Raw genomic sequence first — 115,343 nt, forward strand, 5'->3', positions numbered from 1 at the left:
CTAGGCAAAATGGTGCCGTAACTTCGGGAGAAGGCACGCTGGCGTTAGGTGAAGGAACCTGCTTCCGGAGCCGAGGCCAGTCGCAGATACCAGCTGGCTGCAACTGTTTAATAAAAACACAGCACTGTGCAAACACGAAAGTGGACGTATACGGTGTGACGCCTGCCCGGTGCTGGAAGGTTAATTGATGGGGTTATCGCCTCGGCGAGAAGCTCTTGATCGAAGCCCCAGTAAACGGCGGCCGTAACTATAACGGTCCTAAGGTAGCGAAATTCCTTGTCGGGTAAGTTCCGACCTGCACGAATGGCGTAATGATGGCCAGGCTGTCTCCACCCGAGACTCAGTGAAATTGAACTCGCTGTGAAGATGCAGTGTACCCGCGGCAAGACGGAAAGACCCCGTGAACCTTTACTATAGCTTGACACTGAACATGGAGCCTTGATGTGTAGGATAGGTGGGAGGCTTGGAAGTGTGGACGCCAGTCTGCATGGAGCCATCCTTGAAATACCACCCTTGAATGTTTGATGTTCTAACGCCGGCCCGTTATCCGGGTTGCGGACAGTGTCTGGTGGGTAGTTTGACTGGGGCGGTCTCCTCCCAAAGTGTAACGGAGGAGCACGAAGGTTAGCTAATCACGGTCGGACATCGTGAGGTTAGTGCAAAGGCATAAGCTAGCTTGACTGCGAGAGTGACGGCTCGAGCAGGTACGAAAGTAGGTCTTAGTGATCCGGTGGTTCTGCATGGAAGGGCCATCGCTCAACGGATAAAAGGTACTCCGGGGATAACAGGCTGATACCGCCCAAGAGTTCATATCGACGGCGGTGTTTGGCACCTCGATGTCGGCTCATCACATCCTGGGGCTGAAGTAGGTCCCAAGGGTATGGCTGTTCGCCATTTAAAGTGGTACGCGAGCTGGGTTTAGAACGTCGTGAGACAGTTCGGTCCCTATCTGCCGTGGGCGTTGGAAGATTGCAAGGGGCTGCTCCTAGTACGAGAGGACCGGAGTGGACGCACCACTGGTGTTCGGGTTGTCATGCCAATGGCACTGCCCGGTAGCTAAGTGCGGAAGAGATAACCGCTGAAAGCATCTAAGCGGGAAACTTGCCTTAAGATGAGTCTTCCCTTACCCCTAGAGGGTACTGAAGGAACGTTCGAGACGAGGACGTGGATAGGCCGGGTGTGTAAGCGTTGCGAGACGTTGAGCTAACCGGTACTAATGAACCGTGCGGCTTAACCTGACAACACCGAAGGGGTTTTCGGGAGTGGAAAGAGAGAGACGGGTTTCAGCGTAGAAAAGCAGCTTGTTCGGGATTGAAAACAGGATTTGTCTGGCGGCAATAGCGCGGTGGTCCCACCTGACCCCATGCCGAACTCAGCAGTGAAACGCCGTAGCGCCGATGGTAGTGTGGGGTCTCCCCATGTGAGAGTAGGGCACTGCCAGACATCAATTTATAAGTGTTGCCGGCACAAAAGGCAGCAAGAAAAAAGAAATTCGGTGGTGCGGTAGTTCAGTTGGTTAGAATACCGGCCTGTCACGCCGGGGGTCGCGGGTTCGAGTCCCGTCCGCACCGCCACCGTATTTAGAAAAAGCCCTGAAAGATATCTTTCAGGGCTTTTTCTATTGTCTAATCTATAACTTATTTTATTGCTTATATCCTTATCAATGTATTTTATTCCATTAAGGCAATGAGATTTTAATGTCTAGTGGAATAATAACGGCTCCTATAAATTAATTAACGTTATCAAAAATAATGTTAATTAATAATATCCTCACATACCTTTAACTAAGACAGATTTATTTCTTAAATGTAATATTTTTTGATACTTATCAAAAATATTAATATTTATTTTTTTAATATTAAGTAAATCACGCTACTAATTCTAATGAATAATTGTTTTACCAATATGTTGTGTTGTTATTATATCGTTACACAATCATGCTGATTTTTTAAGCGTTGGCGATTGAAATCAATGACTAAGATGCCATATTAGTGGAAGTAAAGGTGTCGAGGTAAGTTGGGGGAAACTTGATCAGGAATAGTTATTTAAGAAAAAGCTGGGCGAGAAAAAATTACGCTCAAAAAAATTTTGCCATGAGATATGTTGCTGGGCAGCCTGTGGAACGCGTTTTTCCCACTTCTAAGCAATTACTTGAGAATGCGTCGTTACCACGAGGAGAACCGCTTCTTGAGCATAATCATGAGCTTTCTGTTGCCATCTGGAATATCTACAAACAACAACGGCCATCATGGCAACATGTTTTGGCTTCTTTGATTGAGAAAAGTGATCTTGTCTTACTGCAAGAAGCACAAACGACGCCAGCCTTATTGAGATTTATTACAGACAGTGGCTTGGTCGCGGATCAGGTTCCTGCATTTGCTATTCCTCAACATCCATCAGGAGTGATGACATTAGCATCGTCTTCACCAGTTTATTGTTGCCCGCTACGTGAAAAAGAACCGATACTTAGATTATCTAAATCGTCATTAATTACAATTTATCCATTGCCAGATCAACGTCAGTTAATGGTGATAAACGTGCATGCTATTAATTTTAGCCTTGGTGTTGATGTTTATAGTCGACAACTCAATAACATTGGTATGCATATCAGCTTACATAATGGCCCTGTTATTTTTGCTGGGGATTTTAATGCATGGAGTCGGCAGAGATTAAAAATATTGGAACGTTTTGCTCGCCGTATGCAATTGAAAGAAGTACATTTTAATGACGATCATAGGACAATTGTTTTTGGCAAGCCGTTAGATTTTGTCTTTTATCGCGAACTAAAAGTTTCCTATGCAGCAGTTATCATGACGGGTGCGTCTGATCATAACCCGTTGATAGTGAAATTTTCTTTGTGATGATAATTGATGGGATAAAGGGATTTACTGTTCTTGCAGGAGAAGAATATAAAAAGCGTCGATGCTTACCGACGCTTTTTGAGACAGACTTTCATCGCTTACTGATTAGCAGAACGTTTTTTCTTTACGCCGAAGAAATAGGCTAGAGTCAAAATAAATACCCAACCTAGACCAACATATAGCGCGTCTCTTGTTTGCTCAAAATAGCCCAGCAATACGATGATACTGACCATGAAGACGAGTGTGATTGCAGGAGCGACAGGCCACATCGGGATTGGAAATTTCAGTGTCTTGACTTCTTCTGTACTCATTTGGCGACGCATGGCAATCTGCGAGATTAAAATCATCAACCATACCCAGACAGTTGCAAATGTAGCGACAGAAGCGATAAGAATGAAGATCTCGTCAGGGATCAGATAATTTAGCACTACGCCAAGTAATAGAACTGCAGTCATGACAAGAACCGTCATCCATGGCACGCCATTACGAGTTAATTTTTTGAATGATTTAGGGGCTTGTCCTTCCTGTGCCATACCATACATCATTCTGCCAGCACCAAAAATATCACTATTGATAGCGGAAATAGCCGCGGTAATCACGACCACATTCAGAATATTTGCCGCTGAATTGATTCCCAAATTAGAAAAAATCTGTACAAATGGGCTGCCATCCTGACCAATTTGATTCCATGGATAGATGCTCATCAGGATACATAGAGTCAAGACATAGAAGATCAAGATACGAAATGGAACCGCATTAATTGCTTGAGGGATCGTTTTTTCTGGATTTTTCGCTTCACTGGCCGTGATACCAATGACTTCGATGCCACCAAAAGCGAACATAACAATGGCGAATGAAGCTATCACGCCACTGATACCATTTGGCATAAAACCGCCATTTTCCCATAAATTGGACAGGCCAGTTGCGTGCTCAGTTGCTTGTCCGAAGCCGTAAAACATAATGGCAAGGCCACCGATAATCATGGCAATAATGGCAGTGACTTTAATGATTGAAAGCCAGAATTCCATTTCACCAAAGATTTTTACGTGACACAGATTTAAGGCACCAATAAAACAGACAATCCCTAAAACCCAAATCCACTGTTCAACATGCGGGAACCAGAGCTTCATATATGTGCCGAATGCGGTAATATCAGCCAGGCAAACAAATAGCATTTCAAGAATGTAGATCCAGCCAGTTAAAAAACCGGCCAAAGGCCCCAAATAATGGCTGGCATATTGCGAAAAAGAACCAGAAACAGGATGGTGGACGGCCATTTCGCCCAGTGCTCTCATCACGATAAATACGGCAGCACCGCCGAGTAAATAGGCTAGCAATACAGCGGGGCCAGCTTGCTGTATCGCTGCTGCTGAGCCATAAAACAGCCCCGTACCTATTGCAGAGCCTAAAGCCATAAAGCGGATGTGCCGCACGCTTAGACCCTGTTTAAGCTGATTTTCATTATTTTGCATTCGTTATTCCCATCTATCCTTTCAGCCTGAGAGTATTTAGGCATACGATGCTCTGTCTGGCGTGAGATGCCAGCAAAAGCAACCAGGTACAATACCATAAAGATGGATGTTCGCGGGATAGATATCTGTAATAATAACGGGCAGTTTATTAAAACCAGAGTTTTTTTATGATTTACCCAATAAATGAAATCTTCCAAACTTTACAGGGAGAAGGCGTGTTTACCGGTGTACCTTCGGTTTTCGTTCGATTACAAGGATGTCCTGTAGGGTGCAGTTGGTGCGATACCAAACATACATGGGAAAAAGAGGCTGATAAACAGCAGCCGATGGAAAATATCTTACTGAAATCGCAAGAGAGCGATTTGTGGGGCGCTGCCAGTGCAAAACAATTACTGAGCATATTCACTCGTCAAGGTTACAGTGCGAAGCATATTGTCATTACCGGGGGAGAACCGTGCTTATATGACTTGCGTCCTTTGACTGAAACACTGGAAAGTGAAGGCTATCAATGTCAGATAGAGACGAGTGGTACACATGCTATTAAGTGTTCTGACAAAACGTGGGTGACGGTTTCTCCGAAAGTGAAAATGCGCGGAGGCTATCGGGTTTTACCTGATGCGATTAAACGCGCTGATGAAATTAAGCACCCTGTCGGGCGGCAGCGCGATATTGAAGCATTAGATGAATTATTGACTATGCTTGATGGAAATCCTACTCCGCTTATTGCCTTACAGCCGATCAGCCAGAAAGAAGATGCTACTCGCCTGTGCATCGAAACGTGTATTGCCCGTAATTGGCGTTTTTCGATGCAAACCCATAAATACTTAAATATCGCCTAAATCTCATTCAGCACCAGGCTCTGGTGCTGAATCCTTATTCTCCCCGATAGATACAACCTGCGCTACAAGTCTCTTTAACCATAACAGCACTGAGTTGAGGCAACGTCGGTTTTAACTTCTCCCAGATCCATTTGGCCAACACTTCGCTGGTTGGATTTTCAAGCCCAGGAATCTCATTGAGATAATGGTGATCGAGTTGTTCCCAGACAGGTTTAAAGGCAGCTTTGACATCGGCAAAATCCATGAGCCAGCCACTAAGTGGATTAACTTCTCCGGTGACCTCCAGACGTACCATAAATGAATGCCCATGCAAACGCCCACATTTGTGCCCTTCCGGTACGTGTGGAAGGTGATGTGCTGCTTCGAATTGAAAATCTTTAAAGATGGTTGTACTCATTGTGCTTTCCCCTGACTTCAAAAGGTCGGCTATTCTACCTGAACTTTGCGAGCTTAACGTGATTTTTCTGGAAGTAAAAAGCACAACGCTTAACGACTTTATTGATATATTAAATCTGTAAATAAAGTTAGGCATTTTGGTTATGAGATATTGCAATCCTTTCTTTAAATACAGCCCCCATTTTGGGATAACCTTAATCAATTCATGTTCATGACTGGATTGATTTTTGTATCTTTTACAACATGGATACTGGCTATAGCAAAAGGCACTGGGACAATGACCGCAAAACCACCTTCAATCGCATTACTACCTGTTTCTCCAGAACAATTATCACGCTTGCAGTCTGCAATTAGCGATTTTTCTCCCCATCAATTAGCTTGGTTGTCTGGCTACTTTTGGGGAATGGTGAATCATCAGCCACAAATTGGGGCAGAGACACCTGTCGTTTCTGCACAAGAAACAGTGACTTTGCTTTCCGCATCGCAAACAGGCAATGCCCGTCATCTGGCTGAACAACTAAGAGATTCACTATTAGCTGAAAATATCAATGTAAACTTAATTAATGCGGGTGACTATAAATTTAAGCAAATTTCCCAGGAGCGTGTATTGATTATTATTGCTTCAACGCAAGGTGAAGGTGAACCTGCCGAGGAAGCCGTAGCACTTCATAAGTATCTCTATTCCAAAAAAGCACCCTCAATGAAAGAGACGGTATATGCCGTATTTGCCCTTGGGGATACGTCGTATGAAAAATTCTGTCAGGCGGGGAAAGATTTTGACAGTCGTTTGCATGAACTGGGTGCTCAGCGCCTATTGGCTCGTGTTGATGTTGATGTGGAATACCAAGAACAGGCGGCTCAATGGCGTCAACAAATTACGGATATTTTGAAGCAACGTTTGTCAGTACAAGCAAAGACTGACGCTCCGATTATCACGCCATCTACTGTTTCTACGCATGTTAAAGAAGCCCAAACATATACTAAAGAAAACCCTCTAACGGCCTCTCTGTTGACTAACTGGAAAATAACGGGACGTGGTTCTGACAAAGATGTTCGCCATGTTGAAATTGATTTAGGGGACTCAGGGCTGCGTTATCAACCAGGAGATGCCCTGGGAGTCTGGTTTGAAAACGATCCGGCTTTAGTGGATGAATTAATAGCGCTACTTTGGCTGGAAGGTTCAGAGCAGGTCAATGTGCATGGAAAATCACTCCCACTGCGTGAGGCGTTGATTAGCCATGTAGAGTTGACTCAAAATACCAGTGTAATTGTTGGGAAATATGCAGCGTTGGCGAAAGATGAAAAACTGTTATCGTTAGTCGCTAACAAACAAGCCTTGCAGCAATATGCCCAGACAACGCCTATTGTCGATATGGTCAGGGCTGCTGCTTCACAGCCAGAAGCCCAACAATTTATTGATTTATTGCGCCCACTGACACCACGTCTCTATTCCATCTCCTCTTCACAATCTGAGGTGGAAAACGAAGTTCATATTACTGTTGGCGTTGTTCGTTATGACATTGAAGGGCGTGCCCGTACAGGTGGCGCGTCAGGTTATCTGGCGGATCGCTTGCAAGAAGATGACAGCATCCGCGTGTTTATCGAACAGAACGACAATTTCCGTTTACCGGCCGATCCGAATACACCAATCATCATGATTGGGCCAGGAACAGGGGTTGCTCCATTTAGGGCATTTTTGCAGCACCGAGACAACCAGGAAGCGGCAGGTAAAAACTGGCTGTTTTTTGGTAACCCCCATTTTGTGGAAGATTTTCTTTATCAGGTTGAATTCCAGCGTTATGTGAAAGAGGGCTTATTGACTCGCATTGATTTGGCATGGTCAAGGGATCAGCAGCATAAAGTGTATGTACAAGACAAACTGCGTGAACAGGGAGAAGAAGTCTGGCGCTGGATCCAGGATGGCGCCCATCTGTATGTCTGTGGCGATGCGAATCGCATGGCAAAAGATGTAGAACAGGCCCTATTGGACATCATTTCACAACATGGTGGTATGGATGCTGAACAGGCTGATGAATTCTTGAGTGAATTGCGCCTTGAGCGCCGTTATCAGAGAGATGTTTACTAATATGAGCAATGTGAGCAAAGAAAAAACAGATACCCTAATCGTTGAAGGAAAACTTGCAGACAGTGAACGCATGAAGTTGGACAGTAATTATTTGCGAGGAACGATCAGCGAAGATTTAAAAAATGGGCTGACAGGTGGATTTGAGGGGGATAATTTTCTCCTTATCCGCTTTCACGGCATGTATCAGCAAGATGACCGTGATATTCGGGCCGAGCGTATAGAACAAAAACTCGAACCACGCCATGCCATGATGTTGCGTTGTCGCTTACCGGGGGGGATTATTACGCCAAGACAGTGGTTGGGCATTGATCGGTTTGCGACAGAAAATACACTATATGGCAGTATTAGATTGACTAACCGCCAGACATTCCAGTTTCATGGGATCTTAAAAAACAATCTCAAACCAGCCCATCAATTATTAGCACATATGGGCTTGGATTCACTGGCTACTGCTAATGACGTCAATCGTAACGTGCTGTGTACGTCCAATCCGGTGCAGTCTGCTTTACACCAACAGGCCTATGAGTGGGCGAAAAAGATATCGGAACATCTGCTCCCCCGTACCAATGCGTATGCTGAAATCTGGTTAGATAAAGAAAAAGTTGCAACAACCGATGAAGAGCCGATTCTTGGCACCACTTATCTGCCCCGTAAATTCAAAACATCGGTAGTGATCCCGCCACAAAATGATGTGGATCTGCATGCCAACGATATGAACTTTGTTGCCATTGCGGAAAATGATCAATTAATTGGCTTTAACGTATTGGTGGGTGGGGGATTGGCCATGACCCACGGCGACAAAAAAACCTTCCCACGACTGGCGAGTGAATTTGGTTTTATTGCACAGGAACACACACTGGCTATTGCAGAGGCGATAGTGACCACCCAACGTGATTGGGGTAACCGGACTGACCGTAAAAATGCGAAAACCAAATATACCCTTGAACGTGTGGGTATTGAAACCTTCAAACAAGAGGTTGAAAAACGTGCTGGTGTGAAATTTGAAGCTATTCGGCCATATCAATTCACTGGTCGGGGCGATCAAATTGGTTGGTTAAAAGGCATTGATGATCAATGGCACCTGACCTTATTTATTGAAAATGGCCGTTTGTTGGATTATCCCAACAAGCCATTAAAAACAGGGATTGCAGAAATTGCGAAAATCCATAAAGGCGATTTTCGTCTGACTGCCAACCAAAACCTGATTGTGGCAGGAGTGCCGGAGAGTGAAAAAACGCGGATTGAAGACATTGCCCGTGCTCATGGCTTAATTGACGATAGCGTGACTACTTTGCGTCACCACGCTATGGCCTGTGTTTCATTTCCTACCTGCCCATTAGCGATGGCTGAAGCAGAACGTTTCCTGCCGACTTTTGTCGATTATGTTGATGCGTTAATGGAAAAACATGGTGTGGGTGATGAAGAGATCATACTGCGTGTTACAGGCTGTCCGAATGGGTGTGGCAGGGCGATGCTGGCAGAAATTGGGCTGGTGGGTAAAGCACTTGATCGTTACAACCTGCATCTTGGTGGAAATCGCATCGGTGATCGCATTCCCCGCATGTACAAGGAAAATATTACATCAGCAGAGATCCTTGAGATACTGGATGAATTAATTGGTCGTTGGGCATCGGAACGTCATGCCAATGAATGTTTTGGTGATTTTCTGATCCGCACCGATATCATCAAGCCAGTATTGAATTCAGCCGTCGATTTTTATGATTGGCAGGAGGCAGTGTGAGCCGACTGAATTTATCGGAGCTGGTGGCACTGGCTCCAGAGCAGCAAATCACGTCATTGGCAGACATCAATCAACAACTGGAGATACTGGATGCTTGTGAACGTGTGAGATGGGCATTGGAGCATCTATCTGGCGAATTTGTGCTTTCCTCTAGTTTTGGTATTCAGGCGGCTGTCTGTTTGCATCTTGTGACACGGGAGTATCCTGATATTCCCGTGATTCTTACCGATACGGGATACTTATTTCCTGAAACTTATCAATTTATTGATAAACTGACTGAAAAACTCAACCTGAACTTGAAGATTTTTCGTGCAGAACATTCTCCCGCCTGGCAAGAAGCACGTTATGGCAAATTATGGGAACAGGGAATAGAAGGGATAGAACGTTATAACCAAATCAATAAAGTTGCGCCGATGAATCGTGCATTAGTAGCTCTGCAAGCACAAAGCTGGTTTGCTGGGTTGCGTCGCCAGCAATCAGAAAGCCGAACTAACTTACCTGTGCTGGCAGTTCAACGGGGAGTTTTTAAAATCTTGCCTATAATTGATTGGGATAATAGGCAGGTTCACCAATACTTGACCAAGCATAGCCTTGAATACCATCCATTATGGGAACAGGGCTACCTTTCTGTCGGGGATACGCATACCACCCAAAAATGGGAACCCGGTATGAGTGAAGAACAAACGCGTTTTTTTGGCTTGAAACGTGAGTGTGGTTTGCACGAAAGTTGAATTGATATTACAAATCTACTAGGCAGCGCTTCTCTCAAAAAGAGGCGCTGTTTTTTTATGCTGCATATCTTGCTTAATTGGCTCTATAACTTGCGAAAGAATTACCTTATGCGATTCAGGAACAAATAATTACTTTTTGTCATTTCATAACCTGATCACGGCCTCATATATTCATTCCTTGGTCATCATAATAATTAAGAGCTATATCCTTTGTGACCTGAAATCCATAGGGTAGAACATGAACAGGCTCTAACGCGGGATGGTATCGTGGATTATTTACCTTTATTTATTGAGCTTAAAGCCCGATCTGTATTGCTGATAGGGGGCGGAGAAATCGCCTCTCGCAAAGCAGACTTATTACTTCGTACTGGTGCAGTGTTAACGGTTGTTGCTCCTGAGCTACATGTAGAACTGCAACAACGCTATCAAAAAGGGGAAGTTGAGTGGTTACAGGGAACGTTTAAAACAGAATATCTTGATGGTGTATTTTTAGTGATTGCCGCCACCGATGATCACGACCTAAATCAGCATATTTTTACTGAAGCCAATAAGCGCGCTATTTTGACCAACGTTGTGGATAACCAACCGCTCTGTTCGGCCATTTTCCCCTCAATTATTGATCGCTCCCCGGTTATTGTGGCGATCTCATCGGCTGGAAAATCTCCGGTATTGACAAGATTATTGCGGGAAAAGCTGGAGTCTTTGCTCCCATTTAGCTTGGGTACGATGGCAAATATCGCGGGGCGCTGGCGCGAACGCGTGAAACAACGTTTTACTTCCATACGTCAACGGCGCCACTTTTGGGAAAAAGCGTTTAATGGGCGTTTTGCCACACTCATCGCCAATGGGCAATTACAGCAAGCAGAAGAGCAACTTGAACAGCAGTTGACACAAGGTGACTCTCATTCCCAAGGAGAACTTGCTCTGGTAGGCGCTGGACCAGGTGATCCAGGATTATTGACTTTAAAAGGCTTGCAAGTGATCCAACAGGCTGACGTCATTCTTTATGACCATTTAGTGAGCGCAGAAATTCTGGAGTTAGTTCGCCGTGATGCAGACAAAATCTGTGTTGGAAAAAGAGCGGGTAATCATTCCGTAGTGCAGGAAGAAACCAACCGACTTATCATCAAATTAGCGAACCAGGGGAAAAGAGTGGTTCGCTTAAAAGGGGGCGATCCCTTTATTTTCGGCCGTGGTGGAGAAGAATTACAGATTGCGGCAGCAGCGGGAATTCCTTTTCAAGTTGTGCCTGGCATTACGGCAGCGGTAGGCGCTTCTGCTTACGCAGGCATTCCATTGACTCACAGAGAACACGCGCAAAGTGTCACCTTTATTACCGGACATTGCCGTGAAAATGGCAATGAATTGGATTGGCCAGCACTCGCGCGGGGCAATCAAACATTAGCCATTTATATGGGGATTATGAAAGCAGCCTTGATCAGCCAAAAGTTGATCTCACACGGTCGGGACAGCCACACCCCCGTTGCCGTGATTGGTTGTGGCACTCGTCCAGAACAACAAGTATTGACCGGAACCTTATCCGAATTGGAACGATTGGCACAAGAAGTCCCCTCACCTGCCTTACTGGTAATAGGAGAGGTGGCTCAACTCCACCATCAAATAGGATGGTTTGAAAGCGAAAACGCGGCTGATCAAGTAAATCCCCCTGCTGTGATTGATTTAGTATAAGGAGTGCCCAATGGACGAAAAAAGACTAACACACTTACAGCAACTTGAAGCTGAAAGTATCCATATTATTCGGGAAGTGGCTGCTGAATTTGCCAACCCCGTCATGCTCTATTCGATTGGTAAAGATTCTTCTGTAATGCTGCATCTTGCACGTAAAGCATTTTATCCGGGAAAACTGCCTTTTCCTTTATTACATGTAGATACAGGCTGGAAATTTCAGGACATGTATGACTTCCGTGATCGTACAGCGGAAAAATATGGTTTTGAGTTACTGGTTTACCGCAATCCACAAGGCGAGATGCTGGGAATCAATCCTTTTATTCATGGCAGTGCCAAACATACCGATATCATGAAAACAGAAGGATTGAAGCAAGCACTGGATAAATACGGCTTTGATGCAGCATTTGGCGGGGCGCGGCGTGATGAAGAAAAATCGCGAGCCAAAGAACGAATTTACTCATTCCGTGACCGTTCCCATCGTTGGGATCCTAAAAACCAGCGCCCTGAACTTTGGCGCAATTATAACGGCCAGATTAACAAAGGGGAAAGTATCCGCGTCTTCCCATTATCCAACTGGACCGAGTTGGATATCTGGCAATACATCTATTTGGAGCAGATCGATATCGTCCCCCTTTATTTTGCTAAACCTCGTCCGGTTGTTCAGCGTGAGGGGACATTAATTATGGTTGACGATGATCGAATTGACCTGAAAGCAGGGGAAGTCATTAGCCAGCGTAAAGTGCGCTTTAGGACACTTGGCTGCTGGCCGCTGACAGGCGCGGTGGAATCAGAAGCAGAAACGTTGCCGGAAATCATCGAAGAAATGTTGATATCGACCACTAGCGAACGGCAAGGGCGGCTGATTGACAGTGATCAGTCAGGTTCTATGGAGCTGAAAAAGCGCCAGGGTTATTTTTAAGGAGTCCAGATATGCCAGCACTTGCATATAATGAAACTATTGCTAGTCAGATCAAGCAACAAGGTGGAGTTGAAGCCTATCTTCGAATGCAGCAGGAAAAAGGATTACTGCGTTTTTTAACTTGTGGTAGCGTGGATGATGGTAAAAGTACCCTAATTGGACGTTTGCTGCATGACACCCGTCAAATCTATGAGGATCAGCTGGCAACTTTACAAAGCGATAGCAAGCGAATTGGGACTCAGGGAGAAAAGCTCGATCTGGCTTTATTAGTTGATGGATTGGCGGCGGAACGGGAACAGGGCATCACCATTGACGTAGCATACCGCTATTTTTCTACGGAAAAGCGTAAATTCATTATTGCGGACACACCCGGGCATGAGCAATATACCCGCAATATGGCGACAGGCGCCTCAACCAGTAATCTTTCTATTTTATTGATCGATGCACGCAAAGGTGTTCAGGAACAAACGCGCCGCCACAGTTTTATCAGTACCTTGCTGGGTATTCGTCACTTGGTGGTGGCAGTCAATAAAATGGATTTGGTTGGATATCAGCAAGAGATATTTGAACAGATCAAGCAAGATTATTTGAATTTCGCAGCACAATTACCTACTGATCTCACCCTCTATTTCGTCCCAATTTCGGCGTTGGAAGGGGATAACATCGTCACCCGCAGTGAAAAAATGGCGTGGCATACGGGAAAAACGCTACTGGATATCCTGGAATCCGTGGACGTAAAAACAAAAGCGACAGAACAGCCCTTGCGTTTCCCCGTACAGTATGTCAACCGCCCTGATCTTGATTTTCGTGGATATAGCGGCACATTGTCATCAGGGATCTTATGGCAAGGCCAGCAAATAAAAGTGATGCCATCTGGTGTGATTTCTACGGTAGAAAGGATCGTCACGTTTAATGGTGATCTCACATTTGCCGTACCTGGAGAGGCTATTACCCTCGTATTAAAAGATGAAATAGATATTAGCCGTGGTGACTTATTGATTGCTGTTGACGCTCAAATGAGCGCAACCCGCCACGCTTTGGTTGATGTCGTCTGGATGTCAGAACAGCCACTGATTCAAGGGCAAAGTTTGGATATCAAAGTCGCGGGTAAAAAAAGCCGTGGCAAAGTCGAGAATGTTCAATATCAAGTGGATATTAACAACCTGACACAGAAAGTTGCGATTGAATTACCCCTCAATGCCATTGGGCGGGTGGAATTTTCATTTGATGAACCTTTATTGCTCGACTGCTATGCGCAAAATGCAGATACCGGTGGCATTATCCTGATTGATCGTCTGACCAATGTGACCGTAGGAGCGGGATTGGTGCGTGAAATCCAGGCAGATGTTTATGAAGAGCCGAAAGAATACAGTGAGTTTGAGCTGGAGCTTAACCAATTAGTTCGTCGCCACTTCCCGCACTGGGGAGTACGTGATCTATTGGGAGGAAAATAAGTGGATCAGAATAATATCGTCTGGCATTCACATGTTTTGGACAGGTCACAGCGGGAAAGTGCAAATGGGCATCCTGCACGGGTGATTTGGTTCACAGGGCTGTCTGGTTCAGGAAAATCCACCCTTGCAGGAGCATTGGAGCAGGCATTATTTGCACAGGGAATCAAAACGTACTTACTGGATGGGGATAATGTCCGTCATGGCCTGTGCAGTGATTTGGGCTTTTCTGAAATAGATCGGCAGGAAAATATCCGGCGCGTCGGTGAAGTTGCAAAATTGATGGTTGATGCGGGATTGGTTGTCCTGACAGCATTTATTTCCCCCCATAGGGCAGAACGGCAAAAAATACGCGAACTCATGGAAGAGGGGCGCTTTATTGAAGTGTATGTCGATACGCCATTGGAGATCTGTGAGGCTCGTGATCCCAAGGGACTATATAAAAAAGCACGAGCGGGAGAATTACGTAATTTCACCGGAATTGATGCAGCCTATGAAGCTCCCGAACAGCCAGAAGTCTATTTAGAGGGTTCACAGTCTGTAGAATCTTCGATTGAAAAACTGCTGTTTGCCTTGAAAAATAATAATATCCTGCCAACTTAACGACCAAACCCAACAAACTGTTATGAAACACATTATTATTGTTAGTGAAATAATGTGTTTCTACACTCATTTAATGCAATGCATTTCTACTATGTCGTGCAATCCTGTTTTGCAAGAGGCTTTTTTTGCGAATGGTTTTGTAAATGGTTTTGTGAGAGTCAGTGGCGTCATGCTTTCAGTTGTGGGATGATTAGCAGGTTTTCAGGGGGGGAGATGGGCAAACTAACGCTACTATTATTGGTTCTGCTGGGGTGGTTACAGTATTCACTGTGGTTCGGCAAAAACGGTATTCATGATTATGTGCGGGTTAAGGCTGAAGTTGATAAACAAGAGGTTGATAACTTAAAACTAAAAGCACGTAATGACCAGTTGTTTGCTGAAATTAAGGATCTTAAAGGGGGGCAGGAAGCGATTGAAGAACGCGCTCGTAATGAATTGGGCATGATTAAACCGGGAGAATCTTTTTATCGTATGGTGCCTGATACCTCAAAGCATAATGCGCAATAACCGTTAAATCAAAACAGTAAATAATAATCGAAATGAATAAGTCACAACTTCATTCCCCTGCTGAAATTATCGCCCTGATCCCTGCTGCGGGTATTGGTAGCAGGATGAAATCAGATTGCCCAAAACAGTATCTGAAAGTTGCCGGAAAAACAATTCTTGAACATACCTTAGCAGCATTGTTTGAGCATCCTTGTATACAACGCGTCATTATTGCGCTGAATCCAGCTGATACCCAATTTGCGCAATTGCCTGTCGCTTCTGATCCAAGAATTACGACAGTTATTGGCGGTGAAGAGCGAGCTGATTCGGTTCTGGCTGGGTTGGATTATCTGGCTAGTTTGCCCACAGGCACAGACAGGACAAGCTGGGTTTTAGTGCATGATGCAGCCCGTCCTTGTCTCCATCGAAATGATCTCGATAGCCTGTTGCGGATTATTGATCACAATGCAGTCTCTCCTGACATATGTGGTGGATTATTGGCATCACCGGTGAAAGATACGATGAAACGCATGGTATCGCTACCAGTCACAGAGTCACCCACAATTGACCACACATTGATTGCGCATACCGTTGACCGTAACGGACTGTGGCATGCTCTGACGCCACAATTATTCCCTTTGCAGTTATTGCGTGATTGTTTGATCAAGGCCCTTGCAGATCAAGCCTGTATCACCGATGAATCTTCGGCACTTGAGCATTGTGGTTATCGTCCTGTGCTGATTAATGGACGGGCGGATAATATAAAAGTGACCCAACCTGAAGATTTGGCATTGGCTGAATTTTACCTATCCCAAAAAGCTAAGGAATCGAACGTATGAGAATTGGACATGGTTTTGATGTGCATAAATTTGGCGGAGAAGGGCCATTGATCATTGGCGGTGTCCGCATTCCTTATGAACAGGGATTAATTGCTCATTCCGATGGGGATGTCGCCTTACACGCTGCTACAGATGCTCTATTGGGCGCGGCAGCATTGGGAGATATTGGTAAATTATTTCCCGATACCGATCCTGCCTTCAAGGGGGCGGATAGTCGTGAATTACTGAAAGAAGCCTATCGCCGTATCCGTGCGAAGGGCTATCGGTTAGGCAACCTGGATATCACCATTATCGCACAGGCACCAAAAATGTTACCGCATATTCCCCAGATGCGGGTTAACCTGGCGGAAGATCTTGAATGCCATATGGATGATATTAACGTTAAAGCGACAACAACAGAAAAACTGGGATTTGTTGGTCGTAAAGAGGGTATTGCCTGCGAAGCGGTTGCTTTGTTGGTAAAAGAATAAGCGGGTAAAAGAAATAAATATGACATTGAGTGAATTACATTGGCTTTATGGCCGGCCGGAAGCGACCGGTATTGTGAAAGCCACACCAGAAGACTTTATTGTTCGCGAAGATTTGGGATTTTCTCCTGATGGCGAAGGCGAACACTTAATGGTACATATCCGTAAAACAGGATGTAACACCCAATTTGTCGCGGATCATCTTGCCCGTTTTGCCAAAATACCGGCACGCTCTGTCAGCTATGCGGGGTTGAAAGATCGCAGTGCAGTGACAGAACAGTGGTTCTGTTTGCATATACCGGGGAAACAAGATCCAGATTTCACGGCATTTCAACTTGAGGGTTGTGAAGTGCTGGCAACTTCCCGCCAGAAACGCAAGCTACGAATTGGCGCATTGAAAGGCAATGACTTCACACTGGTATTAAGGGACATTTCTGACCGGCAATCAGTGGAAAAGCGTTTGCAGCAGATAGCGCAAACTGGTGTGCCGAATTACTTTGGTGAACAACGTTTCGGGCGGGATGGACAAAATTTAGTCCAGGCTCAACGCTGGGCAGCTAATGAAATCCAAGTCAAAGAACGTAACCGGCGTAGCTTTTATCTTTCTGCTTGTCGCAGCGCGATGTTTAATACTGTTGCCAGCAAACGTATTGCCCAAAATGGACACCAAAAGGTAAAAAATGGCGATGCATTACAATTAACGGGGCGCGGTAGTTGGTTTGTGGCTGATGAATCTGAATTATCGGTATTGCAGCAGCGAGTTGTGGATGGAGAGTTACAGATAACAGCACCTTTACCGGGTGACAAAGCATTAGGAACACAATCTCAGGCCCTGGATTTCGAACAACAATGTTTATTGGATTACGAAGCACTTTGGGCGTTAGTTAAACGTGAGCGTGTGGAGAGCGCCCGTCGGGCAATATTGGTGAAACCGCTTAACCTGCGTTGGGAATGGCAAAATGACCAAACTGTCATTCTGCATTTCTCTTTGCCATCTGGTAGTTTTGCAACCAGTGTTGTTAGGGAATTGATCAATCAGGATCTTGGTTCTTCCCTTGATGTGGCTTGAATGCAAAGCACTCTACAAAACTGTTAACGTCATGCTAAGATCAAACACACGCAGGGTAAATCACCCTATTAAATTATTTTATTTTTATTAAAATCAATGAGATATATCAATGTTACGGATATTGCTGAGCAACGATGATGGTGTCACCGCACCGGGTATTCAAACCTTAGCGGCTACATTGCGGAAACACTACCATGTGCAGGTAGTTGCACCTGACCGTAACCGTAGTGGTGCGTCAAATGCCTTAACGCTGGATCGTCCTTTGCGCATCAACACACTGAACAATGGTGATATTTCTGTTCAGGAAGGTACACCGACGGATTGTGTCTATTTGGGTGTGAATAATCTGGTACGTCCTCGTCCTGACATTGTTGTTTCTGGTATCAACTGTGGTCCTAACCTTGGTGATGATGTGATTTACTCTGGCACGGTCGCGGCTGCAATGGAAGGACGCCACTTAGGTTTACCCGCATTGGCGGTATCACTCAATGGTGACCAACATTATGAAACAGCGGCAGAAGTGACCGTGCGTTTATTAGCTTTGCTGCAAAAATCCCCATTGAGAACGGGCAATATTTTGAACGTTAATGTCCCTGATATTCCCATTGAACAAATCAAGGGGTTTCGGGTGACCCGATGCGGTTGCCGTCATGCTGCTGAGCAAGTCTATGCCATGGAAGATCCCAAAGGTAATATGCTTTATTGGCTAGGCCCTCCGGGAGAAAAAAGTGATTTTGGGCCAGAAACAGATTTTGCTGCGGTAGAAGAAGGATTTGTCTCCATTACCCCTTTGCAAGTAGACTTAACAGCTTATAAAACCCAAGAGCTGATAAATGATTGGTTGGCAAAAGTCGGGGATATTGGGGAATGTTAAACCGATCAATAAAAAATTTTCTGGCGCAATTGCGTCAGCAAGGAATTCACAATGAACACCTGTTGGAGGTTATTGGCAAAGTACCTCGAGAATGTTTTGTTGATGAAGCTCTCGCCCATAAGGCATATGAAAATACCGCACTGCCTATTGGTCATGGGCAAACGATATCCCAACCTTATATTGTCGCTCGCATGACAGAGTTGCTGAATTTGACCCCTGAATCCAATGTATTGGAAATTGGGACAGGATCAGGTTATCAAACAGCAATACTTGCTCACTTAGCCAGACGTGTTTTTTCCGTGGAGCGGATTAAAGGATTACAGTGGCAGGCTAAGCGCAGATTGAAGCAACTCGACCTACATAATATCTCAACCCGCCACGGTGATGGCTGGGAGGGATGGCCATCAAAAGGGCCCTTTGATGCTATCATTGTCACAGCCGCGCCACCAGAAATTCCACAGGCATTACTCCATCAACTTGCCGATGGAGGCGTGATGGTTTTGCCTGTGGGCGAGCGTACTCAGTTACTGAAAGTGGTACATCGTTATGGTAATGATTTTCATGGCGACGTTATCGAACCAGTCCGTTTTGTACCCCTAATTCAAGGCGAGCTAGCATAATCAGCTAATTTATTTGAGGGGGTCAAATTAGCTGTTATTTTTTCTGAAATTAAGCAAAATGTTTCGCTTTAAGTCTTTTTTAACCCTAAATTTTTGATAAATCATCATCATTATTTGCACTTATATTTGCCTTTATGGGGGAATAAAGTATGAATCTAAAAAACTCAGTGAAAAAAATAAAATGGATAATTGCCAGTACTGTTGTGGGAATTGTACTGGTAGGTTGTAGCAATACATCAAATCGCCCAGCCCCAATAGTGAATATCGATACAAATCGTGTATCAGATGATCATGCTATTAAGAACCGTCAACTAGTGAATAATGCTGCCAATAGCAATTCGTCTCAAGGAAGAATTATTTATAACCGTAACTACGAAAATATTCCCAAAGGAAGCTACAACAAGAGCACTTATACGGTTAAACATGGTGATACTTTGTTTTATATAGCTTGGATTACAGGCAATGATTTCCGTGATCTGGCTCTCAGAAATAATATTTCAGAGCCTTATAGCTTAAATGTTGGTCAAGTATTGAGAATAGGTAATCCAACCTCCAAAAATAGCGTATTATTAGCATCAAATATCACGAGATCTAAAATTGGTCAGGTTGATTTTCAAAAAATTAATGCGTATCCTGCAAATATTGATAGATCAAGTTCAGGGAAAATGTTGCCTAAGACTAAGGCAACTGTTTCTGATGGAAACAATACCAATTCGAAAGTGTTTGCAGCAACAGATGCAGGGGCAAATAACGTTATTAATGGTATTGATGCAATTAATAATTGGAGGTGGCCGGCAGAAGGAAAAATTCTTGAAGGCTTCTCTGATTCTCAGGGAGGAAATAAAGGCATTGATATTGCGGGGAGCCGTGGCCAACCCGTATTTGCTACTTCCAGTGGGAAAGTGGTTTATGCCGGAAACGCATTACGTGGCTATGGAAATCTAATAATAATAAAACATAACGATGACTACCTAAGCGCTTATGCGCACAACGACACAATGTTGGTACGAGAACAACAAGATGTTCAAGCGGGGCAAAAAATTGCCACCATAGGTAGCACCGGAACGAGTTCGGTAAGATTGCATTTTGAAATTCGCTATAAGGGAAAATCCGTAAACCCGCTGCGTTATCTTCCGCAGCGATAAACCGGGGCAGGGATCTAAAATTCCTGCCCGCATTATCATGGGTAGGAGCAGCTGATGAGCCAAAGTACGCTTAAAGTTAATGAGTTGTATGATGAGGCGGATTTAGACGAAAATAGCATGGAAGCTGATGACTTTGATGAAGCGTTGCTGAAAGATGAGGATGATATAACTGGTCTTGATGAAGATTTTGATTTGTTGCAAGGAGTCAACCAACGGGTGCTGGATGCAACACAGCTTTATCTTGGAGAGATTGGTTTCTCACCTCTGCTGACAGCAGAGGAAGAGGTTCTCTTTGCTAGACGAGCATTGCGAGGGGATGTAGCTGCACGCCAACGCATGATTGAAAGTAATTTGCGATTGGTTGTAAAAATATCCCGCCGATATAGCAATCGTGGATTAGCTCTGCTAGATCTGATTGAAGAAGGTAACCTTGGGCTTATTCGTGCGGTGGAAAAATTTGATCCTGAAAGAGGTTTTCGTTTTTCCACTTATGCGACATGGTGGATCCGTCAAACAATTGAACGTGCCATTATGAATCAAACTCGCACAATTCGTTTGCCTATTCATATAGTCAAAGAATTGAACGTCTATTTACGTACTGCAAGAGAACTGGCACATAAATTGGATCATGAACCTAGTATCGAAGAAATTGCGGAAAAACTGGATAAGCCTGTTGAAGACGTAAGTCGTATGATGCGGCTGAACGAACGCATTACTTCTGTCGATACACCAATTGGTGGTGATTCAGATAAGGCATTATTGGATATAATATCTGATGAAAATGATTCGGGGCCAGAAACGACCATTCAAGATGATGATATGAAACAGAGTATCGTTAAATGGTTGTTTGAACTGAATGCAAAACAGCGCGAAGTTTTAGCTCGCCGTTTCGGTTTGCTTGGATACGAAGCGGAAACATTGGAAGATGTTGGGCGAGAAATTGGTTTAACAAGAGAAAGAGTTCGTCAGATTCAAGTTGAGGGGTTGCGCCGTCTTAAAGATATATTGCATACCCAAGGCTTGAATATAGAATCATTATTCCGTACTTAATTCTTTATACCTGAGAACGTATACCTAAGAAACTTCAAATTATAGCGTCGTGGAAAATAGATAAATTCCAGAAGCAAAGATAATTAGACAACTTTGTGATGGCAAGGGTAGAAGTAATTCCCGAAGTGGCAATTGAAAATATAGAGGTATATATGCCAATCCCACTTCAAGTTGCAGCTTGCAAATCAATGTGATTGTTTATATCTCCCCGCTACGCGGGGAGATATAAGACGCGTATTGAAGGGCGATTTGGTATAGATAGTAATCCTAAGGTGGGCTAAATAAGCCCGCCTTTTATTTACTCATTTATATTTCCATTACCATTTTGTGTTTCATTTATCAATGTTAGATAATCGGAACACCACTATGAAATTTAAAATCCTGATCGGGAGTTTGAATAAGCTCTGCTTCAATCTGGCCAAAATAATTTACTCTTTCTGTAATATCTTCTTTAGATATTGACTGGGCGAGCGTCAAATAGTCTTGGTAATGGCGAGCTTCTGAACGTAGCAGAGAAATATAAAACTTACCTAATTCCTCATCCAGATGAGGGGCCAGTTTTGCGAAACGTTCGCATGAGCGTGCTTCAATATAAGCACCAATAATCAGTTTATCGACCAACGTATAAGGCTCATGGTTGGTGACATGCTGAAATAGGGATTTGGCATAGCGGCCAGCGCTGATACTGTCATAGCTTATTCCTCTGGCATCCATGATTTCCAATACTTGATAAAAATGATGTAACTCTTCTTTAATTAATAACACCATTTTGTCAATGAGATCTTGACTATAAAGTGATTTTGCCCGGGCAGTAATTTGCTTGGTGGCCTGATTTTTTCCTTTTAATGAATGAATATCGCCAATTTTTTTGTAGGCAAAGTTCTCATAAGGCTGAAACCAAGTCAGTAGGGTGTCAGCACTTTCAGGATCAACGGCATATTTACGAATTAAGAACATAGCACTTTGTGCTGCTTTCAATTCACAGAGTAGATGATCGCGCAACAAAATTGGCAGATTCTCAGGCTGCCGCGCCTTTTCTACCCATTGGTCGGGAGTTTCACACTGTAAAAATTGATAAATGGGTACTAACAAATGGGTATCAAACTTCATTGTTGTTCCATTCATGGCTATTTTATTCATTGTTAAACCATATCCTTTAGACGATAAATCCACTCCAATGCCTGACGTGGCGTCAAGCTATCTGGATTAAGGTTTTCCAATGCTTCAACTGCTGGAGAAGTTTCTTCTGTCAGCAGGGTTAACTGTGGTGTATCGACATGGCCTGCGGTTGCACTATTGGAGAGTGATTCCAGCTCTTTCAATTTCTGGCGAGCACGTTTAATGACATCGCGTGGAACACCTGCCAGCGATGCAACAGCTAATCCATAACTCTTACTTGCCGCCCCTTCTTGTACACTGTGCATGAAAGCAATGGTGTCGCCATGCTCGACTGCATCAAGATGAATATTGACAACACCTTCCAGTTTTTCAGGCAGTGTTGTCAGTTCAAAATAGTGAGTCGCAAACAGGGTCATTGCTTTGATACGGTTAGCTAAATTTTCAGCACAAGCCCACGCCAGGGATAAACCATCATAGGTTGATGTACCACGGCCGATCTCATCCATCAAAACCAGACTGTGCTCAGTCGCGTTATGCAATATATTGGCAGTTTCGGTCATCTCCACCATAAAGGTAGAACGTCCTGATGCCAGGTCATCGGATGCACCGACACGAGTAAAGATACGATCTACCGGCCCAATAACTGCTTTTTCGGCAGGAACAAAACTGCCAATATAAGCCATCAACGTCATCAAGGCTGTCTGGCGCATATAGGTACTTTTCCCCCCCATATTCGGCCCTGTAATAATCAGCAAACGGCGCTGTGACGAGAGCGTTAATGGGTTAGAAATAAATGGTTCGCTTAATACTTGTTCGACAACCGGATGCCGGCCGCCAGTGATCTGAATACCAACTTTATCGGCTAGTATCGGGCAGGTGTAATTTAGGGTTTCAGCACGTTCGGCAAGGTTTGCCAGGACATCCAGCTCTGACAGCGCTTCGGCACAAGTTTGCAAATCGGCCAGATGAGGCAGTAACAGATCGAATAACTCTTCGTACAAGGCTTTTTCGATGGCAAGTGCTTTGCCTTTGGAAGTCAGCACCTTGTCTTCATATTCCTTTAATTCTGGAATGATATAGCGTTCTGCGTTTTTCAGCGTTTGACGACGAACGTAATGGATAGGGACTAGATGGCTTTGTCCACGGCTAACCTGAATATAGTAACCATGCACTGCATTAAAGCCCACTTTCAGGGTATCAATGCCGAGTTTCTCGCGTTCGCGGATCTCCAGTTTATCCAGATAATCACTGGCCCCATCAGCCAACGCTCGCCACTCATCCAATTCAGCATTATAGCCCGTGGCAATGACGCCACCGTCACGCACCAGAACAGGAGGTGTGTCGACAACCGCATTCTCTAGCAGAGTTTGTAATTCATCAAAATGTCCCACACGCTGCTGTAGCGTTTGGATATAAGGAGCCTCTGAGGATGTCAGGATCTGATGGATATCAGGCAATTGTTGGAAAGCATGGCGCATTCTGGCCAGATCACGGGGACGGGCAGAGCGGAGAGCAAGACGGGCAAGCACACGTTCTAAGTCACCGATCTGACGCAAAAATGGTCGTAATTCATAACCGATTTCTTGTAAGGCGGAAATAGCTTGATGGCGATTTTCCAGCACGTCTATATTGCGGGTTGGTGCATGTAGCCAGCGCTTTAACATCCGGCTACCCATCGGTGTTACACATTGATCGAGTACTGATGCCAGCGTATTCTCAGTACCACCGGATAAATTTTGTGTAATCTCCAGATTGCGACGGGTAGCGGCATCCATAATGACCGTTTCTTGTAGGCGCTCCATCGTAATGCTGCGAATATGGGGTAAAGTGGTGCGTTGTGTATCTTTGACATATTGCAGTAAACAGCCTGCTGCACGCAGGGCGAGCGTCGCTTTTTCCACACCGAAGCCAATCAGGTCACGGGTGCCAAATTGCAAATTAAGTTGCTGTCTTGCTGTATCCAGTTCAAATTCCCACATTGGGCGTCGGCGTAGACCGTGGCAACGTTCAATCAATGCCATATGCTCAAATGTTTCAGGATAGAGTAATTCCGCAGGGCGGGTTCGTTGCAATTCTGCGGCAATACTATCTTCGTCGGACATTTCAGAAACGCGGAAACGGCCAGAAGTGATATCCAGCGTCGCGTAACCAAATCCTTGGTTATCCTGCCAGATAGCGGCGAGCAGATTATCTTGACGTTCTTGTAGTAAAGCTTCATCAGTGACAGTGCCAGGAGTCACAATGCGCACAACTTTGCGTTCAACAGGACCTTTACTGGTTGCAGGATCACCAACTTGTTCGCAGATCGCCGCAGATTCACCGAGTTGTACCAGTTTTGCCAGATAGTTTTCGATTGCGTGATAAGGGACACCTGCCATCGGAATAGGCTGACCAGCCGATTGCCCGCGCTTGGTTAGGGAGATATCCAGTAACTTCGCCGCCTTTTTGGCATCGTCATAGAACAACTCGTAAAAATCCCCCATTCTATACAGCAACATAATATCGGGGTGCTGCGCTTTCAGACGCAGATACTGTTGCATCATGGGAGTATGGCTATCTATACCCTTTGCTGGAGATTCTTTCATATTGACTTGATTCAATTTTACTATTCCTGTTGACTCAGTTGGGTCATCGACGCTCAGTCAACCCATCTAAATGACAAAACCTAAATATAATCAGCTAAGGATGGAACGTTAATAGCCTCATCCTGGGCGAAAACGCTATCTTATCACTGATAATCTGTGTGATTCATCTGTAGGTGCGGTTAGAAGACTTGAACGGTAGGTTAGCAGGATTATTTGCAGGAATGTATCAGATTTTTTGACAATTCAGCAGGATTGCGAAGCGGCTCGATTGTTGTTTGGCTTAAGCCATGCTATCAAATAATAAGAAAGCAGATGACATAAAGCACTTGAATGCTATAAGAGATATCAAGAATTGACGGACTTAGAGGAAATTATCGTGGCTATTTACCAACCCCCATACACTATTACCCCAGATATACTTAATCGAGTAGTAGAAATTGGTGAGTTATTAGGGCGTTGGTCAATGCAAGCGGAAACTTCTTCGCCTGTATTACGTAAAGAAAATCGCATTCGTACCATACAGGCATCATTGGCAATTGAACATAATAGTTTATCTACGGAACAGGTGACGGCAATTATTAATGGAAAGCGTGTGTTGGCACCAGCAAGGGATATTCAGGAAGTGCGCAATGCCATATTGACCTATGAAAAATTATCGGACTGGCATAGCTCCCGTGTAACGGATTTATTGGCTGCACATCGGCTACTGATGACTGGATTGGTTGATCGCCCAGGGCAATTACGTGGAGGAGATGTGGGAATTTATCAAGAAAAACAGTTAATCCATATGGCTCCTCCTGCTAGTCAAGTACCACGGTTAGTGGACGAATTGCTGACATGGTTGAAACAGACGGATATTCACCCATTGATCGCCAGTTCAATATTTCATTATGAGTTTGAATTTATTCATCCATTTACTGATGGTAATGGTCGAATGGGGCGCTTGTGGCAAACATTGATTTTGAGCGAATGGCGTCCTGAATTAGCTTGGTTACCGGTAGAAACGTTAATTCATTATCAACAACAGGACTATTATCAGGTGCTTAGGGAGTGTGATCGTACTAGCGACTGTACGCTATTTATTAATTTTATGCTGGAAAAATTAGCCGAAACGCTTAGAGAAAACCTGGATCTGCAAAAACAGAAATCTGTCGCAATGTCGGTAGAAATGTCGGTAGAAATGTCGGTAGAAAATCCACAACCACTAAAGGCTACTGCACAAAAAATCTTATCGGTTATTACTGCTCATCCTGCCATCACAATAATCCAATTAGCGGATGAATTGGGAGTAAGTCGACGCACAATAGAACGAAATATTAAGATATTACAGGATAGTGGGTATTTGATCCGTATTGGGGCGAAGAAAGGAGGCTATTGGCGTATTGGATAGTTCAGTAAATTTTAGATCAATGTTAGCTTGAATTATTCACTATTGCGGATGCATGATTAAAAAGGAACCTACAAACTTGTATTAAGAGAAAAAATAATATGACGAGAAGCAGCGGAATATTAATAAAAAATAAGGACGAAATAGAGAAGATGGAAATAGCGGGGCGCTTGACTGGTCAAGTACTTGAAGCTGTCCGTCCTATTATTGTGCCTGGTGTTACGACTCTTGAAATTGATTCATTTTGCCATGATTACATTATCAATACCCTTGATGCGATACCGGGTAGTTTGGGGCAATATGGTTTTCCTTATACAGTCAATACCTCAGTTAATCATGTTGTTTGTCATGGTTGGCCTTCGGAAAAGAAGCTGAAAAATGGGGATATTGTTAATGTGGATGTTACTGTCAAAAAAGAGGGATATTACGGCGATAGCAGTATCACATTTTGTGTCGGGGATGTACCCTCTCATGCCAAACGTTTGGTTAATGTGACTCAAGAATGCTTATATAAGGCAATTAAGATAGTCAAACCTGGTATCACTCTGGGAGATATTGGTCATACGATACAACAACATGCCGAGGCAAATAATTACACGGTGGTACGTGAATATTGCGGGCACGGTATTGGCTGTAATATGCATGAGGAACCGCAAGTTCTGCATTATGGCGAGGCGGGAGAAGGTATTATCTTGGAAGAGGGAATGACTTTCACCATTGAACCTATGATCAACCAAGGCAAAAAGGATATAAAACTGCATAAAGATGGTTGGACAGTAACAACTAAAGATCGTCGGTTATCGGCTCAGTTTGAGCATACGATCTTGGTAACTCGTGATGGTTTTAACGTGTTGACTCTGCGGGATGAAGAACGTGAAGTTTTCGAACGTTACTTGTCAATCACTCGATAATTTACAATTTATTATATAATAATTTTCCCAATACTGTGTTGTACAGGATTGGGTTTTATTTTGATTGGCATTTAATTAACTGTTGGGCAAGATCCTTCCACTTTCTCAGAGAGAGTTTTATAGCATAGTGCAGTGTGGCGACGGGTATATACCTTTCATGGGGATATATGCCTGTTGGCTGTATAGGGTTGGTTTATGGAAAAGGAAGTAAAAAATTAAATAATGGTTTGCTGTTCGTCTTACTGTGGAAAAGGATTCTTATGAACAATAATAAATTTTTAAAACATATCCCTTGGATGATATTGGGGATAATTGGCGCATTCTGTCTTGGAGTCGTTGCGCTGCGTCGGGGAGAGCACGTGAGTGCTTTGTGGATCATTGTCGCTTCCGTAGCCGTTTACTTGGTTGCTTATCGGTATTACAGCCTGTATATCGCCACGAAGGTGATGAAATTGGATGCCACGCGTGCAACCCCTGCTGTTGTCAATAATGATGGTTTGAACTATGTTCCCACCAACAAAAATGTCTTGTTTGGACACCATTTTGCCGCCATTGCGGGAGCAGGACCGTTAGTGGGGCCAGTATTGGCGGCACAGGTTGGTTATCTGCCAGGAACATTGTGGTTGTTGGCGGGGGTAGTGCTTGCTGGCGCGGTGCAAGACTTTATAGTGTTGTTTATCTCCTCCCGTCGTAATGGGGCATCACTGGGTGAGATTGTCAAAGAAGAGATGGGGCGTGTGCCAGGCACAATAGCTCTGTTTGGTTGCTTCTTAATCATGATCATCATTCTCGCGGTGCTGGCGTTAATCGTCGTGAAAGCCTTGGCAGAAAGCCCATGGGGTGTATTTACTGTTTGTTCGACAGTGCCCATTGCGCTTTTCATGGGGATCTATATGCGATATATCCGTCCGGGGCGTGTGGGTGAAGTCTCTGTGATCGGTATTCTCCTGCTGGTTGCCGCTATTTGGTTTGGTGGTGTTGTTGCCGCAGATCCTTACTGGGGGCCTGCGCTGACTTTCAAAGATACCACCATCACTTATGCACTGATCGGGTATGCATTTATCTCTGCATTATTGCCAGTTTGGCTTATTTTGGCGCCGCGTGACTATCTGGCAACTTTCCTGAAAATTGGGGTTATTGTTGGCCTTGCGATTGGGATTATCATCCTGAACCCTGAACTGAAAATGCCAGCCGTCACACAATATATTGACGGTACTGGGCCAGTTTGGAAAGGAACGCTATTCCCATTCTTGTTCATTACTATTGCTTGTGGTGCGGTGTCTGGTTTCCATGCTCTGATCTCGTCAGGGACGACACCTAAGCTGTTGGCAAATGAAAAAGATGCACGTTTCATTGGTTATGGTGCGATGTTGATGGAATCGTTTGTGGCGATCATGGCATTGGTTGCTGCATCCATCATTGAGCCGGGACTGTATTTTGCCATGAATACCCCTCCGGCAGCGTTGGGCATTACCATGCCTGACCTGCATAACTTGGGTACTGCCGAAGCACCAATGATTATGGCCTCTTTAAAAGAAGTAACGAGCCATGCGGCAGCGACTGTCAGTTCTTGGGGTTTTGTTATTTCACCCGATCAAATTTTGCAAACAGCAAAAGACATTGGTGAGCCATCCGTTCTGAACCGTGCCGGGGGCGCACCAACCTTGGCTGTGGGTATTGCTCATGTATTCCATCAGATCATCCCTGCGGCAGACATGGGCTTCTGGTATCACTTTGGTATTCTGTTTGAAGCTCTGTTTATCCTGACGGCGCTGGATGCCGGTACACGCTCTGGCCGTTTCATGTTGCAGGATCTTTTGGGTAACTTTGTGCCATTCCTGAAAAAAACGGACTCTCTGATTGCGGGCATCATTGGTACAGCGGGTTGTGTTGGCTTATGGGGCTATTTGCTGTATCAAGGTGTGGTTGATCCATTAGGCGGCGTCAAGAGCTTGTGGCCGTTATTTGGTATCTCTAACCAGATGTTGGCTGCCGTTGCATTGGTATTGGGTACGGTTGTTCTGATCAAGATGAAACGCACCCGATATATCTGGGTAACGGTGATCCCTGCGGTTTGGTTGTTGATTTGTACCACATGGGCGCTGGGGCTGAAATTATTCAGTGATAACCCACGGCTTGAAGGCTTTTTCTTCCTGGCGAAAGAATATAAGCAGAAGATTGCCGAAGGGGGTGCAGAATTGACGGCTGGGCAAATCAGTAACATGAATCACATAGTTGTGAACAACTACACCAATGCGGGCTTAAGCATCCTGTTCCTGATAGTGGTATACAGCATCATTATCTATGGTATCAAAACTGCGATCAAAGCCAGCAAAAATCCAGAGCGTACCGATAATGAAACGCCTTATGTTCCGGTTCCTGAAGGTGGGGTGAAAGTCTCTTCTACGCACTGATGCGATACTAAAACTGATACCAGCCAAATCATTGTGTATCAGTAACCGCTATACCCCACATAATTGGCTTTGTATTATGTGGGGTATTTTTATAGAACAAGCCTTGGAGAACCATTTATGTTTGGTAATCTTGGTCGGGCAGGCAAGTATTTGGGGCAGGCTGCCCGAATGTTGGTGGGGGTTCCTGACTATGACACATATGTACAGCACATGAAGGAAAATCACCCTGATAAGCCTTATATGTCTTATGAAGAATTTTTTCGCGAACGTCAGAATGCTCGCTATGGTGGCGATGGCAAAGGCGGAATGCGCTGCTGTTAGTAAAAAAATCGGGAAACAAAAATGCAACCAATATCAGTCACGATCCTGACCGGTTTCTTGGGATCAGGCAAAACGACGCTGTTGCGTCATATTCTTAATGCTAATCATGGTCATAAAATAGCTGTCATTGAAAATGAATTTGGTGAAGTCCCCATTGATGATGAATTGATTGGTGATCGCGCAACTCAGATTAAGACATTAAGCAACGGATGTATCTGTTGTAGTCGTTCGAATGAGCTGGAAGATGCATTATTGGACTTGCTGGATAGCTTGGATCAAGGGGTGATCAACTTTAACCGCCTGATTATCGAATGTACAGGCATGGCTGATCCCGGCCCAATCACACAAACTTTCTTTTCCCATGAAATCTTGTGCCAGCGTTTTTTGCTTGATGGCATTATCACGCTAGTGGATGCGGTTCATGCGGAACAACAGTTAGATCGTTTTTCCATTGCACAGGCGCAGGTGGGATATGCAGACAGAATTCTTTTAACCAAAACAGATGTTGCTCCAGTTCATGATGTTTTAGTTGAACGTTTGCAGAGAATGAATGCCAGAGCGCCTATTCATAAGGTTATTCAAGGTGAAGCAGATTTAGGCTTATTGTTCGATATCGAAGGATTTATGTTGAATGATAAACTGACGGTGTCGACACCTGTTTTTCGATTTGTACCCAAGCCACAAAACTCGGTTCAATCGATAGTTATTAACTTAGCGTACCCAGTTGAACTGCCAGAAGTTTCTAACTTGATGGAGGAATTATTGCTGAGTTTCGCGGATAATCTTCTGCGTTACAAGGGAATTCTTGCTATCAAAAAAGAACCACGTCGGTTACTGTTTCAAGGGGTTCAGCGTCTGTATAGCGCAGATTGGGATCGGGAATGGCGCGATGACGAATTACGTGAAAGTGTGTTGGTTTTTATTGGCATAGATCTGCCTGAACAGCAAATCCGTGAAAAATTTGCGGAATTGTTTGAAGAATAATTGATTGAGTAATAAATTTTTGTGGAATTTTAATTGTTAATTTTTATTTCTTATTGAGCAGTGACGTTGTTCATATAAATTCGCTGCTCAAGTTTAAATAAAAATTTATATATTGGCTTATTTGACTTAAGTTTTTTTAAAGAATAAACTTAGGTTATTTAACAGGTATAAAACAATAAAAATAAAATTTATTTACAAGTCAGGCTTGTCATACGTATAAAATAGTCATTTATCTTAGATGTTCATAGTATCGTCTATTTTATCTGTCGGCAATCTCCACAAATTAATTAGTGGAGATTGTTACAATAACAAGTCATGTTAGTGAAAACAGTGGGAATAATAACACCATTATTTAGAGCGGGACTCCCAAATTCTAGAAAAACGTTTCACATTACTGGCAGTGTAAATTACAGTATGTGAAATATTACGGTGTCCGAGATAGTCTTGAATCAAGCGGGTATCGCGACCGAGATCAGCTAATGCATAACCACAAGCGTGCCTTAACATATGTGGGTGTGGAGAAACACTGACAGATGCCTGCTTCCCATAACGTTTTAATAAACCATAAACTTGTTGCCGTGAAACAGGGCCTGATTTTTGGGAGAGAAATACCCATGGAGAATCGGCCTCCCGCCATTTTTGACGAATATCTAGCCATTTATTTAACGCTTCAATTTCCTCTGGAATTAAAGGATGTGTGGTTGAAAGCCCACCTTTTAATCGTCTAATGTGAATGATCGCTGAATGTAAATCGAGATCAGACAGGCGTAGATTACATAGTTCACTTACCCTAAAACCATGAATAAAACACATTAACAGCATGCAATAATCCCGCTCTGCGTGGCGTCCTTGCTTTGTTGCTGCCAAAATTGCGTCTATTTCGTATCGGGTTAAAAACTTACGTTGCTTCATGAAAATGTCATTCCTATGAAATCAGAAAGATAAATTGTGAATAGCAAGGTATTTAAGTTAATCGAATACAACAAAACATTAGTGTTTTTTAAACATGATTAGCCAAATACCAGATTGAATTAATTGGAATACTGCAAATAAAAAATTTGCTGCTTATTTTTAATGAAAATGCTAATTGAAATCGTATAAATACGTGCTATGTGATTCTGATACACAGAATGAGGTAATCATAAATAGAATTCCATACATAAAAACAACTCTATTGAACTTTATAACTAATCATTTGGCTTGGTTTATTTTTTAGTTTTTTATTCTTTTAAAATCCCTTTTTGGTGTATTGGGTTTGTATTTTTACTGCATTTAGTGGAAAAAGTAAATGATTTATCTAATCTGTTTAGATAACGCCTTATTATTGATTGAAAATTAACTTTTATTTGGTGTTTTTGAAATAATATTTTTATTTTTTGCTTGCTGTTGGTTTTTTATTCTAAATAATTAGAGTTTTTAGATAAAAATGACAAATTATTAGTTATATCAATAGGTTAATGTTTGGGGTAACTTTAAGTTAAAGGAAAGGTTTTAGTTAATTTGATAACTTAGGTTATAGTTTCAATTAGTTATCATCATTGTGATTTGGATTTAGTTTTGCGGTTGTTTTTTTATTCAATTTGTAAAGTTTAATTAAATAGATATTTTTTATGATTAATTAAATATAGAGTTATCATTAAAATAATTATTTAATAAATGAGTGTAGTAGATTCTATAGGGTATTGGTTAGTTCAATGCGCCTTATATCCCTGAGCAGAACTGGCAAGGATTTATGGCGCATCAGGTAAATCTTAATAATAAGATTGATCGTAATTGATTTTCTTACGCATTGGTCTTTTTAAATAAGTGCCCATATCAGGAGAAGGCCAAGAAAGGGGAAACACATAGCAAAATTCCAGTAAATATGATCAAGATAAGCGATATTCCTTTGTAATGGCGCAGGCCAGGGACTTTGTAGACCAAATAAGCCGGAATAAGGCAGCCAACGATGCCAAATATTGGGCTACAAATAGAAGTAAAACTTAATACTGGGGCATTCAGAAGGATCGCGCCCCATGCCAATAAGATGGCAAAAAGCATGATACCTTTTTGTATCCACTTTTCGTTGATCTTTTCAGCAGGCATCAGGCGACTAAGAATATTCATGGCAATACCTTGGCTGGCTTCGCGAAACCCAAGGTAAACACCAAAAAACGCAGTCATCACGGCAAAAACATTAAGCATGATACTAACGGCAATAACCCAACCGCCGGGAAAAAATTGGGCGGCAATGGCTAATGCTGAAATATTCTGTTCATAGGCTTTGAGTGCTTCGTCATGTCCCATTGCCAACGTAAAAGAGATGGCATAGAAAAATACCGTACAAAACAGGATACCAAAGGCAATGTTCATAGCCCTCAGTGCTTTATGACGGGCAACTTCACGGTTTTTTTCCCGATTGCGATAAGAAATCACCATTGGACTAAGTGTTTGGATAAACAGGATGGAGGTGAGCGTAAAAGGTAACGTGATGATGGCTTTTTTGATCAATAGACCCAGGGGAGGTAATACCCCGATATTGTAAAGATGCCACATACCGATCATGGAAAATCCTAATGCCGCGATAACAAATAATTTGGTTATGACCATTAGGCTAGATATTTTGAACAGTAATTTTTCCCCACGGGAAGAGATAGCGACTAATACACAGATTAAGACCAATCCATAAAGTGGGTTTTTCGACATTAATTCATCGGTGACCCCAAATGTTTGCAGGTAAGAAGCACTATCATTGGTTATCGCGGTGGAATAAACAAACATCCAGATCACCAGCATAATGAAGTAGAGTACACCTAACAGGATGCCCCAATTTTTACCAAGATAACCACTGATAATACTAGGATAATCTTTGCATTCTGGTGACTCGGCAAGGGTATTGATGAAGAGTCTCTGAAAGAGATACATGGCGGGATAACCAATAATAGAAGATAGCAGGAAAACCCACAATCCCATCAATCCAACCTGAACAGGCAAGAAAACAATTCCTGCTCCGATTGCCATGCCGATACTCATAATGATCCAGCCCGTGTCGGTATGGTCGAATCTTATTGCTTTCTTCCACTCTTCCTCCGTCATATTGGCGCGTTTGGCTGATGGAGATAACTGTGGCGTGACATCATTGTTTTTTGTTGCTGTTTTCATATCTTTTAGTAAGTGAATTATCGTGTGCTGATAGTCAATGATTTCAAGGAGAACAATTTTTTCATGAAGAAGAAATTGCAAAGGGAAACTGCGCAAAAAAGAAAATTGCCGAAAACAGTTTGTCAGGATTAAATCCTTTTTATCGTTAATATTATGCTGTAATTCAGGGGATTAATCTAGAATTTTTTACTGGTGAAAGGCGCTGATACACAGTTTAATCCTGTTTCTTGATGAAAAAGAAAGTAAAGTCAATATCTAATTGGTAAGCCTTATTTCACTATGGTTTTGAGGTTAATAAAAAAGAATAGAATCGTGTCATTGATAATATAAAATGGAAATAGCCTAAGTTTTTTATTTTTATTTCGTCACAGTCCTGAAATTAAATTATCAGATAAATACTTGGTAAATTCTTAATAAGAAAATCGTTTAAGTTACCATTGTACTTATTATTCAATATCCACCTTTGATTGAAATTAAAATGCCGCAAATAGACTTGCGGCATTTTTTGCACTTATTTTTGCTGTTGTTTTGTTTTTTTAACTAGACATCCAATCGCTTGGTTTGCCATCTTTTAGACTTCCAACGCCAGGCGTTCACTAACCCGCGTATCCACTCGTCGCAGAAGAATCCTATCCAGATCCCCAAGATCCCCATGCCCATAGTGATCCCCAAAAAATAACCGATTGGAATAGATATTCCCCACATACAAATCAACGCGGTATAGAGAGGAAAACGGGCATCACCAGAAGCACGCAGGGCATTGACCATCACAATGTTGAAAGTGCGTCCTGGTTCTAAAAAGACTGAGAGCAGGAACAACGGCAGCAGAAGTTCCACAATTTTCTGATCTTCTGTCATGACATAGAGAAGCGGTTCCCTGAAAATCCAGAACATTAAGACGATGCCTACTGTAACAATCACACCAATTTTCAGGCTCTTCAGTCCTCGAAGATAGGCATCTTCAAAACGCTTTGCCCCAACCAGGTGACCAACCATAATCTCATTGCCAATACTGATAGAGATACCAAACAACATAATGAACAGAGATAGCTGGAAGTACAGCGTTTGCGCGGCCAGAGACATTTCACCCATCAGGCCGATAAACGCCTGTGCAGTCATATATTGCAGGACCCACACCAAATTTTCACCCGCGGCAGGTAAGCCGATGTGCAGAATTTTGCTCAACATATTCTTAGACCAGTTCACAAGCAATGTAGGCTCGAACTTGATCTTCAAGCCAAAAAACAGCAATCCGCAGAGCAAAATAACAGCGACAGTACGACCAAATACTGTAGACCACGCTACGCCTTCGAGTCCATATTGAGGCAATCCAAAGAACCCATACAGTACGATCATATTGCCGACAATGGTAAGCAGGTTAGCAATCAGCGTGACATACATGGCCGATTTTGATTTTCCATAAACCCGCATACAAGCCGCCAGAATAATCGAAATCGCTTCAGGTATCAGGCAGATGCCAAGAACATGCAGATAAGCAAATCCATCTTCCATCAGATTTTCTGGCAGGTTCATGATATACAGGATCTTATAACCGAAGAACACGGTGATCAGCGCACAACCGAAGCCCAGTACAAAATTAAAGGCGATGGAAATATGAATCGCTTGACTCGCTTTATCACGTTTTCCTGATCCCAGATATTGTGCAATGACAACACTGCAACCTACGCTGATGAAGTTAAAAATTGTAATAAAGAGATCAAAAACATGATTACCCACTCCCATTGCAGCAAGATAAGAAGAAGAAATATGGCTGACCATGTACGTATTAATTAATAACGTCGCCATATGCAGAAAGATATCAATGAAAATCGGCCAACTTAACGAAAAAAGAGAGCGATCAACAACATCAGACTGTTGCATTAGTAAAACCTATTTATTAGAAATGGAATGAGTGATATTTTGCGGTGTGACATACCTAGAAAGCGTAGATGATTTTACAGAGTTTATTGATGATTTGATAGACGGAATGGGTGATTTATGTCTTTGGTTTGTTGAAGAATTTGATTGGATAATAAATCGCCTACGGTAATCGCCAAAGGAGTCTGGTGTTGTGGTGGCATTCTCCAGGCTGCAAGCACAGCCTGCAAGAATTCAGAAGTAAACAGGCTTTCATCTGGCTCATCAGGGTCGGTATCAGTCGGAAAAACTTCACGCAGCATCCCGCTATCACCACCGCCTTCTTGCGATATGTTTTAGCATTCCTTTATTGTGATATTTGTCGGCATTGGATGCGCAGATATTGAGTGCACATAGTAGCCCAGCAACTCACAGTATTATCACTTAGTTTCAACATGAAATTACCTGAGCGATAAGCAAAGAAATTATTTTATATAGGAGAGCAAACTGAGGGAGTTCCTCGCAAGAGAACGACATTTAACCTCATGAGATAGATTGATTCCCTTTAAGTCGTTGTAACCTAATTGGTTTAATTCTTCCATTAATTCACTATCATAGTTACTGAGATCCCACTTGTTGCGTTGGGCAAAATAGATAATTGTGCGCTTAATTTGAAAATCTGGGATTTGGCTATAGCCACAGTCATGTTTTAGATAGATATAGACAGCCGTCAGATCTGCGAGATCTTCAGCTTCATTTTCAGACAGCGCTTTTGCCGGTTGAGCAAAACTGAACAGAACAAGAATGTACGCGAATAAGGCAATTTTTTGCATAATTTCTATTATACTGATTTTCTACCATTTTAATTAAATTAACATATTAATATCTTTGTTAGCCAAACTTTATTTACTTAATTTTGATAAAACTACCGTTTTTTCGCCAGTGAGAAAATTGGGTTATACGTTAACGATCGGTTTGTTCTGATAGCAGAGAATGTTATTTTATGCACTCGGTGGGCTTATGCTATTGAGTGCTATATAAATAGTCACATTCATTTTCACGTTTGACTTGTGATTATTTAAAATAAAATCAATTGGTTATATTAATGAAGAAACATATTGTAGAAGCATAAAACTTTGTGTTTTTCTGCTATCAGACGCTTTCAATTTTCTCCTTTTTTATCCTTCCATATCAAAAAGATAGACTCATTTTGTGTTTTAGTGTTAATGTCTTTTTTTTGATTGTTACAGTGAACGGTGTATCACTCGGTGTATCACTCAGACAGAGACACTATGGTGAGGTAACGAATGGCAGGGACCAACAAACTCAGTGACAAAAAACTAAAAGCATTGCTGGGCGTTAAAAGGGATTCTCCGGCTATGATTGCTGATGGTGAAGGATTGAGCATTAAGGCTTTCAAAAGTGGACAGTTAAGTTGGGTGTTTGTGTATCGCCTGGGTGGGCGTGGTAGTCGCTTGGAGCGCCTCACTTTAGGCCGTTACCCTGATATGTCCCTCAAAGTGGCAAGAGAAAAACGTGAACAGTGCAGAAGGTGGCTGGCTGAAGGTTTTGATCCCAGGATGGAGTTGGAACTGAGCACAGAAGAAACTTTAAAACCTGTGACTGTCAAAGATGCTCTGGAATATTGGTTAATGCACTATGCGCGCACAAAAAGAACAGATGAAGAACTCGCAAGAGCGCAGCTAAGAAAACATATTTATCCCCGATTGGGTCATTATCCTCTCGCACGATGTGAAACCCGCCACTGGGTAGCCTGTTTTGACGAAATAAATAAAACGCAACCTATGACAGCCGGGCGGATGTTTCAGATTTCAAAGCAAGCTCTCAGGTTTTGTAAGGTACGTCGTTATGCCACCAGTGATGCTTTAGCTATTCTTACTATTCAGGATGTAGGGCAGCCAGCAGGACAACGCGACCGCGTTCTGTCTGATTCTGAATTAGCGGATGTTTGGCGCTGTACTTACAGTAATGACCAGCAGCCTTATTATTCAAGGCTATTAAAAATATTGGTTTTGTTTGGTGCTCGTACGATTGAAGCGCGACTTTCTCACTGGTCTGAATGGGATTTTGAGTCATGGATATGGACAGTACCTAAAGAACACAGCAAAACCCGTGAAAAAATAGTGCGCTCAATTCCTGAGGGAATTCGCCCTTGGTTGACCGAGTTAAAAAAAGAAACGGGTAAATCAGGATTATTGTTAGGAGAAGATCGTACCCGTGCGTCAGTATCATTAAAAGGGCGTAGGTTGTACAAGGAGCTTAATCACGCAAAACCTTGGACATTGCACGATTTGCGCCGAACTTTCTCGACAGGGCTAAATAACATTGGCATAGCGCCTCACATTGTTGAGTTACTACTGGGACACTCCTTGCCGGGAGTAATGGCTATCTACAATAAAAGTCAATCCCTACCAGAGAAGTTAGACGCTTTGAATAAGTGGTACGATCGATTGGATGTATTGGTGGGTAATTATGAAAATGTGGTTATATTAAGAGCAAAATAATAAAGGCATCTTATGGCTGAGATAAAAATACCATTTAAATATTGTAGGATTGAACGGGCGGCTAACCTCCTGAACTGTGAAGTATCAGATCTGATTAACGCTGGTGTGAATGGGAAGTTATCATTATGTCTAAAATTGAATAACGTGCAAGGGATGTTATTGGCATCATCTCCATATGAAAAAATGAATAAGTGGGTTGATTTGTTATCTTTTGGAGGGACAATTGCCAATAATCTTGTAAAAAACTTAACACCTTACTCTTTTTATAAAATCGATAATTTTCGCATTAAAGATAATGGTGAAATTGTCGTTTATAACTACTTTAGTGAAGCTGATAGTAATAGTGATGTAATAAAAACACATTCATATGCAATCGGAAGAGCTTATGGTTTATGGAGAATAAACAGATCGTTAGAAGATATTGAGAATAATGGCATTGCTTATATTGATGGAACAGAGTTTACACCTTGTTCACCGACAAAAGATATGCCAAATATGCAATTTGTCATGGATGAAAATCTCTCTACTAAGGTTTACGCATTAGAGGATAATGATGATTTTGATGGGATTATAGATCGTGATAATTTTGAAAAAATTGCAATTACTCATGAAGATTTATGGATCACAGATATTGATATAAAGCGAATTCTTGAAAAAGAATATGATTTTAATTCCCTCGATATCGTACAACATTATGACGTTCTTATTGATAAAAAAGACAAAGATAAAATTAAAAAACCACATCATACAGCAGAAAGACACGCTAAGAATAGAGAACAAGTATTAATGGCTGCAATGCGGTTTCGAGAAGAATCTCCAAACGTATTCGATGCAGAATGCCGAAAAGCGGATCGTTCAATAAATTTTGCTGCGTGGGCGAGAGAAATTATCAGCAGACCATTTTTATTTCCCAATCACGAATTGACAATCAAGACCGAAGATAAAATTGCGGAAATCCTGAGTAACGCACATAAAGCTCCCAATGACAGGAAGTGACCTGTTGTAATCCATACAAAGGGTTGTGTAACCATACAGCCCCCTTTCTATATTAATTCATCCCGCTATAAGCCTTACAACGGGATGAATGTCTCTGATTGAAACTCTAGAATACTTCTGACAACACAAGTAAAGGAGGATCTGGATGTCAAATCAATATCACACACCTACATCAGAAGAACGCCGTACTATCTTGATGGAATATGGGGAACAATACGATCGCCTTGTTCGGGAAAAAGAACGCCAACATATTACATCTATCTCTCGAACGACTGCATGGTGTTTGGAAAAAGAAGGGCGTTTTCCTGCCCGTAAACCTTTAGGACGTAATTCTTGTGCCTGGCTTCTGAGTGATTTGTTGTATTGGATTCATAACCTGCCGACAGTAGATAATGTCAATAATCCATATAGCAGGAAATCGGCTTAGCATGATTAATCTCAAATGCACGCAAATGATCTCGTTTTATAAAAATATTCTCGGTGAATTCTGTTTTGCGTGTGTTTGCGCAAGATGTTGTGCAGACTAAAAACGTTGTCGCAACGGATTACTATTAAATTTAAATAAACAGGAAAAAATAATAATGAAATCAAACATGGTTAATAACCGTGGCGGGCACTCTTACGCCAAAAATCAGGAAATTAAACAATTCTCAGAAATGCTTCCCGTATCGATTAATAATATTGGTGGCAAGGAAATCCAAGCGATTAGCGCGAAAAAACTCTATGAATATCTGAAAGTCAAGCGAGACTTTACAACGTGGCTCAAAGATAGGATTAAGAAATATGGTTTTGTAGAAGGTACTGATTATATCCTTCTTGAAGGATTGAGCACACCAAAACAAGGAAGTGTTAATAGTATGCAGTTTTCCCCAAAACAGGGGAAAACCTCCAAAGGCGGTCGCCCTGGATCAGATTATATTATTAGCCTGAATATGGCTAAAGAATTGTCGATGGTTGAACGTAATGAACAGGGAAAAGCGGCACGGCTTTATTTTATTGAGTGCGAACAAGCCCTACAGCGTATCGCCCCCAAGGTAACGCAACAACTAAGGAACAAATTGCAAGCACGTATCAAAGCAGCCAATTATCATAAACCAATGTGTGCTGCATTGGAGCTGGCAAGGGCTGAACAAGGAAAAAAAACAGATAACCGACATTACAGCACAGAAAGCAATATGTTGAATCGTATGGTTTTAGGGGGAGTGACTGCTAAACAGTGGGCTAAGGCAAATAATATTGTTGGTCAACCGCGTGACAGCATGAATCAGTTGCAACTTGAACACCTTTCATATCTTGAACAATCAAATATCACGTTGATCGAGTTAGGACTTAGCTATCACGAACGGAAAGCCAAATTAACGGAGTTCTCTCAACGTTGGCTGGCTAAACGTATGGACGCCAAATAACGGTCTGAATAGTGCGAATTGCCGATAGGGGTAATTCGCCCCTGATATAAAACAGGCAGTGTGAAGAAGACGACCTTCTGTGATGACTCATATCTTATTTACATTATGAATCAAATAATTAATGGAATAATTCAACCTTTTGGCTCAATACCTAACTTACGCAATCTTTCCCGGCAGGCATCTTTAACCCAGGCACTGAAATTACCACTACCTGCAACGGATTCGATTTGTACAAGTAGCTCATCTTCAAAACGAATATTCTTTTTTGTGCTGCCTGATCTCTCGAATGGTTTTTTAGTCTTATTGTCTTGCATTGGTATGTACCAGGGTGTTAGGGTGAATAGTGTCGGTACGTACCAATATAAAGTAATTAAGTACGTATATCTACAAAAAGCAACGCCTCGAAGTGCGGCAAACACTGTCGAGGCGTCTAACCAACAACCGTTAATTCAGGTAACGATGATGGCTGACATACAGCATACCCAAACTCGCCTTAAATTTACATGCCTTGATGTATTTGTTGTCTCCGAAACTTGCTTTCAGGAGGTGCATTATGCGTAATCAGCCTGTTTCGCTGGCTCAAGCTATGCACCAATCTGGTCTGGCTACCTCTTTATTTTACGTCATTCTCGAAAAAGCCAAAGATGAGTGTTCAATCGACTTAAATAACCTGATTGCGCTGGCATGTGATATCAATCAGGAAATTTATCATGCGCTTCAGGCGGCGGTTTATAAGGAATGAATCATGAGTCACACATCTTTATATGGATTTAACATCCGTCAAAAATCGCTCGATCTTATCCAGACTGTGAAAAAATCGGCGATGTATTATTGGGAAAGTTTGCTGCCTGCCTGTGGCATTGATATTCCGGCAAAGGGTAAACATGGTGCTTGCCCTATCTGTGGAGGTACTGACCGCTTCCACTTTATTGATGATCACCATAACGGCAACTGGTATTGCCGCCAATGTGACGAGCCAAAATATGGTGATGGGCTGGATTTAGTAGCAAGAACTAAAGGAATCTCCATCACTGAGGCGGCAAAAGTTATTGCTGACGTGCTGGCGTTGCCTTTGCCAGAACCCAAGCCAGCCAAAGAAACCATTTACACAACACAGCCGATTGCTGAAAAAGTGGCAGCATTGATGGCTAAATCTGTCACAGGACATTCCCAATATCTGACCACAAAGGGGCTGCAATGCTCTAATCAGCGATTGCTTGAAGACGGTTCTTTGCTACTGATTTTGCAAAGTACCGAAGGCGAAGTTACCGGAGCGCAGCTTATCAGGCCGGATGGCGAGAAAAAATTGCTATTCGGCAGCCAAAAGAAGGGGTCGTTTATTCCTCTGTCAGCACTGGAAGAGCAACCGGACACGGTGTTGATTACAGAGGGCTACGCCACGGCGCTGACGATCAGTCAGTTATATAACGGTCTGGTTCTGGCCGCACTGGATGAGGGAAATTTATTTCCTGTTGCAAAAGCCGTTCGGGAACGTTGGCCGGACGTAAAAATCATCATTGCAGCAGATAAAGACTGGTACGAACCGGGCGAGCTGGGTAAAGACGGCAAACCCAAAAAGAATGTCGGCAAGATCTCGGCAGAAAGAGCCGCCCTTGCGGTGGATGGTTGGGTCACATTACCACCGGGTAATATCAAAGCTGACTGGGACGATTATCGCCAACAAAACGGTGTAGACATGGCAAAACAGGCGTTTTATCAAGGGCTTTATCAGCCGGAGTCAGTGAAAGAAAAACCAATAAATAAACCGAAAAATGAGAAATCCGTTAAGCCAACATTATGCCAGATGGGAGCCAGCCAACGTGGAGAAGTCTTACTTGAACGCTATGATGGTGATTTGGCATTGGACGGTACTTCGGAAATGGTTCATCACTATGACGGTATTGTTTGGCAGCCGGTCAGTGATCGCGACTTACAGCGGGAAATGGTCGCTGCTTTTATTGAGGCAAAAGCGCCCTATTCTCCCAATGGGATTCGTTCGGCTGTGGATGCCCTGAAATTACAGCTTCCCATGATGCTACCGCCAGAACGTCATTTAATCGGGTTCAGTAATGGGGTGTTTGACCTGAAAACGTGCCAGTTCCGGCCTCATAGCAAAAATGACTGGTTGCTGCTTGCCAGTGATGTGGTGTTCAAAACCTCTGTTTCGGGGCGAAACATGAAAGATCATGCTCCGTATTTTTGGCGTTGGCTCAATCGAGCAGTAGCCAATTGTGAGAACAAGTCAGATCGGGTATTGGCAGCGCTGTTCATGGTTCTGGCGAACCGCTACGACTGGCAGCTTTTTCTGGAAGTGACTGGAGCCGGAGGCAGTGGCAAAAGTATCTTTGCTGAAATCTGTACTATGCTGGCAGGCAAAGGGAATACTGTATCAGCAAACATGTCTGCACTGGAAAACGCACGGGACAGGGCACTGATTGTGGGCTACTCACTCATCATTTTGCCTGATCAAACTCGCTATGTAGGTGATGGTTCAGGCATTAAAGCAATTACGGGCGGGGATGAAGTTTCCATCGACCCTAAGCATAAGCAGCCCTATTCAACTCGTATTCCTGCTGTGGTGCTGGCAGTGAACAATAACGCCATGAGTTTCAGTGATCGCAGTGGTGGAGTATCGCGGCGTCGGGTGATTTTCAAATTTTCTGAAGTCGTGCCGGAACATGAACGCGATCCCTTTCTGCGAGACAAAATAGCGGCGGAATTACCCGTAATTATCCAGCACTTATTTCATCGATTTGCTGACCCGAAAGAAGCAAAGCGTTTACTGGCAGAGCAACAAAAATCCGAAGAAGCGCTAGATATCAAACGTGGCACAGATTCCTTAGTGGATTTTTGCGGTTATCTGATGGCTTCCAGTGAAGCCGACGGCATGTTAATCGGCAATGCGGAAATTCTGCCGTTCAATCCCCGCAAATACCTCTATCACTCCTACCTTGCTTATATGAAAGGCAACAACCTGAATAAACCTGTTTCCGTGACTCGGTTCGGTATGGATATGCCGGGCGCACTGGCCGAATACAGCCAGCATTACCTACGCAAGAAAAGTAAACAGGGCATTCGCAGCAATCTCAGTTTGAATATCGAAGACGCCAATGAATGGCTGCCAAAATTGACAAGGGATAACCTGCCAGAAGAATAATTTTTTTCATCTTGGTAAATATAAAAAAAACATAAAAAAGTGTTCACCACTGTTCATCCTGTCATTAAAACCATAAATATCAATCTATTGAATGGTGAATAGTTATTTTTTAACTATTCACAAGTATTCATACTGTTCACTTTTTTCTTGTTTTTGGTGAAGGATTGAGTGAACAGGGATGATGAGTCTGATTTCAAGTTATCACCCTTTAACCTAATGTATTTAAAAGAGAATATGGCAAGGTGAACAGGGTGAACAGTTTTACCCATAATTCTGTAATAGGGAGGGGGGTAAATAAACAGGGTTTTCTTGGCTGGTTTGGTGTTTTTTTAGGCTCTCCATGTTACCGGGTTAATGTATTAGCCCGGTAACATGGAGAAGACAAGCGCAGCGCGTCAGTGTGTTTTTAATCTGTTGCATTACGTGAAATTCAAGTGAGGTAATCATTTGATTTTATTAACACTTGGCATACGTTACACATTAAACATTCTCTTGTATCTTTGCTGAAGAGCGATTTCGCCCCCTTCCATGATTTCGCAAACATTTTTCCTGACACTTACTTCTTGTAACGCACCAGAAGCCACGGCGTTAATTTGACCTAGATCTTCTAATGCGACCACATACTCTGAGTCACCATTTACAACAATATTCGGGTTATGAGTTACGACAATTATCTGCCTATCTGCTTTGTTTTCGTGTAGCTTTGATACTATTAGGCTAGTAATGAGGCCATTATCCAGGTCATCTTCGGGCTGATCCAAAACGAGGGGATCTGTTCCATAAGACAAAAGAAACGACAGGATTGCTGAAGCTTTTTGTCCAGCAGAACCCTGAGAAACATCCTTAAACCTATTTCCGTCATTAAACTTAATTGCCAACTTATCATCCGGAAACCAAGTCGTTAGAGCATCAAAGCTTTGAGGCTGGAGTTTTTCCATATAGTCAATAAACCTTTTACCCAGCCTTGTACCCCTTACTTCTCCAGACCTAAAATTAAATAGTTCCTGTTTGAAATTGTGAATTTGAGATAGCCATGGTTCTAGGTTACTGGAATCAGACGATCTTGGTGTAGATAACAACTCTGCATTAAGATTGAATAGGAAGCCGCATCCACGATCCAAATCAAACAACTCAGCAGAGTAAACACCATCAGACCGACCTATGATGCTTCTGAACGAAGCATCTAATTTATCCACATCAGAAAACGGCGTTACTTCAACTTGGATTGAAGAGTTCCCTGAAAGATACTGCTCTAAGAACTTAATACGGTTTACAGTTAACTGTTTTCTGCATCCTATTATTTCCTGATATGCAGAATTTATCGAGGAATCTAATTCGCTGACCTGACGACCAATTGGTTCCATTTCTTTTAATGATTGATTAATTGTTTCCCTTTCGCCTATCAGCTTGGCATAATCAGTAGGGCTGCCAATCCCTTCATAATGAAAGCGTTGGACTAGTTTATCATATTGTTCATCAACAGCAATATGAGCTTTGTTGAATTCTGAATTGGCATACCACTCTCTAAATTGAGAAAGCTGCCCCTCAATATCTTCTAGAGATTTGCTGAGACTATTTTTAAAAGATATAGCTGATTTATTCAATTCCTGTAACTTGTCAAATAACTCTGCTTCGCTCGTAACTTGTGCATCGAATGTATCCATGTTGATCGTTGGTGTAGGAACCGAGCTAATTAAAGACCCAGTTTGGATCTTGATATTTTCGATATCTGCTTCGCATTGTAAAACGCTAGATTTTTTTGCTCTAATGACCTGATAGCTATTTAGAATTTCTTTATGGTCAGATTGTTCTAATGTTTTAATCTTTTGCTCTACATCAGATAGTTGCCCTAACAAAATATTTTTATTTGATAGTCTAGATTGAAGCTCTCGTCTCTGGCTGCATAGTGTTTGGAAGTGACTGTTTTTTTCTGCCCATTCCATCTTCCATTGCTGGAAACCAACAGTTGAAGACTCATCTATCAATCGGAGAAGAGCATTAGGGTTTTTAGCCAGGTCGAAAATTTGCTTCTGACTAAATATCTTTATTGGAAAACGAGAGTGAGCCTCTCCTTCTTCAGGAACCCAATTTTCACCATCATAGCGACAAATCGAAACTTCGTTACTTTTTCTTTTCCAAGTTAGAAGGTAATGAACATCATCTCTTGTATAAACACAACTAACTTTTGTATCCGCTAGCATGACTCCTTCGGAGTCTCTGGAAGTAGATATTTTTATGAAGCTTTCGAAGGAGCGGCGAATTTCATTTTCGCTACTTAACCCACATATGTCTCTAGCTCTATCCATACCTAAACGTATAAATTCAAGGACAGAAGACTTGCCACTTCCTCGACCACCAATAATTGAATTTAGCCAAGGATTGAATTCGATTGTTAAAGGGGAAGACCGACCCGCATATTTAGCATTTTCAACAGTTACAGATCGCAACAAGGTATTTGAAGCACGATTTGGATCGGTAGTTTCGTTATCTGATCGAATTAGGGAAGAAGAACCATCAACCAAGGCTAGCTTAAGCCCTTCAATAGAAGGAGATGACATTTTGACCCATGTATACGCTCTCCCAATATCTTTCGGATGATGAGCATCGGAGCCAATTATTGATGGTAGTTCAAGATTTAGATTAGTGTACCTTGATAAAGGAGCATCGGGTCTTATCTGATCAGGAAATATTATCTCAATTGCGTTTGCACGCTCGCAGACTTGCCTGATGGTGTGTGAAGAAGTTTGCTGACAAAGCCCCGCCTTCATATCAATATGAGCTGGTATTGCTACGCCCCCAGCGGAAACTATTTCTTTTATTACGTTTTCAGCACTCTCTTCAGCTACCGAGTTACTATCACCTTTTGTGCCTCGGAATTTTGAAACACCGACAATAGCATTAATATCTGCTGAAGTAGCACTTGGATCGAAAATCCCCAAAACATGTATGTTTGAGTTAGCCGTTATTTCTACACCAGGAAAAATGTAAATTGAATAACCTTCAGCTCTTAAGTTCTCTGCTGCATCTTTAAGTCCATCAATCCACTCACCAGTGTTATGATCTGTGACTGCAACACACTCAATACCTTTAGCTATATAATCTAATAGCCAATCTTTTGGGGTTTTTGAGGTTTTTAAATTGCTATCCGCTTTTCCATAGTCAAAAGAAGCTGGCGTATGTGTATGAAAATCGAACTTCCACCATCTTGCTCCAACAAAACTCATTTTTACATCCTTAAGTTGGCTTTGTTTCCTAAAAGAATGATCCACTGCTGCTTGTGCTTTGCCAGCCACTTTCCCAGCTTGAATTTCTTGCTCCGCTGTGTGTTCAAAAGAAACAAAAAGATTTTAATCCTATTTGAGTACCTAAAAACAAGTCAGATTCACTATTAGGAAACAAAGCCCCTTATGTTCGATTTACTTAATAGAGTGCTAACATTTTGATAGTGTGCATGCGCAGTTATCACTTTTGTCTCTGGAAAAATGGGACTACGTTTTTCGTGTAAACTCAGTTAGTTATCTGGATTTGTACTGATAACTTTACGGGCAACATGTGCATGCACAATATCCTCATCAGCAAGTCGCACTTAGTTCGTCTGATGGAGCATTCAACATACTGAAAAATAACGATATTTTTTAATATAACCGACGAAAATGTGCATTGTATACGGACGAAGTGTGTACAATGACTTCTCATGAATCGAATTACCTGTATCTCGATTCATAGGACGGCTAACTCACTTTGGGGTAAAAACGAGTTAGTCATCACTCAAACTAATAGTTGCTTTTGTACAAAGCAATCCGTCAAATCTGACTATACACTATAATCTTTAATTTATAGATTACAAATCCTTATAAGGGAAGGACGCTGCTTTGATTAGGATAATAATATAAGTGTGTGGATCACAGAGATAAAAGATTTATTCCATGTGTCTATAAAAATCTCCCTCTCACTTGCCACTATCAAAAAGATTCGTTAACCTAAGTTCGTTCAATCACCATCACCGATGGTCACCAATGCTTCCTATAGTCTGAAAGGAAGCGCTTTCGAGCGACTAGGAAAACTCCCGTAGCCTGGAAGGGAGAGCGAACCTTGCGGTACATCTGCGCACTTTTGGAAGCAGATATCGCCGGACACATAACCCACCGTCCGGCGATGAAGGTTTTTTTAACTAATAGAGTACCAACGGTACTTAGGCGCGTTAGGTTGTGATTTTCATTACCTTTCGTAGCTGGCTTCAGGGTGGGGAAGATCCACTCTTAGGTAAGCAAGAATATTTGCTTACTTTTCACATTAGCGTCAGGTGATAAAACCCATCAGCCTTACGCACTATGGGGTTGAGTTACGTCTCGATCTCATTTCACCTCAATGAGCAGGATTGCTTTCGCGCATCTCGCTCATGCTTAGCTATGTCTGCTTGAAATATTTAGCGGGCGGCTTCTCTACACCTAAACAATTGCTTATTGCTACCGTTTGAGCCTTAACCTTGCGGCGTTTTGCTGTGCCTATTGGCATTTCAACGCTCGCACCACTTTTGCTGACTGTTTGCGGACTTAAGGCGTCACTTTTTGCGGATTTATCGCTGAAAGTGACGCCGCAGCAAAAGGACAACATGACGATAACAGGCTCATGCCTGCTTAACAGCGCAGTGAATCTGACACTGCATTTTATAGATTGAAAAAGCATCAAAAGGAGAACTTGACGATATCGAGGCTGGTTTTTTTGCCAGTGGGGATGACCTGTTTATACAGGCGGCAGTACTGAGTACTCAACCGATACCCCGCAATACCTCAACCCGCGTTCACTCTGGCGCACAGATATCCGTCAAGGACAAAGCAGGCATTTCCTGTTTTGTCAGCACTGTCGCGCGCCAGAGATTGCATGTTGAAAGGTTAAGTAGGGGAATCAGATGAGCCGATTGATTAAGGAATTAAAATTTTTTGCCCGGCAGGGTGGCGGCAGCCATAAAACCTGCCATGACCGCACTCGGATTGCGGGGCGTTTGGGCGCGTTGTTATTGAGCCTGAATATTCAGGTTAAAAGTCTCGGACACTTGAAAGCCAAGCATGTAGAACATTACGTTGATGCCCGTTTATCTCAGGGCATTGCTAAACGAACAGTACAGAATGAAATGTCTGCGCTGCGTAATATTTTCCGCATGGCAGGCCGGAAGAAACTGGAAACTTCTCCGCGTTTGAGCAATAAGGCGTTGGGATTAAATGGAGCCAGCCGCGCCGGAACGAAACAGGCGATCCCTGATGCCACGTTTCAGGTTGTTTATCAGAAGGCACTTGAGCGTGATGCCGGATTTGCAGTCACACTGAAACTTGCCCGCTTGATGGGACTGCGTTCTCAGGAAGCAGTGCAATGTAGTGCTTCACTGAAAAGTTGGCGGAAGCAGTTAGAACAACCAGAACCGAAACTTCATGTTGTTTTCGGTACAAAAGGCGGCCGGCCAAGACAAACTCGCGTACTGGATGTTGCTGCGGTGAAAGAAGCTGTAGAGCAGGCCATTGCTATTGCAGAACAACGCGGTGGCAGGTTGATTGATAAACCGGATCTCAAACAGGCCATGAACTATTGGCGAACCCATACCACAAGGATTGGTTTAAAGGGCTGCCATTCTCCCCACAGTTTGCGTTATGCATGGGCACAGGATGCACTGGCGTTTTACCAACAAAATGGCTTTAGCCGCCAAGAAGCACGAGCATTGGTCTCAATGGATTTAGGGCATGGGGATGGTCGTGGGCGTTATGTGGAACGAGTTTACAGTCAGGGAGGGCAGGAATGATGGAAACTCTGACTTTCATTCGTCTGGACTATGTGATGAAAAAGACCGGATTGGAAAAATCACAAATCGATCATTTGATTCGGCAGGGAAGTTTTCCTAAACCTCGCAGGCTGGGTATCCGTTCTATGCTATGGATGGCAAAAGAAGTTGATGAATGGGCGGCAAATAAAGCCAGTAAGGTTCCTAACCTATTGAATTGAGACTGAGTTAGTGATTGGTATTAGTGATTCAGTTATTGAGTCAGATAAAACAATCAGTTAAAGTAATCCCGCCATTGGCAAAATCCGATGGTCAAGGTTTAGCAGCCTTGTGTACCCAAACACTGGTAGGATATTTCTGCCAGTGCGCTTGCTATCACCCTTTCAATGGTGGTTCAGGTGGGGGAGGCTTCGGCCTCGCCGGTGGGTACTCCGGTCTGCTAACCCTGCTTGAATCACCACCATCAATGATTAATTAATGGAAGGGGTAGCAGGAATGAATAACGTTAGAAATGACTGGCATCAAGCCGATATTATTGCTGCATTACGTAAACGTGGTACAACCTTGGCGGCTGTCTCCCGTGAAGCGGGACTCAGTTCATCGACATTAGCAAACGCATTAAGCCGCCCGTGGCCTAAAGGCGAATGGATTATTGCTAATTATCTCAACATTCACCCATCTGAAATCTGGCCTAGCCGTTATTTTGATATGAACGGTAATCTTATCGAACGCAAAATTCGCGAGAAATTAGCAGGATAATTATTTTAATACTGCAAAACATCAGGGAAATAGTCACCTCATCTCATGACCTACTGTGTTGTTTGCTTTGATGAGGTGGCACAATGGGTTATCCGTCACCGAAATCTTTAATACCTTCCGATGAAATGCGCTGCAACCTCCTGTCACAAGGTCAGAACGTTTAGTGTACTGAACTACTCACTGGCAACGAGTCATAAATTCAACCCTTCTTTTACTGTAGGCAGTGAATTCTGATATGCTCTGCAAAATATTTTGTTCTCATGTTTTCTTGTGTCTGCGTCTTTGTGTGGTGAACGGTATATCAATCGGTGTATCACTTTTCGTAAAAAGATACCTGATTTTATTTTAATTCTTATTTAAAAATATATAGTTATGAATGAACTAAAACATATTGTAGAAGTGATGATCTCCGAGCAGGAGGTTAAGCAACGTATTGCTGAGCTGGGGCAACAGATTACAGAGCACTATCGTAATAGTGATTGTGAATTAGTGCTGGTTGGCCTGTTGAGAGGATCGTTTATCTTTATGGCAGATTTATGCCGTGAAGTTCAGGTTCCCCACGAAGTGGATTTTATGACAGCATCCAGCTATGGCAATGAAATGAGTTCTACCCGCGATGTGAAAATCCTTAAGGATTTGGATGAGGACATTCGTGGTAAAGATGTGTTGATCGTTGAAGATATTATCGACTCAGGCAATACATTAAACAAAATCCGTGAGATTCTGGCGTTGCGTGAACCTAATTCACTGGCAATTTGTACTTTGTTGAACAAACCATCTCGCCGTGAAGTCGATGTTCCAGTTGAGTGGATTGGTTATTCCATTGAAGATAAATTTGTTGTCGGTTACGGCATTGACTATGCACAGCATTATCGCCATCTGCCTTATATCGGGCATGTCACCTTGCTGGAAGATTAATATTTTCGATAAGCAGAAATAATCAATACGGTATAAGTAAATGGCAGCTTTTTTGCTGCCATTTATTTTTCTAATTAATAGGTTGTCTTTCGAACGATTATTTTGTTTGGGATAATTTGGAAATAGCCTGACGGTAATTGAGCTCCAATTTTTCACGGCTGTCAGCTGTAATATCCAGATCATGTAACTCACCATCCTTTAAGCCATACACCCAACCATGGAGCATCACTTTCTGCCCGCGTTTCCATGCGGATTGCATAATGGTTGAATGGCCGAGATTGTAAACCTGTTCAATGACATTCAATTCACACAAGCGATTTAGCCTATCATTAGGAGGTAACTCACCAAGCATGGAACTGTGTTTGTACCATAAATCACGGACATGGAGCAGCCAGTTATTGATTAACCCTAACTCAGTGCCGTCCACCGCAGCTTCAATACCACCACAACCGTAGTGACCACAGATAATGATGTGTTCAACCTGTAAAACATCAACGGCATATTGTACAACAGATAAACAGTTTAAATCGGTATGGATAACGAGATTAGCGACGTTGCGATGAACAAAAAGATCGCCTGGTGCTGCGTCAATCAATTTTTCGGCAGGTACTCGGCTATCAGAACAGCCTATCCACAGAAAATGAGGTTTTTGCGCTTTTGATAATTCTTTGAAAAAAAGTGGGTTTTCTTCATTTACGGACTTTGACCACTGCTTGTTCCTCGCAAACAGCTCTTCAATTTTTCTCATCATAACAAATAGCCTGGTAACGTTTTTGAGATAGAATCATATACAACATTAATTGAGAATTTAATATTTAATTGAGGAATGTTTTTTATTTACCCCCTACCATTGCTAAGAAATAGGGAAAAAATAATGGCATAATTTCTATCTTGCAGCAGTCAGGAATAGCAAATAATAAAGGTATTTTTTACTTATGGTTTATGCATTGGAATTGACGCAGCTCACGAAAGTCTATGAGAGTGGAGTGAAAGCGCTGCGAGGAATTGATTTGTGTGTAGAAGCCGGTGATTTCTACGCCCTTTTAGGGCCAAATGGCGCGGGGAAATCCACCACTATAGGTATTATTAGTTCCTTGGTGAATAAAAGTGGGGGTAAGGTCAAGGTCTTTGGTTACGATATTGATACGGCTCTCGTTAATGCTAAACGGCAACTCGGCCTTGTTCCACAGGAATTTAATTTCAACCCATTCGAGACGGTGATCCAAATTGTATTAAACCAAGCGGGATATTATGGTGTCCCGCGGAATGTGGCATTGGAGAGAGCAGAAACCTATCTTACTCAGTTGGATCTATGGGAAAAACGTAACGAACGGGCAATTCGTTTGTCTGGCGGCATGAAACGGCGTTTAATGATTGCCCGTGCTCTAATGCACCAGCCAAAATTGTTGATCCTTGATGAACCCACGGCAGGGGTGGATATCGAACTACGCCGATCTATGTGGGACTTTTTGAGAGAATTGAATGCGCAAGGAACGACTATCATTCTGACGACTCATTACCTTGAAGAGGCTGAGATGCTGTGCCGAAACATCGGCATTATCCAACATGGCGAGCTAGTGGAAAACACAAGCATGAAGAACCTGCTTAGCCAACTTGAAAGCGAAACATTCTTGCTCGACTTATCAGTGAAAGGGGAAAAGCCGGTTGTTGAGGGTTACGATTACCGTCTGATTGATGCAGTAACGCTGGAAGTAGATGTAAAACGTGGGCAGGGATTAAATGATGTTTTCTCCCAGCTAAGTAAGCAGGGTATACAAATCAGCAGCATGCGTAACAAAGCTAATCGTCTTGAAGAGCTGTTTGTCGGATTAACCAATAATAAAGGGGAGAGGTAATGATCCAACTGTATTGGGTGGCTCTGAAAACTATTTGGATTAAAGAAGTCACCCGTTTTGGTCGTATTTGGGTGCAGACATTACTACCGCCAGTGATCACTATGTCCCTTTATTTCGTTATTTTCGGCAATCTGGTCGGTTCCCGCATTGGCGAAATGGGGGGCGTTGGTTATATGCAGTTTATTGTACCTGGGTTGATCATGATGTCAGTGATCACCAACTCTTACGCTAACGTTTCTTCATCTTTCTTTGGCGCTAAGTTCCAGCATAGCATTGAAGAAGTACTGGTTGCTCCGGTTCCAACCCATGTCATCATTGCTGGATTTGTGGGGGGCGGGGTAGCCCGTGGGGTATGTGTTGGCATTCTGGTGACATTGGTTTCACTATTGTTCGTACCATTGCAGATACATTCATGGGGAATGGTGGTGATCACTTTGCTGGCAACGTCGATTCTATTTTCGTTGGCGGGGCTATTGAATGCCATTTTTGCGAAAACATTCGATGATATTAGTATCATTCCAACATTTGTTCTGACTCCGTTGACCTATCTGGGGGGCGTATTCTACTCCCTTACCCTGTTGCCTACTTTTTGGCAGATAGTGTCAAAGCTAAACCCCATCGTCTATATGGTCAGTGGCTTCCGTTATGGATTTCTCGGTATTATGGATGTTTCTCTGGCGATGACATTAGGTATGTTAGGGATCTTTATTGCTGGATTCTATGGATTAGCCTGGTATCTCATTGAATCAGGGAGAGGGCTCAGAACTTAAGCTAAAATTTAATACTCCGCCGTTGATGGCGGCGGAGTGGCGATACACACGCATCTACAATTAAAATCAGGCAGCTAAAATAACCTGCTGATTATCAATCAGTCGTGTTTGTCCCAACCATGCCGCCATCAGGATCACGGCTTTTTTACTTTGTGCCGTTAATGGCAGCAGGTTTTCTGCATCACGGATAAATAACTCATCCGGCATAAAGCCTTCTTCCCGCAAATGGGCAGATGCCAGTTCAATGAGTCGCTCAGTATCGTGTTCGCCATTTTTCAGCCTTTCTGCCATACATTGCATAATCTTATTCAGCAAGGGCGCAATTTTTTTCTCTTCAGCGGACAGAAGGTTATTACGTGAGCTTAGCGCCAATCCATTTTTATCACGGACAATCGGCACAGAAACCAATGTAATATCGTAAGCCATATCTGCAATCATCTTGCGGATAATCTGTAATTGCTGGAAATCTTTTTCGCCGAAATAAACCAGATCGGGCTGGATCAGGTTAAACAATTTGCTGACAACGGTTGTGACGCCCCGGAAATGTCCTGGTCGGCTGGCACCTTCAAGGATATAAGAAAGTTCGGGTACTTCGACAAAAGTTTGGTTGCCGTTTAAACCATGTGGGTACATTTCGTTAGCATTAGGGGCGAATACCAACTCGACATTGCGACGGCTCAGTTTTTCGCAATCTTCCTGCAAGGTGCGAGGATAATTGACCAGATCGTCTTCTCGATCAAATTGCATCGGGTTGACGAAAATGCTGACGATCACAACGTCAGCCTGTGCTTTGGCGGTATCAACTAACGCCATATGACCATCATGCAGGTTTCCCATCGTAGGGACGAAGGCAATACGTTTGCCTGCCTGGCGCCAGCGACGGATTTCTCGGCGTAAAATGGGGATCGTTTCTATAATCAGCATTGCTGTACTCCCTTAATTAGTCGTCATGCTGGAGAATAATCAGTTGAATGAGTGTGCCTGGTCAGGATAGGCGCCGCTTTCTACGTGTTCAATATACAGGCGGATAGCATCCCTTATATTGCCAGTTTCTGCGAGGAAGTTTTTGGCAAATTTTGGAGGTCTTGCTGTGATACCCAGGGCATCATGCATAACCAGAATTTGACCGTCAGTCATATTACCTGCCCCAATGCCAATAACCGGAATTTCCAGTGCTTCAGTGATACGCTGCGCTAGTGCCGTCGGAACACATTCTAACACCAGGAGTTGCATGCCTGCTTTTTCCAAAGCAATCGCATCGTCAAATAACTTTTGAGCCGAGGTGTCATCGCGTCCCTGAACTTTATAGCCTCCAAGTACATTGACTGATTGTGGCGTCAGGCCTAAATGACCGCAAACAGGGACGGCTCGCTCGGTCAGCATTTTGACGGTCTCACATAGCCAATCTCCACCTTCAATTTTGACCATATTGGCACCAGAGCGCATTAGTGCAGCCGCATTGTTAAAACTTTGTTCGGGGGTTGCGTAGCTCATGAAAGGCATATCCGCGATGAGAAAAGCATGGGAGGCGCCAGCGCGAACACTTCGGGTGTGGTAAGAAATATCGTCAACAGTGACAGGTAGGGTAGAATCAAATCCCTGTATGGTCATGCCGAGTGAGTCACCAATGAGCATGACATTAATGCCTTGTTCGGCGAAAAGGTGGGCGAAACTGGCATCGTAGGCGGTGATGGTTGCAAATTTGCGCTTGTCTTTTTTTAACTGATTTAGATCAGCCAGAGTTGTTGGCTTCATCATTCTCTCCTGAATAGTTAGTTATACCCTCTGTTTTTCCGTTGCCCCTCTACAACAAACTATAACCAAAGCGTCAGGCCATTTTCCGGTACTTTTTTTAATTGCTCTGCCAGCGTTTCTCCATCGGGAAACACAAGGTCTGGGGCAATTTCTGCAAGTGGATAAAGCATAAATTCACGCTGTTTTAACCCATAGTGGGGAACCGTCAAGCGTTCGGTGTTGATGATGTGATTACCAAACAGCATGATGTCCAAATCGAGCGTTCTCGGCCCCCAGCGTTCGCCTTTACGAACGCGTCCTTGTTCCAGTTCGATCGCTTGGGTGTGATCAAGCAATGTTTCTGGGGATAATTGGGTTTCCAATACAACGGCAAGGTTGAGGTAATCGGGTTGATCCTGTGGCCCCATTGGTTTGGTTCGGTAAAAAGATGAGCGAACAATAAAAGTGGTATCAGGGATCTTTTTCAGGGCAGCAAGTGCATTATTGACTTGCTGCAAAGGGTTAGCCAGATTACTGCCAATGGCGATATAGGCTCGAGTCATATTAATAACCGTTGTTCCTGTTCTGGCGAATGCGTCCACCACGGCGGGGGCGTGTCCTGCGGCGAATGGGTTCGCTACCCAGATCAGATATCATTTCGCGCTGTTGTGAGGATGTTGACTGTTGGAAATCAGCCCACCACTGTACCAACTCTCTCAATTCATGGCGTGGTTCAATGCTGGCGCGCAATTCCAGTAAATCATATGCAGCACGGAACTTCGGATGTTCCATTAATTTATTTGCTCGTTTTCCTTGACGACGCGGTAAGCGCAGCTGGAGCAACCAGATATCGCGCATGGTGGTGGTATGGCGTTTCGGGATAGCAATGGAGCGGCACTGCTCATCAAGAATATCATTCATTGCTAATGCAAAAGCCTCGTAATACTGTAATCCGCCTTCCTGTGTCAGTTTTTCCGCATGTTCAATCAAGGGATACCATAGCATGGCCGCAAATAAGAACGCGGGATTCACTCTTTTATCACTTTGTAAGCGAAAATCGGTATTTTTCAATACCTGTACTAACAGCTTTTCCATTGACGAATCACCACGCTGGGTGAAACCCGGTTGAATAAGCGGAAACAATGGCTGGAACAGATGATATTCGCGCAGCAGTTTATAAGTCTTGTAACCCTGCCCTGTCTGTAACAATTTCAGGGATTCTTCGAACAGACGTGCCGCTGGAATATCTTTCAATAGAAATGCCAGGCGTGGGATAGGCTCAGCGGTAGCTGGCTCGATAGTCATATCCAGTTTGCTGGCGAAACGAACCGCCCGCAGCATCCGCACGGGGTCTTCCCGATAGCGTGTTTCTGGATCACCAATCAGGCGAATGATACCTGCGTTCAGATCGGCCATGCCACCTATGTAATCCCGCAGCGCGAAATCTTCAATGCCGTAATAGAGGCTATTGATCGTGAAATCACGACGAACCGCATCTTCTTCTACTGAACCAAAAATATTATCCCGCAGTAACATGCCGCTTTGGGCTTTATGTGACTGGTTCCGGTCATTGTTTTCAATTTGCTCATGCGGACCGCGGAAGGTGGCAACTTCAATCACATCAGGGCCAAACATGATATGGGCAAGACGAAAACGACGTCCGACAAGGCGACAGTTACGGAACAGTTGACGAACTTGTTCCGGTGTAGCGTTGGTTGCTATATCAAAATCTTTGGGTTTTTTGTGCAGCAGTAGATCACGAACCCCGCCTCCGACCAGGTAAGCTTCAAAACCTGATTTATTTAGGCGATATAGAACCTTTAAGGCATTATCACTGATGTCCTTGCGTGAAATAGGATGCTGTTCGCGTGGGATCACCGTGATCGGGGAGTCCGAAGGCATTGTCCTTACAGATTTTTTCTTCATTTTGTCGTTTTCGGCATGTGATGAAGATGAATAATTCCCTCTGCTACGTTTACGCGGAGGACTGCTCTCTGTTTGAGCAGAATGGTCAGATACGGTGACTGGCCTTTCACTGACTGCCGGTGTGTCGCGCTGTGTTTTGTGATCGCGGATTAATAAATTACGACAGAAAGTTGCTACTCGGTTAAAAATGGTACACCTCGGTAGTGACTGATCAATTAAAACAAAAAACAGCCGCCAATCATAACTTACTGGACATTTTTTGAGAATGCTTACAGTACCAATAGAAAGACTTTATTTAACTTAGTCTATTAGTTAGGTTTTTTGGCGGAACCGCGTTTATATTCCAACCGACGATAGCTTGCTGTAGCAGTTGATCTGTCGTGAGATCCTGCCAGCCTGCGATAGTGGGCTGATTTAAAAATGATAACGCATCAATAAGCAATGGTCTTGGGTCGCCCAATGGGAGCGGTTGGGCATGATTTTGCTTAGAAAGTTTATTTCCCTCTTTATTTAGCACGAGAGGTAAATGCACATAATCTGGTGTTGCAAAATTCAAATGCTGATACAGAGACAACTGGCGAACCGTGGGTTCAATTAAATCAGCTCCTCTGACAATTTCAGTGACACCTTGATAGTTATCATCAATAACAACGACAAGATTATAGGCAAATAAACCGTCTTTGCGATAAATAATGAAATCTTCCTCAGCCATTTTTGTAGGCACGGTGATATAGCCTTGCAATTTATCGTAAAAACGATAAATCGGATGGTGCTGTTTTAGACGAATTGCAGCGTTGTGAGCTGGCAGAGGTAAATGTCGGCAGTGGCCATTATAAAAGCCGCCCAGTTGTTGGATGCGTTGGCGGGTGCAGGTGCAGTAATAGCTGTCTCCTTGCTGTTTTAATTGATCGAGGATGGCACGGTAAGCGTCATGACGCTGGGATTGATAGAGAACTTCTCCATCCCAGTAAAGCCCATAATGCTCAAGAGCTTGCAATATCCGTTTGTCTGCTCCGGGAATTTCCCGTGGAGGATCAATATCGTCAATACGCATCAGCCATTTTCCATGACAGGCACGGGCTTGCAGATAACTACCTAGTGCAGTTACCAGAGAGCCAAAATGGAGATCGCCGGAAGGAGATGGAGCAAAGCGCCCAATATATAACGAGGAATGTCTGGATTGAGTCATAGTCGATTCAAGCATAGGGGCATACGGCGCTAAATGCGCCGTACTTAGCCCTATTGGTTAGCCAGCCATTTGTTTTTCACGAATTTCGGCCAACGTCTTACAGTCAATACATAAATCGGCTGTTGGACGAGCCTCTAAACGGCGGATGCCGATTTCAATCCCACAGGCTTCACAATAGCCAAAGTCTTCTTCTTCGACCTTTTTCAGCGTTTTTTCGATCTTTTTGATCAACTTACGCTCACGATCCCGATTACGTAATTCAAGACTGAACTCTTCTTCTTGCGCCGCACGGTCAACTGGATCAGGGAAGTTTGCTGCCTCATCTTGCATATGAGATACAGTACGGTCTACTTCATCCCTGAGTTGATTGCGCCATGCTTCCAGAATCAGCTTGAAATGCTTTAACTGGGCATCGTTCATGTATTCTTCGCCTGGCCTTTCCTGGTAAGGTTCTACCCCAGCGATGGCGAGAATGCTCAAGGACGAGGTTTTACGTTTTTGCCCTTCTTGCATAATGCTTCTCCTTACACACGCACTATCAAACGACCCCCCGACAAGAGGGGGAAAAAAATAGGCCGCTATAAATAACAGATGACTGCGAGGTTGGCAATTGTTCCTGTCATTAGTTTTGCAATGGTGTGAAGGCAGGCATGTTTACTGCCTAAATATGTTGCAAAACCCCTCTCGTCAGTATGATTTGTTTACAAATTATCCCATTGATACAAAAGGTAATTTGTCACTTATAACCATCCCGTTTTCTGTCATACTGGCCTTATAACAGATTACTTCGACCCCGGATTGACATGCTTGTTCCAAAAGAAAAGCATAATCATGGTCGATATGTTTTGCTGCTGCAACCTGACTGATCCCAGAATGTAAAACAGCAAATAATAAAACAGCCCGCTGGCCTTGTTGTGCTATCAATGATAGCTCACGTAAATGTTTTTGCCCTCGAATTGTGACCGCATCAGGAAAATAACCATAATTTTCCTGTAACAATGTGACTGATTTGACTTCAATATAGCAGTTAACTTTTTGTTTTGATTGTAACAATAAATCTATCCGACTTTTTTCTTTGCCATAGCTAACCTCACGGCTAATGTGCTCATATCCAGATAATTCCGAGATAATATTTTTTTCAATAGCTTGGCAGACCAGATCATTGGCTCTGAGGGTATTGACACAAATCCAGTGACCATCCTGGGTTTGTGTGAGTTCCCAGCTATTGGGATACTTGCGTTTGGGATTATCGGATGTGGAATACCACACGGTATCCCCTGGCGTGGCACATCCTGTCATGGCTCCCGTATTGGCACAGTGAATGGTGAGTGTTTCTCCTTCTGGCGTAAGGACATCCGCAAGAAAGCGTTTATAACGGCGGATTAGGGTAGCAGGCTTCAGGGGAGGTGAAAATTCCATAAACTTTCCTTCATGACCAATGGGCGGATGAAACCAAAGACGCTAATGCTACAATGGCAACCATTGAAAGTTAATTCATTATGGTGATCCTTTTGTCATTGCCCATTTGTGACTTATTACCTATTTATGACGTGGTGGGATCCGTTATTGCGGCACTGCAAACGTCGCAGCAAGTGTTACTACATGCACCAACGGGAGCTGGAAAATCGACCGGATTGCCATTGGCGATTTTACAGCAGGCACCATTGTCAGGGCGCATCATTATGCTGGAACCGCGACGGATTGCTGCACGGAGTGTGGCTGAACGTCTCGCCGAACAACTCAATGAACCTGTTGGTATGACCATCGGCTACCGGATGCGCTCGGAAACCAAAGTCAGTGATGCAACTCGGCTTGAGGTTGTGACCGAAGGGATCCTGACGCGTATGCTGCAACAAGATCCTGAATTGAACGGCGTCTCTCTTGTCATCCTTGATGAATTTCATGAACGTAGTTTACAGGCCGATCTCGCATTGGCATTGTTGCTGGATGTGCAGGAAGGGTTGCGCGATGACTTGCGTATTCTGGTGATGTCGGCAACATTGGATAACCAGCGCCTTTCTGCTTTATTACCTGATGCCCCTGTGATTGTGTCAGAAGGACGCAGTTATCCGGTAACGAGGTCATATCATCCACTTCCTACTTATCAACCTTTTGAACAATCAGTTGCATCGGCGGTATTGCGGTTATTGCAGCAAGAAACGGGATCGTTGTTGCTGTTTCTGCCCGGCGTCGGTGAGATTCAGCGGGTAATGTTGCAATTGGAAGATAAGATCAATGGCGATACGCTGTTGTGTCCATTGTATGGGGCATTGTCGTTGGCAGAACAACGCAAAGCAATAACACCAGCACCAGTGGGAATGCGCAAAGTCGTGCTTGCCACCAATATTGCAGAAACCAGTCTGACGATTGAAGGTATTCGGTTAGTGGTAGACAGTGGGCTGGAGCGCTCCGGTCGATTTGAACCGAAGAGTGGCCTGACACGTTTAATTACCCAACGCATCAGCCAGGCATCGATGGTGCAGCGGGCAGGGCGGGCTGGGCGATTAGAGGCCGGTGTTTGTTGGCATTTATTTAGTCAGGAGCAGGCAGAAAGAGCCAGAGAACACAACGAGCCGGAGATCTTGCATTCAGATTTAAGCGGCCTACTGCTCTCTTTATTGCAGTGGGGATGTCGTGACAGTTCCCAGCTTCATTGGTTGGATAATCCGCCACAACCCGCATTGGCGGTTGCAGAATCCCTGTTGCTGCGCTTAGGGGCGTTGGATGACAACCAGCAATTGACTTCCCGTGGTTGGCAGATGGTGGAATTCGGCAGCGAACCGCGTTTGGCGGCGATACTGTGTTCAGCTCAGGAAAGCGATGATAAAGAAGGCAAAAGCCGTGCAGCATTGGTAACGGCAGCGAAATTGGTGGCTATTTTGGAAGAACCACCGCGTCGTGGACAGCCTGACCTGCTCTATTGGCTGACAGCAAATCAGCGTCATTGGCAGCAACGCGCCAATCAGCTCATCAGGAATTTTACAAATCAACTGGCGGATAAAACAAGCCATGCTGGAAGCCTCAGATTGGATCTTGTGCCTGAACTCTTGGTTCAGGGGTTTCCAGATCGGATCGCTAAAAACCGCGATAATCTTGGCCGTTTTCAATTAGCTAATGGTTTGGGGGTCGCGCTGGAACGTGAAGAGCCGCTGTCGGGCGAGGCTTGGTTAGTGACTCCTTCGTTACAGCAGGGAAACCGCCATCCTGATGCACAGGTTTTGCTTGCCTGCCCGTTGGCGATTGAACAGACCATAAAGCAATACCCTCATCTGTTTACTGAGCATACAACCGTAGAGTGGGATGATAATAAAGGCTCATTACGGGCGTGGAAGCGTTTGCAATGTGGGCGATTAATTGTCAAAGCCCAACCATTGGCAAAACCTTCGGCAGCGGAATTACAGGAAGCCTTGTTGAATTGGGTAAGACAGGAAGGGGTATCGGCATTAAATTGGTCACAGGAGGCGTTGCAGTTGCGTATTCGCCTGCAAAGAGCAACAGAATGGCTACCGGAAGTGAACTGGCCTGGGGTTGATGACGAAGCATTATTGGACTCCCTTGAACAGTGGTTGCTGCCTGCCCTGGATGGTGTTGATAATTTAAAAGGCCTGCGCCAGATTGAGCTATCCTCCTGCCTGATGGAATTGCTTGATTGGCAACAACGGCAAATACTGGATAATGAATTGCCTACTAATTACACTGTGCCAACGGGGAGCAGGATCACCATCCAGTATTTCCATGATAAACCTCCGGTATTGTCAGTGAGGATGCAGGAAATGTACGGAGAGCAGCAAAATCCAGTATTGGCGAAAGGACGAGTTCCGGTTGTCATTGAGTTGTTATCTCCTGCCCATCGTCCATTACAGATCACACAAGATCTTGCTGCGTTTTGGCAGGGAACTTATCGTGAGGTGCAAAAAGAGATGAAAGGGCGTTACCCCAAACATTTGTGGCCAGATGATCCTGCCAACACAGCACCAACTAGGCGCGTGAAGAAGCAGATGTAATAGTTTGCATTTACTTGCCGGTAGTTAATAAACATTTGGAGAATTCGGTATGTCTGATGATGATCGTCAGCCAATCGGACGCAAGGGTAAAAAATCAGGACTTCGTCGTGGGCGAACATCTAACAAACGCAATCGGCGGGATGATTATGAAAATGATAACTTTGACGACAACGATGAGGATGAAGTCATGACTAAAAAAGGGAAGAACGCCCGCAGTGCGAATTCCCGCCCGCCTAAAAAAGGCGGGCACTGGTTTTTGTGGTTGCTGCTAAAAATCTTTATTGTGCTGGCGATCCTCATTGTTATTTATGGTTTCTATCTGGATAACAAAATTCGCGAGCGTATTGACGGAAAAGTTTGGGATTTACCGGCAGCGGTGTACGGACGGATGGTCAATCTTGAACCTGGCATGAATTACAGCAAGGACGAAATGATCCATCTGCTGGAGGGGATGCAATATCGAAGAGTAACAAAAATCACCCGTGCCGGTGAATTTGTCGTCAGGGGGAATAACATAGAAATGTTACGCCGCCCATTTGATTTCCCTGATGGTAAAGAAGAGCAAATTCAGGCGCGGTTGACCTTTGATAATAATCATCTTGCCAGCATTGAAAACATGGAAAACCATCGTCAGTTTGGTTTTTTCCGTCTTGATCCCAAATTGATCACCATGATGCAATCACCCAATGGTGAGCAGCGTCTGTTTGTCCCACGTTCCGGCTTTCCTGATTTGTTGGTTCAGACTTTACTGGAAACGGAAGATCGTTACTTTTATGAACATGATGGCGTCAGGCCGCTTTCCATTGCCCGTGCATTTTTAGCTAACTTGATCGCGGGACGTACAATTCAGGGTGGCAGTACCCTGACGCAGCAATTGGTGAAAAATTTGTTTCTCTCCAATGAACGTACTTTGATCCGTAAAGCGAATGAAGCGTACATGGCGTTGCTAATGGATGCGCGTTATAGCAAGGATCGCATTCTGGAATTGTACTTGAACGAAGTTTTTTTAGGACAAAGTGGTAATGAGCAGATCCATGGTTTTCCATTGGCAAGTCTGTACTATTTTGGTCGCCCGATTGATGAATTGAGTTTGGATCAACAAGCGCTGCTGGTGGGAATGGTCAAAGGGGCTTCGTGGTATAACCCATGGCGTCATCCTAAAACTGCGCTGGAGCGGCGCAATGTTGTTTTGAAAATCCTCCAGAACCGAAAAATCATCGATCAGGAGCTGTATGATCTACTTAGTGCTCGTCCGTTAGGGGTAAAACCGAAAAGCGGGGTGATTACGCCACAGCCAGCCTTTATGCAATTGGTTCGTCAGGAATTGCAAGAAAAGCTGGGCGATAAAGTCAATGATTTGTCAGGGGTAAAGATCTTTACTACCCTCGATCCGGTTTCGCAGGATGCGGCAGAAAAATCCGTTGAAGAGGGCGTTGCTGCCCTGCGAAAAGCCCGCAAGGTTGATGATCTGGAAGGGGCGATGGTTGTTGTTGACCGTTTCAGCGGTGAGGTTAGAGCTATGGTTGGCGGTTCCCAGCCGCAATATGCCGGATTTAACCGGGCGTTAAACGCCCGTCGTTTGATTGGCTCACTTGCTAAACCAGCCACGTATCTGACGGCATTGAGCCAGCCGGATAAATATCGTCTGAATACCTGGCTGGCGGATGAACCTCTCTCTATTCCTCAAGCAGGTGGAAAGCCTTGGGAACCGAAGAACTTTAGCCGTACTTTCAGTGGGCGTGTCATGCTAATTGACGCGTTAGCGCGTTCGATGAATGTGCCGACCGTGAATTTAGGGCTGGATGTTGGGTTAGACCGCATCTCCAGCACGTTGGTTGCGCTTGGTATTCCTGCGAAAGAGATCCAACAAATCCCTGCGATGTTATTAGGCGCGATTAACCTCACGCCAATGGAAATGGCACAAGAATTCCAGACGATTGCCAGCGGGGGGAATCGGGCGAAACTTTCTGCGTTGCGCTCCATCATTGCTGAAGATGGTACGGTGATTTACCAGAGCTACCCACAGGCAGAGCGTGTTGTGCCGCCACAGGCCGCTTATCTGACGCTATATGGTATGCAGCAGGTAGTGGAGAGAGGTACAGGGCGCTCACTGACAGGGAAATATGGCAAATATCACCTGGCAGGCAAAACCGGAACAACCAATGATCTGCGTGACAGTTGGTTTACCGGCATTGATGGCAAAGAAGTCGCGATTGTCTGGACTGGACGTGATAACAATGGCCCAACTAACCTAACCGGAGCGACGGGTGCACTGACGATTTATCGTCGTTATCTGGATAATGAAACGCCACTGGAACTGAATAACCGTCCACCAGAAGGTATCGTGGATATGTCAGTCAATGAAGATGGCAGTTTCAACTGCGAAGGAAGCGGTATCAGAGTATTACCGGTTTGGACTGATGATCCACAGAAGTTGTGCCAGCAATCGGTACAACAGCCTATCGAGGAAAATGAAGAAGAAGCGCCTGGCTGGTTACGTGAGATGTTTGGACAGTGATAATTTATTGGCAAATCATACACCAAAACCACGGATGAAGCCTGTGACGATTATCTCTGTAAAACATCAATATTCTTCTGAGTATCCGCTAAATACGTAGCGGGCAATTCTTGTATACGCATCAAACTTCAAGCTGCTATTTACAATACTGTATGAAGCCTGATTTCTCCCCGCTAAGCGGGGAGAAATCACACGCATCTTGAAATTAAATTGGTATATAAAAAAGTGTTCACCACTGTTCACTCTATAATTTAAATGATATATATCAATATATTATAGGGATAATGAACTTGTGGAGATTCAAAATGATTAGAGTGTCTTTACTCGTTATAATACCGGCCTGATTATAGGCCGAATGGCTATTTAAACGTATTGATAGTGGAGTTTCACAATGACAAGTACCCAACAACGCGCAGAACTACAGCGTCAAATCTGGCAAATCGCCAACGATGTGAGAGGTTCAGTTGATGGCTGGGATTTCAAACAGTATGTACTAGGTACGCTGTTTTATCGCTTTATAAGTGAAAACTTTGCAAACTACATTGAAGGCGGTGATGCGAATATCAACTATGCCGAGCTTTCAGATGAAATCATCACTGACGATATTAAAGATGATGCTATTAAAACCAAAGGTTATTTTATTTACCCAAGCCAGTTGTTTGCTAATATCGCTGCGAGTGCTAATAAAAATGATAACTTAAACAAGGACTTAAATAGCATCTTCGTCGCTATTGAAAGCTCAGCCAGCGGCTACCCATCTGAAGCAGAGATCAAAGGGCTTTTTGCCGATTTCGACACTACCAGTAATCGTTTAGGAAATACCGTTAAAGATAAAAACGCCCGTTTAGCTGCTGTATTAAAAGGCGTGGCAGGACTCAAATTTGGCCAGTTTGAAAATAATCAAATCGACCTGTTTGGTGACGCTTACGAGTTTTTAATCTCTAACTACGCGGCTAATGCTGGTAAATCAGGCGGTGAATTTTTCACTCCACAACACGTTTCTAGGCTAATCGCTCAGCTTGCCATGCATGGGCAGACAAGCGTGAATAAAATATATGATCCCGCCGCAGGTTCTGGCTCATTGCTATTACAAGCCAAAAAACACTTCGATGACCACATTATTGAAGAAGGTTTCTTTGGTCAGGAGATTAACCATACCACCTATAACCTTGCGCGTATGAATATGTTTTTACACAATATTAACTACGACAAGTTCAATATCGCATTAGGTAACACTCTGTTAGATCCGCATTTCGGTGATGACAAGCCCTTCGATGCTATCGTTTCTAATCCACCGTATTCGGTAAAATGGATTGGCAGTGATGATCCAACACTTATCAACGATGACCGCTTTGCTCCCGCTGGTGTATTAGCGCCGAAGTCTAAAGCCGACTTTGCCTTTGTATTGCACGCACTGAGTTATTTATCCAGCAAAGGCCGCGCGGCAATTGTTTGCTTCCCAGGTATTTTTTACCGTGGTGGAGCTGAGCAAAAGATCCGCCAATATCTGGTAGATAACAACTATGTTGAAACCGTGATCTCATTGGCGCCTAACCTGTTTTTTGGCACGACCATTGCTGTCAACATTCTGGTGCTGTCTAAACACAAAACAGACACCACCACTCAATTTATTGATGCAAGCTCTCTATTTAAAAAAGAAACTAATAACAACATACTTACAGATAGCCATATCGAACAAATCATGCAGGTCTTCGACAGTAAAGATGATGTTGAACACTTTGCAAAATCAGTTAGTTTTGAAGCCATCGCTGCTAACAATTACAACCTGTCGGTGAGTAGTTATGTCGAAGTTAAAGATAACCGCGAAGTAATTGATATTACAAAACTCAATGCCGAATTAAAGACCACCGTTAAAAAAATCGACCAACTGCGGGCGGATATTGATGCCATTATTGCTGAGATTGAAGGCACGGAGAATAAGGCATGAGCAATATGAGTTTTATGGAAAAACTGCTTCAAGGGGTTGAGGTGGAATGGATGGCCTTGGGAGAAATTGGTGAGTTAGTTCGTGGTAATGGATTACAAAAAAAAGATTTTGCCGAAACCGGTGTGCCTGCAATTCACTATGGACAAATTTATACTTATTACGGTTTGTCTACGACAAAAACTAAATCATTTGTTTCGCCTGAGCTAGCCAAAAAATTAAGGAAGGTTAATACAGGTGATGTTGTAATCACAAACACAAGTGAAAACCTCGAAGACGTTGGTAAGGCTCTGGTTTATCTGGGTGAGCAACAAGCAGTTACCGGTGGACACGCCACAATTTTCAAACCAAGCCCAATTATCTTAGGGAAATATTTTGCTTATTTCACTCAAACAACCGAATTTGCAAATGAAAAAAGGAAATATGCAAAAGGAGCAAAAGTTATTGATGTTTCTGCATCTGATATGGCGAAAATCCAAATCCCTATTCCATATCCTGAAAAACTAGAAAAATCGCTTGCATTCCAAACCGAAATCGTCCGCATTTTGGACACCTTTACTGAGCTTACAGCTGAGCTTACAGCTGAGCTTAGCGCACGCAAAAAGCAGTACAACTATTATCGCGACCAGTTGTTAAGTTTTGAAGAAGGTGAGGTGGAGTGGAAGACTTTGGGGGAGCTTACAGAGTATTCAAAAACTCGTATTTGCTTTGACAAACTTGATAAATCGAATTACGTGGGAGTTGATAATCTCTTACAAAATTGGGCAGGAAAAAAAGAGTCTAATTATGTGCCAACCGAAGGTAACTTAATAGAGTATCAAAGTGGTGATATTTTAATCGGCAATATTCGCCCCTACTTGAAGAAAATATGGCACGCTGATCGTATCGGTGGCACAAATGGCGATGTACTGGTTATACATCTGACTGATGAAACGATAACACCTAGGTATCTATATCAAATTTTAGCGGATGATAAGTTTTTCGACTATAACATGCGGCATTCTAAAGGGGCCAAAATGCCACGCGGTAATAAAATGAAAATAATGGAATATCCAATTCCTATTCCCTCACTTGCCGAACAAGATCGCATTGTGACCATCCTAGACAAATTCGACATTTTAACTAGCTCCATTAGTGAAGGTCTACCACGAGAAATTGAACTACGTCAAAAGCAATACGAATATTATCGCGATCTGCTATTGAGTTTTCCCAAACCAGAGGTAGGGGCATGATATGAGCAAAACGCTAACGGAAATAGCACAGCAGCTAAAAGATGCCAACAAGAAAGTGCAGTTGATCTATGCTTTTAATGGTACGGGTAAGACTCGGCTTTCGAAGGAATTTAAACAGCTGATTGCGCCAAAAATTGATAATGATGAAAGTACCAACAATAAAGAACTATCATTAACGCGTACTAATTTTTTGTATTACAACGCCTTTACCGAAGATTTGTTTTACTGGGATAACGACTTATCTGAGAATACCGAGCCTAAACTCAAAATCCAGCCGAATTCATTTACAGATTGGGTGCTAAAAGATCAGGGGCAAGACCGAAATATCATTGCTAACTTTCAACGCTATACGGATGACAAATTAACTCCACATTTTAGTGAAAATGGTTCGGAGGTCATGTTTTCTTTCGAACGTGGCAATGAAGCACGAACTGAAAATGTCAAAATATCAAAAGGCGAAGAAAGCAACTTTATCTGGAGCATGTTTTACACACTGATTGAACAAGTAATAAGCGTGTTGAATGTTGCTGAACCCAGTGAGCGAGAAACAGATCAGTTTAATCAATTGCAATACATCTTTATTGATGATCCTGTGAGCTCTTTAGATGAAAACCATTTGATTGAGTTGGCAGTACATCTTGCTCAACTAATTAAATCTAACGAATCTAGTGTTAAATTCATCATCACGACGCATAACCCTCTTTTCTATAATGTGCTACACAATGAGCTAAATAGTGATGATAAAAGTTATAAAAAGAAATGGTTTGAGAAATACAGGCTGACAAAGCATGAAGATGGCACATATCAGCTGGTAATCCAACCCAATGATTCACCATTTTCATATCATCTTTATCTAAAGTCAGAACTCGAAAAAGCCATTGAAAACGGTCAGTTGAGCAAGTATCACTTCAACTTTTTAAGAAATATATTAGAAAAAACCTCTACTTTTCTTGGCTATAAAAAGTGGGGTGATTTATTGCCAAAAACTGATGATGGCAGGCCCAATCCTTATGAAGCCAGGATTATTAATATCTCTAGTCATTCAAAACATGCAGGTGAAGAGGTCGCTGAGCTTACGGAAGATGATAAGCGTGTTTTGCGCTATTTGGTTAATGAAATTAACACTATGTACCGCTTCCAACAGGCAGAAGACTAGAGTGAATCAAATTTATAGGTGAAGTATGCACGAATACAAAACTGTTGCTGAATCAAATAACTTTATCGTACTGGATAAATACACTAAAGAATTGCAGCTAAATGAAACTTACCAAAGCGAAGGTGATTTAGAACGGGAATTGATCAACGATTTAATCAGCCAAGGCTATGAATATGTTACTGGCTTAAACACGCCCCAAAACATGCTGGCTAATGTGCGGGAGCAATTACAAGTACTGAATAATGTTAATTTTTCAGAAAGTGAGTGGCAGCGCTTTGTTGAACAGTACCTGGATAATCCTAACGATAACAGCATAGATAAAACCCGTAAGATTCATAACGATTATATCTATGACTTTGTTTTTGACGATGGGCATATCGAGAACATCTATCTCGTGGATAAGAAAAACATTGCTCATAATAAAGTACAAGTTATTAAGCAATTCAAGCAAACAGGGGCGCAAGCGAATCGATACGACGTAACAATTTTGGTTAATGGCCTGCCATTGGTACAAATTGAGCTCAAAAAGCGCGGAGTTGCTATCCGTGAAGCCTTTAACCAAGTGCACCGTTATAGTAAAGAAAGCTTTAATACAGAAAACTCACTGTTTAAATACTTACAGCTTTTTGTGATTTCAAACGGTACAAACACTCGCTATTTTGCCAATACTACCAAGCGTGATAAAAACAGTTTTGATTTCACCATGAATTGGGCCAAATCTGATAATACGCTGATTAAAGACCTAAAAGATTTCACGGCCACATTTTTTCAGAAAAATACCTTGCTGAATGTGTTAATCCATTTTTCCGTATTTGATGTTAGCAATACTTTGTTAGTGATGCGCCCCTATCAAATAGCGGCTACTGAACGTATTTTGTGGAAAATTAAAAGTGCGTATCAGGCTAAAAATTGGAGTAATACTGAAAGTGGTGGCTATATTTGGCATACCACGGGGTCGGGAAAGACCTTAACCAGTTTCAAAGCGGCGCGTTTGGCCACTGAGCTGGATTTTATCGATAAGGTATTTTTTGTGGTCGATCGTAAGGATCTGGATTACCAGACTATGAAAGAATATCAACGTTTTTCGCCTGACAGCGTTAATGGTTCGGAAAGTACTGCAGGGTTAAAACGGAATCTTGAAAAAGATGACAATAAAATTATTGTGACGACCATTCAAAAACTGAATAACTTAATAAAAAGTGAAAGTGATTTACCTATTTACACTAAACAAGTGGTGTTTATTTTTGATGAAGCACACCGCAGCCAGTTTGGTGAAGCACAAAAAAACTTAAAGAAAAAATTCAAAAAATATTATCAATTTGGTTTTACGGGCACACCAATTTTCCCGCAAAACGCTTTAGGTGCAGACACCACCAGTAGTGTATTTGGCCGAGAATTACATTCGTATGTGATTACCGATGCCATTCGTGATGAAAAAGTATTGAAGTTTAAAGTTGATTATAACGATGTAAGACCACAATTTAAGTCGATTGAAACCGAACAAGACGAGAAAAAGTTAACAGCAGCAGAAAATAAGCAAGCTTTTTTACATCCTGTTCGTATCCGTGAAATTTCTCGGTATGTTTTAAATAACTTCAGACAAAAAACGCATCGTCTCCAAGCGGGTGGCAAAGGCTTTAATGCCATGTTTGCGGTCAGCAGTGTGGATGCTGCCAAAGCTTATTATGAAGCGTTCAAGCAGCTACAAAAAGAGATTGAAGAGAATAAAGCAAATAAAAAACCGCTTAATATCGCCACTATCTTTTCTTTCGCTGCTAATGAAGAGCAAGATGCTATTGGTGAGATTATTGATGAAAGTTTTGAACTCACCACAATGGATAGCAGTGCCAAAGAATTTTTAAGTGCAGCCATTGATGATTATAATGCAGCGTTCAAAATGAATTTTGGTGTAGATAGTAAAAGTTTCCAAAACTACTATAAAGATCTTGCTCAGCGAGTGAAAAATCAAGAAGTAGATTTACTGATTGTTGTTGGCATGTTCTTAACAGGATTTGATGCGCCGACATTGAATACTTTATTTGTCGATAAAAATCTGCGTTACCACGGCCTAATGCAAGCTTTTTCACGCACTAACCGTATTTATGACGCCACGAAGACCTTTGGCAATATCGTCACCTTCCGTGATTTAGAACAGGCTACAGTTGAAGCCATCACTTTGTTTGGTGATAAGAACACCAAAAACGTGGTGCTGGAAAAAAGCTACAAAGAATACATGGAAGGTTTTACTGATTTAGTCACTGGCGAAGCACGTCGTGGTTTTTTGGATGTAGTGATTGAATTACAAAAACGCTTCCCCAACCCTGATGATATTGTTAAGGAGCAAGATAAAAAGGACTTTGTCAAACTATTTGGTGAATATTTGCGTGCGGAGAATGTGCTGCAAAACTATGATGAATTTGCAGGATTAAAGGCTCTACAGCATGTAGATATGAGTAATCCGGAAGCTGTCGAGGCATTTAAAGCTAAATACTACCTGGACAATGAAGATATCGCAGCTATGCAAGCGATTGAGATGCCGACTGAGCGTGCTATTCAAGATTATCGCTCAACCTATAATGATACGCGTGATTGGTTACGCCGTGAAAAATCATCTAATGAGAAAGATAAATCGACTATTGACTGGGATGATGTTGTTTTTGAAATAGATTTGCTCAAATCACAGGAAATTAATCTGGATTATATTCTTGAATTGATTTTTGAAAATAATAAAAAGAATAAAAATAAGGCGGAATTAATTGATGAAGTTCGCCGTTTAATTCGTTCCAGCCTTGGAAATCGAGCAAAAGAAAGTCTAATTGTTGATTTCATTAATCAAACTAATTTGGACGAAATTATTGACAAAGCCAGTATTATTGATGAGTTTTTCAAATTTGCTCAAGCTGAACAAAAGCGTGAAGCAGAGGAGTTAATCAGCTCTGAGAAATTAAATGAAGAGGCGGCTAAGCGCTATATCACAGCATCATTAAAACGAGAATATGCAAGTGAAAACGGTACAGAGCTAAATTCAACGCTACCAAAGTTAAGTCCACTTAACCCAGAATATAGAACGAAAAAGCAGATCGTTTTCCAGAAAATTGCTGCCTTTGTTGAGAAGTTTAAAGGTGTAGGTGGGCAAATATAGATGTAAGCTAATATACCAATCTAACTTCAAGATGCGTGTGATTTCTCCCCGCTTTGCGGGGAGAAATCAGGCTTCTATATCTACACCCACTTGAATTAAATTGGTATCCATATATCGGGTTAAATTAAGTTAATCTGTTTTTTCTTTTACGATATACTAAACGCAAAAATTCAATGAAACATCTTGCATCAGAGAACATAACACCTTGAATATTTTTATCTTATCCTTACTCTTTATTACTGCTGCATTATTGCATGGTATCAGCGGGATTGGTTTTCCGATAGCCAGTACGACAGCGTTAAGCCTATTTATGCCATTAAAAGAGGCGGTGGTATTAGCTTTATGGCCGACTTTATTGGTGAATATCTTAAGCGTTATTTCAGGTGGAAAGATTAGTGAGATATTCTATAAATATGGCTTATTGGCATTTTTCTCATTAACTGGCAGTGTTATTGGCGCGAAACTTTTATTCTTAATTAATCCTGCCTACTTGCAATTATTATTGAGTGGTGTCATTGCATTTTATATTGTCAGCAGCACTCGTCGCAGTCATTTTCATTTACCGGAAAATCCTGTCATTTTGTCGCTGTTTGGTTTAGCCGCTGGGATTATTGGCGGGGCAACCAATGCGATGTCTCCTATCCTGATTATGTGCCTATTAGCAATGAGCAGCGATCGCCATGAAATTGCACGGGCCGCCAATTTGTGCTTTTTACTTGGCAAGATCAGTCAGTTAGTGGTGTTACGCCAGGAAGCGTTCGAATTGTTTTCTTCGACGTATTTATGGCCGATACTCATATTAACGGCCTTATCTCTGCTTTCTCTCTTTATTGGTACACGCCTAAGATCGCGTATCAGCCAACACCATTTTCGCTGGTTAATGCTGATATTACTTGGTGTGTTGGCGGTAATGTCAGCGATTCAGGCAATACGGGCTTTGGTGTGAAGACGCCACTGATAATAGAGAATAGTGACGTCTGAGGTTTGGAAAAGCAGAATATTTTATTGTAGTTTTGCAAAACAACGTGCTGCTGCATCAACAGTGCGTTGAATATCTTCATCTGAATGGGCGATGGACATAAAGCCGGCTTCAAACGCTGAAGGAGCCAGATAGATACCTTCATCCAGCATCAAGTGGAAAAATTGCTTGAAACGTTCTACATCGCACTTCATGACATCCTGATAACAGGTAACGCTTTTCGCATCGGTAAAGAAAATACCGAACATACCGCCAACGTGGTTAACAACCAAAGGGATGCCGGCTGCTGATGCGGCATGTTTTAAACCCGCCGCCAGTTTGTCGGTCAGTTCCCCTAAACGCTGATGAACACCAACCTGGGCTACTTCTTTCAGGCAAGCAAGACCGGCAGCCATTGCGATTGGATTACCAGAAAGGGTGCCCGCCTGATAAACAGGGCCAGTTGGTGCTAATTTTTCCATGATTTCCAGACGGCCACCAAAAGCCCCTACAGGCATACCGCCACCGATGATTTTTCCAAGGGATGTCAAATCTGGCTTAACATCGTAATATTCTTGTGCGCCACCCAGTGCAACACGAAAACCAGTCATCACTTCGTCAATAATGAGCAGGGCGCCAAATTCATCACACAGCTTACGCAGGCCCGGCAGGAATTCTGGTAGCGGTGGAATGCAGTTCATATTGCCCGCGACGGGTTCGACAATAATACAGGCGATTTCTGTTGGATATTTTTCGAAGGCTTCACGGACAGAATTTAGGTCATTGTAAACACAAGTCAGGGTGTGTTTAGCGAAGTCAGTGGGCACACCTGGAGAGTTGGGCTGACCAATCGTCAGGGCACCTGAGCCGGCTTTTACCAGCAAGCAATCAGCATGGCCGTGGTAGCAACCTTCGAATTTGATGATTTTGTCACGTTGGGTATAACCACGAGCCAGACGAATGGCACTCATAGTGGCTTCTGTTCCGGAGTTCACCATACGCACCATATCCATAGAAGGCACCAGTTCAGTGACTCGTTTTGCCATTTCCACTTCGGCCGCGGTTGGAGCGCCAAAACTCAAACCACGTTCTGCGGCCTCAATGACGGCATTGCGGATAGCAGGGTGGTTATGCCCAAGAACCATTGGTCCCCATGAACCGACATAATCAATATAGGCATTACCATCAACATCATAAAGGTAAGCCCCATTCGCACGTTGAATAAAGACGGGTGTCCCACCAACACCGTTAAAAGCGCGTACTGGTGAATTGACTCCACCGGGGATCACCTGTTTTGCCTGAGAGTAAAGCGTTTCGGACTGGCTCATCAATAAAAGCTCCTGAAAGATAACGGAATATGAGAATGTCATTTTAAAGTACCCCAATAGGGAAGCCAAATCATCATATGCCCTTCATCGTTCGGTTTATTGCATTCATGTGGCAAAACTTGAACGAATCAGTCAGGTATTGGATAATCTCGGCAACTGATCAGAAAGCATAAAATAACTTTCCGAGAATTTTTACCGGAAAACCGGACTGGAGTAAAAATATGAGCGATGATGCTGCATTGCCTTTGCAGTTTACTGATGCCGCAGCCAACAAAGTCAAAGTGCTGGTTGCTGATGAAGATAACCCGAACCTGCGCCTGCGGGTTTACATTACAGGTGGTGGTTGTAGCGGTTTCCAGTATGGGTTCACTTTCGATGACCAAATTAACGAAGGTGATATGACGATTCAGAAGCAAGGGGTTGAATTGGTTGTTGACCCCATGAGTCTGCAATATCTGATAGGCGCTTGTGTGGATTATACCGAAGGGTTGGAAGGTTCCCGTTTTATTGTTGCCAATCCGAATGCAAAAACTACTTGTGGTTGCGGTTCTTCTTTCAGTGTCTAATGGGAAAATTCCCTATTGCAAAATGGCCTCTTATTCAGGAGGCCATTTTGCAAGATACCTGCTTCTTTCCTGCGAAATAAGTTAACACATCGATAGTGCAATTAAGCATAGTAGCCGTTAGTGCATAGAATTCATCTCGTTGATAAAAAATTCATTCATATCCTGAAGTTATCCAAATTAAAAAATAACAGATTAATTTTAATGGGACATTATTAAAATTACAATAATATTATAAGATCGTAAATTATAAGTATCCTCACCAGCTTTATAATTATATTTATTATAAATAAATTATTTTTATAACCATATTAATTTCATGATTAATAATGTGATTCACATCTTATATTTCAACATTAATGTTTAAAAAAAATTGTCATTCCTTATGTTTTTTAATAGTGTTGTCAGTGTTAAAAAACGATAACACAAAAAACATATTAAATAAATTAATGTTACTGTTGCATTTATTATGATATTACGTTTACATTTTTATCAGTGATTATAACAAATTTTATAATAATACTATGATGATGTTATAGCACCTTAATTTATCCTAGATAAGGTTTTAAAGGGGTATTTATGTTTTTTAATATAGTTGATTTTGTTAGTAATAAGAAAATTTAGCTATAACTTTTATCTTATGATAAATATTTAAATTTAACTTTTACTTTTTTATTAAGATATGGAAATAAAATGATATTAAATAAAGAACAGAGAAGGACACAAATATCCAGTTCTCATCGCCTTATTGAGATGACAAAAAAGATCAGGCATAGACTGAGTATAGAAGAAGTGCATGGAAAAGATTTTGAGTATATTGATCGTGATTATTTTTGTAATTGGATAATTCCAGAATTGCAGTATAAGTTTAATACTAGTATATCAAAGCGACAAACAGCGTTACTAAGAAGAATAAGAGATAAAAAATCTAATTATGGAGTTAATAGGTTAACAGCCTATGAATATGCAGCAGAAGCTTTATTCGATAGCCATTTCTTTAAGAATAATAATAAATATGTTACTCCAGAATATACTGTTGATTTAATTAAAAAATCTATTGAACATAAAGATAAAATTTATCTAGTAATGCCAATTTTATCTAGAAAGCCTATTTCACCAATAAAAAATAAAGGATATTTCCCAGATTTAGGAGAAATAAATACTTTATTAAGATTTGCAAAAATAGCTAAAATAATAAGTAATATTTCTAATTTTGAATGCGAATTTTTAGTTTTAGCTGATGGTAATAAGTACAATAGAGCATGCGGAACGCCAAAAAATATAGTTGATAATTATCAAATGTCACTCAATTATTGGATAAATGCTTTAAATATTTCAGATATAGTGAAAATATGTGATTATGAAGAATGGGTATTAGAAAATAAAGAAAATAATTTTATTGATAAAAGGGAATCAATGTATATTAGTATATATAATTCTTTATCAAGAAAATTTGATTCTATGTTTTGTTGTAATGATTTGAATAGTACATTAGGGAAAATAAATCAGGTTAGTGATTTAGGTAATCAGATTAATTACACGTATTGGTCTATTTTGACATCTGTTCATTATGATTCTCTTTATGGTAAAATAAATTATAAAGATATTTATCATAATAGAGAAATTCAAAACTTATATATATCATTCATTTCTTCTCTTTCGGAACCAATTAGCAGAATAAGAAGTTCTCATCTTTTTTCTTATGAAAATATTGGAGAAAAAGCATCATATGCATCCTCGTTAGTTAAGGAGATGCGTTTTGAGGCATGGCAGGCGGCTAAGAAATATGTAGCAATTTCTTTAACGGATAGAAAGTTAAATACTATTTATGCTAAATTACCTGCAGCACTTAAATTAACTATACATGGTAAAAAAAATGAATTTAATTTTATTTCATCAACTCAGAAGGATTTTTCCAGGACGGCACAACATACTGTAGGTGGTATTAGAAAAATAAAAGGAGATATTTGTATTGATTATAAATATAGATTGGAGAGGGAGTGTGGAAATGAAAAGAAAGTATATATCAGTCCCTCATATATAAAGAAAGATGATAATTTTGATCCCCTGCATGAAATGTCTTTATTGAGACAGCCAATTTATTATTTATCTAATGAATAGGAGATTTTTTATGTCTAATTTTTTATCTGATAGAGTTTTTGTAAGTGAAACAGATTTACCCAATGAAATAATAAAAAACTGGAGTGAGGAGAAGATAATAATTGATAGTGATACTTTACAATTAGATGATTTTAGACACTTTCTTAGTTCTCTTAAAAATAAAGTTAAAAAAGAATCAGTTGCTCTTGTGAAAAATATAAAAGGAAATATTGAAGGATTGACAAATGGAATAATGTACTCAAATCTGGATGATAACAAATGGTTACAGGCAGCCTGTATTACAGAAATTTTTAGGCATTCTGGTATATCAAAAAATTCAGGTTCTATTGATACATTTAATTTGCAAAATAAAATTTATTCATGTCTAGATAAAGAAAATTTTAAATTTGTTTTGGGTTGGGGGCAAGCTAAAAGATCTTGTGGAGGGTTGAAAACTGAAGGGTATTCCGCTGATTTATCTGAACTCTATGCCATAATGATGCTTCAGTTAATAGCTAGTAGTGTACATATTATTAGTGGAAAAAAAGTTAATATATTGGTTTTAACTGGAGGAAATAGATTTCATGATGCATTGTTCACGAATGAACAAAAAATAGAAGATTATGATAATCAAAGGACTATGATAGCGGATTTTTTCTCTGACAATTCAGCTTTCATTACATTTATTCCATATAAAAATCAACGAATAGGAAAAAATATATTAATATCCGATTGTGAAAAAATAGATAGTCAGGATATTAATAAACATTTTAAAACAATTTTAGTTAATATTGATTGGGATAATATTTTATCAAATTACCATTTTCTTTATCATAATATAATTATGCCTAGTAGTCTTCAGGAATATCTTAATAATGGAGGAGATAAAAATCTTATAATAACAATGGCAATTGTTAGTATACTTCGAAATGATACCCATAATTATTGGATTGATAAGGTGGGTAGCATGAAATTATTCGATGATACAATAGATTATTTTAGAGAAATAACAACACAGTCCACAATAAAATACTTATCAATACATTTAACTAATGGTGTTGAAAAAATATTAAAAGATGAGTCTTATAGTGATTGTATAAGACTAACAGTTCATGTAAAACATGATAGAAGTGATATACCTGCCATCTATACTTTAGGAAAAACAGGAGGAAACAAACTCTCTCAACATGTTTGTATGTCAGTTATTGATGGTGTTATAAATTTTTCAACGGTATTGGAATTATATAAAAACAAAGGAATAAAAAAATATTTCCCTCCAATTGATGGAAAAGAATTATTTAATTGGCTAAATAGTGAAAATCAACCTCTTTTATATTCTAATGAAAATGTAAATCATGTATTTTCAAATATTTTATCTATACCTTTAATTAAAATGTGAAAGTGGTAAAAATGAATAAAAGATATGTAAATTTAATACTTCTTTTCATATGTCAGGGACTTAATGGTTCAATTATTTCCCTGCTAACATTAACATCAACATTAGTTGGTAATACATTATCTCCCATTGATTATTTATCTACATTACCAATAACTGCAACAGTTTGTGGTGCTGCTTTAATGGTTTATTATGCTTCCATGCTAATGGAAATGTATGGAAGAAAAGTTGCTTTTATTATAGGTAATATAATAGGGTTAATTGGTAGTGGATTAGCGGGTATATCTATTATTTACCAATCATTTATTCTTTTTATACTGGGTGTATTCATATTAGGGTGCTCAACTGTATTTAATCAATATTACAGATTTGCTTCAGCTGAAATATTTGATGACGAATTAAATAAAAAAAGAGCTACGTCGATTATTATTGGTGGTGGTATTTTGGGAGGAGTATTGGGTCCTTTTTTAGCTATGAAAGGTGAATATATATTTCCTGATTACCATTTTTTGGGAACATTCTTATTAACATCTATAGTATGTATTGTTGTAATTGTTATTCAATTATTTGTATATGTACCTGTGGAATTTAAAAAAGAAATAATTGATACACATCATAACACTAATGATAAAAATGAAGACCTCACTGATTTATTAAAATCAAGATTGTTTTTTTTGGCAACAAGTAGCTGTGCTATAGGATTTTCCTTGATGACGTTATTGATGAATTCTACGCCTTTAGCTATGTTACATGCTGAATTTGCCGTAGAAGATAGTGCATTTGTTTTACAGTGGCATTTCTTCGCTATGTATGCTCCAGCATTAATACTTCCATTTCTTGTCAGTAGGCTAAAAACAACAAGTATAATCTTATTTGGATCTTTGTTTTTTATAATTGGAATGTTTATAGCTATTTTTGTAGATGGATTTCATGGTTTTCTATTTTCATTGTTTTTTGTTGGGTTAGGATGGGCATTTATGTTTAATGGTGGAACATTTCTGCTTAATGGATTTGTAAACAGTAAATTTAAACATAAATTACAGGGGATGAACTCATTAATAGTTTACCTATCTAATATGATTTCATCATTATCTGTAGGGATCGCGATGAGTTATTCAGGTGGATGGAATATTTTAAATTATATTGGTATTATATTGATTTTTATATACACAATTGTTTTTTTCATAAAAAGTCAAAAATTATCGAATGAGTAAATATCCAATATTAAAATATAATACATAAATATAGCCCTGTAGCAATAAACAGGGCGTAAACTATTTCAATTATACCGCATGTCGCGCCGGTATCTATTAGAAAATCGTCGATATGGCGATGAATGATCTGGGATGTCAGGTAATAACACGTATTATGGGGATTGTAACGTGCCCAGTATAAAGCACGTTTCTCTATCTGATAGTTAAATCCGTATGTCAGTACAGTAGCTCATTGTGAAAATAATTAAGGGGTTGATAATATTTTATTATGGGGGTAGTGAATAAGGTTATGGATGACAACCAGGTTATCACTTGAGTTAGCATAAGCATGGTGACAATCGGCATGAAAACGCATGGATTCACCTGCTGAAATTTTATGCCAAGTGTCATTAAGACGCAGATCGAGTTCCCCACTAAGTACGATAACATGCTCTATTACCCCAAATTCATGCGGAGAAGATTCACTTGAAGCACCCGGTACTAATTCTATTTTGAATAAATCAATGAAGAGTTCGTCATCAAAAGGGATGAGTGGTGTGACACGCATACCTGAGTTGTTTTGTTCAAAAATCGGTAAGTCATTAAATCGATGTAATACAGGCTGAGATTGGGGTGCTGCGCCTTCTAAAAAAGTCGAGAAAGCAATATTAAAACCTGTTGCGATTTTCCACAGTGTCGAAATCGTTGGGCTTGATTGGCCGCGTTCGATTTGACCAAGCATCGCCTTACTGACTCCCGTCAATTTAGCCGCCTGGCTGAGGCTTAACCCGCGGGAAGCTCTTAATGATTTAAATTTTTCAGCAATTTTCGATGTGATATCACTCATTGGCGCCTGCTCAAAAAATGGATACATAATTGAACGTTATAACGGACGATGTTATTCTCATCATCGTCCGTTATAACGTCCGGTTAGGTAATATCTATGTCTAAGTTATCATTTTTCAGGGATTTTTCACCAGCAACACTTGTCACAGGGTTTGTTGCGGTGTTAGTGGGTTATGCTAGTTCAGTGGCAATAATTCTCCAAGCGGTGACGGCAATCGGCGTTGAGCCATCACAAATAGGTGCTTGGCTCAGTATGCTCGGCGTGGGAATGGGGATCACGACAATTGGGCTGTCCCTCTATTATCGTACTCCCATTTTAACGGCCTGGTCGACACCGGGAATCGCATTACTGGCGACAAATTTGCCGGACACATCTGTTAACGAAGCCATCGGTATTTTTATCTTCGCTTCGGCATTAATGTTGATATGCGGTATTACCGGACTATTTGCCAAATTAATGACCTACATCCCGCATACCATCGCGGCGGCAATGCTTGCCGGCATATTGCTTCGCTTCGGTTTAGAGGCATTTGCAATGTTACAAGTCAACGTTTGGCTTTGTGGCGCTATGTTACTTGTTTACTTAATTGTCCGCCGCTATTTTCCGTTATACGCAATAATTTCGACGCTGGCAGCTGGATTGATTATTTCTATTCTCAGCGGTGAGTTAACGTTAGCGGGTGAAAACATGATGTTTTCCATGCCTGAATTTGTTATGCCACAATTTAACGTAACTACGCTTATTGGCGTGGGTATTCCATTTTTTATCGTTACGATGGCTTCACAAAATGCACCAGGAATCGCCACTTTACAGGCAGCAGGATATCCTCCCCGTGCATCCAGGTTACTTAGCTGGACATCATTGGTGGCAATTATTCTGGCTCCTTTTGGGGGATTTAGTATTTGTATTGCTGCAATTACGGCTGCCATTTGTATGGGAAGCGATGTCCATCCCGATCCTAAGAAACGCTATGTTGCGGCAGTCAGTGCCGGTTTTTTCTATTTGTTGGCTGGCCTTTTGGGCGGGGCAATTTTCTATCTGTTTAGCGCGTTTCCAGCCCCATTAATAAAAATTCTGGCTGGATTGGCATTGCTTGGCACCTTTACAAATAGCCTAAATCAAGCGATTAAGGACGATTACACAAGAGATGCTGCAATTATCTGCTTCCTTGTCACTGCATCAGGCGCTAATTTACTGGGTATCAGTTCAGCATTTTGGGGATTGATTGGCGGGATCATTGCTCACAGCGTGCTAAAAAAACGCACCAAGATAAAAAAATAGGTTATTCAATTGGGGCGATTTAACTGCTGACAAAGTTGTTCTGCCGCCCAAATAATCCTTGGCCCCGCACGGCTAAACCAGTCATCATTCAGGGCGATAATAGTCACGTTCATTTGTGGTCGCCAAAAATCGGCCACCTGCTGTTTTTGCCCTTCCGTTCCACCGATGACAATCACTTCCGGTTTGCGGGTAAGCACTTGCTCACGGTTAACCTGTGGCCACGGAACAGGGCTATCAGAGAAAATATTTTTACCGCCACATATGGAGACAATTTCGCTTTGGATAGTATGATTTGAGGAAGTAAAAATCGGCTGCATACCAAACTGCAAGAACACAGGCTTAGGGTTCAGGTTGGCATACTTTTGTTTTAATTGGTTGAACTTATCACGAAGATCTGTGGCTGATTGCTTAGTTATATCAGGATGTGGGCTATAGGCAGCCAGCCGTTCCAGTTCTGATGCAACATCTTCTACTTTTTTCACATCCGAATAGAAAATGGGGATACCTAAAGCAGCGAGTTGTTCCAGAGGACGTTGGGGATTACCGCCACGCCATGCCAGAATCAGATCAGGTTTCAGGGCGATGATCCGTTCAATATTGATGCCTTGCCAATCAGCAACTTGTTCTAATTTTTTAGCGGCTTCGGGGTAATCTGAGTAAGCACTAACTGCGACAAGCTGGTCGCCCAGCCCCGCAGCATATGCCAGCTCTGTTGTTGATGGGGCAAGGCTAATAACCCGGGAAGCGGCCGCATAAAGTGGAGCACTGAAACCAGACCAAAAGCTATACAAAAGGCATAAGAATGCCAGCCAAATGGATCGATGGGAAATCAGTGATTTCATGATTTATGCTCCACTGTAAATGACGGTTTACTGTTTACTGAGTTCGGTCAGCATGGCATTGACCATCCGTGTCGATTCACGTGCCGCAACAACTAAAAATTCATCAAAACTGATATGGGATTCTTGATCGGCAACGTCAGAAATAGCACGAACGACAACAAAAGGAATGTGATATTGATGGCAGACATGACCAATGGCCGCCGCCTCCATTTCAACCGCAGCAACTTTCGGGAAGGTGGTTCGAATGCGTGCCAATGGCTCTGACCCATTGATAAAGGCATCACCACTGCAAACCAGGCCACGAACGGCATTCAGGTTGAGGGACTGGATACATTTTTCTGCCAAGGCAATTAACTTATCGTCAGCGATAAATGCCGCCGGGCATTGCGCCATTTGTCCCGGTTCATAGCCGAAAGCGGTAAGATCGGCGTCATGATAGCGAACTTCTTCGGAAACCACGATATCACCCACTTTCAGGTTAGGATCAAGGCCACCGGCGGAACCCGTGTTAATCACGATATCTGGTTGGCAATGCTCAATCAACAGGGTGGTTCCAAGTGCGGAGGAGACTTTACCAATACCCGATTTCAACAAGGCGATATCAACGCCATTCAGTTTGCCGGTATAAATTTCGCATCCACCTCGTGACAATGTTTGCAGACCTTCAATCTGGTCACGCAATAAAGTCACTTCTTGTTCCATCGCCCCTATTACGCCTATTTTCATTGTGTCATACTCGCTTGTTATTAATGGATTGGTGCCTAATTAACAGGCAGATTTAACTGGCAAGTGTATCATTGAATGGCTATTTACCGCAGATTCCAATTCTAAATAATTGTTATATTTGGCATGGGGGGATTAATGTCTAAGATTGATTTCAAGCAGAAGTTGAATTACCAACGTAAATTCAGTAAATCTTCCATTCATCCCGATGATGAAGAGCAAGTGATTCGCCAATTTGAAAGTGATCGTGGGCGGATCATCAACTCAGCCGCTATTCGGCGGTTACAACAGAAAACACAGGTATTTCCACTGGAACGTAATGCGGCGGTACGTAGCCGGCTGACACATTCGCTCGAAGTGCAGCAAATAGGGCGCTATATCTCAAAAACGATTATTGCCGAGTTAGCAAAGCAGGGTTTATTGGAAAAGTATGGGCTAAGTGAGCGCTTGCTTGCTTTTGAAAGCCTGGTTGAGATGGCGTGTTTGATGCATGATATTGGCAATCCCCCATTTGGTCATTTTGGCGAGGCTGCCATTAAAGATTGGTTCTCCCGCCGATTAGATCCTGACTATTCTCCCCATTTGCTGCAAACGGCAGATCGGCAGGATGCCTGTCAGGTCGCGGCATTACGCCTGACGGGGGAAGAAAAGAAAGATCTATTCCGTCGGCAATTGCGCAGAGATTTATGCCAGTTTGAAGGTAATGCCCAGGCTATCCGTCTGGCCCATAATCTGTTGCGTTTAAATCTCACTTATGCCCAGATTGGCTGCATATTGAAATATACCTGTCCGGCCTATCGTCTGGAAGAGATACCGACTGAATTCAGTTACCTGATGAAGAAAATAGGTTATTACTGGTCAGAAGAGAGCTTTATCTGTGAATTGCGAAAAGAACTGCAAATGGGGACGTTTTGTCGTTTTCCGCTGACATACATTATGGAAGCCGCAGATGATATCTCATATTGCATTGCAGATTTGGATGATGCGGTGGAAAAGGGCATTTTTAATGTTGAACAATTGGTAGAATGCCTGAAAAAAGAGTGGGAAGAGAACGGCGGACACAGGAAAGGTGATTTGTTCGAATCTACGGTGAAACAAGCCTATCAGAAAACCACCAATAACGAAGCCCGTCGTAATATCCATGAACAATTTTTCATGTACTTACGGGTATTTATTACCGGAAAATTGGTGCCTTATACCGCCAAATTGTTTATTGAACATCTGCCTGAAATCTATGCAGGTACATTTAATCATGCCCTGTTGGAAGGAAATGGGGAAGAACATCGTTTATTGAAGACGTTGAAAAACGTCACCCGTAATCGGGTTTTCAATCATCCTGAAGTGGAAGAACTGGAGTTACAGGGATACCAAATTATTACCGGATTGCTGGATGTATATAGTCCTTTGCTGGCATTATCCCGCCAGGATTTCATGGAACTGAACCAAAATAATTTCCACAAAAAATATTTTATTGAAACGCGCTTGCTGCACAAACTGTCGACCAAACATCGTTTGGCTTATGGTGAAGCCGTGGAGGGAATTGTTGCCACTGATGAGGCTGAAAAAGATGTGATCGAGTTTTATTATCGAGCACGTCTTATTCAGGATTATATCAGTGGCATGACGGATAATTACGCTTACGAAGAATATCGTAAGTTTATGGTCACAAAGTAACGGGTTCGAGTGGCATGGGCGCCTCAAGTATATCAGGAGCGGCTGCCATGACATGATTGATCTCGTCCATGAATTCCAGCAATTCTGGTTCCAGATCAGTCAGGGCAACCCCTTGTTGCAGCTGTTTTTCAACCAATTCGCAAATTGCTTTCAGTTTAGGGACGCCGTTATAGCAGCAACTGCCGTGTAATTGGTGGACATGATGCTGAAAGTGTTTGCGGATCGCTTCACCATCGGCGGTTAAAGCTTGTTTAATCATGCCCTTCATGTCAGGCAATGATTTTACCAGCATTTCTAGCATCTCCCGTGCCAATGATTCTTTGCCGGCGGTTCGCTTCAATGCTACCTCCCAGTCAATGGCTTGTGGTTTTTTCTGCCGGCAGTATTGGTTTAGTAATGTTTTCAGGCAGTTTTCATCCAGTGGCTTGGAAAGACAGCCAATAAACGGTGCATTCTTTGCTTCATGGCAGGCAAAGGCCGTAACAGCCACAATCGGTGTCTCTTTATGTTGGGGTAATTGTTGGATTTGCTCAGATGTCTGGATGCCATCCATATCCGCCATTTGGATATCCATCAAAATCAGATCCAGCGCATGTTGTTTCGCTATTTCCAGCGCCTCGATGCCATTACTGCACAGAAAGGTATTTTCAACCAGTTCATGCAGCAGTGTGCCGATCAATTTCAGGTTAGCGGGATTATCGTCCACTGCCATAACGGTCATGGGTAAACGCGATGATGCCGAACAGATTGGTGGATATTCTGGCAGTGATCCGAATGGATATTCCTCTTTTTCCAGCCAGATATCAAAGTAAAATACCGTCCCTTTAGCGACTTCACTGGTAAAGTCAATGTCTCCTTTCATTTCACTCACCAGTCGCTTAGTGATACTTAATCCCAGTCCGGTTCCCCCGTAATGGCGGGTAATACTGGCATCTGCTTGATTGAAGGCCTGGAATAGAATTGGACGGTATTCGGGTTTAATACCGATACCCGTATCAGTCACGGTAAAATCGATTTGTACAAGATGGTGTTTTTGCTGGCGTAATTTGATATCCAGCGTCACATCGCCTTTATCTGTGAATTTAATGGCATTACCAATCAGATTAGTCAGTATTTGCTGTAAGCGAATAGGATCGCCAATCATCAAATTAGGTAACTTCTCATCAATATGGTGATGCAGGGGAAGATTTTTCGCGTTGGCCGCTGGCGTCAGCAGTTCAATAACTTCATTGACGGTATCCCTTAGCAGAAAAGGTACTTGATCCAATACCAGTTTATTGGACTCCAGCCGTGAGAAGTCCAGAATATCATTGATGATTTTCAGCAGGTTATTGGCCGATCTGTCAATGACATACAGATATTCCATCTGTTGTGGCGTAATGGGGGTTTTTAACATCTGGCGAGTAAAGCCAATGACACCATTAAGCGGCGTGCGTAGTTCGTGGGACATATTGGCCAGAAATTCTGTTTTGATCCTGACCGCCTCTTGGGCGCGTTTTTTGGCGATAGTCAGTTCAACATTCTGAATTTCTAACTGTTCCATCGTAATTTGCAGGTCGGAAGTGGCTTGATCGATATGAAGCTGCATCTCATCTTTGTATTTCGAAAGTGATTCTGCCACGGTGTTGATACCATTCTGGAGCGCGGATAACTCTCCAGGCATAGCGCCTGTCACGCGGCTGTTCAGTTGTCCCTGACGGATACGATCAACGGCTTTAACCATGCAGTTCAAGGGTTGGGTGACTTTGCGTACCAGCACATGGGCAAACAGGGCTGTTCCGCCAAGGCACAAAATCAGCAGAACGATGGAGGTGGCAATCTCCTTGTATTGTTGGAGCTGAGCCGCGCGTAAGTCCAAATCAATCGCGATATAGCCAACCGGCAGCGCATCGCTGGTGGAAGTGTTCCAGGGATTAGGAGAAGAGGTTTCTGAGATAATTGGCATCTTCAGGATGATACTGTTGCCGTATTCCGTTTTCGACAAGGTTTTGGGCATGGCTTCGTTGGCCGCGAGCCTCAAGCGATTGACATCATACTTGTCATTCGAAATATCGAATAACTTGTTATCCTTATCAAAGATCGCAATTGCCCTGACAATCTCAGAGTTTCGGCGATGCAAGCTGTTTATCAATGAGTCAACTTGCTGGCAGTTGTCCAGATTAATGCCAACCTCGCTGGCGATGGATAAGGGTTCAATAATGCTGATCCCACTGCGGACTATCAGGCTCTTCAACTCGTAATAGCGGTATGAGATAAATGATATACTCACAAGCGTTCCGACCAGTAAAACAGGAACCAATATCAGGCTCATCATACGGGTGCGTAGGCTATATTTGGTCATAGGCGTCCATTGTGGGAAAATCAGAACTCAATTTTTCAAAGTCAGTCAGAATCATGGTGCAATTTTACTCCCCAAACCGTCGCTCCGTAAACCGAGGCATTATTTCCGTTACCGCAGATAACCTTGATGCACAAGGGCAAGGCATTGCTCGTCATCAGGGAAAAACGATCTTTATCGCAGGATTATTGCCGGGTGAGCAGGCACAAATCCAACTGACAGAAGAAAAACGCCAATTTGCTAAAGCTAAAGTCGTGAAAAGGCTATCAGACAGCCTGCATCGCGTAGCACCTCGCTGCCCACATTTTAAAGTGTGTGGCGGATGCCAACAGCAGCATGTTGCCGCTGAACTGCAAGTTAAAACGAAGGCCAGCGTACTGGAACACCTGATCCAGCGGGAAACAGGCGTTAACATCAGTGCACATCCCGTCATTCGCAGTCCAGAATATGGCTATCGGCGCCGGGCCAGACTTGGTCTGCAATATCACGCCAAACAACGCACATTATTGATGGGGTTTCGCCAGAGCCAGACCAACGATTTGGTGAATATTCAGCACTGTCCTGTTATGCGCCCTGAATTGGAACAATTATTGCAGCCGTTGCATCAGTGTCTGAATAGCCTGCACGCAGTAAAACGATTAGGGCACGTGGAATTGGTATTGGCTGAGAGTGGGCCATTAGTTGTGTTGCGTCATCTTGATCCACTTAAGCAGGCAGATAAGGAAATACTGCGCATTTTTTCGGTGCAGTACAATGTTGCGATTTATCTGTTGGGTGAAGAAAAATCCCTTGAACCATTGATTGAAGAGCAAACAGCACCGTGGTATCAGGTGAATGGATTGAAATTGGTGTTCAGCCCACAAGATTTTATTCAGGTGAACGATGTCGTTAACCAACAAATGGTTGCACAGGCGTTGGCGTGGCTGGATTTGCAACCAACAGACAGAGTATTGGATCTGTTTTGTGGCATGGGAAATTTTACCCTGCCGATTGCCACGCAAGTACAGGCAACCGTGGGTGTGGAAGGGGTTGCTGAGCTGGTGGCAAGCGGGCAATATAACGCTCAGCTCAATAAACTTAATAACGTCGATTTTTTTCATGAAAATCTGGAATCGGAGATTCACCAACAGCCTTGGGCTGCCCAAGGGTTCAATAAAGTGCTGTTGGATCCCGCCCGCGCTGGTGCAGCGGGCGTTATGGCACATATTGTAAAATTGGCCCCCGAAAAAGTGGTTTACGTTTCCTGTAATCCCACAACACTTGCACGTGACAGCAAGGTCTTGTTGGCGGCGGGTTATCATCTTGTCAGTGTGCGGATGCTGGATATGTTTCCACACACAGGCCATCTAGAATCTATGGCGCTGTTTAGCAGTGAGCCAATGGATATCGAGTAGGGAGAAATTATGGTTGCGGTAAGAAGTGCGCATCTCACACCGGCAGGTGAATTTGCGGTCGATAAGTGGATCGCGAGTTTAAACATTACTAACCCACAATCCAGTGAAAAGTTGGTTGAAACCTGGCGATATTGTCACGAAAAAGTCCAAGGCCACCCCAATGCGGAACTGTTGCTATGGCGCGGTGTGGAAATGGTGGAGATCTTGTCCACATTGAGCATGGATAATGACAGTATGCGTGCTGCGCTACTTTTTCCCATCCTTAATGCCAGGCTACTCGATAGCGAAACCGTGACAGAAACATTTGGCAAGGCCATCACGAATCTGGTGCATGGTGTAATGGAAATGGATGCCATTCGCCAACTGAAAGCCACTCATACCGATGCGACTTGCTCGGTACAGGTCGATAATGTTCGTCGGATGCTGCTGGCGATGGTGGAAGATTTTCGCTGTGTCATTATCAAACTGGCAGAACGCATTGCCCATTTGCGGGAAGTGAAAGATGCCAGTGAAGATGAGCGGGTGCTGGCGGCTAAAGAGTGTTCCAATATCTATGCGCCTCTCGCTAACCGGCTGGGTATCGGGCAGCTAAAATGGGAGCTGGAAGATTTCTGTTTCCGCTACTTGCATCCCGATGAATATAAGAAAATTGCCAGGTTACTGCATGAGCGCCGAATTGATCGTGAACAGTATATCGAGAAATTTGTGGCGACTTTGCGTAAATATATGCTGAAAGAGGGCGTTCGCGCTGAAATATACGGGCGTCCGAAGCATATTTACAGCATTTGGCGCAAAATGCAGAAAAAATCCCTCGCTTTTGATGAATTATTTGATGTGCGTGCTGTGCGGATTGTTGTCGAGCGTTTGCAGGATTGTTATGCAGCGCTGGGGATAGTGCATACTCACTATCGTCATTTGCCAGATGAATTCGACGATTACGTTGCCAACCCGAAACCGAATGGTTACCAATCGATTCATACCGTTGTTTTGGGGCCGAATGGCAAAACGCTTGAGATCCAGATCCGTACCCGCCAGATGCATGATGATGCGGAACTTGGCGTTGCAGCGCATTGGAAATACAAAGAAGGCACTGCGCTTGGTGGTGGTAAGTCCGGCAGTTATGAAAGCCGTATTGCCTGGCTGCGGAAGTTGATCGCATGGCAGGAGGAAATGGCGGATAGCGGCGAAATGCTGGATGAAGTACGTAGTCAGGTGTTTGACGATCGCGTTTATGTCTTTACGCCAAAAGGGGATGTGATTGATTTGCCAATCGGCTCCACGCCGTTGGATTTTGCTTATCATATTCACAGTGATGTCGGCCATCGTTGTATTGGGGCAAAAATTGGCGGACGCATCGTACCATTCAGCTATCAACTTCAAATGGGCGATCAGATTGAAATCATTACCCAGAAACAGCCTAATCCAAGCCGTGACTGGTTGAATCCTAACCTTGGCTATGTGACGACCAGCCGTGGGCGGGCAAAAATCCACAACTGGTTCCGTAAACAAGATCGTGACAAGAACATCATTGCCGGCCGCCAGATGCTGGACAATGAGTTGACACACTTAGGGATCACTATCAAGGAAGCAGAGAAAGAGCTGATTGCTCGTTATAACGTCCACACGTTGGAAGAAGTGTTGGCAGGCATTGGCGTTGGTGATATCCGCATTCACCAGTTAGTGAATTTCCTGCAAAGCAAATTCAATAAAATTACCGCGGAAGAAGAAGATCGCGAAGCGCTTCGCAACCTGGAGAATAAAACCTATACGCCACGTAATACCAGCAAAGATAATGGCCGTATTGTCGTGGAAGGGGTAGGCAACTTGATGCACCACATTGCCCGTTGTTGCCAGCCTATCCCTGGTGATGAAATTATTGGATTTATTACACGTGGGCGAGGGATTTCCATCCACCGAGCAGACTGTGATCAGTTGGCAGAACTCGAAGCCAGCTCACCGGAAAGGATAGTCGATGCAGTGTGGGGGGAGAGTTATTCCAGCGGCTATTCACTGGTGGTGCGCGTTGTTGCCAATGATCGCAGTGGATTATTGCGTGACATCACGACCATCCTCGCTAATGAGAAAATTAATGTGTTGGGCGTCAGCAGCCGCAGTGATGTTAAGCAGCAGCTTGCCACCATTGATATGAACATTGAGATTTATAACTTGCAAGTGCTTGGGCGGGTATTGGCGAAACTCAACCAGTTGTCTGATGTGATTGAAGCCAGACGCTTGCATGGTAATTGATTGAAAATGGATTAAGATGAAACAGAACGCTATTGAACGACTAAAGGGAATCATGGCGCAGTTGCGCCATCCCCAGGATGGCTGTCCTTGGGATAAAGTGCAAACTTCCGCTACGATTGCCCCTTATACCCTGGAAGAAACCTATGAAGTGCTTGATGCGATTGAGCGCAATGATATCAACGCCCTAAAAGAAGAACTGGGGGATTTGCTGTTTCATATTGTATTTTATGCGCAGATGGCTCAAGAGCAGCAACAGTTTGATTTTAATGATATCTGTGAGGCGGTGTGTGACAAACTGGAGCGTCGCCATCCCCATATCTTCAATCAACAAGCGGGTATCAGCGGCGAAGAGGCAATCAGCAGTTGGGAACAACGCAAGGCCGCAGAACGAGCTGAGAAAGATCAGCATTCGGTACTGGATGATATTCCCGCCAGTTTACCGGCCTTGATGAAGGCGTATAAGATCCAGAAACGCTGCGCTTCGGTCGGTTTTGATTGGGATACCATTGGCCCTGTGCTGGACAAAGTCTATGAAGAAATTGATGAAGTCATGGATGAAGCCAAGCAGGCGGTACTTGATAAAGATCGACTGGAAGAAGAATTGGGGGATTTACTGTTTTCGGTGGTTAATTTATCCCGCCATTTGGGGCATAAGCCAGAGATCGCACTACAAAAAGCCTGCCAGAAATTCGAGAATCGTTTCCGTCATGTCGAAAAGTTGATCCTCGACAAAGGCATGTCACTGGAAACGGCTACATTAGATGAAATGGAAGCGATGTGGCAGCGCGTGAAAAGTCAAAAGGCATAGAGAGCAATCACAAAAAAGATGGAAATAGCGAAAAGGATGTCGCGTAAACGGCTGAATAACCTGCGGCGGGTGAAAAAATTTCACACCAATAACTTAATGAATTTAAAGAGAAAGAAGGGTATTTGTTTCGCAATGTTACTGTTTATGTGGCACCTTACCCCATTGAGATGGTTTGTAGCGAAATTAAGGTTAGGGTATACTGCTTTCCCGTCCTGTTATATTCATCATCCTTTTAAACCTAAACTTTCAGGTTCAGCATGAAAACTAATTATATTTTTGTGACCGGCGGGGTCGTATCCTCTCTGGGTAAAGGCATTGCCGCAGCCTCTTTGGCGGCTATACTCGAAGCCCGTGGACTCAATGTCACCATTATGAAACTGGACCCGTATATCAACGTCGATCCAGGCACAATGAGCCCAACCCAACACGGGGAAGTTTTCGTTACCGAAGATGGCGCTGAAACTGATCTTGATTTAGGTCATTACGAACGTTTCATCCGAACCAAAATGACACGCCGCAATAATTTCACAACCGGCCGTGTCTATTCAGAAGTGCTGCGCAAAGAACGCCGCGGCGATTATTTGGGGGCAACCATTCAGGTTATCCCTCACATCACCAATGAAATCAAAGACCGCATTATCCGTGGGGCAGAAGGCCATGATGTTGTGTTGGTGGAAATCGGTGGCACGGTCGGTGATATCGAATCCCTGCCATTCCTTGAAGCCATTCGTCAGATGGCAGTGGAAGTTGGCCGTGAAAACACGCTGTTCATGCATCTGACTCTGGTGCCATATATGGCCGCAGCGGGCGAAGTGAAAACGAAACCCACCCAGCATTCCGTGAAAGAATTACTGTCCATTGGTATTCAGCCGGACGTATTGATCTGCCGTTCAGATCGTATTATTCCTGCCAATGAGCGTGCAAAAATTGCGCTTTTCTGTAACGTACCAGAGAAAGCGGTTATCTCTTTAAAAGATGTTGATTCCATTTATAAAATTCCAGCCCTCTTGAAATCTCAGGGCTTAGATGATTATATTTGTAAACGATTCAGCATCGAATGCCCGGAAGCGGATCTGTCTGAATGGGAACAGGTCATTTATGAAGAAGCCAACCCATCGGGTGAAGTGACTATTGGGATGGTGGGTAAATACGTTGAACTGCCAGATGCGTATAAGTCAGTGATTGAAGCACTGAAACATGGCGGGCTGAAAAATCGTCTGACTGTTAACATCAAGCTAATCGATTCACAGGATGTTGAAACGCGTGGTGTTGACGTATTGAAAGGTCTGGATGCGATTTTAGTACCTGGTGGCTTCGGTGGCCGTGGTATCGAAGGTAAGATCATGACCGCACGTTATGCCCGTGAAAACAAGATCCCCTATTTAGGCATTTGTTTGGGTATGCAAGTGGCTCTGATTGAATTCGCTCGCAATGTTGCGGGAATGGTAGAGGCTAACTCCACTGAATTCGATCCTGAATGTAAGTTACCGGTTGTTGCTCTGATCACCGAATGGCGTGATGAGAACGGCAACGTAGAAGTACGTAGCGAAGAGAGCGATCTCGGTGGGACGATGCGCGTTGGGGGCCAATTGTGCCATCTGACTGAAAACAGTCTGGTACATAAACTTTATGGCCAGAGTGACATCGTTGAGCGTCATCGCCATCGTTATGAAGTGAATAATTTACTGTTGAAACGCATTGAAGATGCCGGCTTGCGCATTGCTGGCCGTTCAATCGACAATAAACTGGTGGAAATCATCGAGAACCCAGCGCATCCGTGGTTCGTGGCGTGTCAGTTCCATCCAGAATTCACTTCAACGCCTCGCGATGGTCATCCGCTGTTTGCTGGCTTTGTCGAAGCTGCTGGCAAATATCAGAAAGGCCAGTTGAAATAAGATATGGGGCAATGGATTGAAATTAAGCTAATTGGCTTTTAAGGTCATTTCTGTTTAAGAAAAATAGTTTTAGTTTCAATTGGTTGCCCGTAATTTAACTTGTACTGAGGAAAACCTAATGTCCAAAATCGTTAAAGTGCTTGGCCGTGAAATCATCGACTCCCGTGGTAACCCAACGGTAGAAGCAGAAGTACACCTGGAAGGGGGCTTTGTTGGTCTGGCTGCTGCGCCATCAGGTGCATCAACCGGTTCGCGCGAAGCGCTGGAACTGCGTGATGGCGATAAGTCTCGTTTCATGGGGAAAGGTGTACTGAAAGCCGTTTCTGCGGTTAACGGCCCAATTGCACAGGCTCTGGTTGGCCAGGATGCGAAAGATCAGGCTAACATCGACAAGATCATGATCGAGCTGGATGGTACTGAAAACAAATCTAACTTCGGTGCTAACGCGATTTTGGCTGTTTCTCTCGCGAACGCCAAAGCAGCCGCCGCAGCGAAAGGTATGCCTCTATACGAGCACATCGCTGAGTTGAACGGGACTCCGGGTAAATTCTCTATGCCTCTGCCAATGATGAACATCATCAACGGTGGTGAACATGCAGATAACAACGTAGATATTCAAGAATTCATGATCCAGCCAGTTGGCGCAAGCACACTGAAAGAAGCTGTACGCATGGGTTCCGAAGTATTCCACAATCTGGCGAAAGTGTTGAAAGCCAAAGGCATGAACACGGCGGTGGGTGATGAAGGTGGCTATGCACCAAACCTGGAATCTAACGCAGCGGCGCTGGCAGCCATCAAAGAAGCAGTTGAGAAAGCGGGTTACGTGCTGGGTAAAGACATTACTTTGGCGATGGACTGTGCAGCTTCCGAATTCTATAACGAAGAGACTGGCAATTATGAACTGAAAGGCGAAGGCAAGACTTTCACCTCTCAGGAATTTACCCACTATCTGGAAGGATTAACCAAAGAATACCCAATTGTTTCCATCGAAGATGGTCTGAACGAATCTGATTGGGACGGCTTTGCTTACCAGACTAAAGTGTTGGGTGACAAAATCCAGTTGGTTGGTGACGATTTGTTCGTAACTAACACCAAGATTCTGAAAGAAGGTATCGAAAAAGGCATCGCAAACTCTATCTTGATCAAGTTCAACCAGATCGGTTCTTTGACTGAAACTCTGGCTGCAATCAAGATGGCAAAAGATGCCGGTTACACCGCGGTCATCTCTCACCGTTCTGGTGAAACTGAGGATGCAACTATTGCTGATCTAGCTGTTGGTACTGCTGCGGGCCAAATCAAAACGGGTTCGATGAGCCGTTCTGACCGTGTTGCTAAATACAACCAGCTGATCCGTATCGAAGAAGCTCTGGGTAATCGTGCTCCTTTCAACGGTCTGAAAGAAGTGAAAGGCCAGGCATAACTGTCGGTTTTTTGCTCCAAAAAATAAATATTATTTATGTTTTGGCGAAAGAGCGTAGGTTCTTTCGCCTTTTTATCGAAAGAAAATTTCATTTTTCATGTTGATGACGTATCTTGTTGCAGGATAATAATGTGATATAACAACAGAAAATTAGTTCTTTTTTTGAACGATAATTCAGTGGCCAGACAAATCCCGCGTAGCAGATCCCAAAATCATACAACTCGTATTTTATTCCTTGTTAATACTCCTTATCATTTCACATGTAATGTAATTCTTTAACATTTGTGGCAATGATTCATCAATTATCTTCTTACATTACAGAGTCATGTTTCATTGTTTTATGGAGTCTTCATGGACGCTTCTGAATCTTTAACCCCAGCGATTGGGCCTACACTCTCAAATAAAAGAGGCTTAATCATTCTCGCGCTGGACATCATTTTGCTTGTGACATTGCTTAAGTTTCTGCCCTATGGGGAAAAAGCAAATGCGGGTCTGGCATTAATGGCATTTGTTGGCGTGTTATGGTTAACGGAAGCCATTCATGTCACCATTACTGCGCTGTGTATTCCTATTCTGGCGGTTGGCATGGGATTGATGAATACCGGTGATGCACTGAAATCTTTTGCCAACCCAATAATCTTTTTGTTCTTCGGGGGCTTTGCATTGGCAACAGCGCTGCATATCCAAGGGTTGGACAGATTGATCGCCAACCGTCTGCTGATGATTGCCCGTGGGCGTTTGTCTGTGGCGGTATTGCTGATATTTGGTATTACTGCCTTGCTTTCTATGTGGATAAGCAACACGGCAACTGCTGCCATGATGTTGCCACTGATCCTCGGTGTTCTGGCGAATCTGGATGTACGCACTGAGCGCAATACCTTTGTTTTTGTGCTGCTTGGTGTTGCATATAGCGCCAGTATTGGTGGCTTGGGGACGTTGGTGGGTAGCCCACCCAATGCTATCGCTGCCGCACAATTAGGTATGGATTTCTTTACATGGATGAAATACGGCGTGCCAATGGTTATTGTTCTCATGCCAGTGATGGTGGGAGTGATGTACCTCATGTTGCGCCCAAATTTGAATCATAAATTTGATCTGGAATTGGAGCACCTGGAGTGGAATGGTAAGCGTGTTATTACCATGGGTATTTTCCTGCTAACTGTGGTGTGCTGGATTTTTAGTTCATTCATTAGTGATGCACTCGGTGGTGTCAAAGATCTGGATACGATTATTGCAGTGAGCGCCGCTACCCTGATTGGTATCACTGGTGTATCAACATGGTCACAGATTCAAAATAACACTGAATGGGGCGTATTGATGCTATTCGGTGGCGGCCTGACATTAAGCGCTGTTTTAAAAAATTCCGGTGCCAGTGAGGTTATGGCGAATGGTATGGCGGCGACTTTTGGTGTTAGCCCTTGGTTTGTGATCATCGTTGCGATTGCTGCGTTTATTATCTTCCTGACAGAATTTACCAGTAATACTGCGAGCGCAGCACTGCTTGTACCTATTTTTGCCACGGTTGCAGAAGCGCTCGGAATGCCGATTGTGGTTTTGACCATGATAATTGGCATTGGGGCATCCTGTGCATTTATGCTACCTGTAGCAACACCTCCTAACGCGATTGTTTATGGCACCGGCTATATCAAACAAGCTGAAATGGTCAGAGTAGGTATAGTGCTGAATTTGGTATGTATTGCCATTATTTCTGCGATTGCCTGGTTTTTCTGGCTGTAATTCCTTCTGGCTCTTAATGCTCAAAATCGCCACCCTTGCAGGTGGCGATTGTGTTACTCTTCTTTAGTGCTGATATAGATATTTTTCACTTCTGTATAAGCATCCAACATCATTTTGTGGGTTTCACGCCCAAGTCCTGATTTCTTATAGCCACCGAAAGGAGCATGGGCGGGCAATTCGTGATAGGTATTAATCCACATACGGCCTGTCTTGATTGCTTTGGCGATCCGCAGAGCACGGTTAATATCCTGTGTCCATACGGCACCTGCCAGACCATATTCGGAATCATTGGCCATTTCAATAACGTCTTCTTCGTTGTCAAATGGAATGACACATAGCACAGGCCCGAAAATTTCTTCCTGTGCCACCCGCATTTTATTGGTGACATTGGTCAGGATCGTCGGCTGGATAAAGAAGCCATCATCATATCCTGCCCCTGTTATGCGCTTTCCTCCTGTCAGAATGGTTGCACCTTCCTGTCTTGCAAGGTCGATGTAACCTAAAATGGTATTCATTTGATCTTCGCTGACTTGGCTGCCCATTTCAGTTTCTGCCAGCATCGGATCGCCCACTTTGATCGATTCAAACACGGTTTTCAGTGACTTCAGGAATTCATCATGAATATCTTTATGCAGGAACAGGCGCGCACCGGATTCACAGGCTTGCCCCTGATTTAACAAAATTGCATTGGCTGCATATTTGATTGCCTTTTTCATGTTGGCATCAGGGAAGACAATGTTGGCCGATTTACCCCCCAATTCCAGTGTTGCCGGAATGAGTCTTTTTGCCGCTGCGGCGGCAACGTTGTAACCGACTTCTGTTGATCCGGTAAAGGCTACTTTGTCAATGCCGTTATGATCGAGGATTGCCTGGCCTACAACTGAGCCACGTCCCGTAACAATATTGACAACACCCGCTGGCAGAACTTGATTCATGATACGCCCCAATTCAAGCAGAGTTATTGGGGTCAGGCTGGCAGGATTGATAACAATAGTATTACCGGCAGCAAGGGCAGGAGCGAGTTTCCAGGCAGCCATTAATAACGGGAAATTCCACGGAATAATCTGCCCGACTACGCCAATGGGTTCTCTGATGACTAAGCTCAGTGTGTCATTATCGATGACATCAGTAGTATCAGAATGAGCACGGATAACGCCAGCAAAGTAGCGGAAATGATCAACAGAGAAAGGAATATCGAAATGACGGCATAGAGTCTGGGTTTTACCGCCATCCAATGTTTCAAGGACAATAAAACGTTCGGTTTCGGCTTCCAATAAGTCGGCAATTTTCAGTAATAAAGATTGCCTCTCCGCCGCGGATGTTTTGCTCCAGGCTGGTAGGGCTTTTTGGGCAGCCTTGACGGCAAGTTCAACATCTTCGGCATTCCCAGCTGCATACTCTGTCAGCAACTCACCTGTTGAAGGGCTGTAGCTTTGCAGAGTATTTTTTGAAATACTATCAACCCACTCACCATTAATCAGCATCTTATAAGATTTACAAGGCAACAATTCTTTTGCGATATCATGTCGTTTTTTCATTATATTCTCCGGGTACTTTGGTTTTTGGTATGCCAGAACATATATTTCTAAGTTATTATTAGACTAATTTTTAATTTTTATCAAAATTGAGTTGAAACATAAAAGATCTCCATCAATAAATATAAATATTAATGGTTAAGATAATGGGGTGGTAAATTGCTTTGTTGCATATGATTTCTTTTTCCAATGGGATATCTGTCCTGAAATCAATAACGATGTGTTATATGTTTTTATGAGAAATTTCCCTATTGTTTTTTATTCTTGTGGAATATTTATTGTGGATTGTTTTTTATTTTTTTTGCGTTTTTGAATGAATATATCCCAATCCAATTTCAAGTTTTAGCTTGCAAATCAATATGTGTCTTATATCTCCCCCCATTTATAACAGGGGGATATGAATTTTATTATTTATCGTAGGTAATATACTTTATTTATTCAGTGTTTTTTCTACCGAATTTTGCATGTTACCGTTTAATATTTGATGCATCTTTTCTTTATCTAAAGCATTTTCCCAGCGAGCTATAACAATGCTGGCACAAGCATTGCCAACTATATTTGTCAATGCACGGCACTCAGACATAAATCTGTCAATGCCCAAGATAAGCGCCATGCCTGCTACGGGTACGCTGGGTACAACAGATAAGGTTGCAGCCAGCGTAATGAAACCGGCCCCTGTTACACCTGCCGCACCTTTTGAACTTATCATAGCAACGAATAATAAAGAAATTTGCTCATATAGACTAAGTTCAATGTTGGTTGCCTGGGCAATAAATAATGCTGCCATCGTCATGTAAATATTAGTACCATCAAGGTTAAATGAGTAACCAGTTGGAATAACTAAACCAACAACTGATTTCTCACAACCCAGGTTTTCCATTTTCTTCATTAGGCCAGGCAATGCAGCCTCAGAGGATGAGGTTCCCAAAACTAACAGTAGTTCATCTTTAATATATTTTATTAATTGAATGATAGAGAACCCATTATATTTAGCAACTGCGCCCAGTATGATAAGAACAAAAAGCAATGATGTAATGTAAAAAGTGACAATTAACATCATTAAATTTCCGATCGATGAAATACCATATTTACCTATGGTAAAGGCCATTGCTCCAAATGCACCAATTGGTGCTAATTTCATTAAAATTCCTACCATTTTAAAGATAGGTTCTGAAAGATGTTGAAAAAATTCTAAAACAGGTTCCCCTTTTTTTCCTGTAGCGGCTAAAGCGATACCAAAAATAACTGAAATAAACAGAACCTGGAGAATATTGCCATTCACAAGCGGGCTGACAACAGTATCGGGTATGATATTCATAAGAAAGCCAACAATGGATGATTCATGGGCTTTCTCCACATAACTGATCACTCTGCTGCTGTCTAACGAATCAGGAGAGATATTTAAGCCATCGCCAGGGCGGATAATATTGGCGATAATTAACCCAATAACTAATGCAAGCGTTGAAAATGTTAAAAAATATAACATCGATTTTGCTGCAACATTCCCAACCTTTTTTATGTTATTCATTCCAGCTATCCCTGTGACTACTGTCAGAAAGATAACAGGCGCGATGATCATTTTCACAATTTTAATGAATGCATCACCTAATGGTTTTAACGATGTTCCAATATCAGGATAAAAATGACCAAGGGCGATACCCAATAAAATGGCAAATATAACTTGAACATAGAGTATCTGGTATAAAGGTTTATTTTTTAGAATTGTAGACATAGGATTCCTGTTTTTATCCATGGTGTTAATATTGATATTGGCTATTTATTTTTTTATTAATTAATTTAACGTTTCTCTTTGATTAGAAAGTAGTAACGTCTTCCATAATAATGAGATAAATTCTCATTATTATGGAAGGTATTATTGGGACAATAAATCTGATGTTAAAATTACTCTGAATTTTTGTTGTTAACAAGTATCAAGATCGTAAAGCCAAGAGTTGTTTATTAAATAAATAGAAATGCATTATATAATAAATAAGTATAAAACTGTATTTTTTTATAAACTTATAATAGTAAGAAGTTCCCACTCGAAGGTGAGTGGGGTTGATTTAGAAGAGGGGTTATTTTGTGGTTATCCAGAAAACACCACTGCCATCTAATGCAGTAAAGGTTTGATGAACATAAGTATTATCTGCATTAGGATCAATATCTTTGAAAAGATCAGGATGTAACCATTTTGCAATGGCTTCTACAGCAATAATATTGAATGGAGTATCATAGTATTGATGATAAATCGCCATCACACGTTTTTCACGATACGATTTTAGAATTTTTAATTTGGGGCGAGAGAGTAATTTTTGAAAACGTTTCTCCGATGTTGCCAGCTCTCCAGTATAACCTAATGGGACAGATTGGCTGTTTGAATGAACTGTATCCCAATCTGCCACTGTCATCAGATAATAGTCGGGATTGGTAGCCAATAGTTGTTCTTCATTAATTTTGCCTCCCATACCAGAAAACCATTTACTCCCCATATTATTGCCACCCGCGGCAGTAACAAACTCTCCGAAGCTATTAGTGGCAAAGGTATTGCAACAATCTTCAGTACCTAACATACCTGCATGGCGCTCAATAAAGACGCGAGGAATTTGTTTAGGAGATAGTGCAGCAATACGTTTATTAATTATAGACAGGCGACTTTCATAAAATTGAATGAATTTATTGGCATTTTCTTCCTGTTTAAAAACCTTCCCTAATAATCTCATGCTGGGAACCGTATTGGATAGAGGATGTTGGCGAAAGTCGATGAAAATGACAGGAACACCTATTTTTTCCAATAAGTTAATTGTATTACTGTTATCCAGTTTGGATTTTAACCCAATATCGAAAATAACCAGATCGGGTTTATACATCATGGCTTTTTCAACATTGAAATCACTGGTGTAGGGATTAGGAAAGACTGGAATTTTGCTTAGTTGAGGGAATCTCTTTTCATAAGCTGTTGCAAGATCAGGTGATTTTTTCTCCAATGCGTTATCCCAGGCGGCAATGCCTTTCAATGGTTCAGAGGGATGCAGGATATTCAGGGCAATGACCATTCGGCTATCTGCCAACATAGCGCGTTTAACCGGTGTATTGACTGTAACTTCACGCCCTACGATATCTTCGACGGTAATTTTTTCTGCTTGTGCATATATGGGCAGTAATATGAATAACGCGGACAGAAAATATTTTATGGGGTAATCAATGTTAAGCATTTTTTCTCCTTGCATTAGAGTTTATATAAGAGATGTAAATATATAGGCATGGTTAAGCTATTTATCATCAATTCTTGAAATGGGAACGTTGATGTGTCGTCATTGTTTCAGTGTAAAACAGATGATAATGGTTGTTATTTGATCAAATCAACAGATTTTACATTTTCACTGTTATGAAAGCATTTAATTATAAGTTTTTACTGTAATAACAATTCATTATTTCAAGGTTACCTTTTGACAATGTGGGGAAAATACATTTAAAAATGACAAAGAAGAATGAATAATAGAATTGGAAATTTCTACTAAAATATTTCAGTAATGCAAAAAATGAATTTGATAATACGTTGATTATTAAAAGCCATAGCCATTAATAATCTAGGTTAGAAAATGATCAAGTTAGAAATATTTTTAATTTAATAATAAAAATTTTCTTTAATATGATTTATATGTTCTCATTCTTGCTATTATTACTTTATCGGTAATAAGTGGGGGTTGATCATGAAAAAATTGTTAACTATTTGTTTTTTGGGTTTTGCATTGGCTGGATGTGATAATCAACTCAAAATTGATGGAACAAATGAAATCGCTGTAAAAACATCCATTGAGAAAATCAGAGATACTTTACCAGAAGATAAAAGATTACAATTTGATGACTCATTAAATGTTGCCATGATCAATAGTATCGACTTTGATGATCTGTTTAAGGATAACAAGAATGGGAATATCAAACATGCAGATATACAAAAGTTGGAGCAGAAGTTTTTTCAATCCTTGCATGGGAAAACAGTCGATCAAGTTATTGAAGAAGCAGAGAAAATTAAAGCGGCAGGTATGAATAAAAAATGAGGATATATCCTATTAAGTTGACTCCAATAGAGTTAGTTTTTCGCCACATTGGCGGCAAACATAGCAATTTTTTCTTCTGAGGACTTTGTTATGTTGCCTTAGCGTGAGTTCATGTTGCTGACAACGACAATAATAAGTGAATGTCTTACTGCGCACAGAATGTACCGGGAACTGATGTGTTCGGTTTACAGGTATTTCAAATATCGTTTCCATGATAAAACGCCACTCTTTTCCGTGTGGGGCAACGTGTCCAAATTGATGATAAGCCAACAGATGAGCCAGTTCATGCGGAATAACTTCATCTATGAATACCTGCTGATTTTCGATTAACAAAACAGGATTCAGGCGGATTTCCCAATCTTGCAGTCTGGCACTACCTGCAATTGTTCCCCGTTGCTGATAGGTTATATAGGGTTCGGGAAACCTTTGCTGTAGAAAATGACTCGCCTGAGTTAATTTCTGTCGCAGGGTACGTATAACCGCTTGTTGTAGGGAAAGAGGAACTCTAACGGGTTTCATTATGGCTGAATATTGTATTTTGGTCATAAAAAAACCCGCAATATTTGCGGGCCTTATAGTCTAGCAAAGCATTTATTTCAATCCTGCCGCAGAGCGCAGAATTTCAGCTTTATCTGTTGCTTCCCACGGGAATTGTTCACGACCGAAATGACCGTAAGCTGCGGTATCGCGATAAATGGGTTGTAACAGATTCAGCATCTTAATCAGGCCGTAAGGACGCAGATCAAAAAATTCACGTACTAATTGAATCAGTGTGGAAGTTGGAACTTTCTCTGTACCGAACGTCTCTACCATGATAGAGGTTGGCTCTGCAACACCGATGGCATAAGAAACCTGGATTTCACAGCGATCCGCCAGGCCTGCTGCAACGATGTTTTTGGCAACGTAACGTGCCGCATAGGCTGCTGAACGGTCAACTTTGGAGGGATCTTTACCAGAAAATGCGCCACCACCGTGACGAGCCATACCACCATAGGTATCAACAATGATCTTACGACCAGTCAGACCACAGTCACCCATTGGTCCGCCGATCACAAAGCGACCTGTTGGGTTGATGAAATATTTGGTCATCGGAGTAAGCCATTCAGTAGGCAATACCGGTTTGATGATCTCATCCATCACGGCTTCATGCAGGGCTGTTTGATCGATATCTTCGCTGTGCTGGGTTGAAAGGACAACTGCATCAATCCCAACAATCTTGCCGTTCTCATACTGGAAAGTGACCTGACTTTTTGCATCAGGGCGCAACCACGGCAGGGTGCCGTTTTTACGAACTTCGGCCTGACGCTCAACCAAGCGGTGTGCATAAGTGATAGGTGCTGGCATGAGAACATCAGTTTCATTGGTCGCATAACCAAACATCAAACCCTGATCTCCGGCACCTTGCTCCAGAGGATCTGTACGATCAACACCTTGGTTGATATCAGGGGATTGTTTACCAATGGCACTGATAACTGCACATGAGTTGGCATCAAACCCCATATCTGAGCTGGTATAGCCGATTTCACGTACTGTACTGCGAGTAATTTCTTCTATATCAACCCAAGCGCTGGTAGTGATTTCACCACCAACCATGACCATGCCTGTTTTAACATAAGTTTCGCAGGCTACGCGAGCTTTAGGATCCTGTTTTAAAATTGCATCAAGGACGGCATCGGAAATTTGATCGGCAATTTTGTCTGGATGTCCTTCTGAGACGGACTCAGAAGTAAAAAGATGTGTAGTCATTATATTTTATTACCTTAAATATAATCTTGGTTTAAGGGCGGATGGGATGTATTACCGTCTAGATGGCTATTCTAAGTCACTCTTCCCAAGGTTACCAGTTTTTTTAATTTTAATTACACTTTCAGTGTGTGATATTTTGGTTTCCCCATCTAAAAAGTATGGGGTGTTTTCAGCCCCTGCTAGATAAATTTCATTTTGCAATTTTGCTGGATTAAAGGTATAAACTGCGCGCGTAGCACAAGTCATTTTTGCACTTAGAGTTACAGGTATTTGCAGGAGATGTACGCATATCCTGCTTCTCAATTGAGAAACGGCTTGCCGTAGGTAAGTCATGTGGGGGTGAATGGGGTTATGGACCATTATCTGCTGAATGTTAACGGCCAACAGCCACATTATGTCATTGATGTATCCACATCTTGTTGTTCCTTCCTTTTAAATATGCAGTCATTTCGATGTTACCCGCAGCTAAGTCGCAGATAAGTTGGGTTGACATCATTATATAGTCACGCTGTAACTCATTGTTTAGTACTCTCTAAACGTTCCTATAATCTAAGAGCATGCTGTTCCCTGACATTTTTTAATGCGCAAGATACGCACGATAAAATAGTGTCTTGGGTTATTGACTTTAACAGGCGAAGGCAAACCTCGACTCCATGAAGGAGACTGCCATGAATGATAATATCGCTCGCAAAATGCGACAAACCTACAACATCGCATACTGGGGTGGCGGCTATTACTATGTCAATGATCTGGGTAATGTCAGTGTTTGCCCAAACCCTGATTTACCGGGAGCTCAAATTGAACTCGCCGATTTGGTGAAGAAAGTTCAGGAAGAAAAAGAACAATTGCGTTTGCCGGCATTGTTTTGTTTTCCCCAGATTTTGCAACATCGCTTGCGTTCGATAAATGCAGCGTTTAAACGTGCACGTGAATCTTATGGGTATAAAGGAGATTACTTTCTGGTTTATCCGATTAAGGTTAATCAGCATCGCCGCGTTATTGAGACATTGGCAAATGCTGATGAACCCATCGGATTAGAGGCAGGCTCCAAAGCGGAATTAATGGCAGTGCTGGCTCATGCAGGCATGACAGGTACGGTGATTGTTTGTAATGGTTATAAGGATCGCGAATACGTCCGTCTGGCATTGATCGGTGAAAAACTGGGACACAAGGTGTATCTGGTTATCGAGAAAATGTCTGAAATTGAGATGGTACTGGAAGAAGCCAAGCGCCTGAATGTTATTCCACGTTTGGGCGTTCGGGCCCGTTTGGCATCCCAGGGTTCTGGCAAATGGCAAGCCAGTGGCGGTGAAAAATCTAAGTTTGGATTGGCTGCCGCGCAGGTATTGCAATTGGTTGAAAGGTTACGTGCAGCAGGGCGGTTGGATAGTTTGCAATTGCTGCATTTCCACTTAGGTTCCCAATTGGCGAATATCCGCGATGTGGCAACGGGAGTGCGTGAATCTGCCCGTTTTTATGTCGAGTTGTCCAAACTAGGCGTCAAGATCCAGTGCTTTGATGTTGGTGGGGGTTTAGGTGTCGATTATGAAGGAACACGCTCCCAGTCAGAATGCTCAGTTAACTACGGTTTGAATGAATACGCCAATAACGTTATTTGGGGCATTGGTGATGCGTGTGAAGAACACGGTTTGCCTCATCCTACTGTGATCACGGAGTCTGGCCGTGCGTTGACCGCCCATCATACCGTTTTGGTCTCCAATGTGATTGGAGTAGAGCGCAATGAATTTACTCAGACAACGCCGCCGGCAGAAGGTGCGACGCGTCCCCTGACTAGTTTGTGGGAAACCTGGGAGGAGATGCAATCTGACAGTAGCCGTCGTTCCCTGCGTGAATGGTTGCATGACAGCCAGTTTGATCTGCACGACGTTCATACCCAATATGCACATGGTATGTTGGATCTGTCAGAACGTGCATGGGCAGAAGAACTGTATTTAAATATTTGTCGCCATATTCAGCAAGATCTTGATCCAAGTAACCGCGCCCATCGTCCGATTATTGATGAATTACAGGAACGCATGGCAGATAAATTCTACGTGAATTTCTCGTTGTTCCAATCAATGCCAGATGCGTGGGGGATTGATCAACTTTTCCCTGTCTTACCGATTGAAGGTCTGGATAAGCCACTGGATCGTCGTGCTGTTTTGTTGGACATTACCTGTGATTCTGACGGTACGATTGATCACTATATTGATGGTGATGGTGTGGCAACAACGATGCCAATGCCAGCTTATGATCCAGAAACTCCGCCATTGATTGGTTTCTTTATGGTCGGAGCTTATCAGGAAATTTTGGGTAACATGCATAACTTGTTTGGTGATACAGCAGCCATTGATGTTTATGTTGCAGAAAATGGCACAGTAACTTATAAGCAAAGCGAGGAAGGTGATTCTGTTGCCAATATGCTTCAATATGTCAAACTGGAACCACAGGTATTATTGACCCGTTTCCGTGATCAAGTGAAATCGACTGATTTGGATGACAATTTACAGGAACAATTCTTACAGGAGTTTGAAAGTGGTCTGTATGGCTACACCTATTTGGAAGATGAGTAATCCTGATTAATTAATCTGTATTAATAGTCATTCTTGGTCATGTGTTTTTATAATAATTTGATTTTGAATGACTATTTTTCTGTTACTTATCCTGATACCACTCCGCGTTTTTTACAATAATAATATATTTTTTACCCAATATTTAACAAAATATTCACTTTATTAATTACATGTCGGTATAGTTATTATTGTGGATTATAACTTCCGGTTGTCCATATTGATGAATAGCTTTGTTGAAAAAGCCTCCCAGATTACGCAAGTTCAGTTCGCAGTCCCAGATACCAGCGAACATATTGGGCAGTGATATGGCGGGATATATGAGCCGTATCTTGTTCTTTCATCCCGATTTTTGATAGCCGAATATTGTTTTGCAACTTATTAGCAAACGGAAACAAGTGGCTTTGGACGCTGGCATTGTTCCTACTGGCATTGTTCCTATCAGTTAATTTTTCGAGGTTATTATGAACTGCGCAACAGAAATTGCATTGGATAATAATACGCAACAGGCACTCTTTCGAGAGGAAATAACATCAATTGCCAATGAAGTATATAAGAGCCGTGCTCTCGATAATAACTTTTATAAACTTTGGATGTCACAAAAACTCAACGCAAAACAACTCGAAGTTTTTGCCGATAACTACTATCACTGGATATCACCAACAGTAACGAGGCTCGCAAAGACCTTCGTTGTCACAGACGATCTTGTTTCTCGCCTGGAAATATTACACAACATTCGTGATGAACTGGGAGGCGGAAATTTAGAAGATGTTCATATCTTTGTACTTCGTAGATGGCTTGATGGGTTACTCGAAAAACACACCGGACATCCATTTCAAAACTTGGATTCTTCGTCAACTGAATTGTTACCCACAACCCTTGCGCTGACTGAACAAAGTTTGAACTTATGCTCACGAAACGCAGCTTGTGCAAATGGGGCTATTTTAGCTCAGGAATGGCATGCATATACACAATTTGTCAAGTTGTATGAAGGATTTAGGCATTATATGGATGCGTATGAATTAGACGAGTTTCATGACATTTGTGAATATCTGTATATCCACATTGGATGGGCTGAGAAAGAACATAAAATACAAAGCATTATTACTGCTGCTCGTTCTTGCAAAAATGCTGATGACTTTGCAGAGCTAAAATATGGATTCAACGGGTTCATCAATCTTCTTGGGGATTTTTGGGATGAACTCTATACAGAGATTATAAAGCATTAGCGTTTCAGAATAACCGCCACAATAATGACTAGTAAATTAAATATACCGGCAATTGTTGCTACCAGTTCTGCGTTTGTTCTTATCCAGCTCGACAACTCGGTTATGAATGTCAGCATTGTCATGATCGCAAGGCAACTTGGTGCTTCCCTTCTAATATCCCAATGGGTTTTAACCAGCTATACGTTGTTTTTTGCAGCATGCCTCATCTTCTTGGGAACATTATCCGATAGGATTGGCAGCACAACTGCATTTGTTATCGGGACTTGCCTGTTTGCTTTAGCCTCCGTTGCCTGTTCGCTTGCACCGTCGATAGAGGCGTTAATTGCCGCCCGGTGTCTTCAAGGTATTGCTGCTGCACTGCTGCTTCCTAGTGCGTTATCACTGTTAAATGCTTCTTGTGAGGGCGATGAATCATTGCAGGTAAAAGCCTTGGGGTGGTGGATGGCTTTTGGTGGCGCAGCGCTCGCAATAGGGCCGCTTGTTGGAGGGGCGCTTGCTCAGTATGCAAGCTGGCGATACGCCTTTGTAGTAAATGTGCCCATTGGTATTGCTGGCGTTGTCTTGCTGTTCAGAGCGCGTTTACCCGTTATGTTGACGCCCAATTTAAAGTCGATACGAATACCCATTATTTCCCCCATTGCCCTAGGATTGGCGATCGCATCTGGTGTGCTAATCACAACACCGGGAGTATCCGTTCCATCAGAATATCGCTGGGTAAGTGGAGTCGTTCTCACTGCAAGCATTAGCGCCTTGTTCTGGCACGGCCGACGTAACTGTATGTCTATTTCTGTAATTCACCAAGTTTCACGTCGCTACATCTTTGGCCTTGCACTCGGATTTTGGATTAACACATGCATATATGGGTTACTCGTCGGTATTTCTTTGTATGCACAAGAAAGTCTGGCTTTAACACCGTTGCTTTCAGGTGTCTTGCTTGTGCCTTATGCGGTTTTTGTCTCAATTGCTAATGTCATAGGCGGGACAATGGCCGCGAAATATAACACAGAACGGATCCTTTGCGGTGGTTTGATAACAGCGTCGGCTGGTTATATTGTTTTGACTTGCTTCCCAGTTAACAAAGCTGCGATTTTCCTCGTCGGTAGTTCTATTATTGTCAGCATAGGCATGGGGGTTGTGGTCACCGCACTGACATCGTATTTTATGACTTCTTTGGCTGCGACCGATGTTGGCCGCGGAATAGGGACTCTCAATGCATCCCGGCAATTAGGCGGCGCTGTGGGCGTCGGTTCGGTGGCAACGATCTGGTCCGTAGGGGCTTTGTCAGGTCTGCGGTTAATCATGGCCATCTTTGCTATTTTGCTTTTTGCCTCTGGTGTCGGCTTTCTACTGCTATCAACAAAAAAGAACAGTAACATGCCTGCGGAGTGAGCATCGTAGCATATATTTCCTTTAGGGTCATAAATCCAATAATTGTTGTCATTGGTCATACTCTTCTTCAAATTATCTTTTACAGTACGGTAAGTTGTAGCAAGCAGAAAACATGTCTAATACTATATGCCTATATATGCTCATTCTGGATTGGTCTATGAACTTGGATGTTAGGCGCCTTTCTGGTTTGTATGTGAGTGTGTACGCATTCGTTTCTTTAGTTTTGAATTGATTGCTAACATTTTTTTATTTTAATTTTAAATAATCGTGTATTTGGAAGATTAATTTTCTAGTGTAAATAAGCCTCTATGTTACTTGTTACTGCCAGCATTGGAGACGAGTAATAAGCCAGCATGGGACTTTTGAGGATATATCATGAGTATTAGCTCTTTAGGAAACCAAATTGATAACTCTTTGGTTTCAAATGCCTTCGGTTTCCTGCGTTTTCCATTGAATTTTCAGCCCTATTCCAGTGATGCAGAATGGGTAATTACTGGCGTTCCTTTTGATATGGCTACATCGGGACGTGCAGGAAGCCGCCATGGGCCAGCTGCTATCCGTCAGGTATCGACTAATCTGGCGTGGGAAAGCTGTCGTTGGCCGTGGAACTTTAGCTTACGCAAGCGCCTGAATGTGGTGGATTGCGGGGATCTGGTATTTAATTTTGGTGATGCCCAGGATATGAGTAATAAGTTGCAGGCACATGCTGAAAAGGTGCTGGCATCGGGTAAGCGTATGTTGTCATTTGGTGGTGATCATTTTGTTACTTTGCCACTGTTACGTGCCCATGCAAAACACTTTGGTAAAATGGCGCTGATCCATTTTGATGCCCATACAGATACTTATGCCAATGGCAGTCAATTTGATCATGGTACGATGTTTTACCATGCGCCAAATGAAGGGCTGATAGATCCTCACCACTCAGTACAAATAGGTATTCGCACTGAACACGATACGAATAATGGTTTCACTGTATTAGATGCTGGTCAGGTTAATGATCGCGGTGTTGATGATATTGTTGAGCAGATTAAAACGGTGGTTGGTGACTTGCCGATTTACCTGACGTTCGATATTGATTGCCTTGATCCGGCATTTGCACCAGGTACAGGAACGCCGGTAATTGGTGGGCTGACGTCAGATCGAGCATTGAAAATAGTGCGCGCTTTGCAACCATTGAATATTGTTGGAATGGATGTGGTGGAAGTGGCACCGGCTTATGACCAATCTGAAATTACGGCATTAGCGGCTGCAACGATTGGATTGGAGTTACTGTATTTGCAGGCATCAAAGAAAGATCTTTAATGCATTTATCTTATATACCAATCTAACTTCAAGATGCGTGTGATTGCTCCCTGCGAAGCGGGGGAGTAATCACGTTTCATAGCGTGTTGTAAATTGCAACTTGAAGTTTAATGCATATAAGTTGTTTTTAAAGGCTCATCTAAAAGTGAGCCTTTAATTTGAGTGTGTCTCTAAATAGGTTTTCATAATACTGAGCATATCAGATGTTGGAGTTCCTTACCCCGCGCGGGGTAAGGAATATTCCTATCATTTTGAAACGCTATTTAGAAATACAGTTTTTTCTCAGTCTGAACCCATAAAGGTTTCAACAGGAACGTTAAAGAATTTGGCAAAGCCTTTTACTTGCCCAATGTTCATAGAACGTTTTCCATGCAGTATCTCTGATATGACGCTCTGGTTTGCAATGTCACGCAGATCAAGCTGCCTAATGCCTCTTTCTTTCATCAAGTAACTCAATGCTTCACGTGGAGTAACATTGGGGACTTGGCGATTTTTAGCTTCGTACTCATAGACACGATCGGTGATAAAATCAGCGAACTTTGCTGCAGCATGTTCGGTATTTTCAGCATATGAGTATAACTCATCAATCAGTGCCATGCGGGCACTCAGATCGTCATCGTTTTCTACAGGTTCAATACATGCTGAGAACAAAAGTGCCAACGGGCTGATTTGCTCAGATATTGACTGCATCATTTGGGGTAAAATTTCGATGAGTCCATCAATCCTTTTATCAGTAACGAGTGATGTTTTTCTCATGCTTCACCTTTTTGAGCGTTTTGATTTAGTCTGTTTACGCCACCATTTATCATATTCAGTATGGGGGCAAACATCTTTAATATAAAAAGTGCCTGATTTGGGATTAAGCCATGTGATAATGCGGCATTTATTTTTATGTATATCAAATATATAAATATCTAATGGCCCTTTTTTGCTTCCTGCCTCCAGTAATTCGTGGGGTATACGATCAACATTCCATGTCGATGTTTTAAGCCATAGCTCACGGATTTGAGCATAAGATTCAAACCGTAAAGACACTTTATCAAAAACATCCAACCAGAGTTTTAGGCCTACCTTCCATTGAGCATGTTTTTGCATTGCTTCAATGATGACTTTTGCTGTGATAACTCGCATATCACTTCCTTATGATATCGCAATTTGCGATATTTACAATGTTTGAAAAAATTTAGGGGGCTCTTTTTTTCAAACCAAGCATATCACTGGACAATATACGTCAACACTTGCTGCTGCGGCATTAAGGCAAAATTTCCGTGGAATTGCGAACCAGCTCGATACTCATCAGATAATGTTTGCAGTAGTTTGATGCTTATAGCGTCATTTCTGTAATCAATTGACGTAATTTCAGCGGCATGGAAATCAAAGAAGCGTTTTACATGGGGATAAAGTGCCTTAAACAGACTCTCCTTGAGGGAGAACGCAAGAGTGAATACCTGTGCAAAAGGTAATGGACATTCTGTCAGTAATTTCACTTCATTGTCATTGATGATGCTGGGTGAAATACTTTTGATGGTATCAGGTTTAATCTCCTGCTCGATATCTACACCTATCATTCGATAGTTATTGCAAGAAGCTGCAAAGACGATAGCACAGTTGGCTGAATGAGAAATCGAACCACAAATATTGTCAGGCCAGATTGGGGAGCGATCTTGGGCATTGGTAACCTGAAAATCAGGGTAATCTAAACGGGTTAAAACTTGTTGAATGCAATAACGGGCAGCCAGATATTCCGCACGTCGTTTATTAACGGCATTTTGTAATTGGCTTGGGTAGGTAATGTCATATTCTTCAAATAGTGCATCCCGATAGCAAGACTGATCAAAATAAGTTTTTATGATTTGAAGATCGGGATGTTCTGACAGTGTACCTGCTTGTATGTCTGTAAAAAAAGGATCATTTATGGCAGTAGTGTGAACAGAGGTAAGGATAGAAGTAAAAGTTATTTTTTTCATCATGGTTTTTTTATTATCGGTTGCGATTATTAGATAAATTGCTAATTAAGCTAAGGAAACGATATGGAAAATATTCTTAGTGACAGTGGCTATTAAGTAAACGCGTCTTTATTTATGGGATAGGTTAATGTGTTATAAATTCACAATTCATTGCACTATACGCTCAGTGGCTGACTTGTAAATTTTTGATTTTTAAAGTTTACCAACAGCTATTACCCATATCACAATTTCTTTTTAAACTGCTCACGGATGCTTTTATCTAGTTTTTGCCATTCCTTTAATGCACGCTCGTCGAAATCTATACTAAATTTCATCAAGATTTACCCGAATTCGTTTAGCGGGATCCTTTAAACGTTCACGTACCACTTCCAGAATATCTTCATCTTCATCGTGCTCTGAGACCATTACGGATATTTCTGTAAATGGTAGTTTTTCATTTTCCGCCACATAACGTAGAAAGAGCCGCATAGCGTCGGAAGGGGAAAGATTCAATTTATCAAATGCACGGTATGCATTCTTTTTCAATTCTTCATCCACTCTTATCTGAATTGTGCTCATAGTATCACCATGTGTAATTACATTTGTATTGCATTGTACGTTATTTCCTCTATGGCGCAATGGTTTTTACTGGATTCATGGTTTGTCCCCGTATGCACGGGAGTATGAAACATTAGGCGGTGTAATCAGCAAGTATACTCGCGCTTTAATGTGCTCCGTGCCTGATGAATCGCACAACCAGGTAGGTAACAGCGACTTTAATAAATACTGGAATAATATATAGTTAAATAAAACTTTAATTATTTGATTTTTATATAAAAATAATAATTATAAGTAAACGCTAAAACATAAAATTAGTTCACTAACGCGGTGACTCTTTTTATACTCCTCGTTGTTACCATTTTTGAAAAGAGGTTGTTGTGGAAATATTAGTAACAGGCGGGATGGGATATATCGGTAGCCATACTTGTGTTCAAATGATTGAAGCCGGAATGACGCCGATCATCGTCGATAATTTGTGTAATGCCAATCGTGAAGTTTTGGCTCGCATTGAGGCATTGACGGGTGTGCAGCCATTGTTTTATGAAGGGGATATTCGTGATGAATCATTCCTTGATGCTATTTTCTCCCGTCACCAAATTCATGCAGTTATTCATTTTGCAGGTTTGAAAGCGGTTGGCGAGTCAGTCGCCAAGCCTATCGAATATTATGACAATAATGTCAATGGAACGCTGGTGCTGGTGCGTAGCATGCGCAAAGCGGGGGTAAAAAGCATTATCTTTAGCTCATCTGCGACGGTATATGGTGATCCGGAGGTTGTTCCTATTACTGAACAGTCTGCGGTAGGTAATACCACTAACCCTTATGGCACCAGTAAATATATGGTTGAACGCTGCCTGTCTGATCTCCATCATGCAGAAAACGATTGGTCTGTAGTGTTGTTACGCTACTTCAATCCAGTTGGTGCTCATCCTTCTGGCACGATGGGGGAAGATCCTCAGGGGATCCCCAATAATTTGATGCCTTATATTGCCCAGGTTGCGGTAGGCCGTCGGGAGAAACTGTCCGTGTATGGCAATGACTATCCAACAGCCGATGGCACTGGCGTTCGCGATTATATCCATGTGATGGATTTGGCTGACGGGCATATCGCGGCTCTCAATGCTGTTGGTAAAAAAGCGGGATTGCATATCTACAATTTGGGGACTGGAAAAGGTACCAGCGTACTGGAAATGGTAGAAGCTT

Annotated in this window: 93 protein-coding genes, 1 tRNA gene and 2 rRNA genes (2 of these 96 only partly in view); 63 read left to right on the forward strand and 33 right to left on the reverse strand. The window is 42.4% G+C overall.

Translation table 11 applies throughout. The annotated features are described in order from the left end of the window. The 4 genes from WDV74_RS03175 to WDV74_RS03190 form a co-directional block, all read left to right on the forward strand. Positions 1–1,238: ribosomal RNA gene (locus WDV74_RS03175) — 23S ribosomal RNA — on the forward strand; it begins 1,674 nt to the left of the window's first position. A gap of 89 nt (positions 1,239–1,327) precedes the next feature. Beyond that, positions 1,328–1,443: ribosomal RNA gene (gene rrf / locus WDV74_RS03180) — 5S ribosomal RNA — on the forward strand. A gap of 54 nt (positions 1,444–1,497) precedes the next feature. Then, positions 1,498–1,574, forward strand: a tRNA-Asp gene (locus tag WDV74_RS03185). Between the two features lie 519 nt (positions 1,575–2,093). Continuing rightward, positions 2,094–2,861 carry an endonuclease/exonuclease/phosphatase family protein gene (locus WDV74_RS03190; protein WP_338884554.1) on the forward strand — a complete coding sequence of 256 codons (768 nt, stop codon included), beginning with the start codon at positions 2,094–2,096 and terminating at the stop codon, positions 2,859–2,861. Between the two features lie 98 nt (positions 2,862–2,959). On the opposite strand, the gene WDV74_RS03195 is transcribed toward WDV74_RS03190, so the two are convergent. After that, positions 2,960–4,333, reverse strand: a complete 1,374-nt coding sequence (locus WDV74_RS03195; protein WP_338884556.1) for an amino acid permease — start codon at positions 4,331–4,333, stop codon at positions 2,960–2,962. A gap of 167 nt (positions 4,334–4,500) precedes the next feature. Here WDV74_RS03195 and queE point away from each other — a divergent pair, with 167 nt between their 5' ends. Beyond that, positions 4,501–5,172: a 7-carboxy-7-deazaguanine synthase QueE gene (queE, locus tag WDV74_RS03200; protein WP_338884558.1), complete on the forward strand. Its 672-nt coding sequence runs from the start codon at positions 4,501–4,503 to the stop codon at positions 5,170–5,172. A gap of 34 nt (positions 5,173–5,206) precedes the next feature. Here the strand turns inward: queE and queD are convergent, their stop codons facing one another. Next, complete coding sequence (queD, locus tag WDV74_RS03205) at positions 5,207–5,569, reverse strand: 6-carboxytetrahydropterin synthase QueD (RefSeq protein ID WP_338884560.1); 363 nt, start codon at positions 5,567–5,569, stop codon at positions 5,207–5,209. Between the two features lie 276 nt (positions 5,570–5,845). On the opposite strand from queD, the gene cysJ reads away from it, so the two are divergent. The 15 genes from cysJ to rpoS all read left to right on the forward strand — a co-directional run bounded on the left by cysJ (position 5,846) and on the right by rpoS (position 21,338). Then, positions 5,846–7,654, forward strand: coding sequence for an NADPH-dependent assimilatory sulfite reductase flavoprotein subunit (gene cysJ / locus WDV74_RS03210; protein WP_338884562.1), 1,809 nt, complete (start codon positions 5,846–5,848; stop codon positions 7,652–7,654). A 1-nt stretch (position 7,655) separates the two neighbouring features. Continuing rightward, positions 7,656–9,395 (forward strand): assimilatory sulfite reductase (NADPH) hemoprotein subunit, encoded by a 1,740-nt coding sequence (cysI, locus tag WDV74_RS03215; protein ID WP_338884563.1) that lies wholly within the window; start codon positions 7,656–7,658, stop codon positions 9,393–9,395. After that, on the forward strand, positions 9,392–10,126 hold the full coding sequence (locus tag WDV74_RS03220) for a phosphoadenylyl-sulfate reductase (RefSeq protein WP_338884564.1): 735 nt from the start codon (positions 9,392–9,394) through the stop codon (positions 10,124–10,126). The genes cysI and WDV74_RS03220 overlap by 4 nt, the downstream gene beginning before the upstream one ends. A gap of 267 nt (positions 10,127–10,393) precedes the next feature. Further along, positions 10,394–11,815, forward strand: a complete 1,422-nt coding sequence (cysG, locus tag WDV74_RS03225; protein ID WP_338884565.1) for a siroheme synthase CysG — start codon at positions 10,394–10,396, stop codon at positions 11,813–11,815. Between the two features lie 10 nt (positions 11,816–11,825). Next, positions 11,826–12,734, forward strand: coding sequence for a sulfate adenylyltransferase subunit CysD (gene cysD / locus WDV74_RS03230; RefSeq protein ID WP_338884566.1), 909 nt, complete (start codon positions 11,826–11,828; stop codon positions 12,732–12,734). A gap of 11 nt (positions 12,735–12,745) precedes the next feature. Further along, positions 12,746–14,188 carry a sulfate adenylyltransferase subunit CysN gene (cysN, locus tag WDV74_RS03235; RefSeq protein ID WP_338884568.1) on the forward strand — a complete coding sequence of 481 codons (1,443 nt, stop codon included), beginning with the start codon at positions 12,746–12,748 and terminating at the stop codon, positions 14,186–14,188. Beyond that, positions 14,189–14,788, forward strand: a complete 600-nt coding sequence (cysC, locus tag WDV74_RS03240; protein WP_338884569.1) for an adenylyl-sulfate kinase — start codon at positions 14,189–14,191, stop codon at positions 14,786–14,788. It begins immediately after the preceding gene. Positions 14,789–15,001: 213 nt separating this feature from the next. Beyond that, positions 15,002–15,295, forward strand: coding sequence for a cell division protein FtsB (gene ftsB, locus WDV74_RS03245; RefSeq protein WP_099141990.1), 294 nt, complete (start codon positions 15,002–15,004; stop codon positions 15,293–15,295). A 32-nt stretch (positions 15,296–15,327) separates the two neighbouring features. Next, the gene (gene ispD, locus WDV74_RS03250) at positions 15,328–16,113 is read left to right on the forward strand and encodes a 2-C-methyl-D-erythritol 4-phosphate cytidylyltransferase (protein WP_338884570.1); all 786 of its coding nucleotides are present in this window, start codon (positions 15,328–15,330) and stop codon (positions 16,111–16,113) included. Then, entirely contained in the window at positions 16,110–16,583 is a 474-nt protein-coding gene (gene ispF, locus WDV74_RS03255) for a 2-C-methyl-D-erythritol 2,4-cyclodiphosphate synthase (protein ID WP_189759508.1), read from the forward strand. The genes ispD and ispF overlap by 4 nt, the downstream gene beginning before the upstream one ends. A gap of 19 nt (positions 16,584–16,602) precedes the next feature. Next, the gene (gene truD / locus WDV74_RS03260) at positions 16,603–17,649 is read left to right on the forward strand and encodes a tRNA pseudouridine(13) synthase TruD (RefSeq protein WP_338884571.1); all 1,047 of its coding nucleotides are present in this window, start codon (positions 16,603–16,605) and stop codon (positions 17,647–17,649) included. Positions 17,650–17,758: 109 nt separating this feature from the next. Then, positions 17,759–18,523, forward strand: a complete 765-nt coding sequence (gene surE, locus WDV74_RS03265) for a 5'/3'-nucleotidase SurE (RefSeq protein ID WP_338884572.1) — start codon at positions 17,759–17,761, stop codon at positions 18,521–18,523. Then, positions 18,517–19,143 (forward strand): protein-L-isoaspartate(D-aspartate) O-methyltransferase, encoded by a 627-nt coding sequence (locus WDV74_RS03270; RefSeq protein WP_338884573.1) that lies wholly within the window; start codon positions 18,517–18,519, stop codon positions 19,141–19,143. The genes surE and WDV74_RS03270 overlap by 7 nt, the downstream gene beginning before the upstream one ends. A 167-nt stretch (positions 19,144–19,310) precedes the next feature. After that, positions 19,311–20,288 (forward strand): murein hydrolase activator NlpD, encoded by a 978-nt coding sequence (gene nlpD, locus WDV74_RS03275; RefSeq protein ID WP_338885524.1) that lies wholly within the window; start codon positions 19,311–19,313, stop codon positions 20,286–20,288. Positions 20,289–20,342: 54 nt separating this feature from the next. Further along, positions 20,343–21,338, forward strand: coding sequence for an RNA polymerase sigma factor RpoS (rpoS, locus tag WDV74_RS03280; protein ID WP_338884574.1), 996 nt, complete (start codon positions 20,343–20,345; stop codon positions 21,336–21,338). A 345-nt stretch (positions 21,339–21,683) separates the two neighbouring features. On the opposite strand, the gene WDV74_RS03285 is transcribed toward rpoS, so the two are convergent. Together WDV74_RS03285 and mutS are read right to left on the reverse strand one after the other, a co-directional pair. Beyond that, complete coding sequence (locus WDV74_RS03285; protein WP_338884575.1) at positions 21,684–22,478, reverse strand: tRNA isopentenyl-2-thiomethyl-A-37 hydroxylase MiaE; 795 nt, start codon at positions 22,476–22,478, stop codon at positions 21,684–21,686. Positions 22,479–22,480: 2 nt separating this feature from the next. After that, a complete protein-coding gene (gene mutS / locus WDV74_RS03290; RefSeq protein WP_338885525.1) occupies positions 22,481–25,042 on the reverse strand; it encodes a DNA mismatch repair protein MutS in 2,562 nt (853 codons plus the stop codon). A gap of 376 nt (positions 25,043–25,418) precedes the next feature. Here mutS and WDV74_RS03295 point away from each other — a divergent pair, with 376 nt between their 5' ends. The 5 genes from WDV74_RS03295 to yjiA all read left to right on the forward strand — a co-directional run bounded on the left by WDV74_RS03295 (position 25,419) and on the right by yjiA (position 31,059). Next, positions 25,419–26,432, forward strand: coding sequence for a Fic family protein (locus tag WDV74_RS03295; protein ID WP_338884576.1), 1,014 nt, complete (start codon positions 25,419–25,421; stop codon positions 26,430–26,432). 98 nt (positions 26,433–26,530) lie between these two features. After that, positions 26,531–27,340 carry a type I methionyl aminopeptidase gene (gene map, locus WDV74_RS03300; protein ID WP_338884577.1) on the forward strand — a complete coding sequence of 270 codons (810 nt, stop codon included), beginning with the start codon at positions 26,531–26,533 and terminating at the stop codon, positions 27,338–27,340. Between the two features lie 260 nt (positions 27,341–27,600). After that, on the forward strand, positions 27,601–29,754 hold the full coding sequence (locus WDV74_RS03305) for a carbon starvation CstA family protein (protein ID WP_338884579.1): 2,154 nt from the start codon (positions 27,601–27,603) through the stop codon (positions 29,752–29,754). 117 nt (positions 29,755–29,871) lie between these two features. Next, the gene (locus WDV74_RS03310) at positions 29,872–30,075 is read left to right on the forward strand and encodes a YbdD/YjiX family protein (protein ID WP_099118661.1); all 204 of its coding nucleotides are present in this window, start codon (positions 29,872–29,874) and stop codon (positions 30,073–30,075) included. A 21-nt stretch (positions 30,076–30,096) separates the two neighbouring features. Beyond that, on the forward strand, positions 30,097–31,059 hold the full coding sequence (gene yjiA, locus WDV74_RS03315) for a GTPase (RefSeq protein ID WP_338884581.1): 963 nt from the start codon (positions 30,097–30,099) through the stop codon (positions 31,057–31,059). A 348-nt stretch (positions 31,060–31,407) separates the two neighbouring features. On the opposite strand, the gene WDV74_RS03320 is transcribed toward yjiA, so the two are convergent. The 5 genes from WDV74_RS03320 to WDV74_RS03340 form a co-directional block, all read right to left on the reverse strand. Then, positions 31,408–31,971, reverse strand: coding sequence for a tyrosine-type DNA invertase (locus WDV74_RS03320; RefSeq protein ID WP_338884583.1), 564 nt, complete (start codon positions 31,969–31,971; stop codon positions 31,408–31,410). A 903-nt stretch (positions 31,972–32,874) separates the two neighbouring features. Further along, positions 32,875–34,200, reverse strand: coding sequence for a hypothetical protein (locus WDV74_RS03325; protein ID WP_338884584.1), 1,326 nt, complete (start codon positions 34,198–34,200; stop codon positions 32,875–32,877). Between the two features lie 540 nt (positions 34,201–34,740). Beyond that, positions 34,741–36,081: an MATE family efflux transporter gene (locus WDV74_RS03330; RefSeq protein ID WP_338884586.1), complete on the reverse strand. Its 1,341-nt coding sequence runs from the start codon at positions 36,079–36,081 to the stop codon at positions 34,741–34,743. 83 nt (positions 36,082–36,164) lie between these two features. Beyond that, entirely contained in the window at positions 36,165–36,380 is a 216-nt protein-coding gene (locus WDV74_RS03335; RefSeq protein WP_338884588.1) for a hypothetical protein, read from the reverse strand. A gap of 162 nt (positions 36,381–36,542) precedes the next feature. Beyond that, positions 36,543–36,890 (reverse strand): YacC family pilotin-like protein, encoded by a 348-nt coding sequence (locus WDV74_RS03340; RefSeq protein ID WP_338884590.1) that lies wholly within the window; start codon positions 36,888–36,890, stop codon positions 36,543–36,545. A gap of 474 nt (positions 36,891–37,364) precedes the next feature. Between WDV74_RS03340 and WDV74_RS03345 the strand changes: the two genes are divergently transcribed. The 4 genes from WDV74_RS03345 to WDV74_RS03360 all read left to right on the forward strand — a co-directional run bounded on the left by WDV74_RS03345 (position 37,365) and on the right by WDV74_RS03360 (position 40,984). After that, positions 37,365–38,582 (forward strand): site-specific integrase, encoded by a 1,218-nt coding sequence (locus tag WDV74_RS03345; RefSeq protein WP_338884592.1) that lies wholly within the window; start codon positions 37,365–37,367, stop codon positions 38,580–38,582. 12 nt (positions 38,583–38,594) lie between these two features. After that, entirely contained in the window at positions 38,595–39,578 is a 984-nt protein-coding gene (locus WDV74_RS03350; RefSeq protein WP_338884594.1) for a hypothetical protein, read from the forward strand. A 145-nt stretch (positions 39,579–39,723) separates the two neighbouring features. After that, positions 39,724–40,005 (forward strand): AlpA family phage regulatory protein, encoded by a 282-nt coding sequence (locus tag WDV74_RS03355; RefSeq protein ID WP_338884596.1) that lies wholly within the window; start codon positions 39,724–39,726, stop codon positions 40,003–40,005. 154 nt (positions 40,006–40,159) lie between these two features. After that, complete coding sequence (locus tag WDV74_RS03360; protein ID WP_338884598.1) at positions 40,160–40,984, forward strand: antA/AntB antirepressor family protein; 825 nt, start codon at positions 40,160–40,162, stop codon at positions 40,982–40,984. A gap of 131 nt (positions 40,985–41,115) precedes the next feature. Here WDV74_RS03360 and WDV74_RS03365 read toward each other — a convergent pair whose 3' ends face one another. Beyond that, positions 41,116–41,298 carry a YlcI/YnfO family protein gene (locus WDV74_RS03365; RefSeq protein ID WP_038220725.1) on the reverse strand — a complete coding sequence of 61 codons (183 nt, stop codon included), beginning with the start codon at positions 41,296–41,298 and terminating at the stop codon, positions 41,116–41,118. A 239-nt stretch (positions 41,299–41,537) separates the two neighbouring features. Here WDV74_RS03365 and WDV74_RS03370 point away from each other — a divergent pair, with 239 nt between their 5' ends. Continuing rightward, positions 41,538–41,726 carry a hypothetical protein gene (locus WDV74_RS03370; protein WP_338884599.1) on the forward strand — a complete coding sequence of 63 codons (189 nt, stop codon included), beginning with the start codon at positions 41,538–41,540 and terminating at the stop codon, positions 41,724–41,726. Between the two features lie 3 nt (positions 41,727–41,729). Further along, a complete protein-coding gene (locus WDV74_RS03375) occupies positions 41,730–44,141 on the forward strand; it encodes a DUF5906 domain-containing protein (RefSeq protein ID WP_338884601.1) in 2,412 nt (803 codons plus the stop codon). Positions 44,142–44,614: 473 nt separating this feature from the next. Here WDV74_RS03375 and WDV74_RS03380 read toward each other — a convergent pair whose 3' ends face one another. Then, positions 44,615–47,434: a TrlF family AAA-like ATPase gene (locus WDV74_RS03380; RefSeq protein ID WP_338884602.1), complete on the reverse strand. Its 2,820-nt coding sequence runs from the start codon at positions 47,432–47,434 to the stop codon at positions 44,615–44,617. Between the two features lie 1,616 nt (positions 47,435–49,050). Between WDV74_RS03380 and WDV74_RS03385 the strand changes: the two genes are divergently transcribed. The 5 genes from WDV74_RS03385 (at position 49,051) to hpt (ending at position 51,588) form a co-directional block, all read left to right on the forward strand. Next, a complete protein-coding gene (locus tag WDV74_RS03385; RefSeq protein WP_338884603.1) occupies positions 49,051–49,932 on the forward strand; it encodes an integrase domain-containing protein in 882 nt (293 codons plus the stop codon). Further along, positions 49,929–50,132 carry an AlpA family phage regulatory protein gene (locus WDV74_RS03390; protein WP_338884604.1) on the forward strand — a complete coding sequence of 68 codons (204 nt, stop codon included), beginning with the start codon at positions 49,929–49,931 and terminating at the stop codon, positions 50,130–50,132. Before WDV74_RS03385 ends, WDV74_RS03390 begins: the two co-directional genes overlap by 4 nt. 35 nt (positions 50,133–50,167) lie before the next feature. Then, positions 50,168–50,389: a hypothetical protein gene (locus tag WDV74_RS03395; protein ID WP_139216981.1), complete on the forward strand. Its 222-nt coding sequence runs from the start codon at positions 50,168–50,170 to the stop codon at positions 50,387–50,389. A gap of 17 nt (positions 50,390–50,406) precedes the next feature. After that, complete coding sequence (locus tag WDV74_RS03400; RefSeq protein ID WP_338884606.1) at positions 50,407–50,670, forward strand: helix-turn-helix transcriptional regulator; 264 nt, start codon at positions 50,407–50,409, stop codon at positions 50,668–50,670. A gap of 372 nt (positions 50,671–51,042) precedes the next feature. Further along, positions 51,043–51,588 (forward strand): hypoxanthine phosphoribosyltransferase, encoded by a 546-nt coding sequence (gene hpt / locus WDV74_RS03405; protein ID WP_338884607.1) that lies wholly within the window; start codon positions 51,043–51,045, stop codon positions 51,586–51,588. A 97-nt stretch (positions 51,589–51,685) separates the two neighbouring features. Here the strand turns inward: hpt and can are convergent, their stop codons facing one another. Then, on the reverse strand, positions 51,686–52,339 hold the full coding sequence (gene can, locus WDV74_RS03410) for a carbonate dehydratase (protein ID WP_338884609.1): 654 nt from the start codon (positions 52,337–52,339) through the stop codon (positions 51,686–51,688). 184 nt (positions 52,340–52,523) lie between these two features. Here can and WDV74_RS03415 point away from each other — a divergent pair, with 184 nt between their 5' ends. Continuing rightward, positions 52,524–53,444 (forward strand): ABC transporter ATP-binding protein, encoded by a 921-nt coding sequence (locus WDV74_RS03415; RefSeq protein ID WP_338884610.1) that lies wholly within the window; start codon positions 52,524–52,526, stop codon positions 53,442–53,444. Next, positions 53,444–54,214 (forward strand): ABC transporter permease, encoded by a 771-nt coding sequence (locus WDV74_RS03420; protein WP_338884611.1) that lies wholly within the window; start codon positions 53,444–53,446, stop codon positions 54,212–54,214. The genes WDV74_RS03415 and WDV74_RS03420 overlap by 1 nt, the downstream gene beginning before the upstream one ends. 66 nt (positions 54,215–54,280) lie before the next feature. Here the strand turns inward: WDV74_RS03420 and panC are convergent, their stop codons facing one another. The 7 genes from panC to sfsA all read right to left on the reverse strand — a co-directional run bounded on the left by panC (position 54,281) and on the right by sfsA (position 60,482). Further along, a complete protein-coding gene (gene panC / locus WDV74_RS03425; protein WP_338884612.1) occupies positions 54,281–55,138 on the reverse strand; it encodes a pantoate--beta-alanine ligase in 858 nt (285 codons plus the stop codon). Between the two features lie 39 nt (positions 55,139–55,177). Beyond that, the gene (gene panB / locus WDV74_RS03430; RefSeq protein ID WP_338884613.1) at positions 55,178–55,969 is read right to left on the reverse strand and encodes a 3-methyl-2-oxobutanoate hydroxymethyltransferase; all 792 of its coding nucleotides are present in this window, start codon (positions 55,967–55,969) and stop codon (positions 55,178–55,180) included. Between the two features lie 59 nt (positions 55,970–56,028). Then, positions 56,029–56,511 (reverse strand): 2-amino-4-hydroxy-6-hydroxymethyldihydropteridine diphosphokinase, encoded by a 483-nt coding sequence (gene folK / locus WDV74_RS03435; protein ID WP_338884615.1) that lies wholly within the window; start codon positions 56,509–56,511, stop codon positions 56,029–56,031. 1 nt (position 56,512) lies between these two features. Beyond that, positions 56,513–57,874, reverse strand: a complete 1,362-nt coding sequence (pcnB, locus tag WDV74_RS03440; protein ID WP_338884617.1) for a polynucleotide adenylyltransferase PcnB — start codon at positions 57,872–57,874, stop codon at positions 56,513–56,515. 295 nt (positions 57,875–58,169) lie between these two features. Further along, on the reverse strand, positions 58,170–59,063 hold the full coding sequence (gluQRS, locus tag WDV74_RS03445) for a tRNA glutamyl-Q(34) synthetase GluQRS (protein WP_338884618.1): 894 nt from the start codon (positions 59,061–59,063) through the stop codon (positions 58,170–58,172). A gap of 57 nt (positions 59,064–59,120) precedes the next feature. Further along, the gene (dksA, locus tag WDV74_RS03450; RefSeq protein ID WP_338884620.1) at positions 59,121–59,576 is read right to left on the reverse strand and encodes an RNA polymerase-binding protein DksA; all 456 of its coding nucleotides are present in this window, start codon (positions 59,574–59,576) and stop codon (positions 59,121–59,123) included. Positions 59,577–59,771: 195 nt separating this feature from the next. Continuing rightward, entirely contained in the window at positions 59,772–60,482 is a 711-nt protein-coding gene (sfsA, locus tag WDV74_RS03455; protein WP_338884622.1) for a DNA/RNA nuclease SfsA, read from the reverse strand. Between the two features lie 80 nt (positions 60,483–60,562). Between sfsA and hrpB the strand changes: the two genes are divergently transcribed. From hrpB to WDV74_RS03490, 7 genes are all read left to right on the forward strand, one after another. Then, a complete protein-coding gene (gene hrpB, locus WDV74_RS03460) occupies positions 60,563–63,067 on the forward strand; it encodes an ATP-dependent helicase HrpB (protein ID WP_338884624.1) in 2,505 nt (834 codons plus the stop codon). A gap of 49 nt (positions 63,068–63,116) precedes the next feature. Further along, entirely contained in the window at positions 63,117–65,585 is a 2,469-nt protein-coding gene (mrcB, locus tag WDV74_RS03465) for a bifunctional glycosyl transferase/transpeptidase (RefSeq protein ID WP_338884626.1), read from the forward strand. A 391-nt stretch (positions 65,586–65,976) separates the two neighbouring features. Next, positions 65,977–67,533 (forward strand): type I restriction-modification system subunit M, encoded by a 1,557-nt coding sequence (locus WDV74_RS03470; RefSeq protein WP_338884628.1) that lies wholly within the window; start codon positions 65,977–65,979, stop codon positions 67,531–67,533. Further along, positions 67,530–68,762, forward strand: coding sequence for a restriction endonuclease subunit S (locus WDV74_RS03475; RefSeq protein ID WP_338884630.1), 1,233 nt, complete (start codon positions 67,530–67,532; stop codon positions 68,760–68,762). The genes WDV74_RS03470 and WDV74_RS03475 overlap by 4 nt, the downstream gene beginning before the upstream one ends. A gap of 1 nt (position 68,763) precedes the next feature. Further along, entirely contained in the window at positions 68,764–69,918 is a 1,155-nt protein-coding gene (locus WDV74_RS03480; RefSeq protein WP_338884632.1) for an AAA family ATPase, read from the forward strand. A gap of 25 nt (positions 69,919–69,943) precedes the next feature. Continuing rightward, complete coding sequence (locus WDV74_RS03485) at positions 69,944–73,060, forward strand: type I restriction endonuclease subunit R (RefSeq protein WP_338884634.1); 3,117 nt, start codon at positions 69,944–69,946, stop codon at positions 73,058–73,060. Between the two features lie 205 nt (positions 73,061–73,265). Further along, positions 73,266–74,006: a sulfite exporter TauE/SafE family protein gene (locus WDV74_RS03490; RefSeq protein ID WP_338884636.1), complete on the forward strand. Its 741-nt coding sequence runs from the start codon at positions 73,266–73,268 to the stop codon at positions 74,004–74,006. 56 nt (positions 74,007–74,062) lie between these two features. Here WDV74_RS03490 and hemL read toward each other — a convergent pair whose 3' ends face one another. Further along, positions 74,063–75,346 (reverse strand): glutamate-1-semialdehyde 2,1-aminomutase, encoded by a 1,284-nt coding sequence (gene hemL, locus WDV74_RS03495; protein WP_338884638.1) that lies wholly within the window; start codon positions 75,344–75,346, stop codon positions 74,063–74,065. A gap of 221 nt (positions 75,347–75,567) precedes the next feature. Here hemL and erpA point away from each other — a divergent pair, with 221 nt between their 5' ends. From erpA to WDV74_RS03515, 4 genes are all read left to right on the forward strand, one after another. Continuing rightward, positions 75,568–75,912, forward strand: coding sequence for an iron-sulfur cluster insertion protein ErpA (gene erpA, locus WDV74_RS03500; RefSeq protein ID WP_047771810.1), 345 nt, complete (start codon positions 75,568–75,570; stop codon positions 75,910–75,912). 690 nt (positions 75,913–76,602) lie between these two features. After that, complete coding sequence (locus WDV74_RS03505) at positions 76,603–78,030, forward strand: L-tyrosine/L-tryptophan isonitrile synthase family protein (RefSeq protein ID WP_338884641.1); 1,428 nt, start codon at positions 76,603–76,605, stop codon at positions 78,028–78,030. A gap of 10 nt (positions 78,031–78,040) precedes the next feature. Beyond that, a complete protein-coding gene (locus WDV74_RS03510) occupies positions 78,041–79,408 on the forward strand; it encodes a hypothetical protein (RefSeq protein WP_338884642.1) in 1,368 nt (455 codons plus the stop codon). Between the two features lie 11 nt (positions 79,409–79,419). Continuing rightward, positions 79,420–80,619, forward strand: a complete 1,200-nt coding sequence (locus tag WDV74_RS03515; protein WP_338884643.1) for an MFS transporter — start codon at positions 79,420–79,422, stop codon at positions 80,617–80,619. A gap of 244 nt (positions 80,620–80,863) precedes the next feature. On the opposite strand, the gene WDV74_RS03520 is transcribed toward WDV74_RS03515, so the two are convergent. Continuing rightward, positions 80,864–81,445, reverse strand: a complete 582-nt coding sequence (locus WDV74_RS03520; protein ID WP_338804628.1) for an XRE family transcriptional regulator — start codon at positions 81,443–81,445, stop codon at positions 80,864–80,866. A gap of 96 nt (positions 81,446–81,541) precedes the next feature. Here WDV74_RS03520 and WDV74_RS03525 point away from each other — a divergent pair, with 96 nt between their 5' ends. Further along, a complete protein-coding gene (locus WDV74_RS03525; protein ID WP_338884645.1) occupies positions 81,542–82,726 on the forward strand; it encodes a benzoate/H(+) symporter BenE family transporter in 1,185 nt (394 codons plus the stop codon). A gap of 5 nt (positions 82,727–82,731) precedes the next feature. On the opposite strand, the gene btuF is transcribed toward WDV74_RS03525, so the two are convergent. Together btuF and mtnN are read right to left on the reverse strand one after the other, a co-directional pair. Further along, positions 82,732–83,568 carry a vitamin B12 ABC transporter substrate-binding protein BtuF gene (gene btuF / locus WDV74_RS03530; protein ID WP_338884646.1) on the reverse strand — a complete coding sequence of 279 codons (837 nt, stop codon included), beginning with the start codon at positions 83,566–83,568 and terminating at the stop codon, positions 82,732–82,734. 27 nt (positions 83,569–83,595) lie between these two features. Further along, entirely contained in the window at positions 83,596–84,294 is a 699-nt protein-coding gene (mtnN, locus tag WDV74_RS03535; RefSeq protein ID WP_189758571.1) for a 5'-methylthioadenosine/S-adenosylhomocysteine nucleosidase, read from the reverse strand. A 135-nt stretch (positions 84,295–84,429) separates the two neighbouring features. Between mtnN and dgt the strand changes: the two genes are divergently transcribed. After that, a complete protein-coding gene (gene dgt, locus WDV74_RS03540) occupies positions 84,430–85,965 on the forward strand; it encodes a dGTPase (RefSeq protein ID WP_338884650.1) in 1,536 nt (511 codons plus the stop codon). On the opposite strand, the gene WDV74_RS03545 is transcribed toward dgt, so the two are convergent. Continuing rightward, positions 85,955–88,306 carry an ATP-binding protein gene (locus WDV74_RS03545; protein WP_338884651.1) on the reverse strand — a complete coding sequence of 784 codons (2,352 nt, stop codon included), beginning with the start codon at positions 88,304–88,306 and terminating at the stop codon, positions 85,955–85,957. The two genes, dgt and WDV74_RS03545, sit on opposite strands and share 11 nt — an antisense overlap. A gap of 53 nt (positions 88,307–88,359) precedes the next feature. On the opposite strand from WDV74_RS03545, the gene rlmD reads away from it, so the two are divergent. From rlmD to WDV74_RS03575, 6 genes are all read left to right on the forward strand, one after another. Next, a complete protein-coding gene (gene rlmD / locus WDV74_RS03550) occupies positions 88,360–89,697 on the forward strand; it encodes a 23S rRNA (uracil(1939)-C(5))-methyltransferase RlmD (protein WP_338885526.1) in 1,338 nt (445 codons plus the stop codon). 9 nt (positions 89,698–89,706) lie between these two features. Beyond that, the gene (gene relA, locus WDV74_RS03555; RefSeq protein WP_338884652.1) at positions 89,707–91,944 is read left to right on the forward strand and encodes a GTP diphosphokinase; all 2,238 of its coding nucleotides are present in this window, start codon (positions 89,707–89,709) and stop codon (positions 91,942–91,944) included. Positions 91,945–91,960: 16 nt separating this feature from the next. Beyond that, a complete protein-coding gene (gene mazG / locus WDV74_RS03560; protein WP_338884653.1) occupies positions 91,961–92,752 on the forward strand; it encodes a nucleoside triphosphate pyrophosphohydrolase in 792 nt (263 codons plus the stop codon). Between the two features lie 257 nt (positions 92,753–93,009). After that, a complete protein-coding gene (pyrG, locus tag WDV74_RS03565) occupies positions 93,010–94,647 on the forward strand; it encodes a CTP synthase (glutamine hydrolyzing) (protein ID WP_273571766.1) in 1,638 nt (545 codons plus the stop codon). A gap of 118 nt (positions 94,648–94,765) precedes the next feature. Further along, positions 94,766–96,067 (forward strand): phosphopyruvate hydratase, encoded by a 1,302-nt coding sequence (gene eno, locus WDV74_RS03570; protein WP_273571765.1) that lies wholly within the window; start codon positions 94,766–94,768, stop codon positions 96,065–96,067. Between the two features lie 351 nt (positions 96,068–96,418). Next, positions 96,419–97,804, forward strand: a complete 1,386-nt coding sequence (locus tag WDV74_RS03575; RefSeq protein WP_338884654.1) for a DASS family sodium-coupled anion symporter — start codon at positions 96,419–96,421, stop codon at positions 97,802–97,804. A 53-nt stretch (positions 97,805–97,857) separates the two neighbouring features. Here WDV74_RS03575 and WDV74_RS03580 read toward each other — a convergent pair whose 3' ends face one another. From WDV74_RS03580 to WDV74_RS03590, 3 genes are all read right to left on the reverse strand, one after another. Continuing rightward, positions 97,858–99,342, reverse strand: a complete 1,485-nt coding sequence (locus WDV74_RS03580; protein WP_338884656.1) for an aldehyde dehydrogenase family protein — start codon at positions 99,340–99,342, stop codon at positions 97,858–97,860. A 427-nt stretch (positions 99,343–99,769) separates the two neighbouring features. Beyond that, the gene (locus WDV74_RS03585; protein ID WP_338884658.1) at positions 99,770–101,071 is read right to left on the reverse strand and encodes a dicarboxylate/amino acid:cation symporter; all 1,302 of its coding nucleotides are present in this window, start codon (positions 101,069–101,071) and stop codon (positions 99,770–99,772) included. Positions 101,072–101,414: 343 nt separating this feature from the next. After that, positions 101,415–102,551, reverse strand: a complete 1,137-nt coding sequence (locus WDV74_RS03590) for an ABC transporter substrate-binding protein (protein ID WP_338884660.1) — start codon at positions 102,549–102,551, stop codon at positions 101,415–101,417. Between the two features lie 498 nt (positions 102,552–103,049). Here WDV74_RS03590 and WDV74_RS03595 point away from each other — a divergent pair, with 498 nt between their 5' ends. After that, complete coding sequence (locus WDV74_RS03595; protein WP_338884661.1) at positions 103,050–103,397, forward strand: DUF6694 family lipoprotein; 348 nt, start codon at positions 103,050–103,052, stop codon at positions 103,395–103,397. A gap of 12 nt (positions 103,398–103,409) precedes the next feature. Here WDV74_RS03595 and WDV74_RS03600 read toward each other — a convergent pair whose 3' ends face one another. Together WDV74_RS03600 and metK are read right to left on the reverse strand one after the other, a co-directional pair. After that, positions 103,410–103,916: a SprT family zinc-dependent metalloprotease gene (locus WDV74_RS03600; protein WP_338885527.1), complete on the reverse strand. Its 507-nt coding sequence runs from the start codon at positions 103,914–103,916 to the stop codon at positions 103,410–103,412. 72 nt (positions 103,917–103,988) lie between these two features. Beyond that, positions 103,989–105,143, reverse strand: a complete 1,155-nt coding sequence (gene metK, locus WDV74_RS03605) for a methionine adenosyltransferase (protein ID WP_338884662.1) — start codon at positions 105,141–105,143, stop codon at positions 103,989–103,991. A 668-nt stretch (positions 105,144–105,811) separates the two neighbouring features. On the opposite strand from metK, the gene speA reads away from it, so the two are divergent. From speA to speB, 4 genes are all read left to right on the forward strand, one after another. After that, the gene (gene speA, locus WDV74_RS03610) at positions 105,812–107,716 is read left to right on the forward strand and encodes a biosynthetic arginine decarboxylase (RefSeq protein WP_338884663.1); all 1,905 of its coding nucleotides are present in this window, start codon (positions 105,812–105,814) and stop codon (positions 107,714–107,716) included. A 461-nt stretch (positions 107,717–108,177) separates the two neighbouring features. Beyond that, positions 108,178–108,942, forward strand: a complete 765-nt coding sequence (locus tag WDV74_RS03615; RefSeq protein WP_338884665.1) for an iron-containing redox enzyme family protein — start codon at positions 108,178–108,180, stop codon at positions 108,940–108,942. Positions 108,943–108,966: 24 nt separating this feature from the next. Next, positions 108,967–110,331 carry an MFS transporter gene (locus tag WDV74_RS03620; protein ID WP_338884666.1) on the forward strand — a complete coding sequence of 455 codons (1,365 nt, stop codon included), beginning with the start codon at positions 108,967–108,969 and terminating at the stop codon, positions 110,329–110,331. A 375-nt stretch (positions 110,332–110,706) separates the two neighbouring features. Then, complete coding sequence (speB, locus tag WDV74_RS03625) at positions 110,707–111,633, forward strand: agmatinase (RefSeq protein ID WP_338884667.1); 927 nt, start codon at positions 110,707–110,709, stop codon at positions 111,631–111,633. A 282-nt stretch (positions 111,634–111,915) separates the two neighbouring features. Here the strand turns inward: speB and WDV74_RS03630 are convergent, their stop codons facing one another. From WDV74_RS03630 to WDV74_RS03645, 4 genes are all read right to left on the reverse strand, one after another. Next, the gene (locus WDV74_RS03630) at positions 111,916–112,389 is read right to left on the reverse strand and encodes a hypothetical protein (protein ID WP_273570393.1); all 474 of its coding nucleotides are present in this window, start codon (positions 112,387–112,389) and stop codon (positions 111,916–111,918) included. 3 nt (positions 112,390–112,392) lie between these two features. Next, a complete protein-coding gene (locus tag WDV74_RS03635; RefSeq protein ID WP_338884669.1) occupies positions 112,393–112,764 on the reverse strand; it encodes a type II toxin-antitoxin system HigB family toxin in 372 nt (123 codons plus the stop codon). Positions 112,765–112,847: 83 nt separating this feature from the next. Then, the gene (locus WDV74_RS03640; RefSeq protein WP_338884672.1) at positions 112,848–113,603 is read right to left on the reverse strand and encodes a 4'-phosphopantetheinyl transferase superfamily protein; all 756 of its coding nucleotides are present in this window, start codon (positions 113,601–113,603) and stop codon (positions 112,848–112,850) included. Positions 113,604–113,903: 300 nt separating this feature from the next. Beyond that, positions 113,904–114,158: a type II toxin-antitoxin system RelB/DinJ family antitoxin gene (locus tag WDV74_RS03645; RefSeq protein ID WP_189758550.1), complete on the reverse strand. Its 255-nt coding sequence runs from the start codon at positions 114,156–114,158 to the stop codon at positions 113,904–113,906. A 359-nt stretch (positions 114,159–114,517) separates the two neighbouring features. Between WDV74_RS03645 and galE the strand changes: the two genes are divergently transcribed. After that, positions 114,518–115,343, forward strand: the 5' portion of a protein-coding gene (gene galE / locus WDV74_RS03650) for a UDP-glucose 4-epimerase GalE (RefSeq protein ID WP_338884674.1). The gene runs 194 nt beyond the window's last position; only the first 826 of its 1,020 coding nucleotides appear in the window; it begins with the start codon at positions 114,518–114,520; the stop codon falls past the right edge of the window.

The sequence above is a fragment of the Xenorhabdus sp. TH1 genome (assembly GCF_037260955.1).
GTDB lineage: Bacteria > Pseudomonadota > Gammaproteobacteria > Enterobacterales > Enterobacteriaceae > Xenorhabdus > Xenorhabdus griffiniae.

What these genes read in the sequence shown, in the direction of transcription:
- WDV74_RS03190 (WP_338884554.1), top strand. Translation starts at nt 2,094, where the DNA reads ATGAGATATGTTGCTGGGCAGCCTGTGGAACGCGTTTTTCCCACTTCT.
- WDV74_RS03195 (WP_338884556.1), bottom strand. Translation starts at nt 4,333, where the DNA reads ATGCAAAATAATGAAAATCAGCTTAAACAGGGTCTAAGCGTGCGGCAC.
- queE (WP_338884558.1), top strand. Translation starts at nt 4,501, where the DNA reads ATGATTTACCCAATAAATGAAATCTTCCAAACTTTACAGGGAGAAGGC.
- queD (WP_338884560.1), bottom strand. Translation starts at nt 5,569, where the DNA reads ATGAGTACAACCATCTTTAAAGATTTTCAATTCGAAGCAGCACATCAC.
- cysJ (WP_338884562.1), top strand. Translation starts at nt 5,846, where the DNA reads ATGACCGCAAAACCACCTTCAATCGCATTACTACCTGTTTCTCCAGAA.
- cysI (WP_338884563.1), top strand. Translation starts at nt 7,656, where the DNA reads ATGAGCAATGTGAGCAAAGAAAAAACAGATACCCTAATCGTTGAAGGA.
- cysD (WP_338884566.1), top strand. Translation starts at nt 11,826, where the DNA reads ATGGACGAAAAAAGACTAACACACTTACAGCAACTTGAAGCTGAAAGT.
- cysN (WP_338884568.1), top strand. Translation starts at nt 12,746, where the DNA reads ATGCCAGCACTTGCATATAATGAAACTATTGCTAGTCAGATCAAGCAA.
- ftsB (WP_099141990.1), top strand. Translation starts at nt 15,002, where the DNA reads ATGGGCAAACTAACGCTACTATTATTGGTTCTGCTGGGGTGGTTACAG.
- ispD (WP_338884570.1), top strand. Translation starts at nt 15,328, where the DNA reads ATGAATAAGTCACAACTTCATTCCCCTGCTGAAATTATCGCCCTGATC.
- ispF (WP_189759508.1), top strand. Translation starts at nt 16,110, where the DNA reads ATGAGAATTGGACATGGTTTTGATGTGCATAAATTTGGCGGAGAAGGG.
- truD (WP_338884571.1), top strand. Translation starts at nt 16,603, where the DNA reads ATGACATTGAGTGAATTACATTGGCTTTATGGCCGGCCGGAAGCGACC.
- surE (WP_338884572.1), top strand. Translation starts at nt 17,759, where the DNA reads ATGTTACGGATATTGCTGAGCAACGATGATGGTGTCACCGCACCGGGT.
- WDV74_RS03270 (WP_338884573.1), top strand. Translation starts at nt 18,517, where the DNA reads ATGTTAAACCGATCAATAAAAAATTTTCTGGCGCAATTGCGTCAGCAA.
- rpoS (WP_338884574.1), top strand. Translation starts at nt 20,343, where the DNA reads ATGAGCCAAAGTACGCTTAAAGTTAATGAGTTGTATGATGAGGCGGAT.
- WDV74_RS03285 (WP_338884575.1), bottom strand. Translation starts at nt 22,478, where the DNA reads ATGAATAAAATAGCCATGAATGGAACAACAATGAAGTTTGATACCCAT.
- mutS (WP_338885525.1), bottom strand. Translation starts at nt 25,042, where the DNA reads ATGAAAGAATCTCCAGCAAAGGGTATAGATAGCCATACTCCCATGATG.
- map (WP_338884577.1), top strand. Translation starts at nt 26,531, where the DNA reads ATGACGAGAAGCAGCGGAATATTAATAAAAAATAAGGACGAAATAGAG.
- WDV74_RS03305 (WP_338884579.1), top strand. Translation starts at nt 27,601, where the DNA reads ATGAACAATAATAAATTTTTAAAACATATCCCTTGGATGATATTGGGG.
- WDV74_RS03310 (WP_099118661.1), top strand. Translation starts at nt 29,872, where the DNA reads ATGTTTGGTAATCTTGGTCGGGCAGGCAAGTATTTGGGGCAGGCTGCC.
- yjiA (WP_338884581.1), top strand. Translation starts at nt 30,097, where the DNA reads ATGCAACCAATATCAGTCACGATCCTGACCGGTTTCTTGGGATCAGGC.
- WDV74_RS03320 (WP_338884583.1), bottom strand. Translation starts at nt 31,971, where the DNA reads ATGAAGCAACGTAAGTTTTTAACCCGATACGAAATAGACGCAATTTTG.
- WDV74_RS03325 (WP_338884584.1), bottom strand. Translation starts at nt 34,200, where the DNA reads ATGAAAACAGCAACAAAAAACAATGATGTCACGCCACAGTTATCTCCA.
- WDV74_RS03330 (WP_338884586.1), bottom strand. Translation starts at nt 36,081, where the DNA reads ATGCAACAGTCTGATGTTGTTGATCGCTCTCTTTTTTCGTTAAGTTGG.
- WDV74_RS03335 (WP_338884588.1), bottom strand. Translation starts at nt 36,380, where the DNA reads ATGCTGCGTGAAGTTTTTCCGACTGATACCGACCCTGATGAGCCAGAT.
- WDV74_RS03340 (WP_338884590.1), bottom strand. Translation starts at nt 36,890, where the DNA reads ATGCAAAAAATTGCCTTATTCGCGTACATTCTTGTTCTGTTCAGTTTT.
- WDV74_RS03345 (WP_338884592.1), top strand. Translation starts at nt 37,365, where the DNA reads ATGGCAGGGACCAACAAACTCAGTGACAAAAAACTAAAAGCATTGCTG.
- WDV74_RS03350 (WP_338884594.1), top strand. Translation starts at nt 38,595, where the DNA reads ATGGCTGAGATAAAAATACCATTTAAATATTGTAGGATTGAACGGGCG.
- WDV74_RS03355 (WP_338884596.1), top strand. Translation starts at nt 39,724, where the DNA reads ATGTCAAATCAATATCACACACCTACATCAGAAGAACGCCGTACTATC.
- WDV74_RS03360 (WP_338884598.1), top strand. Translation starts at nt 40,160, where the DNA reads ATGAAATCAAACATGGTTAATAACCGTGGCGGGCACTCTTACGCCAAA.
- WDV74_RS03365 (WP_038220725.1), bottom strand. Translation starts at nt 41,298, where the DNA reads ATGCAAGACAATAAGACTAAAAAACCATTCGAGAGATCAGGCAGCACA.
- WDV74_RS03370 (WP_338884599.1), top strand. Translation starts at nt 41,538, where the DNA reads ATGCGTAATCAGCCTGTTTCGCTGGCTCAAGCTATGCACCAATCTGGT.
- WDV74_RS03375 (WP_338884601.1), top strand. Translation starts at nt 41,730, where the DNA reads ATGAGTCACACATCTTTATATGGATTTAACATCCGTCAAAAATCGCTC.
- WDV74_RS03385 (WP_338884603.1), top strand. Translation starts at nt 49,051, where the DNA reads ATGAGCCGATTGATTAAGGAATTAAAATTTTTTGCCCGGCAGGGTGGC.
- WDV74_RS03390 (WP_338884604.1), top strand. Translation starts at nt 49,929, where the DNA reads ATGATGGAAACTCTGACTTTCATTCGTCTGGACTATGTGATGAAAAAG.
- WDV74_RS03400 (WP_338884606.1), top strand. Translation starts at nt 50,407, where the DNA reads ATGAATAACGTTAGAAATGACTGGCATCAAGCCGATATTATTGCTGCA.
- hpt (WP_338884607.1), top strand. Translation starts at nt 51,043, where the DNA reads ATGAATGAACTAAAACATATTGTAGAAGTGATGATCTCCGAGCAGGAG.
- can (WP_338884609.1), bottom strand. Translation starts at nt 52,339, where the DNA reads ATGATGAGAAAAATTGAAGAGCTGTTTGCGAGGAACAAGCAGTGGTCA.
- WDV74_RS03415 (WP_338884610.1), top strand. Translation starts at nt 52,524, where the DNA reads ATGGTTTATGCATTGGAATTGACGCAGCTCACGAAAGTCTATGAGAGT.
- WDV74_RS03420 (WP_338884611.1), top strand. Translation starts at nt 53,444, where the DNA reads ATGATCCAACTGTATTGGGTGGCTCTGAAAACTATTTGGATTAAAGAA.
- panC (WP_338884612.1), bottom strand. Translation starts at nt 55,138, where the DNA reads ATGCTGATTATAGAAACGATCCCCATTTTACGCCGAGAAATCCGTCGC.
- panB (WP_338884613.1), bottom strand. Translation starts at nt 55,969, where the DNA reads ATGAAGCCAACAACTCTGGCTGATCTAAATCAGTTAAAAAAAGACAAG.
- folK (WP_338884615.1), bottom strand. Translation starts at nt 56,511, where the DNA reads ATGACTCGAGCCTATATCGCCATTGGCAGTAATCTGGCTAACCCTTTG.
- pcnB (WP_338884617.1), bottom strand. Translation starts at nt 57,874, where the DNA reads ATGAAGAAAAAATCTGTAAGGACAATGCCTTCGGACTCCCCGATCACG.
- gluQRS (WP_338884618.1), bottom strand. Translation starts at nt 59,063, where the DNA reads ATGACTCAATCCAGACATTCCTCGTTATATATTGGGCGCTTTGCTCCA.
- dksA (WP_338884620.1), bottom strand. Translation starts at nt 59,576, where the DNA reads ATGCAAGAAGGGCAAAAACGTAAAACCTCGTCCTTGAGCATTCTCGCC.
- sfsA (WP_338884622.1), bottom strand. Translation starts at nt 60,482, where the DNA reads ATGGAATTTTCACCTCCCCTGAAGCCTGCTACCCTAATCCGCCGTTAT.
- hrpB (WP_338884624.1), top strand. Translation starts at nt 60,563, where the DNA reads ATGGTGATCCTTTTGTCATTGCCCATTTGTGACTTATTACCTATTTAT.
- mrcB (WP_338884626.1), top strand. Translation starts at nt 63,117, where the DNA reads ATGTCTGATGATGATCGTCAGCCAATCGGACGCAAGGGTAAAAAATCA.
- WDV74_RS03470 (WP_338884628.1), top strand. Translation starts at nt 65,977, where the DNA reads ATGACAAGTACCCAACAACGCGCAGAACTACAGCGTCAAATCTGGCAA.
- WDV74_RS03475 (WP_338884630.1), top strand. Translation starts at nt 67,530, where the DNA reads ATGAGCAATATGAGTTTTATGGAAAAACTGCTTCAAGGGGTTGAGGTG.
- WDV74_RS03480 (WP_338884632.1), top strand. Translation starts at nt 68,764, where the DNA reads ATGAGCAAAACGCTAACGGAAATAGCACAGCAGCTAAAAGATGCCAAC.
- WDV74_RS03485 (WP_338884634.1), top strand. Translation starts at nt 69,944, where the DNA reads ATGCACGAATACAAAACTGTTGCTGAATCAAATAACTTTATCGTACTG.
- hemL (WP_338884638.1), bottom strand. Translation starts at nt 75,346, where the DNA reads ATGAGCCAGTCCGAAACGCTTTACTCTCAGGCAAAACAGGTGATCCCC.
- erpA (WP_047771810.1), top strand. Translation starts at nt 75,568, where the DNA reads ATGAGCGATGATGCTGCATTGCCTTTGCAGTTTACTGATGCCGCAGCC.
- WDV74_RS03505 (WP_338884641.1), top strand. Translation starts at nt 76,603, where the DNA reads ATGATATTAAATAAAGAACAGAGAAGGACACAAATATCCAGTTCTCAT.
- WDV74_RS03510 (WP_338884642.1), top strand. Translation starts at nt 78,041, where the DNA reads ATGTCTAATTTTTTATCTGATAGAGTTTTTGTAAGTGAAACAGATTTA.
- WDV74_RS03515 (WP_338884643.1), top strand. Translation starts at nt 79,420, where the DNA reads ATGAATAAAAGATATGTAAATTTAATACTTCTTTTCATATGTCAGGGA.
- WDV74_RS03520 (WP_338804628.1), bottom strand. Translation starts at nt 81,445, where the DNA reads ATGAGTGATATCACATCGAAAATTGCTGAAAAATTTAAATCATTAAGA.
- WDV74_RS03525 (WP_338884645.1), top strand. Translation starts at nt 81,542, where the DNA reads ATGTCTAAGTTATCATTTTTCAGGGATTTTTCACCAGCAACACTTGTC.
- btuF (WP_338884646.1), bottom strand. Translation starts at nt 83,568, where the DNA reads ATGAAATCACTGATTTCCCATCGATCCATTTGGCTGGCATTCTTATGC.
- mtnN (WP_189758571.1), bottom strand. Translation starts at nt 84,294, where the DNA reads ATGAAAATAGGCGTAATAGGGGCGATGGAACAAGAAGTGACTTTATTG.
- dgt (WP_338884650.1), top strand. Translation starts at nt 84,430, where the DNA reads ATGTCTAAGATTGATTTCAAGCAGAAGTTGAATTACCAACGTAAATTC.
- WDV74_RS03545 (WP_338884651.1), bottom strand. Translation starts at nt 88,306, where the DNA reads ATGACCAAATATAGCCTACGCACCCGTATGATGAGCCTGATATTGGTT.
- rlmD (WP_338885526.1), top strand. Translation starts at nt 88,360, where the DNA reads ATGGTGCAATTTTACTCCCCAAACCGTCGCTCCGTAAACCGAGGCATT.
- relA (WP_338884652.1), top strand. Translation starts at nt 89,707, where the DNA reads ATGGTTGCGGTAAGAAGTGCGCATCTCACACCGGCAGGTGAATTTGCG.
- mazG (WP_338884653.1), top strand. Translation starts at nt 91,961, where the DNA reads ATGAAACAGAACGCTATTGAACGACTAAAGGGAATCATGGCGCAGTTG.
- pyrG (WP_273571766.1), top strand. Translation starts at nt 93,010, where the DNA reads ATGAAAACTAATTATATTTTTGTGACCGGCGGGGTCGTATCCTCTCTG.
- eno (WP_273571765.1), top strand. Translation starts at nt 94,766, where the DNA reads ATGTCCAAAATCGTTAAAGTGCTTGGCCGTGAAATCATCGACTCCCGT.
- WDV74_RS03575 (WP_338884654.1), top strand. Translation starts at nt 96,419, where the DNA reads ATGGACGCTTCTGAATCTTTAACCCCAGCGATTGGGCCTACACTCTCA.
- WDV74_RS03580 (WP_338884656.1), bottom strand. Translation starts at nt 99,342, where the DNA reads ATGAAAAAACGACATGATATCGCAAAAGAATTGTTGCCTTGTAAATCT.
- WDV74_RS03585 (WP_338884658.1), bottom strand. Translation starts at nt 101,071, where the DNA reads ATGTCTACAATTCTAAAAAATAAACCTTTATACCAGATACTCTATGTT.
- WDV74_RS03590 (WP_338884660.1), bottom strand. Translation starts at nt 102,551, where the DNA reads ATGCTTAACATTGATTACCCCATAAAATATTTTCTGTCCGCGTTATTC.
- WDV74_RS03595 (WP_338884661.1), top strand. Translation starts at nt 103,050, where the DNA reads ATGAAAAAATTGTTAACTATTTGTTTTTTGGGTTTTGCATTGGCTGGA.
- WDV74_RS03600 (WP_338885527.1), bottom strand. Translation starts at nt 103,916, where the DNA reads ATGAAACCCGTTAGAGTTCCTCTTTCCCTACAACAAGCGGTTATACGT.
- metK (WP_338884662.1), bottom strand. Translation starts at nt 105,143, where the DNA reads ATGACTACACATCTTTTTACTTCTGAGTCCGTCTCAGAAGGACATCCA.
- speA (WP_338884663.1), top strand. Translation starts at nt 105,812, where the DNA reads ATGAATGATAATATCGCTCGCAAAATGCGACAAACCTACAACATCGCA.
- WDV74_RS03615 (WP_338884665.1), top strand. Translation starts at nt 108,178, where the DNA reads ATGAACTGCGCAACAGAAATTGCATTGGATAATAATACGCAACAGGCA.
- WDV74_RS03620 (WP_338884666.1), top strand. Translation starts at nt 108,967, where the DNA reads ATGACTAGTAAATTAAATATACCGGCAATTGTTGCTACCAGTTCTGCG.
- speB (WP_338884667.1), top strand. Translation starts at nt 110,707, where the DNA reads ATGAGTATTAGCTCTTTAGGAAACCAAATTGATAACTCTTTGGTTTCA.
- WDV74_RS03630 (WP_273570393.1), bottom strand. Translation starts at nt 112,389, where the DNA reads ATGAGAAAAACATCACTCGTTACTGATAAAAGGATTGATGGACTCATC.
- WDV74_RS03635 (WP_338884669.1), bottom strand. Translation starts at nt 112,764, where the DNA reads ATGCGAGTTATCACAGCAAAAGTCATCATTGAAGCAATGCAAAAACAT.
- WDV74_RS03640 (WP_338884672.1), bottom strand. Translation starts at nt 113,603, where the DNA reads ATGATGAAAAAAATAACTTTTACTTCTATCCTTACCTCTGTTCACACT.
- WDV74_RS03645 (WP_189758550.1), bottom strand. Translation starts at nt 114,158, where the DNA reads ATGAGCACAATTCAGATAAGAGTGGATGAAGAATTGAAAAAGAATGCA.